Here is a 101,964-nt window from a genome sequence, read left to right on the forward strand (position 1 = left end):
CATTTGCACACCGGGTTAATATTCCAATATCCTGCTGTTACTGATTTTGAAATCACACCCAGCATACCGATTTTATTGTCAGGAAGCCTATTTCCATCTTTATCTAATATGACAGCATCAACCCAAGAAAAGGACTTTCCAATACAACGATCGTATCTTTCTGTTGTCGGTTGATGAATATTTCTGAACATGGCAAATGCGAATTCTGATGAACCAAGATTGTCGATGAAAAAAGATCCCTGTATTTTTTTGCCATCAACGAAATGGTGACCATAAGAAATCAGTTTCCGTATATGTGATTCGTGGTTGGCATCACCTGTCGAAATCCAATGGGAAATAGAACTGAGATCCCAGCTATCGAGATTCTCTCTGCATATATCAACAAATATTTTGGGAAAAGCAGCAACGGTATCAGGTTTGATTTTTTCAATGGTATCTAAAATATGAACAGCCGTTTTCCTTGATTGAATATGTATTACCGCACCTCGCATCAACGTCAGCATTATCAGTGTCATTGAGGCACCGTGAGAGTGAGGAAATGTGGATAATATTTGTTTTCCTCGTTGCTTACCGACTTCTTGCAAGACGCCATAAAACATCGATTCGTGGGTAAAGATGACCGGTTTAGGAAAACCAGTTGTACCAGAGGTATGTCCCAGTAAGATAATATCTTTTTGATGGTGTTGATAATAGTCTGTAATAGGTTTCTTAAGTGTATTAAGAATTTTAAGAGTAATAAATTTAAAATCAGTAGATTTATTATTTAGCTCACTAATTCGTTGTTCATCTGAAACAATAAATCTCGCTCCACTATTACTCATAAACTGAAATGCAATATTACTACTGAGTTCCCCATTTACAAAAATGGGAAATGCACCTATGTTGTTCAATGCAATAAAGTTAATTAAATAATCTATAGTATCATCAAGATATAATGCGACAGGCTCACGTTTTTGGACACCTAATGCAATATAGGCCCCTGATAATTGATTTGATATATTAACAAGATCATTAATTTCAAATTGTGACATTTCTTTTGTATTATAGTATGTTGGTACATCACACGTTATCTTTATTCCACTTTTTCCTGTTTTCAGAAAATAATTATTTAAGTGATATATGAAATTACCAGCCCCGATGTTTTTTTCACTGATAATATTTTTTATATCTTCTATTGGAATCATTGGCAGATATCTCCTTGAACATTATCTCCTAAAGTTACCTGTTTATTTTCAAGGTAATTTTAGGAGTGGCAGGCATTAAAAATTATATTTCATTCTTAAATTTTTTCATGATTTCATTATTTCTGGAATTCTTCTTAGCATTTGTATTTTTCCATTTTTCAGCAATTGAGATAAATTTTTAAGTATATCCATACCGAAATCAGAGAGAATGGACTCAAGATGTAATAAGGTATATTAAAACTGTATCATTATAGATTATTTGTAAGCTTTGATCATGATATACTTTATATTCTCTAATAGTATTTCCACTAAATGCATGAGTTATTTTCTGGTGTCCAAGGCAAATGCCTAGAATGGGAATTTTTCCGGTAAAATATTGAGTTACATATATTAACATTCCTGCTTCTTTCACAGTACAAGGGCCGAATGAAATAATCAACCCAGTTAAGTTATGCTCTTCTATATAGGTATTAAATTATACTCCTCTTTGCTATATTCAAGAAATTCACTAAGTGTTATCATAATTTATTTTCCCTTGAAAATAAGAGATTTTAGTATTGTTAATTTCTTGTTGAGCTATATTTACAAGTAATTTTCTATCAATTTTACCATTACTATTAAGTGGAAAGTGCTTGATATTTAAATAAGCATAGGGATGCTTATAACTTTCTACTTGTTGGATTATGTAGTTAGCTATTTTTTTACTGACTATTTCAAATTCATCGAAAGAAACGCTCAAACATAAAACGGGTCTGTATTCGCAGGTATTATCTAACCAAGGAACGATAAACACATCTCCTGCTTCTGGAAACGCAATGTTCACAAGCTTCTCTATTTCAACGGGCACAAGCCAGCGACCAAATACCTTAAATTTATCATCGTCTCTACCATGATAATAAAGATACCCTTCTTCATCCTGAGAAAACAAGTCTCCTGTGCGATACCAGCCTCCAGAAAATTTGGCTCTCGTATTTTGAAAATCATTCCAATACCCAGAGGAAAGGGATTTAGAACTCAGCATAAGAACACCCGTTTCCCCAACTGGCATGATTTTTCCATTTTGATCTGCAATTGTTCCAGAATACCCTGTAATAAGTTTTCCAATACTCCCTGAACGAGGGGGATAACCATAAGTTGTTGCAAAAGCATGGCATGTTTCAGTTGATCCAAATGCATCATGTATTACAATATTAAATTTATCTAACCAGGCTTTTTTTAAAGAAAAAGATAACATAGAGCCTGAAGAAATAATCAAACGGAGATGAGTGTTTTTTTTGAATTCATCATCTTCGAGTAACAAACGAAATATAACTGGGCCAGAAAAAAGAACCGTTGGTTTAAACTGTTTGATGTTATCTGCCACTCTTATCATTGAAGGCCAATCACTATCTATGATTGCAGTAGCACCAGAATATAAGGGAAAAAATAGGGTATTCCCCATACCATAACCAAAAAATGTTTTTGATGTTGAATAGATAATGTCATTTTGGGTTATCTTTAACTGATTTCTGGAAAAATTTTCACAAGAGGCCAGGATTGATGAGGCACTGTGAATAACCCCTTTAGGTTTTCCTGTTGAGCCAGAAGTATATTGTATGAAAGCTGGTTCAAACTCAGTTTTTTCCAAAAAATTATTCCATGTACTATCGGAGTCTTTAGGCATCCAATCAGAAAACGCCGAAAGATCATCTGTTCTTTTGATACGGATTAGATTTATTTTTTCTTTCGGTTTAATCGGCATTTTATTATCTTCATCAATGAAAACAAGTGAGTTATTAAATTCATTGAGAATGTAATAAAAATTATGTATGGGTGATTTTGGATTAATAATGACAGGTAATAGACCAATTGCTAAACAAGAGAAGAATAAAATGACTAATTCTCGACTATCGTTAAGGCATAAAATAACTACTGTATTCTTTTCTATCTTTTTTAATTGTAGAGCTGAGGCACTTTTTTTGACAAAGAATGCAAGTTTAGAGTAGCTTATTGAGCCATCAGGTCCGATAAAACATGGCTTATCAAGAAACTCATTTTCTAAAACAAATCGTTTTGCTAAATTTATTGATTTTGTTTTATTGTCAATTATTCCCCTGTCAAAGACGTTATCTTTCAAAATCTTTTCTAAAGACATAATAATTACCTTTCTATGAGTTATTCTAATTCTTCCCGTAATGCAATATTGCCTATGTTTTGTAATAGTGGTGCATTCTCACAAGCAATATACAGACATTTTTCTTCATATATATTTATATGTTTATGTTCAGCCCAGGGTGGAATATAAATGGCATCTCCTGCTGACCATTCAATATTATTATCTCCAATCTTAGACATTCCTTTTCCTTCTATGATATAAATAATGGTCTTATAATTATGTCTATGTAAATTAGTAGATTGATTAGGGTCAAGGTGACCTAATGTCATACTGATTGTTTTAGCTGGCAAATTAACTATATTTACTTTATGTTTTCTTTCTTTTGAAAATTTTTCCTCACTATAACTATTACTATTTGTGACATTTTTATGAATTAATTTTCCTGATTCTGGAATATAAGAGAGCAACTTATTATTGACCCGCCAAAAATCATAAGAATTAAATGAAGTGTGCTTTTCTTGATTGTTTAAATTAATATTTTCTCCTTTCTTATTAATGCTATTCCAGATATCATCTAGAATTTTGATACGATTTTTTACCATTTGACTGCCAATATGAATGGCTTTGAGACGTAATGATTCATCTTGGCCAATTAACCTAGTCATTATGCTGAGCATTTTAATTGCATGAGTTTCATCTTCTTCAATATGAAGACTGAAGAATTCTGTTGCATCATTATCGTAGTTTAATGTGAGTAAAAAATCTAATACGGGCTTATAAATTAAGGGAACAATAGCTTCAGCACCAAGGCACATTGCTGATAAACCTTCTAAAGGATCGTCAGCAAGACAATAAGTAAGCATAGAATCAACCATAGCAGTTGTGTTTTCAAAAGGTTTTTGGCTATTTATATCAGCTCCGACAGTTGCTAATGTCCTGTGAAAAAGTTCTGCATGGGTGATTTTTTTATTATCCTCTAATCCCATTTCTTCCAATAAATTCTCAAGAAGATCTTGTATATCTTCCAATAAAGGTAATTTACTTATCAGTGCGATCAGATAACGTGTAAAATAGCGGGAATAGTAATAGTGTTGAATTAAAAACGTTTTCAGCATTTCTTCACTGGCAGTGCCATGACTAAACGCCTGGAGTACAGGGTGCCTTGTCAGATTCTGCAACTCTTTCGAGTCCAACCAGTCAATCCATATATCATTTATATTTTCTTGAGGTAGACTTGAATTCTTTTTTTCTATTTTTAAGCTCATTTTTACCCTCTTTTTTATATTAATAATAGAGTTATTATTGTATTAACCAGATGTCTTTATACCAATACTTAAATCACAAGAATTAAAACAAAGTTAATTAATACCAAAGAGATAAATAAATCATTATAACTAAAATCAATAAAACATTCCCTATTTTGATATAGCCTTAATATTTAGATAACAAAAACCAAGAATAAAATTATATGATTTTTTATTGTTATTATTTTGGTGAGTTAAATTTTATTTAATTAAGTAAGTTAATCAGACTTTTAAACATTAATAGCGAGATGTGATATTAATGCCATATTTAATTCATCATCGTTAATAAAATGATATTTATTCTTATTATGCATGTTATTTGACTGCTGATATGTCGCTTAAAAACTATGACATAAATAATATGATAAGAATTACACTTACTGTTAGGGGCTGCTGACGTTTATTATTCATTATTTGCTCAATCCACATTGGCAACCAAGTTTTTTCAAAAGCTTCTTGTGGGTTTTCTGACTTCGTCTTCCGAAAGTATGTGCAATGATACGCTTTTATACCTAAAGAACAACGCGTTGAATGTGTGATCGAATATATCCAATGGAACGGGTATGGCCTGCTATATTATGGCAGGCCAACTCTGGTTTATCCTCCACTTGGGAAAATCAAAGTCTGTCCCGGCGCTTCACGGTTCAAATGAATAAAATTCAGATGTTTTTCATAGTGATCAAGAATGTCGCTGATTATCTGTTCTTTTGTATAGCCCATTAAATCATTACCCTGTGTGCCTTCCATCAGAAAGGTTTCCAATCGGAAGTAATAAGACTTACCCAGCCTCGCACGATAGGTAAATCCGGGTACGGAATAACGCTGCGGCCAGATTTGGTAAATAAAATTCTGTTCTTCCCCCAAATCAACAATCAGTTCAAGCGGGCTAAGACGCTTGTCCTCCTCCGAAGGCAGAGTACTAAACTGCACTTTCGCACCGCGTAATTCCAACTCTTTTGCAACTTCCTGCATCGCAGGACGACACACCATATCTAACATACGTTGGGTACTTTTTGTTCCCGGAAAATGCATCATACGGCTCAGACGCTGCTTCCAGTTCAAAGAACCATTGTCGTGCACCAATGTTGGAGATGTATTCTGCAATGCACTGGCCTTACGAAAATCTTCCACCCGCAACGATTTATACAACCCCGCCATAATAAAAAAGATCACAAAGCTAAATGGTAAGCCCATAATTACCGTGGTGTTTTGTAAAGCAGAGATACCATCTGTCATCAATATGCCCAATGTCAGCACACCAATCGCCACAGACCAGAATATTCGCAGCCAGTTTGGTGCATCATTATTAATATCACTGAGGTTAGATGTGAAATTACCTAAAACTAATGCTCCCGAATCAGCCGATGTAACATAAAATAACAGCCCGGTGATCGTGGCAACAGAAGCACTAAAAGTGAAAGCCGGATAAAGGGCCAGCAGGTCATAAAAACCTCGCTCTGGATGATTCAATACTGTTTCAGCTAATTGCTGATTGCCGTGAAGAATTTCATATAACGCACTGTTACCAAAAATGGATAACCAAAGCAGTGTAAAAACAAATGGAATAACCAGAGTTCCCGTTACAAACTGGCGAATTGTTCGACCACGGGAAATACGTGCAAGGAATAATCCAACAAACGGTGACCAGGCAACCCACCATGCCCAGAAAAACAGTGTCCAGTTATTCATCCATTCGGTCGGGCGTTCAAATGCAAAACTATTGAGTGTCATGCTCATAAAACGGCTGATGTAATCACCAACATTCTGCACCAGTCCATTAAACAAAAATTCTGTATCCCCCACAAATAAGATAAATAGAATCAGCCCCAATGCCAGTAACACATTCATTTCGGATAAAAATCGAATACCTTTGTTCACACCAGAGGTGACAGATACCGTTGCCACGATCACCGAAAGCAGTATTAATCCTCCCTGAACACCCAAACCCTGTGGCAGCCCGAAAAGCACTTTTAAACCGTAATTTAGCTGTACTACACCGATGCCCAATGTAGTTGCGATACCGAAAATCGTCCCTATTACCGCAGCAATATCCACGGTATGACCGATAGGCCCTTTGATACGATTTCCAAAAATAGGATAGAGCGCTGAACGGATAGTTAATGGCAAGTTGTAACGATAACTAAAATATCCCAATGCAATCCCCATCAGAGCATACATAGACCAGCCCGTCAGGCCATAGTGGAACAATGTCCACACCATCGCCTGACGAGCTGCTTCAATCGTTTCCCCTTCCCCCGTAGGTGGACGCATATATTGTGTAACCGGTTCAACTACTGAGAAAAACATCAAATCAATACCTATCCCGGCAGCAAACAGCATTGCCGCCCAACTGAGCAAACTGAATTCGGGTTTCGATTGTTCCGGCCCTAGCTTGATAGAACCAAAACGGGAAGCGGCAACAAATATGACAAAGACAATATAAAGCGTTGCAGCCAGCAGATAGTACCAGCCAAATGTTTTAGATACCCAATTCAGCGTACTTTTTATCCAGATACTCGTTGCATCCGTAAAGAAAAACGTGAAAAGAGAAAAGACAATAATTAATACTGCTGAGATAAAAAAAACGACAGAGTTCAGTGTATCCTTCTGACTATTTTTTGGACTGTCTTGTGTATTCATAGGCAGTTCCTGAATTTAATGAAAAGAAAAAACAAAAAAGAATAACGCCAATAACAACATGAATAATAAGTATAAATTCAAATCACTCTCAATAACCCCAACCCCTGGTTGTGAAAATATTGTAATAAAACATATTTAATTTTGATTGAACATTCAATTAAAAAAAAGTTTAATAGCGGCCGAATCATTGATTTTCTGAGTGTAAGGTCATGCCCAAAATTGGAATACAGTCAATAAGAAAACAACAACTCATTGATGCAACATTAGCGGTCATCAATGAAGTTGGAATGCAGGAAGCAAGTATTGCGCTGATAGCCAGAAAAGCTGGGGTTTCTAACGGTATTATCAGTCACTATTTCAAGGATAAGAACAGATTACTTGAAGCGGCTATGCGGCATCTATTGCATCAACTCAAAATGGCTGTAGCACGACGGTTACGGCTACTCGACAATGCCACCCCAGCTCAAAGGCTAACAGTCATCGTTGAAGGAAATTTTGACGCCAGCCAAATCAATAGTGCAGCCATGAAAACCTGGCTGGCTTTTTGGGCCAGCAGCATGCACCAACCCAATTTATACCGATTACAACAAGTGAATGAACGTCGCTTGTATTCCAATATCTGTGTTGAATTCAGAAGGGTTCTGCCCAAAAGAGAAGCGCAACTGGCAGCACAAGGGCTGGCAGCTCTGATTGACGGTATTTGGCTGAGACGTGCCTTAAGCAGCAAACCTTTTGATATAGAAAGTGCCTTCACTATCACCATCGATTATATCGAGCAGAAACTCAGATAACTGGTGTACCCTGAGTTCTGACCTAAGGAGACTCTATGACCCGTTTTGGTTTACAGAAGCTTTATATCCACGGTGCTTATGTTGATAGCACCAACCCTGACAGAAACACTTTTGATGCAATCAATCCAGCCAATGGTGAAGTCATTGCTCAATTACAGTCTGCAACTGAACAAGATGTTGAGTTGGCTGTGGAAAGTGCTCAAAAAGGACAGAAAATCTGGGCAGCAATGGCTGCGGTAGAGCGTTCACGGATCTTACTTAAGGCAGCAGATATTCTCCGCGAGCGCAATGATGAATTATCTGAACTGGAAACACTGGATACCGGCAAACCGCTCTCTGAGACTCAGGTAATTGATATCCTTACCGGTGCCGATGTTCTGGAATATTATGCCGGTCTGATCTCTGCGGTTGAAGGTCAGCAAATTCCATTGCGTGAATCCTCTTTCATCTACACGCGCCGTGAACCACTAGGTATCGTAGCGGGTATTGGCGCATGGAACTATCCAATCCAAATTGCATTGTGGAAATCAGCCCCTGCGCTGGCAGCCGGTAATGCCATGATCTTCAAACCCAGTGAAGTAACTTCCCTCACCGCCCTGAAACTCGCTGAAATTTACACTGAAGCAGGTTTACCTGACGGAGTATTTAATGTCCTGACAGGCATGGGATATGAAGTGGGCCACTATCTGGCTGTCCATCCGAAAATCGCCAAAATATCTTTTACCGGCGGTATTGTCACCGGCAAGAAAGTAATGGCTAACGCATCCGGCTCAACATTGAAAGAAGTCACAATGGAGCTAGGTGGTAAATCTCCGTTGATCATTTTCGATGATGCCAATCTGGATCGGGCTGCTGATATTGCCATGATGGCAAATTATTTCAGTTCAGGTCAGGTCTGTACCAACGGCACACGTGTTTTTATCCCGAAAGCGCTGGCTTCTGATTTTGAAAATAAAATTCTTGAACGTATCAAACGGATCCGCATTGGCTCACCGCTTGATCCGAATACCAATTTTGGACCATTGGTCAGCTTCCCACATATGGAATCTGTCTTGCGCTACATAGAAAGCGGCAAAAATTCCGGTGCCCGTCTGCTATATGGCGGCAAACGCTTAATGGACGGTGATCTGGCGAAAGGGGCATTTGTTGCACCAACCGTATTTACCGACTGTACCGATGACATGCTGATTACTCAGGAAGAAATTTTCGGCCCGGTAATGTGTATTCTGACCTACGAAACAGAAGATGAAGTCATCGCTCGTGCTAATAACACAGATTATGGCCTTGCCGCAGGAGTAGTGACGAAAGATTTATCCCGTGCTCACCGTGTTATCCACCAATTAGAAGCCGGGATTTGTTGGATCAATACATGGGGAGAATCACCCGCAGTTATGCCAGTGGGTGGCTACAAACATTCTGGTGTCGGGCGCGAAAATGGACTGGTTACTCTACAACACTATACACAAATTAAATCAATACAGGTTGAACTAGGAAATTTCGAATCCCTATTTTAACCCACGACTGAAACAGAGGAGATAACAATGGTATTTGACTACATTATTATCGGTGCTGGTTCAGCGGGTAATGTGCTTGCAACTCGTTTGACGGAAGATCCGAATGTTACTGTCCTGTTGCTAGAAGCAGGTGGGCCAGATTACCGATTCGACTTTCGTACTCAAATGCCAGCAGCGCTGGCATACCCCTTGCAGGGAACCCGTTATAACTGGGCGTATGAAACCGATCCTGAACCCTACATGAATAACCGTCGCATGGAATGTGGACGGGGTAAGGGGTTAGGGGGATCTTCATTGATCAATGGCATGTGCTATATCCGTGGTAATGCAATGGACTTTGATAATTGGGCAAAACAACCTGGCCTGGAAGACTGGACTTATCTCGATTGTCTGCCTTATTTCCGCAAAGCAGAATCACGGGATATTGGTCCGAATGATTATCATGGTGGCGATGGCCCTGTCAGCGTTACCACCCCCAAAGCAGGCAATAATGCGCTTTTTCATGCGATGGTAGAAGCCGGCATTCAGGCTGGCTATCCAAGTACTGACGACTTGAATGGCTACCAGCAAGAAGGTTTTGGTCCAATGGATCGCACTGTCACGCCCAGAGGGCGTCGCTCCAGCACTGCACGCGGGTATCTGGATCAAGCCAAATCGAGATCTAACCTGACTATTATTACTCATGCATTAACAGACACCATCAAATTTGAGGGTAAAACTGCCGTTGGTGTTGATTTCTACCAAAGCAATAGTTCAACACTGACACAGGCCAAAGCACGCAAAGAAGTTTTGCTCTGTGCCGGAGCCATCGCTTCCCCGCAGATTTTGCAGCGTTCAGGCATTGGCCCTGAAGATGTATTGCATGAATTGGGTATTCCTGCGATACATATTTTGCCTGGTGTAGGACAAAATCTTCAGGATCATCTTGAAATGTACCTGCAATATGAGTGCCTCGAACCTGTTTCTCTCTATCCTTCTTTGAAATGGTATAACCAACCGATGATTGGGGCTGAATGGTTATTTAAAGGTACTGGTATTGGTGCCAGCAATCATTTTGAAGCCGGCGGTTTTATACGTACTAGTAAAAAATTTGCCTGGCCCAATATTCAGTATCACTTCTTACCTGTTGCCATTAACTACAATGGCAGTAATGCAGTCAATAAACATGGCTTTCAGGCTCACGTTGGTTCGATGCGTTCTCCAAGCCGGGGACGTGTGAAAATCAAGTCACGTGACCCACGCCAACATCCAAGTATTTTGTTCAACTATATGTCTACAGAACAGGACTGGCAGGAATTCCGCGATGCTATTCGCATTACACGAGAAATCATGGTACAACCCGCACTTGCGCCTTATTGTGGCCGGGAGATAAGCCCCGGAGCTGATATCCAGACAGATGAGCAGTTAGATGCCTTTATTCGTGAACGTGCCGAAACAGCTTTTCATCCATCCTGTAGTTGTAAGATGGGATTTGATGAAATGGCGGTTGTTGATGGTCAAGGACGAGTGCATGGTGTTGAAAACCTGCGTGTCATTGATGCGTCTATTATGCCGGAAATTATTACCGGCAATTTGAATGCCACCACCATCATGATGGCAGAGAAAATCGGCGATAAAATCCGGGGACATACCCCTTTGCCCCGTAGTCAGGCAAAATATTATGTCGCCAATGGTGCTCCGGTACGTAAATCGCCGGTCAACACATCATCAAAAATTTCCTGAAAAAAGGGTGATCATGTTCAGATCACCCTTCCTATATGAATAAATTATCAGAGTGGTAAATTCTGACACATTGAATTAACCTTCCTCTTTTTTACTATTATCACCTTTAAGACTATTGATTAAATCATCCGTTTTTTTATTAGTATCCGATTTTATTTCTTTCGTCTTCGACTTTATTTCATCTGTAAACTGATTAATTTTATCCGTAGCCTGTTGTTGTACCTCTCCCGCTTTGGCTGCCACCTTATCCGCTGCGTCATTTAGAGATTTTGTCACATCATCCTTTACATCAGCCGTCTTAGAAGACGGCGTTTGACTTACCGCACCATGAGTGGAATGGTTGATGTTACCCTGTGTTTCCCTGGATTTATCTACCGACTCACGTTCTCCACCCGTAGCATTGTCTTTCATGCTTTGTGGTTTTTCTTTTTCATTGTCCGTCACTTCTGAGTTTTTCTGCTCAGTATCCGTTTTCATTTGAGACGCACTATCTTCAGTTTGATGGGTTGAATTCTCCGCTTTTTTGGAAGCATCATCACAACCTGCAATAAATGCCACAATTCCTACCAAGAACAGCGTACTAAGAATCTTCTTCATTGATTAACCCCTTGCACTTACGGAAATGACCTTGCGAATGAGTGTCCTGGTTTTTATACCACAACATCCCATAAGCACTTTGCAGCAAACGATATCTATAAAAACTATGCCTATAAAAACTATACCTATAAAAGCAATGCCTATAAAAAAACTGTGCTGATAAAAAACATACCGTTAAAAAACACACATATAAAAATAATTCTCATTTTCATCTACCCGATTTACTTTCCTGGGTGACTTATAACAATGAAATATTTCACACAGATACTTTTCGGGAAATTTATGGCAAATAATAGTCAAAATTTAGAAAAACACCCAATCGCAACTTTTATCCGAAAAATTTTAAGCGGAACATTCTCTGGCACTCTGGTGCTAGGCACTGTATTTTCCGGCTCAGTTTCGGCTACTGAAAATCCTTCAGAACAAAAGTCAGAAAAGAAAAATGAGGTGATGCAACTCTCTACGCTTTCTGTTGTAGGGAGTACACATAACAGCACCAGTGCGGGTAGTTCTGCACTGAATAAGGAAGATATTGACCGTACTCAGGCGGATAATATTGCTGAGCTGCTTGGACAACTTCCCGGTGTTTCGATGTCTGGTTCACCACGTCCCGGCGGACAAACATTAAATATCTGGGGGATGGGTGACCAAGAAGATGTCAAAGTGACACTGGATGATGCCCCAAAAGGGTTTGAGAAATATCGCCAGGGTTCCATCTTTATCGAACCTGAATTAATCAAACGGATCGATGTAGATAAAGGGCCACATAATATATTGAATGGCAACGGTGGGTTTGGTGGCTCGGTTAAAGTTGTGACCAAAGACGCCAGCGATTTATTGCGCCCTGATGAGGATTGGGGTGGTTTTATTAAACAAAGCTACCATACCAATGACAGGCAGTGGATCAACAGTGCTGCATTATATGGCAGAGATCCCAATGGCTACGCTGATGGATTACTGTATTTCAGTAAACGCGATGGTCATAATATCCAGCGCCCTGATGGCACACGCTTTGAGTTTTCACAAAACAATCAAACATCCTATTTATTGAAAACCAATTTCTACCCCAGTGATGCGCATACAATAAGTTTATCTGCAATGCGCTCTGAATCGGATGGCTGGCAGCCGTGGGCGGCTAAACGGGATAAGATGGTCGTTCCATCAGCCGTTGATGTAGAGAGATACGGTTGGGATAGTGCCTGGAAAAGAAAACTAATTTTCCGTGATCAAATCGATCAAAACTATTCCGCCAAATGGAATATCGCCCCCGAAGATAATCCATGGATTAATTTGACACTGACTTACGCTTATTCCAAAACCAAACAAGACGATAGTCGCCCAGAAAACGCTGCTTCTTTTTTCAGTGGCTCAATGGGGAACAAAAGTTGGACGGATTACACCGACAATATGGCTGAGATCAACAATAATAGTGTGTTCTCAACAGGTGTAATCGAGCATGAATTAATAGCTGGAATCCGTTGGCATAAGAATCAGCGCAACGTTTTAATGTTCGATAAAAGTAAAAGTAAAAATATACAAAACAATGCTAAGTATAATTACGGCTATTATCAGCCTTACTATATGCCATCGGGCACCCAGCATACCTACAGTCTCTATATGCAGGATTCTCTGAAACTGGGTAACGTTACAATTACACCAGGAGTGCGCTATGACCATGTAAAAAATACGGGTGAAGAAAATAAGGCCCCCCGTTTTAACAACAAATCCCCCAAAGCCAATCATGACTACAGCAGTGTAACTTATACTGGCTGGACACCTCATTTGGGCTTAATGTGGAAAACTACTCCGAATCTCTCACTATTTGCAGACATCAGCCATACATGGAGAGCACCACTGGTAGATGAACAATATGAGGTTCAGTCAGAAGGAACCAACGTTCCGGGTTCCAGCCGTAATCTAAGTACTGAAAAAATGACAGGAATACGATTTGGTGCCATTTTTGATTACGATAATCTGATGCTTGAGAATGACAGTCTACAAATCCGTACTACGCTATTCCATAATCGGGGAAAAGATGAAATTCTCAAAAGACGTGGAATTTATTGTGAGCAACACCACAAAAGTGGTTTCTCTAACACATGTGGAAAACCATTATCGAATTACCGCAATCTACCCGGCTACACCATACAAGGGTTGGAAATAGAAACTTTCTACGATAGCGCCATTCTGTTTGGTAAGTTATCTTACTCCACGATGCGTGGACAACGTGATACTTCTCCGCGTGACCCATGGATAGGACATAAAACCTGGTGGGATCAAATACCGCCAACATCATTGCACACCACGTTCGGCTTTAAAATCCCGCTCTTGCAAATGACAATGGGCTGGAAAGGTGACTTTATCCGTAAACAAGATCGTTCACCTGTAGATGACGACCCAGAAGCTGGATATTGGTCATTACCAAAAACCAAAGGCTATGCCCTGCACGGCCTGTTTGCAAGCTGGCGCCCGTCTCTTATGAAAGGCTTTGAAGCACGGATCACTGTAGATAACCTGTTCAACCGTGATTACTATCCATACTTAGGAGAAGCTGCTTCTGGTATTGGCCGTAATTACAAATTCAGTATTTCACAGCAATTCTAACTAACACTTAACCATTCAACTGATAATCCTCTTAATTTTTAAGGGGATTATCACTGCAATGCCCATTGACTTCCACCAATTAAATAAAAATAATAATCATTATTGTTTTCATTTTCATTATAATCCATCAGGCAATATCACATGGCTGTGCAAAAAAGCACATTCGGGCACAATGAAATAGCCCAACAACTCTACTGCGAACACCACAATTGGTTATATAACTGGATCAAACAAAACTGTGTTTATCCACACCATGCAGAAGATCTTGCCCATGACATTTTCATCAAATTGATACAATATCCAGATCTGGCTGATATCCGTTATCCTAGAGCCTTTTTAATTACCATTGCCCGCAGGACCATCGCTAATTACTACCGCCGGAAAAAACTCGAAGACAATTATCTGGAGTCTGTCAGTACAGTACCGAACAATACTTCATGCCCATCAGAATATCAGCTTGCACTGTTAGAACAATTAGAGAGGATAGATAAGATCCTTGATGAACTGCCGAAAAAAGTCAGACAAGCGTTCCTGCTAACACGGCTACAAGGAATGCACTATAAAGATGTGGCAGCAAATCTGGATGTTTCAATAAGCTCAGTGAAAAGCTACTTGCAGCAAGCTCACAGGAAGTGTCATCCTTTTAATACCCTCCTTTAACCGTAACCGTCCGCCAAACCCCATCTAGCCAAACATGGTCACTTCACTACAAATTGGGCTTTGTAAAAATTGCTTTTGATATTGGTAAGCCAACTTTTCTACAATCAATATCATATGCTGCTTTGACATTGATATCTTTGATTGAAATACCTAAATCATTAATTATTGGATCACTATCTAAATGATAATTAATCCCTTGATAAAGAGACGAACAGCAATTCCCAATACCAGCAATAGCAACATTAATCATATTAAACATCCTTTTTTCAGTGTTTTTTAAAATTATTAATTCATTTAATTTAAATATATTCTCTTCTTTTATAAGCCAATCCGTCATTTCATCATTATATTTTTCAGAAATATATCTCTTATTTTCTAAGTTTGTCTTATAATTTATTTCATCGTTTTCTGGATGAGATAAGTGCACTCCCTCTATCCCTTCAAACAAATGAAATTGAGAATTAGCTTTGTGAAGCCGGAAACCAAGATCAATATCTTCACCACCCCATGATGTAAATTGTTCATCAAAACACCCCACCTTTTCAAAAAGTTCTTTTTCTACACTGAATATTGTTCCCCATAAAAACGCTAGAACCATCATCTACAACTATTACTTCGAAATCACTAAAGTCCGCACTTTGCTTATTTAATAAGGCTAACAAAGACATTAGGCTTTCTTTTTTGTTATAAGAAGGGATAATTATACTCAGAGTCATAAGTTACTTACTCCTTGATTTTACTATTTATTTAAAAAAAAGAGGCTTTAAAATTATGCTTATCTGATAGAGTGTAGTTTTCTTGTAAAGATAAACAATTATTTAATCTATTAAGGAACTCTTCAATTACTTCATTAACATTGCAATAAGAACCAAATTTTTCAATATATGAATTCATTGAGATTATAAACCATTCAATATCATTTTTATATTTTTCTTTCAAAAAGGTTTCAGGATAATGCTCAGTATCTCCTTTAAACCTATATTTAATCTGTTCAGTTTCAAAGTCAAAGCCACCGGGCATCGAAAATATCGCAGCATTGCGTAAACGTGGTACAACCTTAGCGGCTGTCTCCCGTAAATCAGTTCTTCTACACTGGCAAATCCTCTTAGCAAACCGTGACCTAAGGGTGAATGGATTATTGCCAACTATCTCCCTCAAAAATCTGGCCCAGTCGCTATTTTAATCAGCGCGGTCAGCTTATTGAGCGTAAGGTTCGTAAAATGCCTACTCAGCAATATATTAATATATAATAGTATCTACGTAGGGCTATTAATAACCCCACTAATTTAATTTTTCTACCCCTCAGTAGATATTCACATTAAAGATTTGTAATTATAATTGTAACAATACTAATTCCAGTATAAGGTCTTTTATAACTTATAAGGATTATCCTTTCAATACGTTATGGATATGAATTCATAGATAGTAGCGGAATAAATTTTTGAGAGTATAGATATTCTTTGTTTATAAAGACAAAGTTCATCAGTTTCTTCCGTTTCTAACATTTTAAAGATGAAAGTATATAATAAAATTAATTATTGGTATTACGTATGCTTACAAATACAGCCCCCTATAATAGGGATGAGTTCTTTCCTTTTAATCAAAAAGATCTTCGATATCATAATGATGGGATAGGGAAAGGATTATGCTTTGGCATTAGCTTTTGCCTGTTATCACATTTAATATATAAACAAAGAAATATATCACAACCATTATGTCCAGAGGAATCATTCAACCTTGCAAGATCATATATGGATAAACTAAAAATTTCATATATGGATCGTGATTCACGATATAATAATGTGATAAAACAACAACAAATAGAACGACAACATGATTATATTCGTATCTCGAAAAATATAGAGATCAATCAACAAAATGGTTATGGTCTGTTGTCGTTAGTTCGTATTAAGAAAAATGATATGAATGATCGCAGCGTTAATCCTAGTGTTCAATACAAGTATAGAGATGATAAATCACTTTCTCATTGCAATAGACTGAATAAACAAAACTTCTATCCTTATAGAAGTCCTAATTCTGACTATGAGAAAAAAGAATTTAGTGAAAATCATATGGGAGTTATAGTTTGGAATAATAGTACGCTATTTATATTTGATCCGAATTGTGGCGGTTATTTATGTCATTCAATTTGTGGTGCTTTTAATAAAATAATGCTTCCTCAGTTAATTGATAGTTTAATTGATAACATGTATAAAAGAACGGCCACACATGGTCATTGTAGAGTAAAATGCATCCATCAGCCAAGAGATCCAAAATATTATTTAACTAATGATTCTATTAAATAAATTTCAAAATTGACAATCTACACTAGCAAGAACGTTCATCATTGTCACCTCAATAGCTCCCGACGAAATGCACCACAACCTATTCACAAGGTCAGAACGTTTAGCGTACTGGCCTCGTCTCATCGATCACAAACTTATCCTTTCTTCCACATTGTTCTTATCTTATGCTTCGTTTATAGGTTTGTTCAGCATTCTATGTGTAAACAATTGTATAAACAAACCAAATTTACCTCTCGTTATTAACGAGTTTAATTTAAATAATATCAATACGTTATGATTAAATCATGAATACACCTAATATATCTCAAGTTAAGAATTTTTTTCTCTCATTACAGGATGAAATCTGTAAGCAACTTGAACACCTTGATGGTCATTCCCATTTTATGGAAGAGTGCTGGCAAAGGGAAGAAGGCGGTGGCGGTCGCAGTCGTGTCTTGAAATCAGGCAAAATTTTTGAACAAGCAGGTGTAAATTTTTCCCATGTGACGGGAGATTCCCTGCCGCCTTCAGCGACTGCTCACCGCCCTGAATTGGCTGGCCGTAATTATCAGGCTCTGGGGGTTTCTCTTGTCATTCATCCTCTGAACCCTTATGTTCCGACCAGCCACGCTAACGTACGCTTTTTCATGGCAGAAAAGGAAGGTGAAACACCTGTCTGGTGGTTCGGGGGCGGGTTTGATCTCACTCCTTATTATGGTTTTAAAGAAGATGTTATTCACTGGCATACTACCGCTAAAACATTATGTCAGCCTTTTGGTGATGATATTTATCATACGTATAAAAAGTGGTGTGATGACTACTTCTTTATTAAACATCGTAATGAACCACGTGGTGTAGGTGGATTATTTTATGATGATCTGAATACTCCCGATTTTGATACTTGTTTTAATTTCACACAATCTGTAGGTCACGGTTTCCTGAATGCATATTTACCTATTGTCAAAAAAAGAAAGGATATTAGTTGGGGAGAACGTGAAAGACAGTTTCAGTTATATCGCCGGGGGCGTTACGTCGAATTCAATTTAGTTTGGGATAGAGGAACATTATTCGGTTTGCAAAGTGGTGGGCGAACTGAGTCTATACTTATGTCCATGCCTCCTTTGGTTCGCTGGGAATATAATTATTCTCCTGAACCACATTCTCCAGAAGCGGAACTCTATTCATCATTTCTGATAAAAAAAGATTGGATATAATAAAACAATACAGAATCATCCCCAGAAACATAAATAATTATGTCGCTGGGGTATTCATCACCATTCAATTTTTTTAATTAAATATCTAAATCTGGTTTTCATATCAGTAGACTAATAAATTTATTTATCATTTTTCATTAGCAATATCCTGCTATAAAACGTCAATATTTCCCCTAATGACTATCACTTCAATTATAGATAATATGCAAATGGGCGCCCAAAAGAACAAATACAGCACTGACAAAATAGGGGAATAATTATGAATACTTATGAAATTAACAGATACAGTTTAATCCCTCCATTTGTCTTAGAGCAAATCTCTGATAATTGTGATGAGTGTTCTAATCAATACGTATTAAAAACATTAGATCATATCTACGATTTAATGAATATCACAGCTGTAGAAGATATTTTACAGCAGGACCCTGATATTGAATCTGATAAAAAAACAAAACTGCATAGAATTATCTACGATGCAGAACAGGAAGAAGAATTCCCTGGAGGAAAGTTAGCCCGCAGTGAAGGTATGCCTGAAAGTGAGGATATTGCTGTCAATGAGGCCTATAATTATCTTGGGAAAACTTATGAATTCTATAGCAAAATTTTTGGCCGAAACTCACTTGATAACAAAGGGCTTAGGTTAGTCGCTACAGTGCATTATGGTAAACGTTACTTAAATGCCTTCTGGTCCAGAAAACAAATCGTTTTTGGCGACGGCGATGGGCAATATTTCAACCGCTTTACCTCAGCGATTGATGTTGTAGCACATGAATTAACTCATGGTATTATCCAGAATGAAGCCAATCTCCATTATGTTTATCAATCTGGTGCCTTGAATGAGTCCATTTCAGATGTGTTTGGCATCATGGTAAAACAGTATGCCAATAACCAAAAAGCCGATGAATCCGACTGGCTATTAGGAAAAGGGCTACTGGGTCCCAAGTTCAATCCAGATAATAAACCTGATATCGCTTTACGCTCATTTATAAAACCAGGCTCAGCATTTCCTAAAGATAAGCAGGTTGGTCATATGGATGAATATGAAGAACTGCCGATTTCAATTGATAATGGAGGCATTCACATATATTCGGGTATCCCTAACAGGGCATTTTACTTGCTTGCAACTGCTCTGGGAGGTTATTCATGGGAACAGGCTGGGAAAATCTGGTATGAAACTTTATTGGATGACCGTTTATTTTCAGATGCCACGTTTGATGATTTTGCCACGTTAACGATTGACAATGCAGAAAAGTTATTTGGTAAAAAAGTCTCTCTCATCACCAACGAGTGCTGGAATAAAGTAGGTGTACTTATGCCAGAAGATGATGAATAAAGATATTCATATAATATCAAACAAGCACCACTGAATTAATATCAAATTAATCATAAAATTAAAAAAAAGGGCCAAGACTGGCCCTTTTTTATATTTATAATTTAATTATTTTGGAAGAGAAAAAAAGCATTTAGTTAGTAGAAAACCCTGTGAATTAGGCTAATAATTTAAATGGGGCCCCAAAAAAAATATACAACATTCAAAAAATAAATCGGGGTATTATTATGTGTAAAAATAAAACATACAGCATTATTCCTCCAACTCTATTTGAATATATTATTAAAATTTGTGATGAACAGGATAAACCTTCTCTCTTAAAAACTTTGGATCATACTTACAATCTGATAAATAATTACGCCGCAATAGGTCATCTATCTTTAAAAGATGATCCAGGCTCTGATAAAAAGTTGAACAGAACAATATACAATGGCGAAAACACAGATGTATACCCAGGCACCAAAATAGTTCGGGTTGAGGGCACTTCTGAAAGCAAAGATATATCTGTCAATGAAGCTTACGAGCATCTCGGTAACACTTATAATTTTTACAAAGAAATTTTTGGTCGTAATTCAATTGATAATAAAGGACTCAAATTAGTTGCTACAGTACATTATCTAGAAGGTTATGCAAATGCATTTTGGGCAAATAATCAAATGGTTTTTGGTGATGGAATGAAACTGTATTTTAATCGTTTTACATCTTGTATTGATATCACAGCACATGAATTAACACATGGTGTCACTCAATATGAAGCAGATCTCGATTATGCCTATCAATCTGGTGCACTTAATGAATCTATTTCAGATGTATTTGGTGTGATGGTAAAACAGTTTGCCAATAGCCAGAAAGCCAATGAATCTGATTGGCTGATAGGCCAGGGAATATTCGGGCCTAAAATGAACCCTCATAATGATCCTAATATTGCTTTACGTTCATTTAAACATCCAGGAAGTGCATATTCACACGATGATCAGATTGGGCATATGAATCAATACCAGGAACTTCCTCTGTCAAATGATAATGGTGGTGTTCATAAATATTCGGGTATTCCAAACAAAGCATTCTACCTACTGGCAGTTGAGATAGGAGGATATTCATGGGAGCTGGCAGGTAAAATCTGGTACAAGACACTAACAGACAAGCGATTATCTAATAAAGCAAATTTTAATGATTTCGCCAAATTATCCATTGATAATGCATACAAACTCTTTGGTAAAAGCATTTCAAATCTTGTTACTGACGCATGGAATCAAGTAGGTGTTATTCGTTGACAATAAGAAAATAATATTTTTAACCTAAGGGTTAGGGAAAACCCTGCTTTTATCCCCATATATTTTATGCCTCTCATACCATCATATTTTTGCTGGCTGAAGTTATCTTCCCAGTCATTTTCTGATTTAATTATATAAATTTTCTCAATAATATATCACCAAGTATTTCATCCAATTATCACACTTACAACTTATAAAATGAGAGGATAAAAATTTACATTTTTGTTAGTGACTGGCGTGGTTATTTTGACTAATATTTAAGCTAGTAAAGATAGACCACAGGACACCAGGCTAACAAACTAACAAGTTGGGTATATTATGTGTAATGTAACAAATCAACCCAGTATAATTCCTCCCCATTTACTGGAACATATTGCGAAAAATTGTGATGAGAATGATAAAGAACACGTGCTAAGAACATTAGATCACGTTAAGAGTTTAATGAAACAATCAGCTACAAATCCTCCGTTACGAAAAAAAGATAGATTTCAAATTGATAAAGGGAAAAGTAATTGATCATCTAACATTAAAAAATATAAACTAAGGAATAATAAGCCCAGAGATTTACTATTGGCAACTTTCTAAAATAAAGAGCTAGAAAATAGCTCTTTATTTTATTAATGCTTATTTAAAATTACCGCTTTTTCAAATGTTCCATCAAACGCTTACGTTTACGAAGCTGTGACGCAGTCAACGTATTTTTCTTATCAGCATAAGGGTTAGCCCCTTCTTTAAATTGAATACGGATAGGCGTTCCCATGACTTTTAAAGAACGACGGAAATAATTCATTAAATAACGCTTATAAGAATCAGGTAAATCTGCCACCTGATTACCATGAATCACAACAATAGGCGGGTTGTATCCACCAGCATGGGCATATTTCATTTTTACCCTGCGCCCACGTATCATCGGTGGCTGATGATCCTCTTCTGCCATACGCATAATCCGTGTAAGCATGGAAGTATTAACGCGACGAGTCGCACTTTCATAAGCTTCCAGAATCGAATCAAATAGGTTACCCACGCCACTGCCATGTAATGCAGAAATAAAATGAACACGGGCAAAATCAACAAACCCTAAACGCAGATCCAGCATATCTTTTACGTGATCTTTATCGTCCTGACTCATACCATCCCATTTATTAACCGCAATAACTAAGGAGCGGCCACTATTGAGAATAAAACCAAGCAGGGAAAGATCCTGATCAGAAATGCCTTCACGCGCATCAACCACCAGTAGCACAACGTTTGCATCTTCAATGGCCTGGAGTGTTTTGATGACAGAGAACTTTTCCACCACTTCTGTCACCTTACCACGTTTACGAACTCCCGCTGTGTCAATCAGGATATATTCACGACCATCACGCTCCATTGGGATATAGATGCTATCACGGGTTGTTCCGGGCATGTCAAAGACAACGACTCGTTCTTCCCCCAGAATCCGGTTGGTCAGCGTGGATTTGCCCACATTCGGACGCCCAACAATAGCCAGTTTCAGTGGCAATGTTGTCGGATCAAAATCCTCTTCCAGTTCAGCTTCAACCACTGCTTCTAATTCAGCTTGTTCCATTTCAGCCCAGTAAGCGGCATTAGCTTCTTCTTCCGTTAATTCAACTTCTTCTGCGCCTTCTTCTTTCTCAGAAAATGGCAACAATATACGCTCAATCAGTTGAGTCACACCACGCCCATGAGCTGCCGCGATAGAATATATATCCCCTAATCCCAAAGAGTAGAATTCGGCAATAGATGTATCAATATCAATACCATCAGTTTTATTTGCAACCAAGAAAGTCGATTTTTCACGGCTGCGCAAATGTTTTGCAATTGCGTGATCAGCAGGCATCAGCCCGGATCTGGCATCAACCATAAACAGAACGATATCTGCTTCTTCGATTGCCATCAGAGATTGCGCAGCCATTTGTGTTTCTACGCCCTCTTCCGTTCCATCAATACCACCTGTATCAACGATAATAAATTCTTGCCCTTCAACTTCCGCTCGTCCATATTTACGGTCACGGGTTAAACCAGGGAAATCCGCTACCAATGCATCTCTGGTTCGGGTTAGACGATTAAATAAGGTAGATTTTCCGACATTAGGGCGCCCAACCAGCGCAACGACAGGTATCATTTTTTTGATGCCTCATGACTAGATTTAAATCGATATCCTGCAAAAAAGAACCACTTGAAGTTCGTCACTACCAAATCTTCTTCTCACAACCGCAAGATACTAAAAAGACGACACGGCCCCTGTCAGCACAGGAGCCGTGTGAGTATCGCTATCCCCTTCATTTTTCAAATCATCTTTTGCTTTCCATCGCGATACAATTTGAAATCTATTGGTATATAGCATTAAAACAAATTTTATCTCTGTTTTCTGTATATCAGCATATCAGCGAGTGTACAGGTAAACCGCTCCATCCTTCGCCTGTACCATCAGCTTATCACTGGCAATCACAGGACGACTCAAAAGGCCAGAACTATCGACTTTATGCTGAGCAACAAATTGCCCATCAGCCATGTTTAACCAGTGCAGGTAACCTTCTCCATCACCTACAACCAGATAGCCATTATACATTTCTGGTGCAGTCAGATTACGGTGTAACAGATTATTTTGAGACCAGATTGTTACCCCATCACTCTTGCGTAAAGATAAAATCCGATCATCCTGATCAACAATGAAAATATTGTTGTCGGTCACAACCATATCATTCACAGAGCCCAGATCACGCTTCCAAATAATCTGGCCGGAACGCATATCCATTGCTACTAAATTGCCATTATAAGCAATAGCATAAATGACATTATCAGAAATGACCGGAGTCATATCAACATCATTCAGGCGATCGATTTCAGTTGCCCCTGTCACCTGAGAGATACGCTGCTGCCAAATCAACTGCCCCTGAGAAAGCAAGACGGCACTAATACGGCCATTATCACCACCGACAATTGCTGCTCCGTATGCTATAGCTGGTGCCGATTCACCACGGACAGATAGGGAAGGTGTGTCCATATTGATTGACCAGGCAACAGAGCCATCATTTTCATTCAGGGCCTGCAACATACCATTGCCAGTATGGATCAGAACAAGGCCATCACTCACGACCGGACGAGATAATGCTTCACCGGCAACCTGAGATTCCCACTCAACCTTACCGTTTGTGGAATCCAATGCGATAACTTTTGCTTTTTCTGTACCGACATACAGACGATCACCCGATACAGTCAGACCACCGGACAATAGCGCCGACAAACGAGATGATAATAACCCTGTTTTCTCAGACAGATCCGTTGACCATAATTCTTTACCACTGTCTATCTCAAATGCTTTAACGATACCATGACGATCGGCAACATAAACCGTTGAACCTTGCCAGGCCGGCGATAAGTGAGAGTAATAGTGCCCAACACCATTACCGACCGACTTATCCCAAACGACACGTGGATTGAATTGATTTTCAACCTTTGGCAGTGGGGACATTATTACTGTATCCTGTTCACTTGAGCAGCCTGCCAGCAAAACAGAAGCAACCAGCCCAACCAAGAGTGTTTTTCGCAGTTGCATTAGAGTTGGCTCCCTTAGTTGGATAAGTTATCTAATTTAATTTGAATCATTGATTTCAAAGCCTGAGAACCCTGGGCGTTTAGCCCATTGGAGTATGCTTCACGCGCACCTTTAATGTTCCCTTTCTTCGCCAGAATATCACCACGGATATCCTCAGCTATTAACTGCCATCCCTTACTTTTAACTTGCTCCAGTGTTTTCAATGCAGCATCAGTTTTATCTTCTGCTAACTGAACCCGTGCCAGACGAATATTGGACAAATCCACCATATTCTGATCTTTCGCTTTACCTGAAGCCACCAACAAATATTTTTCTGCCTGTGCCAAATCATTTTTATCGACAGCGTGTTTTGCTAATTCCATATCTGTCATCACACCGTAGATGTTATTCGTTTCATTAGCGAATTTCTCTACGGCAGTCATGCTTTCTTTCGAACCCGATGCCAGTGATTTGCTCAGTTGTTCAAATTGTACCGCGGTATCCTGTAGCTGGTTTGTTTGATGAGATTGCCAGTAACGCCAACCAACAATTGCCCCAATCCCCAATACTAAGCCAACAGCAATGTACTTACCGTTGTTGACAAAAAAATGCTTTATTGCATCAACTTGTTCAGTTTCAGTGGTATAGGCTTCCACAGAGTCTCTCCTTAGCCTAACAGTTCGCTCAAACGTACTGCGATCGCTTGTTGTGGCAATGTTTGTTGCTCACCATTACGTAAATCTTTCACGGTGACATTACCTGTACTAATTTCATCCTCTCCGAGGAGTAAAGCAATTTTGGCACCATACTTACCTGCACGTCCCAATTGCTTCTTGAAGTTACCCCCACCATGATTGGTCATCAGGCGTAATTCAGGCAACGCATTACGGATTTTCTCCGCCAGAATCAATGCTGCCTGTTGGCTACCTTCACCAAAGGAAGAGAGATAAACATCTGCAACAGCGAGATCTGCAACAAATTCAGGATTCACTGCCTGAACCAACAGGATCATACGCTCCATCCCCATTGCAAAACCTACTGCTGGTGTTGATTTTCCGCCCAGTTGTTCAACCAATCTATCGTAGCGCCCTCCCGCACAAACCGTGCCTTGCGCGCCCAATGCAGAAGTTACCCATTCAAAGACCGTGCGGTTGTAATAGTCAAGACCACGGACCAAACGCTGATTGATACAATATTGAATACCTACAGCGTCTAGAATCTGGCACAGGCCAGCAAAGTGCTCTTTTGACTCGGCATCAAGGTAATCAAACAAGACAGGTGCGTCATTAAGAAGAGCCTGAATGTCAGGATTTTTAGAATCCAGCACACGCAACGGATTTGTGTACATGCGACGCAGGCAATCTTCGTCCAGTTTCTCTTTATGCTGCTCAAGGAATGCGACCAGTGCTTCACGATAGTTTGCACGCGCTTCCAGAGAACCAATCGAGTTCAATTCGAGTGTCACATGCTCAGCAATACCCAACTCACGCCACCAACGTGCGGTCATCAGGATCATTTCGGCGTCAATATCCGGCCCTTGCAGACCAAACACTTCTGCACCCAATTGATGGAATTGACGATAACGGCCCTTTTGTGGGCGTTCATAGCGGAACATCGGGCCAATGTACCATAAACGTTGTTCCTGATTGTACAGCAGACCATGCTGAATACCGGCACGCACACAGCCTGCGGTATTTTCCGGGCGCAAAGTCAAACTTTCTCCATTACGGTCATCGAATGTGTACATCTCTTTTTCGACAACATCAGTAACTTCCCCAATTGCGCGTTGGAATAACGGGGTCTGCTCTACAATCGGTGTTCTAATTTCACTGAAACCATAACCAGCCAACACACGTTTCACAGTAGACTCAACACGTTGCCAGATGGCGGTTTCAGCAGGAAGGCAATCGTTCATACCACGAATTGCCGGAATATTTTTTGCCATGTTTTATCTCTTATTAATATTTCCAAGTTCAATCAGCAAACAAAACAATACCGACTCTGATAACATAAGTCGGTATTGGTATCTTATTTATCAAGCTGATTAATAACAATCCGGTTATTGGTGTCAAGAATAGTTGCCTTGGCTCGGATTTTCGCTTCAAGCTGATCAATCAAATTGTTATTGTCGAGACGCTCTTTTTGGCGGACACCATCTTCATAAAAACCGCTCTTTGTTTTTGCGCCCGTCACACCCAATGTTGAGACTTCAGCTTCTCCGGGGCCATTTACAACACAACCAATGATAGAAACATCCATTGGTGTGATCAAATCCTCAAGACGTTGTTCAAGCGCATTCACTGTACCGATCACATCGAACTCCTGACGGGAACACGTCGGACAGGCAATAAAATTGATGCCTCTTGAACGAATGCGTAACGCTTTCAGTATATCGAAGCCAACTTTAACTTCTTCCACCGGATCCGCAGCCAAAGAGATGCGCAAGGTGTCACCAATCCCTTCGGATAACAGAATACCCAGACCAATTGAAGATTTCACCGCACCAGCACGAGCACCTCCAGCTTCTGTAATACCCAGATGCAGAGGTTGATCAATTTTTTGTGCCAGCAAGCGGTAAGCCCCTACCGCCAGAAACACATCAGATGCCTTAACACTAACTTTGAACTGATCAAAGTTCAGACGATCAAGAATATCGACATGGCGCATAGCGGATTCAACCAAAGCTTCCGGTGTTGGCTCTCCGTATTTTTCCTGTAAATCTTTTTCTAAAGAGCCACCATTCACCCCAATACGGATAGGTATATTATTATGACGGGCACAATCCACAACCTGACGAATACGTTCCTCGTTACCAATATTACCGGGATTGATACGCAGACAATCAACACCATATTCTGCAACTTTCAATGCAATACGGTAATCAAAATGGATGTCAGCAATCAACGGAATATTGGATTGCTGTTTAATGGATTTAAAGGCTTCCGCTGCATCCATGGTTGGAACCGAAACACGGACAATATCAACGCCTACACGCTCCAGCAATTTGATCTGATTGACTGTCGCTTCAATATCCGTTGTTCGTGTGTTGGTCATTGACTGCACCGCAATTGGTGCATTATCCCCAATGGGTACACTACCAACATAGATACGTGTGGATTTACGTCTTTTTATCGGTGATTCATTATGCATTTTTACATTACTCCCCTACATCCCTGTATTTTACTTATAAAAATTACAACATGCTGTGATGAATAATACACGCAGGCAAACCTGAACCCCAGTTCAACATTCACCAAAAACATTCACCCAAACCACGAGTCAGTTTATGGCAATGTCAGTCTGGCAGCAGAACCTTTCTTAATAAACTCATCCAGATTCACGTGGTTCCCTTGAAACTCTATATTAACCTGAGCTGGTGCACCAATATGTAGCGAGTAAGGTAAAGTGCCTAATAATTTTAGGCTATCGCCCTTATTTTTAGTGCCACTAAACAGTTTCTTACCTTTGGCATCTTTAATATCTAACCAACACTCACCGGTAAAGTTAATGACCAGTTCATTGCTGTCCATTGCACTGACCCGACTCACATCTGTTGATGGGGAACTAACAACAGAATTTGATGCTGTACCCGTTGCTGATACTGCATTCTCTATACCTCGATTTGTAGAAATACCCTGATTTGTAGAAGCAACGTTCGTAGCAACGGCGTTAGCGGAAGTCGTGTTACCGGAAGTCATGTTATCAGAGACAGTATTACTGGAGACATTGTTCACAGTGGGTTGATTACCCAGTAATGGAACAATTTTAGATCCAGTTGCTACAGGCGCAGAAGCGCTGGAAGATGATTGAACATTGCTGTTGGTAGCTGCATCATTTGACGGTACAAGCGTATTTTTTCCTGTTGAAGACGGTGCGTTGGCGGGTGCAAAGTTCGCACCAGATAATGCATTACCAGCTTGTAGCTGTGCTTCAGTTTGCTCTGTCATGGAAGCCAGTTCTTTTTGTTGTACCTTATAATTCTGCCACCACCACAGGCCGGTCATTCCCAGTAATATGATTATCACAAACCATGTTACCTTCATCAGCCAGCCATCACGCTTTTTACGTATTTTTTGGGCAGAGAAGCTCTGCATCGGAGAAGTTTTTATTGCCTTATTCGGCATTTGTGCATCCAGCTTGGTTAAAAGCTCAGATTCAGGTACTTGGACAAGTTTCGCATAGGCACGAATATAACCGCGGAAGAATGTCGGTACAATATTAGCAGGGACATTATCTTCTTCGATATCACGAACAGTGGACACTTTAAGACACAAGCGATCTGCCACAGTTTGCTGAGAAAGCTCAAGTTTTTCACGAGCCTGACGCAAAATCTGACCTGCTGTCAGATTGGCTTCTTCTGGATAAGTTTCAGTCTTCATTATCTAAGGACACTGGTACTGTTCAGGTTTAAAGTATTTACACAAATTAATTTGATATAACATCCAATTTAATTTGTGTAGCGAAATCATTTCATACTGCGTCGAACACAGAAAACCATTTGTCACAACCTACTGATTAAAATCAGTATTATTGCAATCAACATTGGCTGTAATAACATAAGGTTATGTTATTTTCTGTGGCCAACTTTTTAGCTTCTTCGTACCGCTTTTGTTCACAGAGAAAAACGGAATAATGGCGTACTACAGTATCATTTCCCGTCGCGTACTGCATTGCCATTCTATAATGCCGGTCAGCAGATTCAGGCCAGCCTGCATATTGTTCATGCAGTGCCATCCCCAGATGCGCTTCTGGATGGCGAGGCTCCACCAGCAGAATTTTTTCAAAATGAAATTTGGCAGCCGGTAAATTCCGTTCTGCCAAATACGCCTTCCCTAGCTGTAACCGAGTATCTACCGCAACAACTTGATGGGCACGACGTTGAGAATGCGCCACACAGCCAGTCATCAAGCTACAACAAACTATAGACCAAATTATTGATTTCCGTATCATACTATTTTCATTTATCAGAATATGTCAAACTTCGCCAAATTTTTAGCCAGTTACCGATATTAAACAGAAAATTAGACTGTTTTTACCTGAATTGGTTCACCTGCCAGGCGTTTTTTCAACGTCCGCTTTGTTCTATCAATGACATCACCAGCAAGCTGTCCACAGGCAGCATCAATATCGTCTCCCCTTGTTTTACGCACAATAGTGGTAAAACCATACCCCATCAAGACCTTCGCAAAACGGTCAATTCGACTGTTGGAACTACGTCCATAAGGCGCACCAGGAAATGGGTTCCATGGAATTAAATTGATCTTGCTTGGAGTATCTTTCAGGCATTCTGCCAATTGGTGTGCTTGTTCCACACTGTCATTAACATGGTCAAGCATCACATATTCCACTGTCACCCGGCCCTGGTTAGCATTGGATTTCGTCAAATAACGACGGACACCTGCCAGAAACTCTTCAATATTGTACTTGCGGTTAATTGGGACAATTTCGTCACGAATATCGTCAGTCGGTGCATGGAGAGAAATTGCCAATGCAACATCAATCATATCGCCCAATTTGTCCAATGCAGGTACTACACCTGATGTTGATAGAGTTACACGACGTTTTGACAGACCAAAACCAAAATCATCCATCATGATTTCCATAGCTGGCACAACGTTGTTTAAGTTGAGCAGCGGTTCTCCCATCCCCATCATAACCACATTGGTGATTGGACGGCGGCCACTGGATTTCAGCGAACCAATAATTTTAGCAGCCCGCCAAACTTGACCAATGATTTCAGAAACCCGCAGATTGCGGTTAAATCCCTGCTGCGCAGTGGAGCAAAATTTACATTCTAAAGCACACCCTACCTGAGATGAGACACACAGTGTTGCGCGATCATCTTCTGGGATATAAACCGTTTCAACCTGTTGGCCACCAACAGTAATCGCCCATTTGATAGTACCATCCGAAGAGCGCTGTTCTTCTGCAACTTCAGGTGCTCTGATTTCAGCAACTTGTTGAAGTTTTGCTCTGAGCACTTTGTTGATGTCTGTCATTTGCTCAAAATCGTCATAACAATAGTGGTAAATCCATTTCATGACCTGATCGGCACGAAAAGGTTTTTCCCCCATTTCAATAAAAAACTGACGCATCTGTTTACGATTGAGATCGAGCAGATTAATTTTACCGGTTTTCTTATCTGGTGTGAAAGATTCAGCGGAAGTTGAAGATTGTACGGTTGCGTTAAGTTGGGACATTGTTACATCGCCTCGTTATTACACTTTCGGCTCTGTGCTGATTCTATTTCAGCACTAAGTTTTCATGCGGTGACTGCCAATTCAATAGACACTGCTTTAAAGAATATACTCCAGTAATATATTCAAAAAGATGTACTTAGCGTAAATTGATATATGAGATATACCTTTCATATATAGGTATAAAATAGTAAACGCCCCGCTAAATCACATCAGCGGGGCGCCGTATTGTACAAACTTTATTGTACAGATGCTACGAGTAACTGAAAGTATCCCTTTTCAAGCTGTATTTAGGATTGGCAGCATTCATTGCCCCTCTCCAGTAACTTGATATCTATTGGGTAAATTCAATGGTATCAGTAGCGAGGGAAAACTTCATCATCACTGAAGAAATAAGCAATTTCACGATTTGCAGATTCCATAGAATCTGAACCGTGAACAGCATTTTCAGTAAAGCTATCTGCATAATCTGCACGCAGAGTCCCCGCCAGGGCATTGTCCGGGTTAGTTGCCCCCATCAGGTCGCGGTGACGCTGAACTGCATTTTCACCTTCCAAAACCTGCACCATGATTGGGCCAGATGTCATGAACTCTACCAAGCCGTCAAAGAAAGGGCGGCCTTTGTGCTCAGCATAAAAACCTTCTGCTTGTTCACGTGTTAAATGCAACATTTTAGCTGCGATGATTTTAAAACCAGCACTTTCAAAACGGGCATAGATGGAACCGATAACATCTTTCTTCACAGCATTAGGCTTAATAATGGAAAAAGTACGTTCAATCGTCATTGGATAACCTCTTTGGCACTTTCAGCGATGACTCATTTTAATTCCCTCTGACAAGGCAGAAGGAGAGAATTTATCCTGTTTTCCTGACAGGGATAAAAATAGGCGTTGATTATAGGAGGAGACTTTCTGCTTGCCTATAAGAAACACAACATTTTATTAAAATCTTCTTAGCGAAAATTATAATTTTTTAGCACAAATCACATTTTCACTGTATAACTCAGATTAAGACAATGTAAGATAAACCTGTTTTCAGTACTAACCCAGAATTTTGTATATCCGATTCTTCCATTAATTTACACTATCTTACCCGTACATCTTATAAAATAATGCCTATATAGGCGATAAGTTCCCACACAGGCATTCTGATCAAGATCATTGAATTAACGTTTTATGTCACGTTTTTATACTGCTCAATTTTATGCTACATCAATCACAAAACGGTATCTTTCACGCATTGAATAAAAGGTTTGAGTTGCTCTTGTCTTTTCTCATCCAATGGCTTCTTAGTTTCATCAGAAACTTCAAATTTCCCTTTAAATCGTTCATTACTGTCTTTCGTTGTCTTATCAGATGTAACAATAATGCTAAAGGTATATTTATGCCCTTCAGGCAATAAATATGTACATTTTTTCAATGCACCAGGATTCACTGATTCTTTATTTGCTATTTTATTACCAACTTCTTTGGCTGACGTATCAGCTAAAGAGATCGGAACATAAAATAACCCCAACAGTAAAATTATTTGAAAACCAAAATCACTGTTAACTTCATGTTTATAGTAGAATATTTATTCAATGTCACAAACCATTACTCAATTACTGCAACACAAAATTGATTACACTGATTTGTCCGCTCAAATCTAAAACACTAAGTTGGTATTTCCCCGGATGAGATAAGACGTTAACCCATTGCTGGTTATTTTCAGTGATGGCAACTTGCTCACCATTCAAAAACCACCATTGTTGCCCACTACCACCTTGTGTTGCTATTCGCAAATCCAGCGTCTTTTTCCCCGGAATACGTTTTAGAATATCGCCTTCACGGATACCCACAATCAGCAATGGTGCTTCATCTATTATTTTCATCGGAGGACATTGAGGATTAATTGCTGGCAATCGATTTAAACGCCGCTCTTTTTCTGGTAACCATGCTTCCAATGCAATCGGCCACAAGGCTATTGCTTCAGGTCTGGCATCAGGGCAATCAGAAGCAACACGTAGACCATTTTTATCTATCCATATCCGTTCATTGATACCTGAAATTGATTCCTGCTCCGCCGCCAGCAATGTTGGTGGGATCGTATTATCCAAAACCCAACTTAAATGGCGCTGACGACAATTATTATCCTCTCTCTTAAGTACAGTACCACCTGGCCAACAGATAACTGCCTGGCTGACACTTTCTGGCCTCGGATCAACAGGAATATACTGAGAACCATAATGCAAATTTCTCATGAGTAATCCATTAATCTGGTTCATGATAGGTATCGCTGTAGCATAGCCAAATTGCCCTACCACTGGCGTTCCATCCGGCCTTCCTACCCAAACACCTATGGTATAACGAGCATTCAGGCCAATAGCCCACGCATCGCGATAACCATAACTGGTGCCTGTTTTCCATGCTAATGGTACTTCAGCAGGCAACACACTATCCGGCAATGGGCGACTCTCCCCCGCCATAATCCTTCTGACAATCCAGGCGGCACCTGCCGTAACTAGCTGTCTGTCGTGGATTTTCTGCTGTGGGGTAAAGCGCAACGAAGAGACTTTCCCCTGACGGGCAAAAGCACTATAAACAGAAACCAATTGATCCATACGAACTGATGTTCCACCGAGTATCAGTGCCAGATTCGGTTCACTGCCCAATGGAAAGCGCAATACCATCCCTACATTGCGCAAATTAGCAGTGAACCTTTTAGCACCATACGCTTCAAGAAGCTGTACCGCAGGTAAATTTAATGAACGTACCAGTGCTTCGCTGGCACTCACCGGCCCATTAAACCCACTATCGAAGTTTCCCGGCCGATAATCATCAAAACGACGGGGAACATCTTGCAAAAGAGATTCAGCGTGAATTAATCCATCATCCAGCGCCATTGCATACAAAAAAGGCTTTAGTGTAGACCCCGGAGAACGCCATGCACTGACCATATCGACATGGCCGAAACGACTGTTATCCTGAAAATCTACCGAACCAATGTAAGCCTTAACTGTCATATCCGTATGATCAACCACCAGTACACCAACAGACGTTTTTTCCGCCAGTTGATACTTCCAGTTGAGCACCAAATCTTCCAATTGACGCTGCAACCCTGTGTCGATGGTAGTTTGTATCACTTCCTGTTGAGTTTCCTGTACCATTCTCCTTGCCAGCAATGGAGCAAGCTGAGGAACCTGACGGGGAGCAAGCCATAGATTTTCCCCTGCTATATCTGCTACTTTTTCTGCTGACCAAACGCCATATCGTTTCAATCTCTGCAAAACCTTATCACGGGCAGCCTGAGCCCGTTTCGGATAGCGATCCGGCCTTAAACGACTTGGTGCTTGTGGCAATACCGCCAGTAATGCCGCTTCACCAGATGAAAGATTTGATGGCGGCTTTCCCAGATATGCCCAACTTGCTGCTCCAACGCCTTGCAATGTGCCACCAAATGGTGCCCGGTTTAAATACATCTGCAAAATTTCATCTTTGGAATAATGCCACTCTAATTGCAAGGTGCGCCAAATCTGTTTCAATTTTCCTGCAACAGTACGTGGATGGGGATCTATCAAACGAGCAACCTGCATGGAGATAGTACTGCCTCCTGATACAATCTTTTCGGCACGTATATCCTGCCAGGCTGCCCGTAATAATGAGATGGGATTAATTCCGGGATGCTTGTAAAACCAACGATCTTCATAGGCTAGCAGAGCCTGAATATATTCAGGAGAAACTTGCGACAAGGTAACGGGATAACGCCAGACTCCTTCATTATCAGCAAAACGCCATAGTGGTGAACCATCTGCTCCAATGACAATGCGCGCCATTTTGACGTTTTTTAATGGCAGAGGCCAAATTTTATCAGCCAGCCATAGAGAGGGAAGCAGAATCAGTAAAATTATCAGAGGGATCAGATAAATACGACGAAAGAATCTCATCATTAAAGTTGTATCCATAAAATTCAGCCCTTATGTCCTTCCTCTTTCGAGCTGCTTCTTTGTTGGCTGCAAAGCAACTGAAATTTATTGGGTATGTACCCGATGGATTTCATCGGAGATAAGGGCTGATTTGTGATTAACGCACAACCTCCAACCTTTCCTCTGTTTCACCTACTGCTCGCCAAACCGGCACATACATAGATTCAACTTGTGGTGCTGGCACCTGATAAACCCCCGGTGCAACTGCGCGGACTAAATAGAGCAAGGTGACTGGTCGATAAGGCTCAACGGAAATAGCAGCAACAAAGCGATCATCGCGGTATTCGATATGGCGAATATTCGCCGTCTGCATATCGTTAATACCCTTTTGCAAAGCAGTAGTGCTTTCACTCAGACTCGCACTGCTATGCGCCAGATTTTGATTCTCAATTTCCAACCCGGCAGGCAATAAATCGACGACCAGCGCATCCGATACAGGTTCTGTCGCACTGATTTCTAATTTCACGACCATCATTTCACCGCTTTTCAGGCGATCCGGGTAATAATTTTCACCATTCAAATCAAGATAGGTACGCTTGATATTCAGAATATTTGAATAAGGTTTTGGTGCATGCAATGGATAACCCACCACATTCAGACGTGAGTACAATGTACTCTCACCACGGTTACTGATTTCAATACCTTTCAGGATCTGTTTCGCTGTCAATGTTTCATTTAATGCGCTATCACGGTTAATCGGTGGTATTTGCTGACTAATGACCGCCTTCCAGGGCGGCTCGCTGGCATCAATAAAATAGCGCCCGGCCAGATAGATGGCATTACTTTCCTGTGTAGAGAAGTAACGATGTGCCGATAACTCATTAGATAAACTGAATAGTTTTTCATCACGCTCATTTAACATTATCTTATTTTCAGTCAATAGAGCAATAATCAAGGCATTGTCACGAATTGTACTACCATAATCATGCAACCTATAACCGGATTGACGGGATTTATTCACACCAGAACGAATCGCTTCATTACCACGGGTGTCATCCCCCATCATTTTCAGCGCGATCCCCAATTGTACCAAGGACAAACCGTTACCAGCCCGTCCTCGTTGTTCATAGAGTTGTCTTAAACCACTTAATGGCACTTTTTGCTGGCTTGCCAAGACCAACCCCGCATATGCCTGTACAGAAAATTGTGTTTCACTGTGTGAACTGCTGTAACTATCGTTAATAATATTTTTATCCTGCAAGTAACGCAGAAGCCGATTATTGGCAGCCTTCAGGGCATCAGCCGGGATACTGTAACCTTGCTGATTGGCACGGAATAAGAAATCTGCCGCATACGCCGTCAGCCAGAACTTTTCCTCACCATTACGATCCCATAACGAGAAGCTGCCATCATGACGCTGCATACTCAGCAAATGAGTAATACCAGCATCAATGGCTGCTCGCCGTTTTTCGTCACTTTGTGTACTGATATCCAATTTTTTCAGTTCAGCTTCATTGGAGTAGAGTGATGGGTAAAGCCCACTAATCGTCTGCTCCAAACATCCATATGGGTAAGCATATAATTCGCGAATATAACGTGCGATTTGTAATGGTGGCCTGCTGGTCAGTAGGAGTTGCCCCTCCAGTGTTTCCGGTATCAAATCAGTAATAGCGACTTGTGGTAACTGCCACTCTTCGCCTTGTCGGATAACATCACCAAACTGTATGGTTGCAGCAGGATATGCCGGGCGAACCGCAATTTTCCAGCTACTTGTATACTGTTGCAGTTTTTCGTTGGGTACATTCAATCCATCAATTGTCAGGAAAATTTCCCCCTGCCCAAACCCATGATCCGCTTTGACCGGAATTTGAATAGTAGTTCGTTTTCCTGTTTCCAAAATAATTCTTCTACTTACTGGATCTTCTAACTTTATCAATCCGGTTGTAGTGAAATTGAGTGTCAGTACTTGCGGTTGTTCAGTTAAATTGGTGAGATCTAATGCCAACTGAGATTGATCGCCGCCTGCCATGAAACGAGGTAATGACATCTGGCTAACAACCGGAGCAGCAACTGTCATTTTACGCTCACTGTATCCGAATTCGTTATCACTCCATGCTTGTGCCATCAAGCGGAGTTCACCATTAAAATCAGGAATAGGTAAGGTAATTTCACCTTCTCCATTAGCATTCAAGCTAATTGGTTTAGCTTGCACAGCAATAATATTGACTTCTGTCAATGGTTTTTTGCCTCCCCTTTCGAGAGCATTTTCATCACCATCGCCACCAAAGCGTAAGTTTGCTTTACGTCCTTCAGTTTCAATTAAATGTCCATAAACATCATATTGATCAACGCTATAACGTTTACGCCCGAAGAATGCCTCATAAGGATCTGGAGTCTTAAAGTTAGTAATACTGAGTACACCTGAATCAGCAGCAGAAAGCAGAACATAAACTTGCTTTGGCAATTCCTTACTTACTGGCTGATCTTTACCCTTCTGAAGGGTTGCCTTGATTTTGATTTTAACATCCTGATTCGGGCGTATTTTATCTGGTGCACTCAGTGTCAGATTCAGCTTACGCCCTTCGTCCATCAACGGCAGATGCAATACACCAATTGCCCGTTTCGATGTTGCCTGACGATTTTTATCTTCCGGCCGTATAACAACCGCAGTCAGATACAAATCATGTCGAGCCCACAATGAATTAATGGGTACATCAATATCCAGACCTTTTGCCGGAACATCAATTTCCTGCCACCACAACGGGCCATCACTGGATTCCAGCAGTAAATAACCTTTACCTGCCTGTGGTGCAAGCATATGCAATTTTACTTTATCGCCTGGTTTATACGCGGGTTTATCCAATGAGAGCTTGACTTGATCCGGGCGGATTGCACCTGTTCCATCTGTATTATCCTGCCATGAATAACCTGCCCAGAAGTTCAGGCTGGTTACAAGCTGATTTTTCTGATCCACTATTTCAATGCGGTAAGAACCCCATTCAACCGGGAAACTGATTTTTGCTGTACCATTTTCCGCAAGTTGGACAGGTTCATCTGCCATCACCAAATCTTTCTGGTCATATCCTGAATCCCAACCATTACTGTCTGACCAACGCCAGTAATTATCCCTGCGTTCATATATCAGGCGAGCTCTCAAATCATTTGTGGCATATTTCTTACCATCAGCATCCGCATAAACGATGTCAAACTCTGCCAGCGAGTTTTCATCAACGTTATAGCGATTTTCATCACGACCTGTACGATAATTATAAATAGATTTTTTATTGAAGAGCGGACGTATGCCAACCAGCTTGTCAGCAGGCCAAACAGCTTGCTCAGCACGACGTGTCACCGGACGCCCACCAGATTCTAGCAAACTGGCCTGTACGATAACTTTTACCGGCGATGTTACATATTTCCAATTCTCATCACTGACAGGAATGACTGTTTTTCCTTCACTATTTAACGTCAAGTCGAACTCATCCAGAGTTCTGCTCAACCCCTCTTCTTTCGAGGAGCCAAACTCATATCCTGATAATTTCGCCACCGCATCACGAGCTGGGCGCATAAACAATTGGCCTTGCAGCCGGTTCTCAACTGCTGGCGCTCCATATAGGTAACGACCAGTTACGGCAAAATTAACACTTTTATTTTTCAATACTGGTCTATTTCCATTATTTCCCTCAATTTCCAATGCCATACGTTCAGGCATAAAGTCTTCTACATTAAATTTGTAATAACGCGGAGTGTTGTCACCTAAATCAAAACGCAATGACCACATGCCTGTTTCTGCGGTTTGTGGGATTGGGTAACGATATTGATAGAGTCCATTTTCAGGTTGCCAGACAAAACTGCGCACGACCTGATTATCCGCTTTCAATACATCAACTTTTACAGGTTGGGGCTTCAACGAACGGCCATCAGCATCACGCAGCAAGCCATTCACAATCAGCGTTTCTCCAGGACGATAAAGATCCCTTGGGCCAAACACAAAAAACTGCTTGCTATACCCTTGTGTGCCGCCAATATCAAACTCAGATAGATCCAACGCAGGATATGACAAATCGATCATACTGGTTTGATCGCCCTGGATAGCCAACAATAATTTTGCCTTGGCATTTTTTTCCAGCGTAGCGTGACCATTATTATCTGTCGTGTTTTTTGATAGAAGCTGTCCCTTGTCATCCAGCAAACGAATTTCAACACCTTTCAGGCTGGAACCTTGTTCCAATGATTGTGCAAAAACATCTATCCGATTTAGATAGCTGTGCATTGAGACACCAATATCACTCAGCGTAAATAACATACTAGGATTACTATAGGTATATTTTCCGGCCTGCTGCATGACAGCCAGATAAACGCCACTTTTTTGCAACACCTTAATATCATTCAGTGGCAATAATAGTTTTTCACGAGTATTAGGTGCCGGATTCAGGTCAAAACGCCCGGTATAAACTAAGTCAGCACGCTTTAGGAAATTGTCAGAATCCCAATACTCCATACTGTTGCGGTATTGCCAATCGGCGATGAATTCAGGTAATGATGTCTCTTTGATGCGGAAAAAATTGACATCAACCTGATCAACATTAAGTGCCAAAACAGGTAAACCTTCTGCGGTCTTACTCGGTAGAAGCACCCCTTTGCTGGCAAAACCAACGGTAGGTTTAATGGGAGCAGTCTGGAATTTTTTCTCATAGGAACTTACCAATTGACGCCCATTAATGCCTTTTAAACCTTCATCAACCGATAACTGTAACTCACGATCAGGCGGTAAATGACGGAGCCTTAACTCCATCTGGTTATCAGACAGTTCCCAGGCACCATCCAATTTTCCGGATTTCACATCAACCAGATGAACTTTCTGAGAAAAATTCTGGTCAATCTGCAAAGGAACAGAAAACGTCACGACCATTGCACTGGCACCATCCAACTGCAACTCTGACGCATCTAAGATAGTGACATCTTTACCCGCATAACGCTCTTGTGGTAGTTGAGGTACAGATGATTGAAATTCTCGTTTTGCAGTATCAGTTGTTCTTTGTGCTGTTGAAATTGTCGGTTTTTCTGATTTTCCCGTATTTTCATTATCCTGGGATTGATCACATCCAGATAGGGTACATAGCGCAAAAAATGCAAACAACGTAGCAACCATTAATGTGATGAAGCGCTTTCTCCTTGCTGCCCATTGCCTCAGTTGATATTGACGCATAACCTGTAATCCTTATCGTTTGCCGGCTGGTTTGGAATAGTATTTTTATAGATATTTATCCGATTTAGAAATCTGTGATTTTAGATTTTCGAGGCTTTCCGCAATATTTTTGGCTTATTGCAGGAAAATGACAAAAAGAAGCCGGACAAAACTCATCATCACACGATCCCTGAGTGGGTACAGAACTTAACCTTAACCGTTATTTACTGATTCAATACAGGAATGGTATCCCTCAGCCAACTGCCTAACTTCCGTTGATAAAAAGGCTGAGTATGCTGGATCAGATAATGGCTAATTCCACTATTTTTTTCATCCAGCAAACAAAAATCCACCGATTCCTCTTCACTCAAATATTCACAAGCTATTCCACCAGCAGCCTGAATAAGCGTATTAATGTCATTATCTGTAGATGCTCCACTCAGTTCTAACCCGATAAGCAGGTTAGGTTTTTCATCCTGTTTTTTATCGTGCACCATAACCAGAAATGCCCGTCGTACTGGCTTATATTGCTTAAATAAATGACTCAAGGCTTCAATAAGCGGAATGGGCTGTTCTTCTGGTTGGCTGAGAGTAATACGACTTCCACTCGGAACCTCAATTTCAGTGGCAACAACCCCGTTTGACAAGCTCATGAAAATCTCCGAACACATATTTGTACTGAAGTTAACAAATTGAAGTTAACGACCATCGAAAGGCTCCTCAATCATAGCCTCCCCATAAAAGGGAGGCCAGATAAGAAAGGCGATGTTAAAATGAGTTTGATATCATAACATTTTGTGCATAAAAATCATGGCATTACCTGACGGTTTACAGCTACCTCGCCAAAGACACTGTATCCTTATTTTGCTTTTGTCAGCAATAAGTTGGCGATGGTGCGCACACCACACCCTGTCGCACCGGCCGACCACTGTTCAACCGCAGATTTACGGTAAGCCGCTGAACAATCGATATGTACCCAGCCTTTTTTGTAATTTTCTACAAAGTGAGACAGAAAAGCAGCCGCAGTACTTGCTCCTGCTGAATGAGAAGACGCAGCAATGTTATTCAAATCAGCAAAATTGGATGGTAATTGACCACGATGGAATTCGGCTAATGGCAAACGCCAGAATAGTTCATGTTCTGCGTCCGCTGCTGCTAATAAATCCGCCACTAGTTGGTCATCAAAACTGAGGACAGAATGGTAATCATTACCTACTGCCATTTTTGCCGCACCAGTCAATGTCGCCGCGTCAATGATAAGAGGCGCATTTGCCGCACTGGCATCAATCAGGCCATCAGCCAGTACCAGACGCCCTTCGGCATCAGTGTTCATGACTTCAACACTTTTGCCATTACGATAGCGAATAATGTCACCCAATTTGAACGCACTGCCGCTGACCAGGTTATCAGCAATGCACAGGAATAGTTTTACACGCTGTTTCAGGCCACGACCAATCGCCAATGCCAATGCTCCTGACAAGAGAGCTGAACCGCCCATATCAGATTTCATGGAATCCATAGAGTTGGAAGGTTTCAGGCTATATCCCCCTGAATCGAAGGTGATACCTTTACCGACTAAGCAAGCGAATATAGGTTCGTTTTTATCTGTCGATGGATTGAAATCCAATTCCAGAAAAACAGGAACACGGGAGGAACCACGACCGACAGTATGTACACCCACATAGCCCTGCTCACGTAAGGCATCGCCTTTTATAATGCGGTAACTGATTGCAGTTCCTGCTACACCGTTAAATAAATCAATGACACGCTGAGCAAGCTGCTCCGGCCCCAATTCTTCTGCTGGAATATTGGTAGTATCACGCACCCAGTCGATAAATTTGATCCTGTGCTCCAGCTCTTGTTTTTCTACTGCACTCAGTTGTGGCCATTCAATAGTACGCAACCCTTTTGGTGCCCGGAATCCCAACCAGAATGTCCAGCTTTTTTCCAGATCCCAACCATCACCCGCCAAAGCAACGTTGGAGATACCTTGTCCATTAATTTTTCGTCCGGCGCGTTGGATAGCCGCCAATTTACTACTCAAATCCGACTGGCTGTCTGATAAATGAATTGTAATTCCCTGATCATTCGAACTGATTAGCGCTTTTTCACCCCAGCATGCTTTAGCTGGCTCATAAGACAGAGTTATCGGCATGATTTGCGCCGGTATAGCGTGCTTTGTCATTTTCTTCTCTCTTCTTATTTTATTTTCACTGTTTTTACAGCAAGGACCATGATGAATACAAAAAAACTGGCAGTTGCCAGTTTTTCATTAAATGCAGACTATGCCAAGTGATTGAACAAGAATTGGTGAGTTTGCACTTTTTTCGCACTATTTTTTTGTGTGGCTTTGTTGTTTAGGTAACTTTGTTATTTGGGTAACTGATTTGCGTTACTCAAATTCATCTAACCAAACCAGCAAAATGGCTTCTAATATTTTTTCGTTGGATTTTTCCGGATCATCATCAAAACCATCCAGCTCGCAAACCCATTGATGCATATCGGTAAAACGCACTGTCTTAGGATCTAAATCCGGGAACTTATCGTATAGTGCTTCGCCAATATCACGGCTGTCAGACCATTTCATTTTCTTTGCTCCTATTTAGTTCTTAGATCAGTGCTCACGTGCATGGTTAATCGTGTATTTAGGAATTTCAACAACCAAATCCTCATCAGTAACTTTGGCCTGGCATCCTAACCGACTTTCAGGCTCCAGCCCCCATGCTTTGTCCAGCATGTCATCTTCCATTTCAGAGCTTTCTTCCAATGAGTCAAACCCTTCCCTGACAATGCAGTGACAAGTCGTACATGCGCAGGATTTTTCACAAGCATGTTCTATTTCAATGCCATTACGCAGTGCAACGTCCAGAATCGATTCGCCTTCCTTAGCTTCCAATACTGCGCCTTCAGGGCAAAGTTCGTTATGAGGTAAAAATACAATTTTAGGCATAATTAAATCTCATCCACAGAATGGCCCGCCAAAGCCCGGCGGATTGATGTGTCCATGCGACGCGCGGCAAATTCCTGCGTTTTTTTGTCCAATTGTTTAATTGCACTTTCAATCGCATCAGGAGACGTTCCCTGAGCACTTTCAATTAATACTTGTACGGCAGCATCAATTGCCGCATGTTCTTCCTGGCTGAGTAAATCAGCATCTTTTTCCAGTGCACTGGTTAAACTTTCCAACACACGTGCTGCTTCTACTTTTTGTTCAGCCAGCTTACGCGCCTGAATATCTTCCTGCGCATTGGTCATTGAATCTTTGATCATCCGGGCAATTTCTTCATCGGATAAACCATAAGAAGGTTTCACCTGAATGGAAGCCTCAACACCCGTCGATTTTTCCAGAGCACTGACACTTAACAAACCATCAGCATCAACCTGAAAAGTAACACGAATATGAGCACCACCAGCCGGCAGTGGAGGAATCCCACGCAGTGTGAAACGTGCCAGTGAACGGCAATCTGCCACCAGCTCGCGTTCACCCTGAACAACATGGATGCTCATTGCACTCTGCCCGTCTTTAAAAGTCGTAAACTCTTGTGCTCTGGCAACAGGAATAGTGGTATTGCGAGGGATCACTTTTTCCACCAGCCCCCCCATGGTTTCAAGGCCCAGTGACAGTGGAATAACGTCCAATAGCAACATTTCGCTATCAGGTTTATTACCGACCAAAATATCAGCCTGAATTGCCGCACCAACCGCGACAACTTTATCCGGATCGATAGAGGTTAATGGTTCACGATCAAAAAACTCCCCAACCATGCTACGTACGCGCGGTATTCTCGTCGAACCACCTACCATCACAACCTGTAATATTTCATCGGCAGTGACACCCGCATCTTTCAACGCCCGACGGCAAGCCATTAAGGTGCGTTTAATCAGTGGCGTGATCAATTCATTTAATTCATCACGGGTAATACTGCCTTGCCAGTCAGCAATGTTGATCGTCACTGAATCTGTATCACTCAAGGCAATTTTGGTTTGTGTCGCAATATCCAGCAATTGACGTTGTAAGCCGTGGCTATTATCAATGATACCTGCCCGCTCACGGATCCAGTCTGCCAGCAGGTGGTCAAAATCATCTCCACCAAGCGCGGTATCTCCGCCTGTTGCCAACACTTCAAAGACGCCGCGACTTAAACGCAGGATAGAAACATCAAATGTTCCACCACCCAAGTCATAAACTGCAATAACCCCTTCCTGACCCGAATCAAGCCCATAGGCAATAGCCGCTGCGGTTGGTTCATTTAAGAGACGAAGGACATGTAAGCCCGCTAAACGTGCGGCATCTTTCGTTCCCTGACGTTGAGCATCATCAAAATAAGCAGGAACAGTGATAACAACACCATCAAGTTTACCATTCAAGGTTTCTTCTGCCCGTTGAGCCAACGATTTCAATATTTCAGAAGAAACCTGAATAGGATCGACCAGACCTGACACAGTCTCAATTAACGGTAACCCATTTTCACTAGCCTGAAACTGGTAAGGGAGATTCGGATAACGTTGTTGAATATCAGCCAGAGAACGCCCCATCATACGTTTGACGGAACTTATAGTGTTAACAGGATCAGAAGCCGCCTGTTGGCGTGCCTGCCAACCAACTTGAATTTCATCTTTGCGGTATTGTACAACAGAAGGAAGCAAATGACGGTTTTCACTATCTGCTAAGGTCTCAGACTGACCACTGCGGACCGTTGCAACCAGGGAGTGTGTTGTGCCAAGATCAATCCCCGCAGCCAGACGACGCTGGTGTGGTGCGGCAGATAAACCAGGTTCACCGATTTGTAATAAAGCCATGTGTGCCTCTATAAAAACTCTTTATACCCGTCTTTCAAGTTGCAGCTTTGTTGGCTGCATCCTGAAATCCATAGGGTATAGCTAAATCAGCAAGCGTTATTCACCAAAAAGCAATTCGGCTAAAAATCATCCAACAATCGTTCTTCCAATTGTTCGACCTGCTGCTGCAATTTATCTAAAAAGCGTAACTTACGGACAGTATCGGCTGCGATTGACCATTGTTCGGTCTCCAGTTGCTGTTCCATCTGCTCACTACGAGTTTTAATCATTTTATTCAGGCGAGATGAAAAACCTGCTAATGCAACATCAGGCTCCGCACTACGTTCAATAGTATCAAGCTCTTCACGCAACTCTAATTGCTGCATCAGGAAAGCAGTATCCTGCATCGTGTGTTGTTCATTGGATAAATCAAACCCTTGCTGAGACAGCATATATTCTGCACGTTTCAGGGGATGTTTCAGAGTCTGATAACCATTATTGATGGTTGCAGCTTGTTGAAGTGCCAACATTTTCTCGCGCTCTGGATGATTGGCAAAACGATCAGGATGAAACTGACGCTGCAACTCCTGATAGCGGGTCGCCAATTGTTGGCGGTCTATCGCGTAACGCGCAGGCAACCCGAATAAAGTAAAGTAGTCCATAAGTTACTCTTGGTTTCGCAAAGTACGGGGGTTAAACGTTAAAACTTTCCCCACAACCGCATTCGCTGGAAACATTGGGGTTGTTGAATTTAAAGCCTTCGTTCAGGCCTTCTTTGACAAAATCCAACTCGGTACCATCAAGATAAACAATGCTTTTACCATCAACGATAACTTTCACGCCCTTGTCTTCAAAAACCTGATCTTCATCATTAATTGCATCAGCAAATTCAAGTATATATGCCATACCAGAGCAGCCGGAAGTTCTCACTCCCAGACGCAACCCAACACCTTTCCCACGATTATCAAGAAAAGCTAAAACACGCTGGGCTGCACTTTCTGTCAAAGAAATTGACATACAACACCTCACTTTTAACACTATGATCTTTGAAGCTATGATCTAGGAAATTATCACTTTCAAAACCAGTAAAGGTGGATATTGAAGCAATATCCACCAAATTATTTTCTTCTAGCCAAAAGAATTACTTAGCCTGGCGTTTGCTCTTGTAATCCGCAATTGCAGCTTTGATCGCATCTTCTGCCAGAATAGAACAGTGAATTTTCACTGGTGGCAGCTCTAGCTCATCAGCAATCTCCGTATTTTTGATTGCTTCTGCCTGCTCCAGTGATTTACCTTTCATCCACTCTGTTACGAGAGAACTGGAGGCAATCGCAGAACCACAGCCATAAGTTTTAAAACGTGCGTCTTCGATGATACCGTCATCGTTGACCTTGATTTGCAGCCGCATGACATCACCACAAGCGGGTGCACCAACCATGCCACTACCTACGGAAGGGTCTTCACTGTCAAATGATCCAACATTACGTGGATTCTCATAGTGATCAATTACTTTATTGCTGTAAGCCATATCGTTACTCCTGAAACCGCCTGATTAATGATGAGACCATTCGATGGTGTTAAGATCCACCCCCTGTTTGAACATTTCCCACAATGGAGAAAGTTCACGCAGGCGACCAATCGAGTTGTGAATCAACTTGATTGCATAGTCTATTTCTTCTTCTGTAGTAAAACGCCCTAAAGAGAAACGAATAGAACTGTGTGCCAGCTCATCATTCATGCCCAGTGCGCGCAGAACATAAGAAGGCTCCAGACTCGCAGAAGTACACGCTGAGCCAGAAGAAACGGCCAGATCTTTCAGCGACATCATCAATGATTCACCTTCAACATAGTTGAAGCTGACATTCAGAATGTGTGGTGCACCCAGTTCCAAATCACCATTCAGGTAAACTTCTTCAATATCTTTAATGCCATTCCATAAACGCAGGCGCAAACCACGCAAACGCTCTGACTCAGCTTTCAATTCTTCTTTTGCAATACGGTAAGCTTCACCCATTCCCACGATCTGGTGAACAGGCAATGTACCGGAACGCATACCACGCTCATGGCCACCACCATGTTGCTGTGCTTCAATGCGGACACGAGGTTTACGGCGAACATACAGAGCACCAATACCCATCGGGCCATATAATTTATGAGCAGAGAAAGACATCAGATCAACTTTCAGTTTGCTGAGATCGATAGGCAATTTTCCAACACTTTGCGTTGCGTCAACATGGAAAATAATACCGCGACTACGACACATTTCACCGATGGTTACGATGTCCTGAACAATACCAATTTCGTTGTTGACGTGCATGATAGAAACTAAAATCGTATCGTCACGCATTGTAGCTTCCAGCTCTTTCATATCGATCATGCCATTGCTCATCGGTGAAAGGTAAGTCACCTCAAAACCTTCGCGTTCCAACTGACGGCAAGTATCCAAAACAGCTTTGTGTTCAGTTTTGCTGGTAATAATGTGCTTGCCTTTTTTCTGATAGAATTTTACTGCACCTTTAATACCAAGGTTATCTGATTCTGTTGCACCCGAAGTAAATACAATTTCACGCGGATCAGCACCAATCAAATCAGCAATTTGATTACGCGCAATATCAACCGCTTCTTCAGCTTGCCAACCAAAACGGTGTGAACGAGAAGCAGGGTTACCGAAAACCCCGTCCATAGTCAGATAGTTCATCATCTTTTCAGCAACACGCGGATCAACTGGGGTTGTTGCTGAATAGTCCAAATAAATGGGTAATTTCATTGCTCACATGCTCCGTAAGACTCTTTTAATACTTCTGTTTGCCGCTTTTTAAGCCCGCAGGTTAACGTCAATCATCTCTTGAACTCTGCCATTAGCCGTACGGCGTTTATCGCTGTCTTGACGATCAGCAACATCTAATACTTCTTGATTATTCACTAATTCTTCTAAGCTGATGCTGTTCAGGAAACTCGTGATGCGATCACTGAGATCACGCCAAAGCGCATGGGTCAGACAGCGATCACCGCCCTGACAGCCTTCCCTGCCCTGACAACGAGTTGCATCAACGGATTCATCAACAGCAGAAATCACTTCGGCAACGAAAATATTACCGGCATCTCTGCCCAATAAATAACCGCCGCCTGGACCACGGACGCTAGAAACCAAACCATTCTTACGTAGGCGAGAAAACAACTGCTCAAGATAGGAAAGGGAAATTCCCTGACGCTCAGAAATATCAGCTAATGGCACTGGCCCTTCTTGTGAATGCAATGCCACATCTAACATGGCAGTTACCGCATAACGTCCTTTTGATGTCAGTCTCATAACAAAAACTCCATGGTGAAATATGGGTGAAATTGTGACATTCCTGAGTATTTTAGTCAACTATTTAACCTAGTAATTTACTCAACTATTATTTGGTTGTCTTTCATTCTGTTACCACCCATAACCTCTACCATAGAGACTATTTTCTGCCAGATTTTGGTGATTCCCTAGCCCATTTTTCCATAGAAGTTAAAATACCCCGCAGGATATTCAGTTCCTGAACTTCCGGACGTGCGCGGGTATAAAGGCGTCTTAATTTGTTCATTATCTGCCCAGGATGCGCTTTACGAATAAAACCAGAATGACTTAACACCTGTTCAAGATGCTGATAAAAACGTTCCATATCTTCAGCTAGTGGGTATTCAGCTTCATGATCGGCAGCATCCGCTTTTTGCGATTTTTCCTCAGTAGCAAGGTGTGCCATACGAATCTCATAGCTGACCAATTGAACAGCCATGGCCAAATTCAACGAACCATATTCTGGATTGGTCGGAATATAGAGATGATAGTTACACTTCTGGAGTTCTTCGTTAGTCAGCCCCACACGCTCACGGCCGAACACAATAGCTACTGGTGAATTTTGGGCTGTTTTGACACAGCATTCACCACATTCACGTGGTTCAACCATTGGCCAGGAAAGTGTTCGGGAACGAGCACTGGTTCCAATAACCAATTCGCACCCAGCCAATGCTTCATCCAGAGAATCCACGATAGTGGCATTACCAATAACATCACTGGCACCGGCTGAAAGTGCAATGGCATGAGAATCAGGTTGGACGAGCGGATTGACCAAATAAAGGTTGGTCAATCCCATTGTTTTCATAGCCCTGGCAGTTGAACCCATATTGCCCGTGTGGGAGGTTTCTACCAGAATAATGCGGATGTTCTCTAACATGACGGCTTTTAATTTCAGTATAAGAGCCGAATATCTTAACACAGCATTAGTCATTTTGACGAACTACTGCTATAATGCGCGCCAATTTGTTTCCCGTTCTTTAAAATCCTGGTGGAAGATACCCCATGCATCCGATGCTAAATATCGCTATACGCGCTGCGCGTAAAGCCGGCAATTACATTGCCAAAAGTTATGAAACTCCTGATGCTATCGAAGCAAGCCAAAAAGGCAGTAATGACTTCGTCACTAATGTTGATCGTGAAGCAGAAAAGCTGATCATTGATATTATCCGTAAATCTTATCCTAAGCACACTATCATCACTGAAGAAACAGGTGAGCATTTAGGTGAAGAAGACGATTTCCAATGGGTGATCGATCCACTGGATGGCACTACTAACTTTATTAAACGTCTCCCTCATTTTGCTGTTTCTATCGCTGTGCGCATCAAAGGCCGCACCGAAGTGGCTGTTGTTTACGACCCAATGCGTAATGAACTGTTTACCGCAACCCGTGGTCAAGGTGCTCAATTGAATGGTTACCGTTTGCGCGGTACTAATGCGCGTGATCTGGATGGCACAATCATTGCTACTGGTTTCCCTTTCAAAGCTAAACAACACGCTATCCCTTACATGAATGTATTGGGTAAATTATTTGAGCGCTGTGCAGATTTTCGTCGTACTGGCTCTGCGGCTCTGGATATGGCTTATGTTGCCGCCGGACGTGTTGACGGTTTCTTCGAAATCGGCCTGAAACCATGGGATTTCATGGGGGGTGAACTGCTAGTACGTGAATCTGGCTGTATTGTTACTGACTTCGTTGGTGGTCACAACTATATCAGTTCCGGTAACATCGTTGCAGGCAGCCCACGTATTGTTAAAGACATGCTATCTGAGATGCGCGAAGAATTAACTGAAGCACTGAAACGTTAATTATAAAACAACTATTTGAGCAATGTTATTTTCAGGGCACCAAATTTATTGGTGCCCTTTTTATTTACGATTTTATTGATAATGGATGTGTTTCTCAATAAACATATTTCACAACGCATGTATTTCACAACGAATGTATTTGGGCTTCTACTTTAGGCCGTAAGAAAATTGCAGGTAATGCAACCAGTGCCATTACCCAATAGATACCGCTTCCCATATGCTCATACAAAAAACCACCTATTGCGCTCATAACTGCAATACCACCGCCCATCGCTAACGCAGAATAAACCGACTGTAAGCGGATAACTTCATTTTCTTTTCTGGCACCAATAAAGCGCATGGCAGCTAAGTGACAGACTGTAAAAGTTCCACAATGTAGGATCTGAATAATAATCAGAACTGGCAACTCAGTGAATGTTCCCATTAACCCCCAACGCATAATCCCACAAATGGCAGAGAGCAATAGAAGACTACGGGCACTCCAGTGTCGAAATAGTTGTTTACTAAAAGTGAAAACAACAACTTCTGCGACAACGCCCAATGACCAGAGATAACCGATAGTTGATGCAGAATAGCCAGCCTTTTCCCAATAAATAGAACCAAAGCTGTAGTAACCCGCGTGAGCAGCTTGTAACAACGTCACACATAATAAAAATTGCCATACCGATTTTTCGGATAATAATTTCTTGAATGATACTGTGTTGGTATTTTCTACCTTAATCTTGCCCTCCGGCATAATAGAAGGTTTTAGCATCATTCCGAGCAACATAATGGCAACACTGAAAATCAGGGAAATAAGGATGATATTGTGATGACCAAATAAATTGACACCAATCCAATTATTGATCTTTTCAAAGGAAATGCTGAAATCTGATCCTAAATCGATGCCATTGGCTGACATCAATATCCCCGCTAAAGAAGAGCTGATAATAAAGGCAATCGATCCCCACACACGTACCTTGCCATAATCAAAAGTAAACTGTTTTTGCCAGGTTCCCGCTAAAGCATCTGATAAAGGAACCAGAGGTGAAAAAAACAGATTAAAACCTATCATGACAAGGGCAACCCATACCCAATGGCTACTAAAAGAAAAGCTAACAGCAAAGACCAAAGCCAATAAGGAGAGTAATCTTAATGCGTTAATTAATTTAGAAGGATCTTTAACAGTAGGAGAAATAAATAAACTACCGAGGAAACGAGAAACTAACCCGATAGCTAACAGTACACCGATCATAGAAGGAGTAATACCTTCTCCCTGTAACCAAACTGACCAGAAAGGTAAAAATATTCCAAAAGCAAAAAAATAAGTGAAATAACCTAACCCTAGCCAAAATGTTGATGGAACAACCATCCAAATGCCCCCATTTTTTAATGCAAAAAACCCGCTCAAAACTAATGTTATGAGTCGGGCTTGATACCTGATATACCTTTCATCTTTCAAGCTACCACTTTATCGGCTGCAACTTGAAATCTATTTGGGTATAAGCTCAATATTGACGGTATTTTATTCTCAATTATGCGTAAACAGGATATTTCGCACAGATCTCCAACACATTCTGTTTAACACTTTCAATAACTGCTTCGTCATTGATGTTATCCAATACATCACATATCCAGCCAGCCAATTGACGGGTTTCCGCTTCTTTGAAACCACGACGAGTAATTGCTGGAGTACCAATGCGAATACCCGAAGTGACAAACGGACTGCGAGGATCGTTAGGTACACTGTTTTTGTTAACAGTGATGTTGGCACGCCCTAATGCTGCATCCGCTTCTTTACCTGTAATATCTTTATCCACCAGATCCAGCAGGAACAGATGGTTGTCAGTACCGCCGGAAACAACTTTGTAACCACGTTGCAGGAACACATCTACCATTTCTTTGGCATTTTTCGCAACCTGCTGTTGATATATTTTGAACTCCGGCTCCATTGCTTCTTTCAGTGCAACGGCTTTCCCGGCAATGACATGCATCAACGGACCGCCCTGACCACCAGGGAAAACAGCAGAGTTCAACTTCTTATACAACTCTTCATCCCCCCCTTTAGCCAGAATCAGACCACCACGAGGACCAGCCAGAGTCTTGTGAGTAGTGGTTGTAACAACATGTGCATGAGGAACAGGGTTTGGATAAACACCCGCAGCCACTAAACCGGCAACATGAGCCATATCAACGAAAAAATATGCACCGATTTCATCAGCAATTTCACGCATTTTCGCCCAATCAACCACACCAGAATAGGCAGAGAAACCACCAATGATCATTTTAGGTTGATGTTTCAACGCTTGGTTACGAATATCCTCGTAATCGATTTTGCCATTCTCATCAATGCCATAAGGAACAACGTTATACAATTTACCTGAGAAGTTAACCGGAGAGCCGTGAGTCAGATGGCCACCATGTGCCAAATTCATCCCTAAAACAGTGTCACCTGGTTGCAACAGCGTCATATACACCGCAGCATTTGCCTGAGAGCCTGAATGTGGTTGGACGTTAGCATAATCTGCACCAAACAACTCTTTTGCTCGGTCGATTGCCAGTTGTTCAACTATATCAACATATTCACAACCACCATAGTAGCGTTTACCCGGATAACCTTCCGCATACTTGTTAGTGAGCTGAGATCCTTGAGCCTGCATCACTCTTGGACTGGTGTAGTTTTCAGAAGCAATCAATTCAATATGTTCTTCCTGACGACAAACCTCCTGTTCCATCGCTTGCCACAGTTCGGGATCGTAATTCGCAATATTCATTTCACGCTTTAACATTAGGTTCTCCTGACTCAGCTACATCTCTAAAAAATACCCCTGAGGGCCAGAATTTGACACAGTGTAAACTCTTTTTATCAAATGAGATAGTCTTGACAAGAGATTTTACGCAAACGATTGCCTCGGCACCTGTAGCAGGATGCCATGCTATCCTGATTACACGCTTTAAATTTATTGTTGTTCTTTGTGATTCCAGTCAAATCTTTATTGCTGCAATACAAATTCTGAGTTTTTGACTTAAATCAAGATAATATCTCTTTCTTGCTTTAATGTATTCCTCAACAGTATAAGTTGCATTTAAAATGCATCTTATGTTTCTAAGCATTAATCAAGAAAAATTCAGGAGACCATAATGTTAGATAACCAAATTATCGCAACTATAAAGTCCACTATTCCTTTGATCGTTTCCACCGGGCCAAAGTTGACTGCTCATTTTTATGAACGCATGTTCAGACACAATCCTGAATTAAAAGATATTTTTAACATGAGCCATCAAACCAATGGCGATCAGCGTGAAGCACTTTTTAATGCCCTTTGTGCTTATGCCTCTAATATTGATAATTTATCTGCTCTTCTACCAGCCGTAGAAAAGATTGCTCATAAACATACGAGCCTAAATATCCAACCGGAACACTATAAAATTGTCGGTACACATCTGCTGGCAACCATTGATGAACTGTTTCATCCGGCTGATGAAGTTCTCGACGCCTGGAAAAAAGCCTACGATATATTGGCCGATGTTTTTATCAATCGGGAAGAAGCAATTTATCAGGGTAGCGAATCTTCGGCAGGAGGTTGGCGTGGTTTACGTCAATTTCGTGTCAGCCGTAAACAACCGCAAAGTGATATCATTACCAGCTTTGAGTTTGTACCCGTTGATGATGGTAAAGTCGTGGATTACAAACCGGGGCAATATTTGAGTATCTATCTGGAAGATCCAACCTTTAAAAACCGCGAAATTCGTCAATATTCATTAACTGCGGCACCAAATGGCAGAAATTATCAAATTGCCATTAAACGGGAACCTTATGGCAAAATTTCGAATCATATGCACGACAAAGTACAGGAAGGAGATATCATATCGCTATCTGCACCAAAAGGGGATTTCTTCCTTGATGTCCAGCCTGATACCCCTGTTACCCTCATTTCAGCGGGAGTCGGATTAACTCCGATGATGAGTATGCTGCAATATCTGCACAGTCAGCAGCATCAAAGTGTGATCAATTGGTTTCACGCCGCAGAACATGGCGGCTATCATGCCTTTGCCGATAAGGTGAAAGAAATTGCCCAATCCATGCCGATTCTGAATTCTCAGGTTTGGTATCGTGAACCCAGAGATAAAGATCAGCATGGCGTACATTATCAACATGCCGGATTGATGGATCTGTCTCTTGTAAAAGATGCGATAAGTACTGAAGGAATGCAATTCTATTTCTGTGGGCCGTTGGCTTTCATGCAACATATTGCCAGGCAGCTAATAACCATGGGCATTAACGAGCAACATATCCACTATGAATGTTTTGGCCCACATAAAGTGCTCTAACACGGATTTATGCACAATTTTTTGTAAATTCAGTGAAAAGCATAAATTCGGGGATAAGTGATAACGGTTAAGACAACTTGGTATGTCAGCATTCCACCTCTTAATTGAGAGGTGGATTAATTACCCATATTACCGCCGTTATCACTTTTTCAGGCAATTCAACTTTCAAACTATTCTCTTTTCAAAGAATACGGAATGCGGTTAAATCGCCTCTTCGTCCTGTTCACCAGTACGAATTCGCACAACGCGAGCAACATCAAAGACAAAAATCTTGCCATCACCGATCTTGCCAGTTTGTGCAATCTGCATAATAGTATCGACACAGGTATCAACAATATCATCCGGTACGACAATTTCTATTTTGACTTTAGGCAGAAAGTCCACCATGTATTCTGCACCACGATACAGTTCAGTGTGTCCTTTCTGACGACCAAAACCTTTTACTTCTGTCACCGTCATACCAGTGATACCGACTTCCGCCAGAGCTTCACGCACATCATCGAGCTTGAAAGGTTTGATAATTGCATCAATCTTTTTCATGAAGTTTTCCTGTTATTACCAGTTCTTACGCCCGAAACCAGACGTAATCGGATAGCGCCTGTCTTTACCAAAATCACGCTGTGTAATACGTGGACCAATCGGTGCCTGACGACGTTTATATTCATTGATGTCCACCAACCGGATCACCTTACGAATAATAGCTTCATCAAAACCTTCAGCCATTAAGTCAGCCACAGATTTATCTTTTTCGACATATCCCTCAAGGATGGCATCCAACATGTCATACGGGGGTAAACTGTCCTGATCGAGCTGATCAGGAGCCAGTTCCGCAGATGGTGGACGATCAATGACACGCTGAGGAATAGCAGGAGCTACTGTATTACGGTATTTCGCTAATGCAAATACCATCGTTTTTGGAACATCCTTCAAAGCATTAAAACCACCGGCCATATCACCATACAGGGTCGAGTAACCCACCGCCGATTCACTTTTGTTGCTGGTTGTCAACACCAAACGACGGCGCTTGTTTGACATTGCCATTAAGATGACTGCCCGGCAACGTGCTTGTAAATTCTCTTCAGTGGTATCTTTCTCTGTACCCGCAAATATAGGCTCCAATTGAGCCATAAACGCATCAAACATAGGCTCGATAGACACTATATCAAATTCAACACCGAGTAATTCTGCTTGTTCTCTGGCATCATGAATACTCATTTCAGAGGTATAGCGGAATGGCATCATCACAGCCTGTACATACTCTTTACCCAAAGCATCAACAGCAATCGCCAGTGTCAGACCTGAATCAATACCACCAGATAAACCGAGTAATGCCCCCTTAAAACCATTTTTCTGCACATAATCACGTACAGAGAGCACCAATGCCTTGTAAATTTGTGCAAGTGGCGGCAATTGGGGAGCCGGATTTGCCATCGGCTCAATTGTCATGTCATTGAAACGACACTGTTCAACTTGTTCTGCAAAGGCTACCATGCGATGAGTAATTTCACCGTTTACATCAAAAACTTTTGAGCAGCCATCAAAGATCAGTTGATCTTGCCCACCAACCTGATTCAGGTAAATTATTGGCAAGTGAATACGCTGACAGTGTGATTTAATCAATGTGCTACGGATATTCGGTTTTTCACGATTAAAAGGAGACGCATTAATGGACAGAATGATATCAGATCCTGCTTCTTTCAAGGCATCAATCGGCGCATCGAACCACAGATCTTCACAAATCAACAAACCGAGATTATAGCCTTTAAATGGTACAACACAGATTTGCTTGCCTGCTTTGAAATAACGTTCTTCATCAAAAACACCATAGTTAGGTAGTTGTTGTTTGAAATAACGGGCAACGGTTTCACCTTTCCAGAACAGAGAAAGGGCATTATATATTTTTCCGTCCTGTTGCCACGGATGGCCAACTAAAATACCAACCTGAGAGCTTGCCTCCTGCAAACGTACTAATTGTTCACGACAGCGTTGATGAAAATCAGAACGGAACAGTAGATCTTCAGGAAAATATCCCGACAATGCTAACTCAGAAAACATGACGAGATCAGCGCCCTTTTCTTGCTGCTCTTGCACTGTCTGCAACATGCGATCGCTGTTGCCTTCGATATCCCCTACTAACCAGTTTAATTGAGCAAGGGCGATATTAAGAGTACGACTCATAGAATGCGGCTCTCCTGGGCCATTATTCACTTCTCTGTCTGATGAAGACAGTCAATCTCTTACGGCTTTAAATACCGTTTCAACTTTATGGATTTAAATAACAGAAAGGTTATTCTTTAAAATCGTTAGCATCCAACTCATGACGAGCCAACAATTTATAAAACTCTGTCCGGTTACGTCCTGCCATACGAGCAGCATGGGTAACATTCCCTTTTGTCATTTGCAATAATTTGCGTAAATAATTCAGTTCAAATTGACTACGCGCTTCTACAAATGTCGGCAATGCCGTATTTTCACCTTCTAATGCCTGCATGACTAAAGCATCACTAATCACCGGGGCTGTCGTCAACGCTACACATTGCTCGATAACATTGACCAATTGGCGGACATTACCCGGCCAACTTGCGGCCATCAGACATTTCATCGCATTAGTGGAAAAGCTGCGTACAAAAGGTTTATGGCGTTTAGCCGATTCACGCAGCAAATGATTTGCCAATAAAGGAATGTCTTCTGCACGTTCATTTAGAGCCGGGATTTTCAGGTTAACTACGTTTAATCGATAATAGAGGTCTTCCCTGAATTCATTACGCTGCATCGCTTTTGGCAAATCACGGTGAGTTGCGGAAATGATCCTGACATCAATATCCAAATCTCGGTTACTTCCCAAAGGACGGACTTTACGCTCCTGCAAGACCCTTAATAATTTGACTTGTAGTGCTGATGGCATATCACCAATTTCATCAAGGAACAGAGTTCCTCCTTGTGCGGCCAAAAATAGACCTTCCCGGCTACTGACTGCCCCAGTAAATGCACCCTTAGCATGACCAAATAACTCAGACTCCAACAGTTGTTCAGGCAAAGCGCCGCAATTAATTGCAATAAAAGGTTTTTTCGCACGCGGGCTTGCACGATGGATAGCCTGAGCCAGAACTTCCTTACCCGTTCCACTTTGCCCATTAATCAGAACACTAACGTCAGATTGAGCCACCATTTTCGCCTGCTCCAGCAGACGCAACATTAGCGGGCTGCGTGTGACAATTTGTTCACTCCACTTTCCATCTATAGCTGGTGTTGATAATTCCAGCGCATCATCAATGGCTTTATAAAGTGCATCACGGTCAACTGGTTTAGTCAGAAAACTAAATACCCCTTGTTGTGTCGCAGCAACAGCATCCGGGATAGAGCCATGTGCTGTGAGAATAATCACCGGCATACCGGGATGCTGTTTTTGGATTTCCGCAAACAACGCCATGCCATCCATTTCATCCATGCGTAAGTCGCTAATGACCAAATCCACTTTCTCTTTCAGCAACATACGTAATGCTTCATGCCCACTTTCCACTGTTGTGACACGAAATCCTTCACTAGTCAGACGCATCCCCAATAATTTTAATAGACTTGGATCATCATCAACTAAAAGAAGATGAGCGGGATTGCGTACGGTCATGGTGATTCAGCTCCTTTTTCTTCTGAGGAATTAGCTTCTGTTTTCGTTTGCGGGGTTAACTCTGATCCTGTTTCTGGCTTGTTTTCCGGTGTAGTTTCCGGCTTAGTGTTATTCACTTTGTTGCCCGTATCAACTGCATGTTCTTTTTCACCTTGTCCGGTTTCACCTGAAATCGGAGAGTTAGAGTTGTTCTGGACTTGCTTGCGGGAAGAAAGCTGACGTTCAATATCCGTTAGGTTCTCTAATTTGCGGGATATTGAGCGCAGTTCATATTCTAAACGGGCCCGTGTCTCTTTCAATCGATCAATTCTGGCATCACTATCAAATTGTAATCGCTGATATTTTGACTTTTGTTCTGCCAGATTGATTTTTAAATATTGCTGTTCACTCCACAACTGCAACAATGACAATATTGAAGACGGAAATTGCAGGCTATATCGATTCAAACTTTCCATAATCTTACGCCGTTCAATTAATGACGGTGCAGCTTGGTCGATAAGGATACTCTGCTTGAAAACTTGTGACCAATCTGTCGGCGTAAACTGTTTTGCCATATTGCGGGCTTCTACTGGAGGCAGTTTATTCGTACAGTCCATCAATTTTAACCAATAAAGACCATTTTCCATTGCGGCTGGCTTTGCAATATCCCACATCACATCGCACCCCTTGATGCGATAATCTGTAACACGTTGCTCTGGTATAATAGATTCGGCAATCGTGACTAAATCATCAGAACTGGAATTTGAGACACACCCTGTCAGTAAATAGGGAACAAGCAGTAAAATCATGGTACGAAAACGCAGGAGTGAAGCCCGTTCAAACAAACACGCTATAATCGCCGTTTTTTTCATTGTTTGGGTCTCAATATTTTGCTGCTCCGTCTTCATCATAAAGTGGTGAATAAACCTGTTGTGCATATTATTTAGTCATTCTCTGCGGTTAATGGCAGTTCAATCCGAAAGCATACATCAGCAAAGTCAGTTTCTATCAGATGAAGTTTCCCTCCCATCCGTTTAATACAGTCCTGCGCAATACTCAAACCAAGGCCACTTCCCTTGACCGCTCCTTTGCGTTGAAGTTTTCCTTGATAAAATGGTTCAAAAATCATGCTTTTTTCTAAATCAGGGATAGGCGTTCCTGTATTGGCAATGTCAATCTGAATATTTTTATCTAATTGCCGACTGGAAATCCAAATGTTACCGGATTCAGCGCCATAGTGCACTGCATTGGAGTAGAGATTATCAATAACTCGCATCAATAGTTTAGGTTCAGCCCAACAATTATCAGCATCCAATTGGATTTTTGTATAAATATTTTTTGACCGTGCAGGCAACTGATGTGACAGAACAACACTATCAACGAGTTCTTTTAAAGATATCATCTGGTGTTCGGCGGGATTATTCACGATGTTACGATTATATTCGAGCAATTGCTCAATAAGCTGCTGCAAATGTTTACTACTGCTATCCAGAATACTGACCACTTCTTTTTGGTCGACTGTCAGTGGCCCGGCAATTTCATCCGCCAACAATTCCGTACCTTCACGCATACTGGCGAGTGGTGTTTTCAATTCATGAGAGATATGACGTAAAAATTCATGTCGTTGAGATTCAAGCCAGGATAGACGCTCACTCAACCAAATAATCCGCAATGCCAGTGAACGTAATTCTCTGGGACCTTTAAAGGATTCAATCTTACTTTCCAGTGTTTGTCCTGCACCTAATCGATTGATCATTCGTTCAATGCCTTTTACCGGCCCAATGATCATCCGGGTAAAAAGTGCGATTAAGAAAGCACTCAGCAGGAATAGAATTAAACTTTGCCAGCCAAAAAACCGCCCCTTATCAGCAATGTCTTTCTGCAATTGCTCACCACGGGTGAAAATGATATTGCGTGTTTCCTGTACTAACTGATTATTAGCGTTTGAGAACTGCTCAAGCAATTTAGCTGTCGCAGGCTCTGGTACACCATTATTACAAGTGATATTTGTCAGGCCCGACAAAAGTTGATTGAATTTATCCTTATATTCTCTATTAGCCAGCATTGCCATTTGATTATTCAACATACTGGTATACTGTTGATATTGACGTTGATAGAGTTTTTCCAGCCTGATATCTCCCAATACACAATACTGACGGTAGCTGCGTTCCATCTCAAGAGCGACATTTATCATTGCTTCACTGCGCCGGGCATCAGATAGCGTTGCGCGGTTAATTTCTGCTGCTTGTGTACTGAGCTGAGCAAGGCTTTGGTATGCCTGATATGCCAGTACCAACAACGGCAACAGCACCAGCCAGAAAGCCATGACAACCAATTGACGCAATGAGCGGGGAAATAAACGCCATTTTTTCAGAGAAATCATCTTATAACCTGTAATTTCATTGATGCTAACCGACATAAATAGCTATAAAGAGTGGTATGTCAAGATGATACTTGTGCATAAGACGCGGAGGGAAGACATTGTCTCCAATAATGACGGCGGGGTAGTATTTTTTCTACTACCCCCGCCAGTGAGGATCATTGATAAACAGATAGGTGGTGCCTCACTCCACGTGTCGCCCATTGCTTGATAAGGCCAGAAAGCGAATATCATTAATTGGACGGTAGGCACCTTACTTTGGCGTCATTCCTGGCTTATGTGGCATGTTTCCACCCTACTTTGTGGGCCAACATAAAAAATTGAATGAGCAACTACATATCTATTAAGCATATAGCGTGCCAAGTTTTTAAATTTTATTTAATATATTGATTTTAATGAATAAAAATAAAAATCTCTTTAATGTTCACATTTTTTTATGCGTATTCTTTTATTCACGTCATATACTTTTGTCGCCAATTGATGACACCAAACCACATAAATATATTTTTCAAATAAAATCAATTGATTAAATGTCTCCTTTTTGAGACACCAAAATATACCATTGTCGTAATTTAGAGACGCTTTTATAAAACAATTAACTTCTTTAACTCATAACTCAAATATCATTAACCAAAAAAACATTTAAATAACATTGTTCTTATCATAAGAAACTACTAGAAAAATCAAATACCACAGTAAATTTAATGACATATAAAAGCCATATGCAAAGGAAAATATTATCTATGATAAAGAAACGAAAAAATAAAGGCTCTGACAAATATGCAGAGCCTTATAAACTTATAAAGAAAGAAGAACTGAATACTAGCCTAACTGCTTACGTGCATTGCGGAAAATACGCATCCACGGGCCATCTTCTCGCCACTCTTTGGGATGCCAGGAGTTACTGACAGTACGGAATACCCTTTCTGGATGTGGCATCATCACAGTCACGCGACCGTCAAGACTGGTGACAGAAGTGATCCCCTCAGCAGAACCATTGGGGTTTGCAGGATAATTTTCTGTCGCCTGACCATAGTTATCCACAAACCGCATTGCAACCTGCTGGTGTTTTTTCAATTCAGCCAAACTCTGGCTGTTTCTGAACTCGACCTGACCTTCACCATGAGCAACCGCAATTGGTAAACGAGACCCCGCCATGCCCTGCAAAAATAACGAAGGACTGTCCATAACTTCAACCAGACTGAAACGAGCTTCATAACGTTCTGAGTGGTTACGTACAAAGCGCGGCCAATGTTCTGTGCCTGGGATCAGTTCATGCAGGTTAGAAATCATCTGGCAACCATTACATACACCAAGAGATAATGTATCCGGTCTTGCAAAAAAGTTCGCAAAATCGTCACGTACCCGTGAATTAAACAGAATGGATTTTGCCCAACCTTCACCTGCACCAAGGACATCTCCATATGAAAAACCGCCACAGGCCACCAATGTTTGGAACTGTTCCAGCGTGATCCGTCCACTCAACAAATCACTCATATGGACATCCACGGCTTCAAAACCTGCACGATGGAATGCGGCCGCCATTTCGACATGGGAGTTAACCCCCTGTTCACGCAATACAGCAACTCGCGGACGTACTTGTTTCGATATGTAACAAGCCGCAATGTCTTCTGCCGGATCAAAGGTTAATTTCACATTCAGGCCGGGATCATTCACATCCTGTTTTGCCTGATGTTCTTGATCAGCACATTCAGGATTATCACGCAGACGCTGCATCTGCCAGGTTGTTTCTGCCCACCATAAACGTAATGTACTGCGATTTTGACGATAAACTTCCATATTGTTGCTGAAGATCACAAAGTCATCTCCCGCTTTAGCCTTGCCTAAGTAGTGTAAGCATTCACTGAGGTCATAATCAGCTAACAGCGCTTCAATCTGCTGTCTGTCTGTTTCACGAACCTGAATCACTGCGCCTAATTCTTCACTAAACAATGCCCCCAGGATATCTTCATCAAATGCGCTGATATCGGCATGTAAACCACAGTGTCCTGCAAATGCCATCTCTGCCAATGTCACCAGCAAACCACCATCAGAACGATCGTGATAAGCCAGCAGTTTTTGTTCTGCAATCAACTGTTGGATCGCCTTAAAGAAATTAGCAAGTTGTTCCGTACTGCGAACATCTGCGGTCTTATCACCAAGCTGGCGATAAACCTGAGCCAATGCCGTTCCTCCCAGTGCATTTTGTCCTTGTCCCAGATCAATCAGCAATAACGCATTATTATCATCAGTAGACAATTCGGGAGTGACAGTACAGCGAACATCCTCCACCCGTGCGAACGCACTGATAACTAATGAAAGCGGAGCTGTCATTTCACGCTCTTCACCATCCTGAATCCAGCAGGTTTTCATCGACATGGAATCTTTGCCGACAGGTATAGTCAAGCCTAACGCAGGACATAATTCCTCACCTATCGCCTTCACCGCCGCATACAATCCGGCATCTTCTCCGGCATGACCTGATGCTGACATCCAGTTCGCTGACAGTTTTACCCGCTTCAAATCTTGTACATAAGCCGATGCAATATTGGTCAACGCTTCCCCGACAGCCATACGTGCTGATGCGGCAAAATCCAGCAGGGCAACAGGAGCACGTTCTCCCATCGACATAGCTTCACCATAATAGCTATCCAGACTGGCTGTTGTGACTGCGCAATCTGCAACAGGTATTTGCCATGGCCCAACCATCTGGTCCCTTGCTACCATGCCTGTTATCGAACGATCGCCGATGGTAATCAGAAATGTTTTCTCTGCCACTGCGGGTAAATGCAAAACACGTTTTACCGCTTCGGCTAAATCGATACTTGCGCGCTCCAGCCCTTTACCCTGTGCTTTTAGTGAATTTACATTTTTCAGCATCTTTGGCGTGTTGCCGAGCAGAACATCCAACGGCATATCAATTGGCTGGTTATCAAAATGATTATCGTTCAATAGCAGGTGACGTTCTTCTGTCGCTTCGCCGATCACTGCATACGGAGCACGCTCACGCCGACAAATATCTTCAAACAGGGTAAGCTGTTCCGGTGCGACAGCTAATACGTAACGTTCCTGAGATTCATTACACCACACCTGCAATGGCGTCATACCCGGTTCGTCATTAAGGATATTTCGCAGCTCAAAATGGCCTCCTCGTCCTCCATCACTGACTAATTCAGGCATCGCATTTGATAAGCCGCCCGCCCCAACATCATGGATAAACAAAATAGGGCTCTTAGTACCAAGCTGCCAGCAACTGTCGATGACTTCCTGACAACGACGTTCCATTTCTGCGTTATCGCGTTGTACAGAGGCAAAATCCAGTTCCGCATCAGATTGGCCTGATGTCATTGAAGAAGCGGCTCCACCACCCAGACCAATATTCATACTTGGGCCACCCAGTACAATCAATTTGGCACCAACAGGGATCTCCCCTTTCTGAATATGTTCTTCACGAATATTTCCGATGCCACCGGCCAGCATGATTGGTTTATGGTAGCCACGTAATTCTGTACCGTTATGGGATTCCACTTTCTCTTCATATGTTCTGAAATACCCCAACAATGCCGGGCGGCCAAATTCATTATTGAATGCCGCTCCGCCCAAAGGGCCTTCTAACATGATATCCAGTGCGCTGACAATCCGTTCAGGTTTACCGAATTCTTCTTCCCACGGTTGTTCAAATCCGGGGATTTTCAGATTCGAGACAGAAAAACCAACCAACCCGGCCTTGGGTTTTGCTCCCCGCCCTGTTGCTCCTTCATCACGAATTTCCCCGCCAGATCCTGTTGCCGCTCCCGGCCAGGGAGAAATTGCTGTCGGATGGTTATGGGTTTCGACTTTCATCAAAATATGGGCAGGTTCCTGATGATAGTCATATACTCCCTTTTCAGGATCAGGGAAAAACCGCCCTACCTGAGAGCCTTCCATTACCGCTGCGTTGTCTTTATAAGCAGAGAAAACATGCTCTGGTGCCTGTTCAAAGGTATTTTTAATCATTTTAAACAGAGACTTTGGTTGCTCCTGCCCATCGATCACCCAATCCGCATTGAAAATTTTGTGGCGACAATGTTCAGAATTCGCCTGTGCGAACATATAGAGTTCAACATCAGTTGGATTGCGCCCTAATTCCTGGAAAGCTTGTAACAGATAATCAATTTCATCTGCCGCCAGCGCTAATCCCAACTCAACATTGGCAGATTCCAATGCAGTCCGCCCTGATTGCAAGATATCAATTTGCTTCAATGGCGCAGGCGGCTGGTGAGAAAACAGGGCTTCAGCCTGTTCAAACTGAGTAAACACACTTTCCATCATGCGATCGTGCAATAATGCAGATAACACCTGCCACTGTTTGTCATCCATTGCCTTTCCGTGGATATTATTCTGGATAACATCAGATTGGATATAGTAAGCAATCCCTCTTTCCAAACGGACGATCTGTTTCAGTCCGCAATTGTGAACTATCTCTGTCGCTTTTGATGACCACGGCGATATTGTCCCTGGCCGGGGAGTGACTAAAAACAGTTGACCTTTAGGTTCATGTTCAGCTAAAGAAGGGCCATATTTTAGTAGCCTGTTTAATTTTTCCTTTTCTTCTACCGTAAGAGGTGAATTTATTTCTGCAAAGTGCACATATTCTGCATAAATTGCGGCCACGGGAAGCTGCTGAGCTTGACACTGGGAAAGGAGCTTAGTAATACGAAACGCTGATAAAGCGGGCGAACCACGCAGAATTTCCATAGTAATAGGTTCTCTCATCTTAGAAGCAAAGCCTGACTGATGCCTTGGGGGGAAACGCCGACATTATAGAGGAATGTTTTCTCTGACGAAACCGTTTGCGTGAGCATTAATTAACCTAACAACACATTCAATGGATTTTTAAAATTGATTCAATAGGGTTGCAGATCTCAATTTTGTTGCGCAAAATTCCCGATTACTGGAAATTTAACCATGCTATTATCTGACATTTCATACGGAGCCTAACCGTACTGACGAGAGATAACTGTTTGAGCAATATCAAGATAAATTATTTTGTCATCGTCATTATCGCGCTCCTCTCTGCCACAATCATTGGTCTCAACATCAGTTGGCCTAATAAACAGCAGGAGCAGATAAACAGGATCTTGGCACGGGGAGAACTTCGGGTGAGCACCATCAGTTCTCCTCTGATTTCACTTAATGATAAAAATGAACCTGTAGGATTTGATTATGACTTAACCAAACGATTTGCTGACTATCTGGGTGTCAAACTGAGTATTAAGTTTCGTTCTAATATCAGCCAGCTTTTTGATGACTTAGACACTGATAAAGCCGATTTTTTAGCTGCCGGTCTTATCTATAACAGAGAAAGACTCGACCAAACACGGACTGGCCCAGCCTATTATTCAGTATCCCAACAATTGGTTTATCGCAAAGGTACAGTGCGCCCACGTTCTTTTGCTGATTTAAAAGGCTCACTGGTTGTCACCGCAGGCTCTGCCCATGTCAGTGAACTAAAACAGTGGAAAGAAAAATCTTATCCTGATTTAACCTGGGAAGAATCGTCGCATCACAATACCCAGCAATTGCTTGAGCAAGTATCCGAAGGAAAAGTTGACTATACGATCAGCGATTCCATCAGTCTTGCTCTGCAACAGCGCATCCATCCCAATCTGGCTATCGCTTTTGATGTCAGTGAAGATAAACCATTAACCTGGTATTTGAAGCGTAATGATGACTATAGCCTCTACTCAGCAATGCTGGATTTTTTCAACATGCTGACTGAAAACCATATAACACCACGGCTGGAAGAAAAATATTTCAGCCATATTGGTTCATTCGATTACTTTGACACTATCTCATTCATTCGTGCAATTAATAACTTATTACCAACATATCAGCCTATTTTTACGAAATACGCGGGCTCCCTCGACTGGCAATTAGTTGCAGCTATTGCATGGCAGGAATCACATTGGGATCCACAAGCTACTTCTCCCACAGGCGTTCGTGGCATGATGATGCTGACTCGCCCAACAGCAGAATGGGCAGGAGTCAAAGACCGCCTTGATCCAGACGAAAGTGTAAAAGGGGGAATGGCTTATCTGCATTACCTGATGTCTCGTTTACCGAATACTATTCCTGAAGATGAGAAGATTTGGTTCGCATTAGCCGCTTATAATATGGGGTATGGACATATTCTTGATGCCCGGAAATTAACGACCATGCAAAAAGGTGACCCTGACCGCTGGATGGATGTTAAATCACGCATTCCTCTATTAAGTAAGAAAAAATACTATGCCAATACCACATACGGTTATGCACGCGGTTATGAGGCCTATCGCTACGTCGAAAATATTCGTCGTTATTACCAAAGCTTAGAAGGCTATCTGAGAGCACAAAACAGCCGCAACAAGGCAGAAAAGCCCAATATACCCACTGAAAAAACCACCGTCAGCAACCCTGATGATACAAATGAGAATACTTTGTAACTTTTTATAGTGCTTCCTGCCGCTGTTTTTTCAACTTTTTTAATTCCTTATGTTGCTCCCTACGTTGCTTGAAAAATGCACTCAACATAGTGGAGCATTCTTGTCCCAATACTCCGCCAGTAATCTCAATCTGGTGATTCATACCAGGATGACGCAAAATATCAATCAATGACCCTGCCGCACCGGTTTTCATATCACTTGCACCATAAACTAATCGCTGTATCCGGCTGTGGATCATTGCTCCCGCACACATAACGCACGGTTCCAAAGTAACATATAGTGTTGTGTTCAACAGACGGTAATTTTTTAACTGAGCCCCTCCACGCCGTAAAGCAATAATTTCTGCGTGAGCTGTCGGATCATGATCTGTAATGGGGAGGTTATAACCTTCAGCAATAATTTTATTATCCGCCACCAACAACGCACCCACAGGGATCTCCCCTTGTGCCTGTGCCTGTAATGCCAAATCCATGGCCCGGCACATCCAATATTCATCACTATATATTTCTGCCACTACACGTTCTCTTGCTAATATAAATCGTGTTAATTATATACCTATTCATTATTAATGTTGGTTTACTCAGCCTGAATTTCATCAAAAAAATCGTTCAGGAATTGCTCCATGCGTTTTGTTCTTTCATGAGCTAATTGCTTGCCTGTAACCGTCTGAAAACCCGCTTCTATTTTGAATAATTTAGTATAAAAATGATCGACAGCATAAGCGTGATCATCATATTCACGCTGCTTTGCCAAAGGATCATAAGTTTCATACAATCCTGAACGCATACGCCCTGCCGTATAAAAACAGCGAGCGACGCCCATCATTCCTATGGAATCCAGCCGATCGGCATCCTGTACAATTTTGGCTTCCAGTGTTGTTGGTGCTAATCCGGCAGAAAAACTATGCGTTTCAATGGCGTGGCAGACAGCAGTAATATCTGCTTCGCTCCATCCGAGATCTTTTAATATTAAGGCTGATTTATCTGCGGCCATACGAGAGGCTAAATGCCGGTTTGGATCATTTTTCTCTACACTAACGCAATCATGTAATAAAACCGCAGCAAAAATTAACCGCAAGTTTCCGCATTCTGCTTCACAAATTTTTTTAGCGTTTTTCCAAACCCGATACAAATGAGCAATATCATGGGCACCATCATCACCTTCTATCGCGACAGGTAAAATCCGTTGGGCTAAATCGTCAAACGGTGAAAAAGATAACATTGCTAAAATCTCTGAATAATTGAATGAATGGAAAAATCATTTTAACAAAAAGCGAGCAGAACAAAACGAAGTTTGATAATTTAAGAGAGCTTTTCCTGACATAACAGATCGATTACCTATAGGCCATAGTGCATTGTCCTTTGGCGAGAAAGATACCTACTATAGCAACTGACCGCCTTTCTTAGAAATTGCACTTATTAGGCGAATCCAAGTGTTTACCATAATATAGCTCAATTTCTTACAGAAATGAGGCTATTTACTCATCATTATGCCATTGAAAAAATATCCATCATATCAGTATATGAACATGAATAAATATATTGGATAAATAATCGTATAATTTATCAATCTTAGTTAGTTATTGCTATTAACATTTGTTGTTTTTTATATATATACAACTTATTTTGTTATAAATATAATTTTTTTCCACTAGATTTTTCTCACTAATAGATAATAAACTTAATTTGATTTAATGTTACTTTTGCTTATGAGATTTTATTATTTAATTTAGGGAATACTTATATGAAAGATTATATTTCTGCTGTGTGCGAAGAAGTTTCTTCAATTCTTCTCGTTGATAAAAATAATATCAATGAAAACTCTTTATTAATTAATGAGTTAGACGCTGACTCATTAGACATTATTGACCTTTCATTTAATCTTGGAAAAAGATTCAAAATTATCATGCCAACAAAAAGTATTTTTACTCATGTTCAAGAAACTTTTCCAGAAAACATCATAAATAAATTATTAATTGGAGATACCCTTACAAAGGAAGGAAAAGAATTACTTTCTTCTAGCTGTTACAATTACACATTAGAACAATTGAACTCCATTAATACATTAGGTGATTTATTTGGTGAAACTAATATTCACAATTGGGCTTCATTATGTAAGTCTGTCTGTGAATCAGATAGTAAAAATGCAGATGATATTATTTTGACAGAAATTAGAAAATATTATCATGATGTATTAATCAAATAACATTGATTATATTAAGAAATTGACGCTGTATGGGTAAACCAGAGTGTAGATATAAAGTTGTTAATAAGGTATAAGTTAATATGACTGGTATAACTACAGAGAAAGTGGCTGTAACCGGTTATGGTTTAATTGTCCGTAATCACGATTGCCCCAATAATTTATTCAATTTATTGATGGAGAAAAAGTCACTTATCTGTGAAGATGAATTATTAAGAAAATATGGAATAAATAATATCCCGAGCGCAAAATTAACCTCCACAGATATAGATAGGTTACATGACCAATTCCGTACTACAGGAGAATCATCCAATAATCTTGTTTTATTGATGGCTTATTGCGCAGGCGTAAATAGTTTGCAAATGGCAGCATTAACCCACAAAAAGCTAAAGCAATATAAGTGTGAATTATTTTTTGCCAATAATAAGTTGTTTATTGATAATGATACTCTGAGTCATTACTTCAATGAGAATAAATTATCCACAGAATATATTGACATTGAACATTTCGGGGCGCTAATGCGACCATATGAAATTGCTGAAAAGTTAATTGAGCATTTTCATATAATGGGGCAACCAAGAGTCTATAGTGATGCTTGTACAGCAGGCATGGTAGCACTCTATTCTGCGTATCTTTCCATTAAAACTGGTCGGACGAATATAGCCCTGGTTGGGGCTTCTGAAGAAGCAACTCACCCTATAATGCAAATATTGTTCAATAAAATTGGCGCACTTTATAATGGTAATTTTACAGAATTAAACCAATCTTCGCGGGCATTTGATAAAGACAGGGCGGGCTGCGTTATGGCTGATGCTTCTGCGTTTCTGGTTGTTGAAAATTATTCTCATGCTATTGCCAGAAAGGCCAAGATATTGGCTGAGATTGCAGGAATGTCGAGAAAATCTGAAGGTTATAAAATGACATCAACGGATTTATCAGGGCAATATTATCGCGACTGCATGTCTTCAGCACTGAAGGATGCTGAATTACGACCTGAAGATATAGATCATATCAATTCTCATGGTACTTCAACTGCTAATAATGATCTTGCGGAAAGTAAAGCTATTAATGCACTTTTTCCACATAATCCCCCCGTTATTTCCACTAAATCAGCGATAGGTCATTCGTTAGCAGCGAGTGGGTTATTGGAAGCAATACTTTCAATTGAGTCCCTAAATAATAACCGACTTCTTCCCAGCCTTAACTTTTCTGAATTAGGAAAATTCGATGGTTTAATTAATGTGAATAGCACTGCAAAAGAAATGCATACCAGGCATATATTAAGTAATTCCTTTGGCTTTGGTGGAGAAAATAGTAGCTTGATCTTAAAACGAGTTGAGGGATAAGTTATGGGGATTTATATAACCAGAGGAAGTAGTTTACTTCCTGATAGCCTGAGCATGGATGATATTATTCATGGCAATATAAAAGAAGCATATTTATCAGACAATACACCACGTTTGCCACATATTATAGGAGAGAGATTCATCAAAGAAAGTGATTTTGTCATGCCTCCCATGGATAAGATGATCCGGCGAGCAGCGCATGAGCAAAGTCAGTGGGTACTCTATACAGGCATTAAAACCTGGGAAAATAGTATTGGTGCAAACTTTCCTCCCAAACAACGTGGGCTGTTTATTGGATTGGGAACAAGTGATAGCGACAATAATTTTTATCTCATTGCGTCTGATGCAAAAGATGATAAAGATTATGTTTCTAAAGCATTAGTGGAGACCCCGCCGTTGATAGGGGTGACGCTATTGAATACTTCAACAGCCAGTCTCTTGTCACAACATCTTAATATCACAGGTGATAACGCTTTCTTTTCTCCTCATGTTGATGCTGGAGGTCATGCCCTTCTGGAAGCTTATTACAGTATCAAAGAAAAACGCAGTCAGTTTGCACTTTGCGGTGGTAATGCCCAGAAAATCTTAACATGGTATTACCTTGCTTATGAGCACCTACTCGGTGATACACCGTGGTTACCCGCAGAAGCGGCCTCGTTTATCTCCTTACATGAAGATAGCCAGAATGCTGATGGTGAGATTGCTTATGTTAACCGCATGATAATTTACGATAGCAATCAATATACTCGTTTCTTGTCGAAAATAATTACATCAGGTTTATCACCACATCAAATAATCCATGTTGGAAAAGTTGATAGTGAATATATCCCATTGACGCATAAAATTTTTTCTGATGCCGTACAGTTTAATCTTGATAAAGCTATAGGATATACAGGGCCTGCCGCATCTTTTATTGCCATTAATCTAGCCATTGAAATGCACCAAAAAACTTTGGGTATAGATAACACCCATGCAAACCTTATCTATCAACAACCGTCCCCTTTGGTGCTGATATTGGTTCATGGTCTGGAAAAACAGTGCATTGCTGTTTTGCTTCGTATGAAAATGGCTGAGAGAGAATTGTGATGATATCTGACCGTCGTGTTGTTGTTACAGGTATGGGAGTCGTGAGTGCTTTTGGAACCCATCTTAATACTGTCTGGAAAAAGCTCTGTGATGGAGAATCAGCAGTCAGGTCACTAGCATTTGAAGATAATGGTGTACTGCCTGTGAAATATGCAGCCCAGATTGATTTTAATACCTTGCTTACTGAAAATTCAGCATATCTACCAGAATCAGGCATTACGGACAAGCGTGGTATTATGGGAATCATTTCAGCGTCTAAGGCCTTAGAAGATGCTGGGTTATCTATGTCGATACAAGGAAATGAACAACATATCGGCATTTATGGATGTAGTGGAGTAACGGAAATATCAGAAGATGACAGGTATCTGTTGCGCAAGAGCCGTCATGATGGAGACACTGAACAACAAGTTATTGAAGCCTTGTTCAAACAACGCCATAACTTAAATTTCTGTTCTGGCATAAGGTGCAGCAACGATGGCATGGTAAAAGCAATTGCTAACCGATTTTTTTTATCAGGGCCTGCGATAAACGTGAATGCCGCTTGTGCTGGAGCTACTCATGCAATCGGGCTGGCTTGTCAATCCATAAAAAGGGGAGAAGCTTCCATAATGCTGGCTGGTGGGGCAGATTCAGTCATAAATCTGCATACCTTGATCGGGCTGACATTATTGGGAGCCACTGCCACAACAGAAAAGTGGGGAAATAGACTTTGTCGCCCCTTTGATAAAGATCGTAGTGGGTTAGTTGCTGGTGAAGGTGGTGCATTTTTAGTTCTTGAAAGTGAAGAAAGTGCTTTACGCCGAGGAGCTAAAATTTATGCTGAAATTAAAGGCTATGGGGCTTCCCTGGATGCCTATAAATTGACGGCTCCTCATCCTGATGGGGTTAGTGCAGAAAATGCCATTAAGCAAGCTATCAAGGATAGTGGTTTGTATCTGCATCAGATCGACTATATCAATGCTCATGGTACATCAACGCCATTGAATGACGCACTGGAATCATCTGTAATAAAACGTATTTTTGATTCACGACCTCCTTTGGTTTCATCAACCAAATCTATGTTAGGCCATTGGATAGCAGCAGCAGGAGCCATTGAAGCGGTGGCGACGGTTCTGACGGTGAAGCATAAATTCATTCCACCTACCATTAACCTTGAAACTACCGATCCGCTTTGTGATTTGGACTATGTCCCGAATTATGGGCGGCCTTTCCCTGTAAAGAACGCGATAACCAATTCATTTGGCTTTGGTGGAATTAACTCCTGCTTAGTGATAGGGGATTACGATGGAAAAAAATAGGATAGTAAAACTCGTTACTCACAACATAACCCCCCCTTGTTATCTATTTAATACCTGGGATTATGAACAAGATGGCAATGAGCTGATTAAAAATAAAAAGATCAGGCGTTTTTATTCTACTGGAACGAAAAAAGGACTTATTTCAACCAGAAAATCTTTAATTTCAGCTAAATTAGATATCAGTGATCCTAAAATAAGATTTGGTTTGTATACCACGCAATATGGATATCTTCATCCGTTGCCCTCGGAACTATTACCAGAAAATGAACAAATCAAAGCAAGCAATACAAATAATATTTTTCAGACTATCTGGCAATGTGAACGAGTGAATCCTTTTTTAATCACCCTTTCACTCAGTAATAATTTGCTAGGAGTGCTTTCTCAAGAATTAAAATTGCAATGTGATTGTGCTTCTTTTTTACGTGGAAATTTAGGATTACTGTCGGCATTCCGTGAAGCTGAATTATGCCTGAATAATGATTTAATTGATTATGCCTTGGTAGTTGCTTCCGGGATAGGGAGTGTAACCCAAGATATCCACTCTGGATTTTCTGGTGGGGGTGTTGAATTTGGTGTTACGTTCATTCTCACAAGAGTTGGAAATCAGACGCCACAAGATAACTCACATCTTATTGATGTTACACGGCTATATCAGAATTACCGTGAGGGAAATTATGCTGCTGAAACTATCCTTTTTATCAAGGACATAGCAGATCGTATCAAGTCCCAAAAACAGATTGAAACTGTTATTTAACAATAGGAATTACAATGGAAAGTTATGCTACTTTTTGTAAGCCTCAACTGACTCGTGCATTGATTTCACTTCGTTTAGATAAAATTTATCACCGAGCAGCGGGTAATTTTCTCTATTACAACGATGAAAATAATAAAGAAATTCCTGTATTGGATCTGTTGGGAGGATATGGTGCGACATTATTAGGCCATAACTCTCCTTTTATAAGAGAAAGAATAAAACGTTATCTTGACGAAGAAATCCCCGTTCATAACCAATTTTCCATCAAAAAACCCGCAGCATTATTGGCTGAACGCCTTAATGAGTTACTGAAAGAAGAAACCGGCACTCATAGTAACTTTTTATTCTGCTTTGCCAGTACAGGAGCAGAATCGATAGAAATTGCACTGAAAAGTGCAGAATTTACACGTAACGCTCAACTGGAGGAATTAGGGCAAGAAATCGTGACGGCTATTGCCAAAATCAGCGATGATAAAGAGATTGCACTGACAGAGGAACAACGCCAGCACTTGCAATTGGGGGAAAATGCATCAATTGAAGAGATAAAATTAGCATTGGCGGCATTTACCCAGAATCGATTGGATAAAAAACCAATATTCTTAGCGCTTGAGAATTCTTTCCATGGAAAGACAATGATAACGGCCAATTGTACATATGGTGCTATGTATCGCCATTATCTGAGAAGAATGAAAATAGACACACAGTTCCTTTCTCCTGGAGAATTGCATGAATTTGCAAGCATGGGGAAGAAAGCTCATGATATTTTTAATAGTTGGTTATGGTCACCGCAAGAAGATAATAACCAAATTATTTTAACAAAGAAACCATTCAGAGTTGTTACTGCATTTTTGGTAGAACCTGTACAGGGAGAGGGAGGCATTTACCCGCTTAGTGCAGAACAAATTGGAGAAATTAACCGGTTAAAGCAGATATTAGGTTGCCCAGTTATTGCCGATGAAGTCCAATCAGGGTCAGGAAGATGTGGATTTCTGGTAGCATCCAGTGATACAGGCCTTGATGCCGACTATTACGTTCTTTCCAAGGCCTTGGGCGCCGGATATGTCAAGATTGGAGTGGTTGCTATCCGTCAGGAAAGCTTTACCCCAGGATTTGATGTCATCCAAAGTTCCACCTTTGGTGAAGATGATTTTTCTTGTCAGATAGCACATGATTTCGTCAATTTTCTGCATGCTGATCAACGCTATTTATTGAAACAAGTGACTCAATTAGGAGAAGAATTCAGGACACGGCTGAGTATACTGAAAGAACAATATCCTGATGTTATTCGAGATGTTCGTGGCAAGGGATTACTCTGGGGAATAGAGTTTCATGATGTCATTAATTCTGACTCCTATATTTTGCAAAATATTGCCGTACAAAGCAGTTTAGGCTATGTAATTAGTGGGCATTTATTGTGCGGTAGCCATATTCGTGTCGCACCTTCTGGAAGTGCAGCAAATGTGATTCGTGTAGAGCCATCTGTATTTCTGGAAGTTGAACAAATTATTCGGTTTGTTGAGGCCCTTTCCAAAGTTTGCCTGGCTATTCATCATGCTGACGCAGGGTTTATCGTTGCCCCTTTGCTTGGGAAAAAAGATCTTACCCTTTCTACAGATTACCGACGTATGGAAAGCCCACAGTATGATGGCAGAGAAGCTGACTATAAGGTGGCTTTTATTAACCATCTGATTTCTGCAAGCGGGATTAGGGAGGTGGACCCATCATTCAGTATATTTAGTGACGAAGAACTGGAACTGTTTGTTGAAAATTCCACCTTTAATCTCGCGACCAAACCTTTCAAAGCAGCACGTATTCGCTCTGGTAATGGTAAATCAGTGGAATTCACCCTATATCCGCTAACAGTGACTTCAAAAATGATCAAAAAAGCACTGGAAAAAAATGATCTAGGACGGTTGCGACATGAAATTGATGTCCGGATCACCCAAGCAGCCTCTGATGGTAATACGGCCGTTGGATTGGGAATGTTTACTTCTATCATCACCAATAATGGCAAATCCTTAAAAAACACGCCAATCAGCGTGACAACAGGCAATGCCTTGACTATAAGCATCGGAATTGAAGCACTGCAAAAAAGTATTGCAGATCGGGACATGGTTAACATGCGGATTGCGATTGTGGGAGGAGCCGGGAATATCGGAAGTGTTTATGCAGAGATATTAGGCCCCCAATTTCAGGAAATGGTATTGATAGGTAGCAATAACCATGGTTCGCTGAAAAAGCTGGATATGGTGAAATACCATATTTATAAAAATATCTATGAACAGTTCATTGTTAACAGAATGCCAGTAACTGAGGGATTAGCAAAAAGAATAGTAGAGAGCCTTTCCACTATGCCTGTTGATGACCTCATTGATAAAGAAAATGTGGGAATGGAGATAGATCGCTATTTGAGCCAGAATTACCCAGCTCAGACATTTATCTACACCTCCCAAAATATTTCTGATATTGAAAACTGTGATGTGATTGTATGTGCTTCGAATGCTTCAGAGGCATTTTTGTCGGTTGAAAAAATCAAAGAAAGGGCAATCGTCTGTGATATTTCAGTGCCACATAACCTTTCTGACGAAGATATTCTTAGACGGACAGATATCAAAGTATTGCGGGGTGGAATTGTTCAGACACCCAATAATGATAGCTTAGATCCCCGCGTGCGTGCCTATTTAAAAGAAGGGCAGATTTATGCCTGCATGGCAGAAACGGTTTTGTTGGGGCTGGAAGAATACAAAGGGAATTTTTCATACGGGAATATCTCTGTTACTCAGGTGATCGATATTATGACAATCGCCAAAAAACATAATTTTACCTTATCTGATATCAAGGAGAATTCAAGTTTATGAGTCATCATGGAGAGTTAAAATCAGACACTATCATAAAAAGTGCGATTGTGACGGGAGGCAGCAAAGGCATTGGTAAAGCTATAGTTTTAAGCTTACTGGATAAGGGATATCGGGTTGCTTTTTGTTATCGACATGAAACTCCCCAATTAACCAATTTTATTGCCGAAATGAAGCAAAATCATCCAGATATCTTGCCAATCAAAGCTGATTTAGCCAAAGCAGGAGATGTAAATGCTTTTATTGATAGAGTAATTAACGTGTTTGGTCGTATCGATCTTCTGGTCAACAATGTGGGGATAACCAGAGATGGTCTGTTGGCTACAATGGAAACTAAGGATATTGAATTATTATTAAATAACAATTTGTTGAGCTATATTTTGTGTAGTCGTGAAGTACTGAAAGTAATGATACCACAACGTAGCGGTCATATTATCAATATTTCTTCAATTTCAGCCACAAGACCGAATAAAGGCCAATCAATTTATGCGGCAACTAAAGGTGGAATAGAGTCATTGACACGAGCACTTGCAGTTGAGGTGGCTCCTAAAAATATTCGGGTTAATGCTATTGCACCTGGTATTATCCAAACAGAGATGACAGAAACTTTATTAAGGACACATAAGGAATTAATCAATAATAAAGTATTACTTAAGCGAGTTGGGCAAGTTAATGAAATTACCAGTGCAATACATTTTCTGATAGAAAATAATTATATAACTGGTGAAGTAATTAATATTAATGGCGGCATTGCACTAAGTTAAGTAAGGAAGAACAATGTTAACATTTATTGTTACCGGTGCAGCAAGCGGTATTGGATTTGCTGTTTGCCAACAGCTTGTTGTAGCTGGATATTATGTTATTGCAATTGATATTAACCTGGATGGGTTAAATGAATTAGTAAGTAAATCACCAGAATATATTCATCCCCTCCAAATCGATTTAGTTGAAGAGGAAGCACTAACCAGAGAATTAGTACCTTTGGTTAAAGGACGTGAAATAAAAGGCATTGTTGTTAGTCATGGTAAAGCGGATAATAATTATATTGATCAAAATGATATATGGGATTCGGTACTGGTAACCAATTTGCATTCAACCCAACGTCTATTATCACAAGTTGTGCCTGATATCGTTTCTGGTGGGCGAATTGTCATCATTTCATCTATTCTTGGCAAGGTAGGGGCAACACGTAATACTGCCTATTGTGCATCAAAACATGCTTTACTTGGTTTAACCAAATCATTAGCTCTGGATCTTGCGGAGAGACAAATAACCGTAAATGCCGTATTGCCTGCTTGGGTTAATACGCCGATGCTGGTGAAAGGCCTGGAACCACAGGCCCAATTACTAGGATGTTCAACATCGGTCTTATTAAAAAGGGCAGCCAAAAAAATTCCATTGCGACGTTTAATCACTCCACAGGATGTTGCCAATACGGTCATGTTTTTCATTTCTCCTAATGCTGCCATGATTACTGCCCAAGGGATAACAATTGATGGTGGTGAGGGGGGAGGAATGTAACATATTCACTCACCATCCAAATGTTAATATTTCTTTTATTTCTTAAAGACATAATAAGAAAAGTTAGTTGGTATATCTCCAGTTAATGGTATCCCTTTTTATGCTGTTCCTAAAATAAGTAATGAAGAGAGAAAAATAATGCTAGAATCGATAGTTATTTAGAAGTTATTTACATTTTTTATAACTTACTTATCCCATATTGACAATCGAATTATTATAAACGCCAGTCTTTTACATACTGGCGTAATTCCCCTTTTAATGTATTGCAATACTTTTAATAGTTACTATAATTAAAATCCTTAACTACTTAATGATTTCAATGGTTATAAAATGAATAAAATTTCGGTATTACTCGTTGGTGGTTACGGCGTCGTTGGTCAACAAGTCGCAAAAATCCTCAATAAATATCAACCTGATTTAGAATTAATAATTTCTGGTAGAAATATTGATAAAGCCCAAAAGTTTTCTGAAAATCTAATTAACTCAAAGAGCCTATTTTTTGATATTGAAAAACCTTCTTTACCGAATGAACTAAAAATTGATATTGTGTTAGCACTTGTTAATGATCCAGATGATAAATTATTACATTTTGCACATCAAAATAATATCGCTTATGTGGATATAACTCGTTGGACGGAACGTTTACAGGTTGCGTTAAGTAAAGCAATAGTTATGCAAAACCAAAAGCCTAGCCATATGATTTTTTCATCATCATGGATGGCTGGAATTGTAGCAACATTCATCAAAGATATCAGCCAGTCATTTAAAAGTATTGATAGTATTGATATGAGTGTCCTATATTCTTTAAATGACAAAGCTGGTCCAAACTCAATTGATTATATGGACAGGCTGACAGTTCCTTTTACAGTAAAAAATAATGGGAAATACCAAAAAGTTCGTCCTTTTTCTGATGAGCGAGTAGTTTTATTTAGTGATGGTAGCCATCATAAAGTTTTTCGTATTGATATGCCTGATCAATTTATATTACCTTTAATTACAAATGCACAAACTATCGCTACCAGAATTGGTTTTGATAATCCTAAAAGTAATCAATTGTTATCTTTCTTGGTTAAAAAAGGGATTTGGAAACTACTATCAGGTAGAAGAGCGACTGGCCTTCGTAGAAAAATTTTATATAATCCAGGACAGGGATATAAACACCAAATCCGCACTGATATACAAGGAATTGATAAAAATGGATATAGTAAATCCATATATTTTCAACTTATTGATTCAGAGGGACAGACACATTTAACAGCAACAGGAGCTGCTGCTTTAGTGATGCAATTAGCGGAACATATAAAGAATAATGCTCCGACAATCTTCAGTACCGGTGAAGTATTTTTAGATGTTGAAAAATTGAGAACGCTGTTATCTGCTGAACATATTCAATTCAGCGTTCATAATAAAACGGAGTAAAAACGTCATGTCATATTTTTCGATAGCTGACAAAGACATATGATAGTGACGCTTACATAGGTTGTATCGAACAATAAACTGTAGTATCAGCGATCATTCCTTACTTCAAAAATTGCTGAAAGTTCAATTTGATGGAAAATACATTTGTCAGAATTAAGCATTTTGTGTAATTGCAATAAAATGCGATTGCACAAAATGCGCCCACCACTCCATGTAGTTACCAATTATATTAAGTGAGTAATGAACATAAAACGTCAACAAGCTCTAATATCCACTACTGGATTGCTGTCGCCATAAATGTGCAGCAACAAGTGCTTTCCAGGGTGAAAAATCTGCCAGCCATTTTTCAGCCTGTTCAGCATTGACTTTACTTTCCTGTTTCAGTAAATGCTGAAGGTTGCGCCTTACTGCCACATCTCCATGCAGAGAACCATTTAAATAATTAAAGCCCCTTAACAAGGTATAGTTCACTGTCCAGATGCCTATGCCTTTAATAGCCAAAAGTTTTTCTATGAGTGATTTAACCTCACCCTCAGTATTTTCAATGGACAAATTCAACTCACCCAAGTCAATCATCCGGCAGACATTCAACAGAGCTTTAGCCTTACTCATAGAAAAACCACACTGACATAGATCCTGCTCTGTGCACTGTATGACTTCCTGATAAGTCGGATGACACATCAACCCTGAAGTATGTTTAACACCGATAGCCTGAATAAATCGCCTGCGAATGGAGATCGCAGCACTGACACTGATTTGCTGCCCTATAATCGCCCAGCTCAGTGCTTCAAAAGGTGTTGCCGACTGGTAAATTCGCAGACCTGCTTGTCGGGAAATTAATCCTCCAATGACAGGGTCTTTTTGGTATTGGGATTCAAATACCTCTACGGGTTGCAATAACCCAAGCATATGTGAGGCCAGAAGAGATAAAGAATTTTTTGAATGAAGTGTATTGTCACCGTCAATATCAAGCCGCACTTTTGCCCGTTTTTCCTCCATTGATACAATCAGTAATGCAGGAATTCCGTGCCAAATGATGCCCTTTTTAACCTGACTCTGCTGTACAATTTCAGAAACACCTTTCTCATCCCGATGATGAAAAGCCAAAAAATCTCGTATGTGATAATTATCTGGTAATATAATTTCCATGAAATAGCTTGGTTTCATTACAGAAAACTCCATTATATTATCACGTTGATATGTTAGCTCACACATTGCTATATTTTAGACCTTATAAATATGTATGTGTTACGGTTTTGTGTTACGAAATACCATTTTTTAACGCAAAAGATACTGTATAAAAATACAAGAACCGGATAAATATAACCAATACGGAATTTATTTAACCAACTGATTTTAATATGTTATTTCCATAAGAGATTAAAATGGCACTACTCATTACCAAACGCTGCATCAATTGCGACATGTGTGAACCTGAATGTCCAAATCAGGCTATCACTATGGGAGCTGAGATTTATGAGATTGATCCAAAACGCTGTACCGAATGCGTAGGACATTACGAAAAGCCAACCTGCCAATCTGTTTGTCCGATAACAAATACCATTATTATCGATAAAAGTCATAAAGAAACAGAAGAACAACTGTGGGACAAATTTGTACTCTTACATCATGCAGATAAAATCTGATAACAATTTTTATCGTTCACAAAGAAACCTATAAAATAGGTCATTATTTTTTTACTGAATAGTATAAATAATGTTGAATAATCTTAATGACCTTATAACTTCTTAAATGTCATCAATAGTGACTGCTTCACGTCCTATCGGACGGGATTTCTCTCTTCATATCCCCCGCCCACGCTAGACGAGGGTTTACAACATTTTTCGCTAGCTTTCCAATATCACTGTCGCACAAGCATAACGCCGTTCATCTGCCAATGTAACATGCATAGATTTTACATTCAGTTTATCAGCCAGAACTTCCGCTTCACCACGAAGTTTTAATAGTGGTTTTCCTAAAACGTCATTAACCACTTCAAACTGGTTAAAAGCCAGACCATTGCGGATACCTGTTCCAAGCGCTTTAGCTGCGGCTTCTTTGACAGCAAAACGTTTTGCCAAAAAACGAACCGGCTGATTATGCTGCTGATATTGTTGCCACTCGTTTTCACTTAAGACTCGTTTTGCCAGGCGTTCACCAGAACGCCCAACAATTTCCTCAATTCGGGAAATTTCAACAATATCTGTACCTAATCCGACAATAGCCATTAACGACGAGATTCACGCAACAATGTTTTCATATCAGCAACCGCAGCAGATAAGCCGCTGAATACAGCACGACCAATGATGGCATGACCAATATTCAGTTCATGGATCTCCGGTAATGCCGCGATGCGTTGTGTATTGTGGTACGTTAATCCATGGCCTGCATTAACTTTAATACCCTTACTTGTCGCATAACTCGCTGCTTCTTTAATGCGCTGGAACTCTTTCTCCTGCTGCTCAGTATTTTCTGCATCCGCGTATGCCCCTGTATGGATCTCAATGAACGGAGCTCCAACTTCTACGGCAGCATCAATTTGTTGGTGATCCGCATCAATGAACAGAGACACAAGAATACCTGCTTCTGATAAACGCTTAACAGCAGCAGCAATATGTGCTTTCTGCCCAAATACATCCAGCCCACCTTCTGTTGTGATTTCCTCACGCTTTTCAGGGACTAAACAACAAAAAGCAGGTTTGATTTGGCAGGCTATTTCTACCATCTCATCTGTCACCGCCATTTCGAGGTTCATGCGTGTTTGAATAGTTTTTGCTAATAACTGAACATCTCGGCCTGTAATGTGGCGGCGATCTTCACGTAAGTGAACTGTTATCCCATCTGCGCCTGCTTGTTCAGCAACAAATGCAGCTTGCACAGGATCAGGATATTGCGTTCCACGCGCGTTACGCACTGTTGCAATATGGTCAATGTTGATGCCTAACAATACCTCAGCCATTCTTAGCTCCTGCAATAATATTAGATAAAATGAAATTTACATTTCCCATTATTTAGAATGATCCCATATTAATTTTTCTGATTAAAACTATCTGTCTTTTTGCGCGCGAATTGGCGAAATAATTCACGGCTTTTTAATGGCTTTCCACCCAGGTAAGGCTTTAATGCAATACGAGTAAAACGTTTGGCCGCTTTCAGAGTAGTTGGATCAGGAAATTCACGTGCTGCCAGCGCTTTTAGTTCATTGCCAGTAAAGCTGTATTGGTCAACAACCAGACTGGCAATAAACCCTTTTTCTTCACGATAACGGTAAGTCATTGTATCTGTAACAGGCTCACCACTACCGGCACAATGAAGGTAGTCTACACCGTATCCCATATGAGTTAGCACAGATAATTCAAAGCGACGTAAAGCATATTCGGGGGTGTGTTCACTTGCAGCAAGGATTTGTAAACACTGGAGATAATCGAAAAAAATAGCCGGATATGCAGTGCCTTGCTCAAGAACTCTTGATAAGAGTTCATTCACATACAAACCACTGTACAACACGCTACCTGTTAAAGGCAGGGCCAGAGAGATAGGTTCAGCTTCCCTCAAGGTTTTGATTTCACCCCGCCCACTCCAGCGGATCAGCAACGGGGTGAAAGGTTGAAGACAACCTTTAAGGTTAGAACGGCGACTACGTGCACCTTTTGCTAAAACACGTACCCGCCCTTCATTTTCAGTAAAAAAATCCAGCAATAAACTGGTTTCACTGTAAGGGCGCCCATGAAGTACAAAGGCTCTCTGCCAGCCGTCCACAAATTAACCTTATAGATCGTCAATATAACCAAGGCTGCGTAGAGCTCGCTCATCATCAGCCCAACCAGCTTTCACTTTAACCCAGAGTTCCAGATGAACTTTAACTTCGAACAGTTTTTCCATGTCCTGACGAGCTTCTGTTCCAATGGTTTTGATTTTGCTGCCTTTGTTACCAATAACCATTTTCTTCTGGCCTTCACGCTCTACCAGAATCAGACCATGAATAGTATAACCACCACGTTCATTAACAGCGAATTGTTCAATTTCAACTGTTACCGAATAAGGCAGTTCATCGCCCAGAAAACGCATCAGTTTTTCACGGATAATTTCAGATGCCATGAAACGCTGTGAACGATCAGTAATGTAATCTTCCGGGAAATGATGCTCTGCTTCTGGAATATGCTCACGCACTACTTTGGCAATCGTATCAATGTTCATGTTTTTTTCTGCACTGATCGGTACAACATCAATGAAATTCATCTTTTTGCTGAGAAAACCAATATGTGGCAGAAGAATGGTTTTATCGGTGACATTGTCGACTTTATTGATAGCCAACATGACCGGACAACGCAAGTTACGCAGCTTATTTACAACCATTTCGTCATCTGGTGTCCAGTGAGTACCTTCCACAACAAAAATGACCAGTTCCACATCGCCGATTGAACTACTCGCAGCACGATTCATCAGGCGGTTAATCGCTCGCTTTTCTTCAATATGGAGACCCGGTGTATCTACATAAATCGTCTGATAAGCACCTTCCGTATGGATGCCCATGATACGATGTCGTGTCGTTTGGGGTTTACGGGAAGTGATTGATACTTTTTGGCCCAGTAACTGATTCAATAAAGTCGATTTACCGACGTTGGGCCGTCCGACTATTGCAACGAATCCACAATAGTTTTTTTCTTTGCTCATTCAAGCTCCAGTTGTTTTAATGCTTGTTCTGCAGCCGCCTGCTCTGCCTTGCGACGGCTGGAACCGACTCCTCTGACAGGTTGTTCAAATCCACTGACCTGACAGTGAATTGTAAATTCCTGATCGTGTGCTTCCCCACGAACCTGAACAACCAGATATGATGGCAACGGCAGATGGCGCCCTTGCAGATATTCTTGTAAACGTGTTTTGGGATCTTTTTGTTTATCGCCCGGACTAATTTCATTCAGGCGAGCTTCATACCAATTTAAAACAATCTTTTCGACTGTCTGAATATTGCTATCCAAAAAAATGGCCCCAATTAAGGCTTCGATACTATCAGCTAAAATGGATTCACGACGGTGGCCACCACTTTTTAGTTCACCCGGCCCCAAACGTAAACATTCTCCCAATTCAAATTCTCTGGCAAGCTCTGCTAACGTATTGCCCCGCACCAATGTGGCACGCATACGGCTCATATCCCCTTCATCAACACGGGGAAAACGGAGATAAAGCGCATTAGCAATGACAAAACTCAGAATTGAGTCACCAAGAAATTCCAGACGTTCATTGTGCTTACTGCTGGCGCTGCGGTGAGTTAACGCCTGAAGCAATAAATCATTCTGTGTAAAGGTATATCCCAGCTTGTGCTGTAACCTGTTCATTATTATGGGGTTCATGTGCTACCAATTCAGTTAGAATCCGTCAAATAAAAGCACACGCAACAGACCTGTGAGGCTATTTGATTACAGTCAGATGGCCCTACAAAACTGTTGCGTTTGCACTGGTTCCCTAAAATATTCATCATCTTAGAAAACCAGTCATCTCGTTTGAGAGAATATTCTACACTGGGCGATAAATTAATGCTTCGCTAATATATCAATATTAGTGAATTCCACCAATTCGGCTCAGACGTACGCCTGTCGGCCACTCACCTTCCTGTTTTTCAAAGCTGATCCAGATAGCCGTTGCACGTCCTACCAGATTTTTCTCCGGTACAAATCCCCAAACGCGGCTATCAGAGCTATTGTCACGATTATCACCCATCATGAAATATTCACCTTCAGGCACAACCCAGGTTCCTAACGGTAAACCAAGCTGAGTGAACTCTGGTATATTCAAGCGTGGAAGTGTCAGGATATGGTGGGAAACTTTGTCCAAAATTTCTACTCGCTCCCCTTGACGAATACTATATGGCCCTAATGCATCCATAAGAGGAACTTGATGCACTTCTCTGGCGATCGTTCCGTCTTTTTTAACTTGATCTGTGATAGTCCACTCACTTGGGTACATAGTTTTATAAGTGATAGGAAAAATGCCTTTGCAGACTGGATTTCGACCACAACCCGGATAAACATGAAGTTCTTTGTTCAGGTAATCGTAAACAATTTTGTCTCCGGGTAAACCAATTACCCGTTTTACAAAATCTACACTGGGGTTAAGTGGGTATTTAAAAACTGCAACATCCCCACGTTCAGGCTCACCAGTTTTAATCAGAGTTGTCTGTGTGATCGGGTCTTTCAAACCATAAGCAAACTTTTCCACTAAAATGAAATCCCCGGTCAATAAGGTAGGCATCATTGAACCAGAAGGGATCTGGAAAGGTTCATACACAAAAGAACGCAAGATCCAAACAATGGCTAACACCGGAAAAACAGACGCAAATGTCTCAACCCATGTAGGCTTATTTATTTCTTTAATCGCAGCTTCCTGAGATTCCTTACCTGCTGCCTGTTCCTGAACCTGAGCAAGTTTTCTCTTGCGCTCAGGGGTAAACTTGAAACGATCTATACACCAGATAATACCAGTGATTAACGTTGCTAACGTTAAGATCAAGGCAAAAGTGTTAGCCATTTAGACTCCTTACGACCTTGTTAATTAATCTTTTCCAACATGCAGAATCGCTAAGAAGGCTTCTTGCGGCAGCTCAACGTTACCGACCTGCTTCATGCGTTTTTTACCTTCTTTCTGTTTCTGCAATAACTTTTTCTTACGGCTAACGTCACCGCCATAACATTTCGCCAATACGTTTTTACGCAACTGTTTAACAGTAGAACGTGCGATGATATGCGTCCCAATAGCCGCCTGAATCGCAATATCAAACTGTTGGCGTGGGATCAGCTCTTTCATTTTTTCCACCAGCTCACGACCACGGTATTGCGAGTTATCACGATGGGTGATCAATGCCAGTGCATCAACTCGTTCGCCGTTAATCAAAACATCCACACGTACCATGTCCGAATGCTGGAAGCGGACAAAGTTATAGTCCAGCGATGCATAACCGCGAGACGTAGATTTCAGACGGTCAAAGAAATCCAGCACGACTTCTGCCATTGGTATTTGGTATGTCAGCGCAACCTGATTACCGTGATACACCATATTAGTCTGAACACCACGTTTCTCTACACAAAGTGTAATGACATTACCGAGATATTCCTGCGGCAACAGCATGTGACATTCTGCAATAGGTTCACGCAGCTCTTTAATATTGTTTAATGGCGGTAACTTGGATGGACTATCCACATAAATGATGTCACCCGTGGTTGTCTCAACTTCATAAACAACAGTTGGTGCTGTGGTGATCAAGTCAAGGTTATATTCACGCTCCAGACGCTCCTGAATGATCTCCATATGCAGTAAGCCCAGGAAACCACAACGGAAACCAAAACCCAATGCTGTGGAACTTTCTGGCTCATAGAACAGGGAGGCATCGTTCAGACTCAATTTCCCCAAAGCATCACGGAATGCTTCATAGTCATCAGAGCTGACGGGAAATAAACCTGCATAAACCTGAGGTTTCACTTTTTTGAAGCCCGGCAGAGGCTTATCTGCTGGCTGACGTGCTGTTGTCAAAGTATCACCGACTGGCGCACCGAGGATATCTTTAATCGCACACACCAACCAACCTACTTCACCACAGTGCAGTACCTCACGATCAACACGTTTCGGTGTAAAGATCCCCAAACGGTCAGCGTTATACACCTGACCAGTACTCATTACCTTAATTTTGTCGCCTTTACGCAACGTACCGTTCTTAATACGAACAAGTGAAACAACGCCGAGGTAATTATCAAACCATGAATCGATAATCAAAGCCTGTAGTGGCGCTTCAGGATCGCCTTCGGGTGGTGGGATCTCTTTAACCAGACGTTCAATAACATCCTGTACACCCAGTCCGGTTTTTGCAGAACAACGAACAGCATCTGTTGCATCAATACCAACGATGTCTTCAATTTCTTCTGCAACACGTTCTGGCTCTGCGGCGGGCAGGTCAATTTTATTCAGAACCGGGACAACTTCCAGATCCATTTCAATGGCCGTATAGCAGTTAGCCAGTGTTTGAGCTTCAACCCCTTGCCCTGCATCAACAACTAACAATGCGCCTTCACAGGCAGCCAGAGAGCGGGAAACTTCGTAAGAAAAATCAACATGCCCCGGCGTGTCGATAAAGTTTAATTGATAAACATTTCCGTCAGTTGCCTTGTAATCAAGGGTGACGCTTTGTGCCTTGATAGTGATACCACGCTCACGTTCAAGATCCATTGAATCCAATACTTGTGCTGCCATTTCTCGGTCTGACAGCCCCCCACAGATTTGAATAATCCGGTCAGATAGCGTGGACTTCCCGTGGTCGATGTGGGCGATAATGGAGAAATTTCTTATTTGCTTCATTATTAAATCTTTTTTGCCTTAATATTTCTGGATCATTCGCCTATGGACACACAGATGGACATAAAGCGACATTTATAGGTTCGGCCACTGGCCTGAGGAGCCGTATTCTACATGCCAAACCTGTGAAAACCTAGTCATGCCTGTGGTTTTCAATCTAACCCATTCAGTATGACCAGAAAGTAAAAACATTCCTGAAAAAAATCGTGAAAATAAGTATGGTAAAACAGATTATTCCTGATGCAGAACCTCAATCGTATCGGGAGGTAAACCAATTTGTAATACAACTGGTTGGTATGCTTGTTGACTATCCCAGTATGCGGCGATCTTACGGGCAAGAGCAAAACCGGCAATACCACCGATGATTCCCCCCATACATATCCATAACTGGTTAGTAGTCCAATATTGGCAGAACAGACCACCTAAAAACAGACCTAATAACGGGGTCAGATAAACCAGCATGGCCGAACGTAACAAGCTACTTTCAGGAATGCCGACTTCTACTTTTTGCCCCGGTTGAAGCGGTTGCGCAATTTCCAGTTCCAATTGATGGATATTCTCTGGCCCTAATTTTTCTAACAAGTAAGAGCCACAAGCCGTTTTAGCCCGACAACTACCACAACCTGAAGATGAGCCATAACGTAATAATGCTCGCCCCTGTTGCCAACGAACAACAGTTGCCCATTCTTTAACCATCAGTTATTCCCCACAAACGTAACGCTGGCGGCAATCTGTTTAATTGTTGCAAGGGGTAATTCGCCGATCACAGCGATGTTGTTTTTCCCTTTGGATACAGTATAAATTGTTCGCCTGCCCTGTCGATATAGCGGTTCATCGGCTACCTTTGCACTCGTATTTACTACATTTACAGAAAAATTAAACAACCCATCACTATACATAATGGATTCCAATAACTCTGCCTTTGATAACCAATTCCTGTTACGGGAAACTTCCTCAAAGCCTTCAGGTAATTTGCCAACCTTCCAATCAAACTTCACTGTCCCTCCTGATTCTGGAGTGACTAACATCGGCGGTAATTTCAAATCAACAATGGCTCTCAATTCCTGCTTTATCCCGTCATTCACTCTTGACGATACAACCCGGAATTGTTCAACAACCATCATTTCTTCCTGATCAAATAGTTCAATAAACAAAGGAAGATAGCTTTCCTTATCTATCAATAAATTATAATTATAACGGTCGTTATCTTTGGATGTTATACGTACAAAGTGTACAGGGTGGTCACCAACGTGAGTAGAGCCCGCATCAATGAAATTATAAAATTTCTGTAATCGAGAAAAATCAGCAAAGATAATCGGTGGAAGATAATCCACAATATGGTTGCCACGTAAACTGAATGAATCCAGGCCCGATTCGTAATAACTGATCTGATTACCGCGCTGAACAATTTCACGACGAGTACTGTCCATCTGAATAATTTGCGCTATGGGTTGATTGTCAATGATGGCATGACGATACCGCAGCGGTATCAAAAATTGCTGGCTCAAATTAATAAAAGCCAGTTCATAAGCGAAAGTTTGTACAGAGTACCGCATATCCTGTAACAAAGCCCCGGCACTGCTTTGTTGGGCCGAGGCTTTCGAGGGACTTAACAAGCTCCCAAATAATAAAATGAAAAAACCGATATATTTCATTTTTATTGCTTATTCTGAGCTTGCTGTCTTTGTTCTCCGGGCTGTGTATTCCCAACTTCCGATAACGCTTGCTCTCTTTCTGCATTGATACGCCGGGAAAGTTCATACTGCTGCAACATAGCGTCAATGCGTTTATTGCTTTCCCGTATCTGCATACTCAAGTCACCACCAAAAGCGTCATTCTCGCCAGGAACAGATAAACCAACAGGCGAAGCGGAACCCATTACCGGCAACGTATTAAAGACTGGGTTATCAGATTGAATATCAGTTTCAGCCCCACTACCACTGCTATTGTATTGCTGAACACCAATAATCACGGCCAGAGATACACAAGCTGCTACACCCACTTGTGTCATTTGACTTACCCAAGGCTGAAGTTTATGCCAGAACGGCATTTGCTGCCATGTTTCAGGTTTTGGCTGAGATTCCGGAACAACTGCTGGATTGATATGGACGGGTTCTTTTTCAAGCGCCTGCGCCACTTGACTAGCGATATCCAAATGCAATACCTCACCGATATCACCACGTAATGTATCACGGATGAGGTGATATCTTTCCCACTGCTTCTGCATTAAAGCATCTTCAGAGATCAAACGAACGATTTCACTATCAAGAACTTCTCCATCCATTAATGCGGAAAGTTTCTCTCTTTGCATGCCAAGTACCTTCAATATTGTTTTGTTCCACTACTGTTGGATCAGGGGTTGAACTTTATTATCAATGGCTTCTCTTGCCCGAAATATTCGTGAACGAACAGTACCTACAGGACAATCCATAATGACAGCTATTTCTTCATAGCTCAGCCCATCCAATTCCCGAAGTGTAATTGCTATCCGCAAATCCTCCGGAAGCGACTCAATAGTACGGAATACCACTTCCTTTAATTCTTCTGACAACATTAAATTCTCAGGGTTCGAAATTTCTTTTAAAGAACTTGACGTATCATAATTTTCTGCATCATTAGCATCCAAATCATTGGATGGTGGACGACGCCCCTGAGCAACTAAATAATTTTTCGCAGTATTAACGGCAATACGGTACAACCACGTGTAAAAGGCACTATCACCACGAAAAGAAGACAGTGCCCGATAAGTTTTAATAAATACCTCTTGAGCGACATCAGGAACATCGCCCTGAGGTACGTAACGGGCAATTAAGCTCGCTACTTTGTGCTGGTATCTGACTACCAGCAAATTAAATGCTTTTTGGTCGCCTTTTTGTACCCGCTCGACCAGCATTTGATCCGTTAACTGCTCGCTCATCCGAGACTCACTCTCCTGAGGTAAAACTCCACATTTATACTTAATTACACCAGTTATGATATCTTGCTACCCGAACAAGCATCACGTTTGAGTGTCAATTACGCGTGAAGTTCAACTTTGATTGTAATTTTATCTTACAACCACCTGTTATTTTGTATTGCATTCTTAATTTATAGTACAAATCATAGCCTCTATTCAGAGGAACATTGGATTTCAAGTGACGAAAAACAGAAAGATTTATCCTACTATTTCACAAAGAAACTGAATGACCTTATTAACGATAACCCTATTAATAATAAAGATAAAAATCTTTCACCATGTACTGGAATTCGTTTGAATATGTACCATCAGATGCACGGATAGTCAGTTCCCTGATTTGAGTCTCTTTCTCTTGACGGGCCAGTCCCAACAATAAACGATGTAACGGTTTATCCACCCTATCACGAATATTGACGCGATAATGGGTGAACCAACCACATTCTGTGGCCATTTTTTCAAAGATTTTGCCAATCTGATATGGAAGTACAACACAAAAAAGCCCTTCAGGGGTAATCATATGCTCAACACAGTCCAATAGCCCCTGATGAGTCAATGACTTCGTATAACGTGCCTGATTACGTGCTTCATCGCGGCAATCAATCGCAGGTTCGAAATAGGGAGGGTTGCTCACAATCAGATCATACCGACTACCATTTTGCCGGGCAAATTCATAAATATCCTGCTGATACACAGTAATACGGGAAACCCACGGAGATCGCTGAACATTTTCAGTCGCCTGCATTGCTGCATCTGCATCCAGCTCTACTGCATCAATCACCGTATCACCGCCACTCCTTTGCGCTACCATCAGTGCGATCAAACCACTACCACACCCAATATCCAGACAATACTTTCTGTTATCTACAGGTGCCCATGCTCCCAATAACACACCATCCGTACCAACTTTCATTGCACACTTATCATGCCCAACGAAGAATTGTTTAAATGTGAAACCACCACGACGAAAAGCAGGTTTATCTATTAACACCATGAACTATATCTGTTGAAATCAAACATTCGTCATAGCATAAATCTTATAACTCGTGGATAAAAGCCACTTACACACCGGATACTTTTATTGCTGACGTATGTTATAGGGTGAAGAATGCGCCTAACCTGGTTTATAATCGGCTCCCCAAACAGAGGTATATGATGACTGCGACAAACTTTTCCGAATTCGAACTTGATGAATGCCTGCTTGATGCGTTGAACGACAAAGGCTATGAACGTCCGACAGCAATACAGGCAGCGGCCATTCCTGCGGCTATGGATGGGCGTGATGTACTCGGTTCTGCGCCGACAGGGACAGGCAAAACAGCGGCCTACCTGCTGCCAGCTCTACAACATTTACTGGACTTTCCACGTAAAAAGTCAGGGCCACCACGTATTCTGATCCTAACACCAACCCGTGAATTAGCCATGCAGGTTGCAGAACAGGCTAAGGAGCTGGCTGCCCACACTAATCTGGATGTTGCCACTATTACTGGTGGTGTTGCCTATATGAACCATGCTGAAGTGTTCAGTGAGAACCAGGACATTGTTGTCGCGACCACCGGACGCCTGCTGCAATATATCAAAGAAGAGAACTTTGATTGCCGTGCGGTAGAAACCCTAATTCTTGATGAAGCAGATCGTATGCTGGATATGGGGTTTGCCAATGATGTTGAAACTATTGCCGGAGAAACGCGCTGGCGCAAACAAACACTGTTATTCTCCGCAACACTTGAAGGTGAAGCTATTGGTGATTTTGCGAAACGTCTGCTGACAGACCCTGTTGAAATTGACGCAGAACCTTCACGTCGTGAACGCAAGAAAATCCAGCAATTCTATTATCGTGCTGATAATCTGGAACATAAAATAGCCTTATTATGCCATCTCTTGAAACAATCTGATGTTACAAAGTCGATTGTCTTTGTGCGCAAACGGGAGCGTGTTCGCGAATTAGTGGATTGGCTACATCAGGCAGGTATTCAGTCCTGCTTCCTTGAAGGTGAAATGGTGCAGGCCAAACGAACCGAAGCGGTAAAACGTCTGAATGATGGCAGAGTCAAGGTGTTGGTCGCAACTGACGTTGCTTCCCGTGGATTGGATATCGAAAACATCAGTCACGTTTTTAACTTTGATTTGCCGCGCACTGCTGATGTTTACCTGCACCGGATTGGCCGTACAGCCCGCGCGGGCCGCAAAGGAACCGCAATTGCGCTGGTTGAATCTCATGATCATTTATTGCTTGGAAAAATCAGTCGCTATCTCAATGAACCTCTGAAAATGCGGGTTGTAGATGAACTGCGTCCGCAAACCAAAACACCGAATGAAAAGAAAAGCCATAAACCATCCAAAAAAGTCCTGGAAAAACGTAAGGAAAAGAAAAAAGCAGAAGATGTGAAGAAAAAACGGGTGAAAGTGCGCCATCGTGACAGTAAAAACATCGGAAAACGTCGTTCTCCTTCTGGTAACCCCAGACTAGAATCGACAGAATCTACTCAAGATTAAATGTTTTCACGATTGATAATTGATATGGTATAAGCGGGCTATTTGCCCGCTTTTCCATTGATAATAGACGAGAAAGTGGCAGCATATCATGTGAGATACCTACTTGAATGAGAATGAACTGAATAATATTGCTTAACCTTTTGTGCATTTAATTCCTGCTGTGAATCAAATTGACAACAAGGTTCATCAAACAAAGTATTAAGTTCATTTTCGCTCATATCTACCGCCCATGTTTGCAATGACAACTTTTCGTTATAATGAACGACATTATCATTTATATCATTACTCATGGCAGCCATCATTATACTTTCCCTGCTATCCCCTTTACCCTGCCAGGGCTTATGAATAACCAGTAATTCCTGTATAGCTTCCAAAAAATGAGCTTTGAATGAATGTAACGTATAACTGTAGTTCACTATTGTATCGATTATATTGTCTTCTGGTTCATATTCATTCTCAAGCAGAATCTGGTTTCCCATTGGCTGAGGAATTGGCAACGTTTTTTGTAAATTATGTAGCCAATCATTCTCGACAACATAATTTCGGATTAACCCCTTGTCTGCCATTTCACGAGCTACTTGTGGTGACCAGCCCATTCGTTTCAACGTCCAATCTGAAACACCGGCAGAATTAAAGATAACAGCAGGCTTTCCTACTGTCAGAGCAGCCATGGATGCCAGCCCCCCTCCCAGTGAATGACCGGTAAAAATCACATTCTCACCAAATGCCTTTAATGCCGCCTGTGCCAGCTCTACCGCCTGATTATATTGTTTTTCATTGTATCCAAGCCCCTGACGAATACTTGCCATAAAATCCTTTATTTCGTTCGAACCTGCAATTGACACAATATATAGCCCCTTATAACGATAGACCCCTGCCTGAAATCCCGTCGAAGTGTCATCCAAAATATCAGGATCAATACCCGCTTTTATGAGTTCATCATCTGATATGCGTACATAGTCACCAATGCCAAAACTATTTCTGCGGTATGAGTCACGGGTAACCTGCACTAACGCATAGTCGATAAACTGTGAATCTTTTCCTGCAATATCATTAGCCTTTAACTCAGGCGTTGCCATAACTTTGCTTTGAGCAGCATTGACCAATGATTGGTAAAGTAAATCAGTTTGTTTTGTATTTTCTGAAAATGAAGTTATTGGTAAGGAAAGGTGTTCATTTTTGGCCGGAAGTTTGCTGCCAGAAGATGGTAACTGAAGAGTTTCCTGATTTCCCTGTACAGGAGATAGTCCTAACTGACTCAAAAAATTGGTATTTATTGCCAAAGCCATAAGATACTCCTACCTATTTTAAGTTAGACATAACAGACTGACCTAGATCTTCTTATCGGCAGGAATATTAACATTCTTATATCAAATTTAATTTTTAATTAACAATATAAAGTAATTACCCTATATGACACTTAATAAACAAACGTAATAATTTAATGCTGGTTTGATGAGGTCTAAAAAAGTTGAACAGACAATAACTGCAATTTACTCGCTCGTAAGCTTGCGATAAATCCATAAAACAGTATTTTCTTCTATCAATTCGCTTAAGTTGAACCGCAGAGGGTTCCCCTGCGCTAAGGGAATCGGTAAGCTTAAGCCCATCTGATAATCATATAAAACGGGATCCGCTATGTCCGTACCTCTCACATGGCACGATGTCATCGGTAATGAAAAGACACAACCCTATTTCGTTGATACATTGGCTTATGTCGCCAATGAACGTAAAGCAGGCAAAACAATCTATCCACCACAGCAGGATGTTTTCAATGCATTTCGCTATACTGAACTGGCTGATGTAAAAGTGGTTATTTTGGGGCAAGATCCTTATCATGGCCCAAATCAAGCGCATGGGCTGGCTTTTTCAGTCCAGCCGGGTATTCCTGCACCACCTTCTCTCGTCAACATGTACAAAGAACTGGAATCTGATATTGAAGGATTTCATCCCCCCAATCATGGCTGCCTGCTTAGTTGGGCAAAACAGGGGGTATTACTGCTTAATACCGTGCTGACGGTTGAACGAGGAAATGCCCATTCCCATGCTAATCTGGGTTGGGAAACATTCACTGATAGGGTAATTGCAGCAATCAATGAACACCGACGCGGTGTCATTTTCCTGCTTTGGGGTTCTCACGCGCAGAAAAAAGGCCGTATTATTGATACCCGGCGCCACCATGTTCTAAAAGCACCACATCCTTCCCCATTATCAGCACACCGTGGGTTCTTAGGTTGCAAACACTTTTCCCAAGCTAACCAGTTGCTTGAAGCCCAAGGATTGCCTTCAATTGATTGGAATCCAGTATTGCCTGAATAACCCTCTCATACCTACAAAAATGCCGCCTCTATCGGCGGCATTGCAATCATAGAATCTATATCTCTTACTTAGAAACGGCAACCATAGCAGGACGCAGCAGACGTCCATTCAGGGTATAGCCTTTCTGCATTACCAACATTACCTGATTTGGTTCATGTTGATCAGATTCCATCATAGTCATCGCCTGATGCACCTCTGGATTGAAAGGAACATGAGTATCACTGACAACTTCAATGCCAAATTTACCCACTGCATCAATAAATGATTTCAGTGTCAGTTCAATACCTTCAATCATTGGTACCAAAGTCTCATTGGTACGATCTGCCGCTTCCAAAGCACGCTCCAGATTATCGATCACTGGTAGAAGTTCATTGGCAAATCTTTCCAATGCGAATTTATGCGCCTTTTCTACATCCTGCTCAGCGCGACGGCGAATATTATCCACTTCAGCACGAGCACGCAAAACCGCATCACGCTCACGAGATTGAGCCTGTTTCAGTTCCTCTTCCAACTCGGCAACACGCGGGTCAACAACATTTTCAGTCTCTGGCGCGTCTGCCTTTTCTGCATCTTTCTGTTGCTCAAATACATTTTCTGTATTTTCTGAGACTTGCTCGTCAGGTACTTTTTGGTCTTTACTACTCATGAATATCTCCGCGTATTTTGTATTATTTTCGCTACTCCCGCTTATTATGGGGATCAAAACGAGGGATTCAAGGGAACACATCTATATTGTGAGGGCAAAACCATATGCTGCAGGAAATAACAGCAATAAATAATGAATTCAAATGCATCGGTATTGTCGGTCGTCCACGTCATCCTGAAGCACTAACCACCCATGAAATGCTGTATCACTGGCTGGTATCTAAAGGTTACTGTGTAATTGTGGATAGACAAGTTGCAAAAGATATTAACTTACAAGGCGCTCATACCGGAGGACTAACCGAAATTGGCAAAATAGCCGATTTGGTGATTGTCGTTGGTGGTGACGGAAATATGCTAGGAGCCGCCAGAGTATTGGCACGCTATGATATTAAAGTCATTGGTATTAACCGTGGTAACTTAGGCTTTCTGACGGATCTAGATCCCGATAATGCCCTGCAACAACTTTCTGAAGTTCTCAATGGAGAATATCGGGATGAAAAACGCTTTTTACTGGAAGCACAAGTCACGAAAAAAGGCCAGAAACCACGGCACAGTACAGCACTGAATGAAGTCGTGTTGCACCCCGGAAAAGTTGCCCATATGATCGATTTCGAAGTTTATATTGATGAGCGATTTGCATTTTCTCAACGCTCAGATGGCTTAATCATAGCAACACCTACCGGCTCTACAGCCTACTCTCTATCAGCCGGTGGTCCAATTCTGACACCGAATCTGGATGCTATTGTGTTGGTTCCCATGTTTCCACACACGCTTTCTGCTCGTCCTCTTGTCATCAGTAGTGGAAGTAGCATTCGTCTGAAATTTGCTCAAAACAGCAATGATTACGAAGTCAGTTGCGATAGCCAGATTGTCTTACCAATTCAGGATGGTGAAGAAGTTATCATTAAACGCAGCGAATATAACCTGCATTTAATCCACCCGAAAGATTACAACTACTTCAATACATTAAGTACTAAATTAGGCTGGTCGAAAAAAATGTTCTAAAAACTCGGCTTTCCTACTTTACTGTATAAAAAACCAGTTTATACTGTATGGAAGAACAGACATGTTTTTATACACAGGAACATGAATTTATATCATGAACTTATTATAGAAACATGGTCTTAAGTATAGGAAAAGGTAGGAGGAGCACGATGTTGGCTCAATTGACCATCAGTAATTTTGCCATTGTTCGCGAACTTGAAATTGATTTTCGCTCAGGAATGACAACTATCACAGGAGAAACCGGGGCAGGTAAATCAATTGCAATTGATGCACTGGGTTTATGCCTCGGTAATCGTGGCGAAGCGAATATGGTTCGTGCTGGCGCTCCTCGTACTGACATTTGTGCCCGCTTTTTGCTGTCCGATGCACCTTCTGCCCGTAAATGGCTAGAAACTCATCAACTCGACGGTAGTTTTGATGATGATAATGAGTGCCTGCTACGGCGTACTATTACCGCAGACGGGCGCTCCCGTGGTTTTATCAATGGTACTGCGGTTCCCCTTTCCCAACTTCGTGAATTAGGTTCACACCTGATTCAAATCCACGGGCAACATGCCCATCAGTTGCTTTTAGAAAATCGTCATCAAAAACATTTACTGGATATCTATGCCGGCGAATTTGTGTTGCAGAATGAAATGAAGCAGGCATATCAGCAATGGAGACAAAGCTGTCAGGCACTTGCCCAATTCCAACAACAAGCACTTGAGCGTCGCTCTCGACAGCAACTACTGGAATATCATCTGAAAGAACTTAATGAACTTGCGCCTCAAGTTGGTGAATATCAAGAGCAAGACAGCGAATATAAACGCTTGGCAAATTGCGGTCAATTTTTGTCCGCCAGCCAAAATATTCTCCAGATATTAAGTGACAATGATGAACAAAATATCGTTAGCCTTCTCAGTTACGCACGAAATGAACTGACTGACCTTGCCAATATGGATCAGAAACTCAGTGGATCACTCAACATGCTGGAAGAAGCTGCTATCCAAATCAGTGAAGTCAGTGATGAATTGCGTCATTACAGTGATCAACTGGAATTAGATCCTAACCGTCTGTTTGAATTAGAACAGAAAATATCACAACAAATCGGTATTGCACGTAAGCATTATGTCTCCCCGGAAGAACTACCGGCTCTACACCAGCAGCTTCTGGAAGAACAACACCAACTTTCACAACAAGAAGATGATTGTGCCCATCTCAGTGAACTTGTTAGCTTACACTATCAACAAGCACTCAACGTTGCAGAAAAACTGCATCAAGTCCGCCAACAATATGCCCTTGAATTAAGCCAGCTTATCACCAACAGTATGCACCAGCTTTCCATGCCTCATGGGCGTTTCACCATTGATGTTATATTCGAACCTGAACATTTAAATATTGATGGAGCCAGCAAGGTGGAGTTTAACGTTACAACTAACCCTGGACAGCCCCATCAAGCACTGGCGAAAGTGGCTTCAGGTGGCGAACTTTCTCGTATTGCTCTGGCTATTCAGGTTATTACCGCTAAAAAAACGGAAACTCCGGCATTAATTTTCGACGAGGTTGATGTTGGTATCAGTGGCCCAACAGCAATGATTGTAGGCAGGCTTCTCCGTGAATTAGGCGAATCAACCCAGGTTATGTGTGTTACACATTTACCACAAGTTGCAGGATGTGGCCACCAACACTTTTACGTCAGCAAACAAACTGACGGAGAAGAAACAGAAACCCGAATGCAGCTATTGGACAAAAAATCCCGTCTTCAGGAACTTGCCCGTCTCTTGGCAGGTAGTGAAGTCACAAAAAACACGTTGGCTAATGCAAAAGAACTGTTAGAGGCATAAATTAAATACCCTATGGATTTCAAGATACAGTCAATAAAGCTGTAACTTGAAAGACGACGTGTATACAACTTTTTTGTATACTTGAAGTCATATATTTTACAGATTTCAAAATTAAAGATATAGGTAAATGGCATAGAGGTTTTCAAACTCTATAATGTTTATTATTATCGACGGCCTGACTCCTAAAGGAATGTAATTACTATGCGCTGTAAATTGTTGACTGCCGCTACTGTATCGTTGGTTATGCTAACTGCGGGTTGCTCCATGTTTGAGCGAGTTGTTTATCGTCCTGATATTAATCAAGGGAATTACCTGACACCGACTGAGGTATCAAAAATTCATAAAGGGATGACACAACAGCAAGTTGCTTACACTTTGGGAACACCAATGCTGACAGATCCATTTGGGAGCCAAACCTGGTACTACATCTTCCGTCAGCAACCCGGCCATGCGAAAGTAAAACAAGAGACACTAACACTCATTTTTGATAGCAATGGTGTTTTAACTGATATCAAAAATGAAAAAACTTTACCTCAAAATGGGTAAAATATGAGATTTTACTTATGCGCCAGATAGTTATTTGGCGCATAAACATCAAATGGATATTTATTGAGCACCATTTTTCGCTCGTTCAGCTCGTTTACGCCGCATTTCTTTTGGATCAGCAATAAGGGGACGATAAATTTCTACACGATCCCCTTCCTCCAACGTATCTGTTAATTTAGCCGGACGGCTATAAATACCGATTTTATTCTTAGCCAAATCGATATCACTACGTAATGCCAAAAGACCTGATTCCACAATTGCCAGTTCGACAGTTGCTCCTTCTGGTAATTTTATCTTACGCAGATATTGCCGTTCAGGTAAAGCATAAACAACTTCGATATTGATATCAGGCACTATAAACCTCTCGTGCACGTTGGGTAAAAGCCTGAACCATATTACTGGTTAGCTCTTTAAAAACCTTACCGAAAGCCAACTCAATCAACTTATTGGTAAATTCAAAATCGAGATGTAACTCAATCTTACAGGCATCCTCACTAAGTGGTGTAAAATGCCATCCGCCCATTAGCTTGCGGAAAGGGCCATCAACCAACTGCATATTGATACTTTTATTATCAAATAACGTATTTCGCGTTACAAACGTCTTACTAATCCCCGCCTTGGAGACATCAACAGAAGCCGTCATCTCATTATCACTGCTACTTATAACACTGCTACCCACACATCCCGGCAAAAAATCCGGATAAGATTTCACATCATTGATCAATTTATACATTTGTTCCACGCTGTAAGGAACTAACGCAGAGCGACTAATCTGTGGCATATCATTTCCTGTAAAACGTAACAGCGCCGAATAATATCACTTTAATATGGTTAAATAAAAACCCGATGAGATTTAGGGCAATAAATGTCCACTTATCACTAAATATCATGCAGAATAGATTTCTTTCATTAACGCTTACAGTATAATACAACGCATTATGACAAAGAAAAAAGCACACAAACCCGGTTCGGCAACTATTGCCATGAATAAGCGAGCCCGTCACGAATACTTTATTGAAGAAGAATTCGAGGCTGGTTTATCACTACAAGGTTGGGAAGTTAAATCGCTGCGCGCTGGTAAAGCAAATATCAGTGAGAGTTATGTTTTGCTCAAAGATGGTGATGCTTATCTTTTTGGAGCCACGATCACGCCATTGAATGTCGCCTCTTCCCATGTGGTCTGTGATCCTACACGGTCACGTAAGCTATTACTTAACAAGCGCGAACTTGATTCCTTGTACGGCCGGATTAATCGCGAAGGTTATACCATCGTTGCACTTTCCCTTTATTGGAAAAACGCTTGGTGTAAAATCAAAATTGGCGTTGCAAAAGGTAAAAAAGCGCACGATAAACGTTCAGACATTAAAGAACGTGAGTGGAAATTAGACAAAGCACGAATTATGAAGAATGCAGGGCGTTAATCACTAGCATTATCCTCCAATATTCTGATATACTCGCTTTTAACATACTTGGGGCTGATTCTGGATTCGACGGGATTCGCGAAACCCAAGGTGCATGCCGAGGGGCGGTTGGCCTCGTAAAAAGCCGCAAAACAATAGTCGCAAACGACGAAAACTACGCACTGGCAGCTTAATAACCTGCGCAGAGCCCTCTCTCCCTAGCCTCAGCTCTTAGGACGGGGATCAAGAGAGGTCAAACCCAAAAGAGATCGCGTGGATGCCTTGCCTGGGGTTGAAGCGTTAAATCCAATCAGGCTAGTTTGTCAGTGGCGTGTCTGTCCGCAGCTGGCAAGCGAATGTAAAGATTAGACTAAGCATGTAGTACCAAGGATGTAGGAATTTCGGACGCGGGTTCAACTCCCGCCAGCTCCACCAAATTTGGTAGGACAGTGTAGGGACAACAACTTTAAAAACAGTAAGTTAGCAAAGTTAGTTGGTCGCTGTCATGACAGTAAAAGGACTTCAAAGTGCACGTGAAATGCACGTGAAGTTAAATTTAAGACACCTCAGACTCCCCCTCTGAGGTGTTTTTGTTTGTAACGAATGTATTTCTATTTGTAAAAAAATGTAACAAAATACATGCCGTTTTGTGTCCGATCTGCCGCTCATCATTATTTTATTCAAAAAATTTACTGCCAAAATTCCTCGCTGAACTAGTGCATTTCCGTACACTTAAACAATGCTTTTAAATATTCAAATTTTTTGATGTTATTTGGCAGATAGGCATTTTTTGTTAAAGAAGTTAGAGTCACTTCCAAGGTGAGGATATGTATGAAGAAGGGATAGTTACTATAGAGCAGAAATATGTCCTTTAATTTGCAATATATCTCATGTCTACATATAACGCCAAGATCAGCTAGTGAAAATCACTGCATTGACCGTCACGCCCTTTCGAAAAAAAAGAGCTAAATTATCACACTATATAACTAATGTAACCGATTACTTACCCAAAATAGATTGATTAGTCTAGTTTTCGATACGCTTCCCAAATTTGCTATAGAAATCTTTACAAAGGTTACAATTACGTAATAAATAGTACCGCTCTGAAACGGCGAAGCCCCCAACTATTAGCAGTAGTCAGGGGCTTCAATAAAACGTCTAGTACTTACGAGGAACATAGACATGGCTATTATAACAATTAAAGAACCAAGTAAAACTATTAATATTAATTCGGTGTTCAAAT

87 protein-coding genes, 1 other RNA gene and 1 pseudogene are annotated in these 101,964 nt (G+C 41.1%); 31 read left to right on the forward strand and 58 right to left on the reverse strand.

Annotation, left to right across the window (positions count from 1 at the left end; genetic code table 11):
• The 5 genes from ABLA85_RS12320 to ABLA85_RS12340 form a co-directional block, all read right to left on the reverse strand.
• A partial coding sequence (locus tag ABLA85_RS12320) for an AMP-binding protein (protein ID WP_367964513.1) occupies positions 1 to 1,184 on the reverse strand: 1,184 nt, incomplete at its 3' end.
• A 214-nt stretch (positions 1,185 to 1,398) separates the two neighbouring features.
• On the reverse strand, positions 1,399 to 1,647 hold the full coding sequence (locus ABLA85_RS12325) for a gamma-glutamyl-gamma-aminobutyrate hydrolase family protein (protein WP_367964649.1): 249 nt from the start codon (positions 1,645 to 1,647) through the stop codon (positions 1,399 to 1,401).
• 45 nt (positions 1,648 to 1,692) lie between these two features.
• Positions 1,693 to 3,318, reverse strand: a complete 1,626-nt coding sequence (locus ABLA85_RS12330; protein ID WP_367964515.1) for an AMP-binding protein — start codon at positions 3,316 to 3,318, stop codon at positions 1,693 to 1,695.
• Between the two features lie 20 nt (positions 3,319 to 3,338).
• Positions 3,339 to 4,544, reverse strand: a complete 1,206-nt coding sequence (locus ABLA85_RS12335) for an iron-containing redox enzyme family protein (protein WP_367964517.1) — start codon at positions 4,542 to 4,544, stop codon at positions 3,339 to 3,341.
• Positions 4,545 to 5,180: 636 nt separating this feature from the next.
• A complete protein-coding gene (locus ABLA85_RS12340; protein ID WP_367964519.1) occupies positions 5,181 to 7,223 on the reverse strand; it encodes a choline transporter in 2,043 nt (680 codons plus the stop codon).
• Positions 7,224 to 7,432: 209 nt separating this feature from the next.
• On the opposite strand from ABLA85_RS12340, the gene betI reads away from it, so the two are divergent.
• From betI to betA, 3 genes are read left to right on the forward strand one after another with little or no spacing between them, the layout of a single operon-like run.
• Positions 7,433 to 8,014 (forward strand): transcriptional regulator BetI, encoded by a 582-nt coding sequence (gene betI / locus ABLA85_RS12345; RefSeq protein ID WP_367964521.1) that lies wholly within the window; start codon positions 7,433 to 7,435, stop codon positions 8,012 to 8,014.
• Positions 8,015 to 8,049: 35 nt separating this feature from the next.
• On the forward strand, positions 8,050 to 9,528 hold the full coding sequence (betB, locus tag ABLA85_RS12350) for a betaine-aldehyde dehydrogenase (protein WP_367964523.1): 1,479 nt from the start codon (positions 8,050 to 8,052) through the stop codon (positions 9,526 to 9,528).
• A 27-nt stretch (positions 9,529 to 9,555) separates the two neighbouring features.
• Positions 9,556 to 11,250, forward strand: a complete 1,695-nt coding sequence (betA, locus tag ABLA85_RS12355; protein WP_367964525.1) for a choline dehydrogenase — start codon at positions 9,556 to 9,558, stop codon at positions 11,248 to 11,250.
• 75 nt (positions 11,251 to 11,325) lie between these two features.
• Here betA and ABLA85_RS12360 read toward each other — a convergent pair whose 3' ends face one another.
• Complete coding sequence (locus ABLA85_RS12360; protein WP_367964527.1) at positions 11,326 to 11,847, reverse strand: YtxH domain-containing protein; 522 nt, start codon at positions 11,845 to 11,847, stop codon at positions 11,326 to 11,328.
• 282 nt (positions 11,848 to 12,129) lie between these two features.
• Between ABLA85_RS12360 and ABLA85_RS12365 the strand changes: the two genes are divergently transcribed.
• Positions 12,130 to 14,451 (forward strand): TonB-dependent hemoglobin/transferrin/lactoferrin family receptor, encoded by a 2,322-nt coding sequence (locus ABLA85_RS12365; RefSeq protein ID WP_367964529.1) that lies wholly within the window; start codon positions 12,130 to 12,132, stop codon positions 14,449 to 14,451.
• Positions 14,452 to 14,592: 141 nt separating this feature from the next.
• Positions 14,593 to 15,111, forward strand: a complete 519-nt coding sequence (locus ABLA85_RS12370; RefSeq protein ID WP_367964531.1) for a sigma-70 family RNA polymerase sigma factor — start codon at positions 14,593 to 14,595, stop codon at positions 15,109 to 15,111.
• Between the two features lie 46 nt (positions 15,112 to 15,157).
• On the opposite strand, the gene ABLA85_RS12375 is transcribed toward ABLA85_RS12370, so the two are convergent.
• Entirely contained in the window at positions 15,158 to 15,712 is a 555-nt protein-coding gene (locus tag ABLA85_RS12375) for a galactosyltransferase-related protein (RefSeq protein WP_367964532.1), read from the reverse strand.
• On the reverse strand, positions 15,654 to 15,827 hold the full coding sequence (locus tag ABLA85_RS12380; RefSeq protein ID WP_367964534.1) for a glycosyltransferase: 174 nt from the start codon (positions 15,825 to 15,827) through the stop codon (positions 15,654 to 15,656). The genes ABLA85_RS12375 and ABLA85_RS12380 overlap by 59 nt, the downstream gene beginning before the upstream one ends.
• Before the next feature lie 269 nt (positions 15,828 to 16,096).
• Between ABLA85_RS12380 and ABLA85_RS12385 the strand changes: the two are divergent.
• The 6 genes and pseudogenes from ABLA85_RS12385 to ABLA85_RS12410 all read left to right on the forward strand — a co-directional run bounded on the left by ABLA85_RS12385 (position 16,097) and on the right by ABLA85_RS12410 (position 21,730).
• A pseudogene (locus tag ABLA85_RS12385) lies at positions 16,097 to 16,361 on the forward strand (helix-turn-helix domain-containing protein).
• Positions 16,362 to 16,661: 300 nt separating this feature from the next.
• Entirely contained in the window at positions 16,662 to 17,417 is a 756-nt protein-coding gene (locus tag ABLA85_RS12390; protein WP_367964536.1) for a hypothetical protein, read from the forward strand.
• A gap of 284 nt (positions 17,418 to 17,701) precedes the next feature.
• Entirely contained in the window at positions 17,702 to 18,610 is a 909-nt protein-coding gene (gene hemF / locus ABLA85_RS12395; RefSeq protein WP_367964538.1) for an oxygen-dependent coproporphyrinogen oxidase, read from the forward strand.
• 259 nt (positions 18,611 to 18,869) lie between these two features.
• Positions 18,870 to 19,943: a M4 family metallopeptidase gene (locus ABLA85_RS12400; protein ID WP_367964540.1), complete on the forward strand. Its 1,074-nt coding sequence runs from the start codon at positions 18,870 to 18,872 to the stop codon at positions 19,941 to 19,943.
• Positions 19,944 to 20,167: 224 nt separating this feature from the next.
• Positions 20,168 to 21,214 carry a M4 family metallopeptidase gene (locus ABLA85_RS12405; protein WP_367964541.1) on the forward strand — a complete coding sequence of 349 codons (1,047 nt, stop codon included), beginning with the start codon at positions 20,168 to 20,170 and terminating at the stop codon, positions 21,212 to 21,214.
• Between the two features lie 318 nt (positions 21,215 to 21,532).
• Positions 21,533 to 21,730: a protealysin propeptide domain-containing protein gene (locus tag ABLA85_RS12410; protein WP_367964543.1), complete on the forward strand. Its 198-nt coding sequence runs from the start codon at positions 21,533 to 21,535 to the stop codon at positions 21,728 to 21,730.
• A gap of 118 nt (positions 21,731 to 21,848) precedes the next feature.
• Here the strand turns inward: ABLA85_RS12410 and der are convergent, their stop codons facing one another.
• The 23 genes from der to trmJ form a co-directional block, all read right to left on the reverse strand.
• Positions 21,849 to 23,342 carry a ribosome biogenesis GTPase Der gene (gene der / locus ABLA85_RS12415; protein ID WP_367964545.1) on the reverse strand — a complete coding sequence of 498 codons (1,494 nt, stop codon included), beginning with the start codon at positions 23,340 to 23,342 and terminating at the stop codon, positions 21,849 to 21,851.
• A gap of 261 nt (positions 23,343 to 23,603) precedes the next feature.
• A complete protein-coding gene (gene bamB / locus ABLA85_RS12420; protein WP_367964547.1) occupies positions 23,604 to 24,776 on the reverse strand; it encodes an outer membrane protein assembly factor BamB in 1,173 nt (390 codons plus the stop codon).
• A gap of 14 nt (positions 24,777 to 24,790) precedes the next feature.
• A complete protein-coding gene (locus ABLA85_RS12425; RefSeq protein ID WP_367964549.1) occupies positions 24,791 to 25,411 on the reverse strand; it encodes a YfgM family protein in 621 nt (206 codons plus the stop codon).
• 11 nt (positions 25,412 to 25,422) lie between these two features.
• Positions 25,423 to 26,700, reverse strand: a complete 1,278-nt coding sequence (hisS, locus tag ABLA85_RS12430; RefSeq protein WP_367964551.1) for a histidine--tRNA ligase — start codon at positions 26,698 to 26,700, stop codon at positions 25,423 to 25,425.
• A gap of 83 nt (positions 26,701 to 26,783) precedes the next feature.
• Entirely contained in the window at positions 26,784 to 27,905 is a 1,122-nt protein-coding gene (gene ispG / locus ABLA85_RS12435) for a flavodoxin-dependent (E)-4-hydroxy-3-methylbut-2-enyl-diphosphate synthase (RefSeq protein ID WP_367964553.1), read from the reverse strand.
• Positions 27,906 to 28,039: 134 nt separating this feature from the next.
• Positions 28,040 to 29,134: a cytoskeleton protein RodZ gene (rodZ, locus tag ABLA85_RS12440; RefSeq protein WP_367964554.1), complete on the reverse strand. Its 1,095-nt coding sequence runs from the start codon at positions 29,132 to 29,134 to the stop codon at positions 28,040 to 28,042.
• A 157-nt stretch (positions 29,135 to 29,291) separates the two neighbouring features.
• A complete protein-coding gene (locus ABLA85_RS12445; protein ID WP_367964556.1) occupies positions 29,292 to 29,660 on the reverse strand; it encodes a fimbrial assembly protein in 369 nt (122 codons plus the stop codon).
• A 116-nt stretch (positions 29,661 to 29,776) separates the two neighbouring features.
• Positions 29,777 to 30,955: a bifunctional tRNA (adenosine(37)-C2)-methyltransferase TrmG/ribosomal RNA large subunit methyltransferase RlmN gene (locus ABLA85_RS12450; RefSeq protein WP_367964557.1), complete on the reverse strand. Its 1,179-nt coding sequence runs from the start codon at positions 30,953 to 30,955 to the stop codon at positions 29,777 to 29,779.
• 353 nt (positions 30,956 to 31,308) lie between these two features.
• The gene (ndk, locus tag ABLA85_RS12455; RefSeq protein ID WP_047683070.1) at positions 31,309 to 31,737 is read right to left on the reverse strand and encodes a nucleoside-diphosphate kinase; all 429 of its coding nucleotides are present in this window, start codon (positions 31,735 to 31,737) and stop codon (positions 31,309 to 31,311) included.
• Between the two features lie 430 nt (positions 31,738 to 32,167).
• Positions 32,168 to 32,467 carry a hypothetical protein gene (locus tag ABLA85_RS12460; protein WP_367964559.1) on the reverse strand — a complete coding sequence of 100 codons (300 nt, stop codon included), beginning with the start codon at positions 32,465 to 32,467 and terminating at the stop codon, positions 32,168 to 32,170.
• An 85-nt stretch (positions 32,468 to 32,552) separates the two neighbouring features.
• Positions 32,553 to 34,892 (reverse strand): peptidoglycan glycosyltransferase PbpC, encoded by a 2,340-nt coding sequence (pbpC, locus tag ABLA85_RS12465; RefSeq protein ID WP_367964561.1) that lies wholly within the window; start codon positions 34,890 to 34,892, stop codon positions 32,553 to 32,555.
• A gap of 118 nt (positions 34,893 to 35,010) precedes the next feature.
• Positions 35,011 to 40,062, reverse strand: coding sequence for an alpha-2-macroglobulin (locus tag ABLA85_RS12470; protein ID WP_367964562.1), 5,052 nt, complete (start codon positions 40,060 to 40,062; stop codon positions 35,011 to 35,013).
• A 203-nt stretch (positions 40,063 to 40,265) separates the two neighbouring features.
• The gene (locus tag ABLA85_RS12475; protein WP_367964564.1) at positions 40,266 to 40,694 is read right to left on the reverse strand and encodes an enhanced serine sensitivity protein SseB C-terminal domain-containing protein; all 429 of its coding nucleotides are present in this window, start codon (positions 40,692 to 40,694) and stop codon (positions 40,266 to 40,268) included.
• Between the two features lie 206 nt (positions 40,695 to 40,900).
• On the reverse strand, positions 40,901 to 42,211 hold the full coding sequence (gene pepB / locus ABLA85_RS12480) for an aminopeptidase PepB (RefSeq protein ID WP_367964651.1): 1,311 nt from the start codon (positions 42,209 to 42,211) through the stop codon (positions 40,901 to 40,903).
• 222 nt (positions 42,212 to 42,433) lie between these two features.
• Positions 42,434 to 42,628, reverse strand: a complete 195-nt coding sequence (gene iscX / locus ABLA85_RS12485; RefSeq protein WP_038267874.1) for a Fe-S cluster assembly protein IscX — start codon at positions 42,626 to 42,628, stop codon at positions 42,434 to 42,436.
• A 27-nt stretch (positions 42,629 to 42,655) separates the two neighbouring features.
• A complete protein-coding gene (gene fdx / locus ABLA85_RS12490; protein WP_367964566.1) occupies positions 42,656 to 42,991 on the reverse strand; it encodes an ISC system 2Fe-2S type ferredoxin in 336 nt (111 codons plus the stop codon).
• Between the two features lie 2 nt (positions 42,992 to 42,993).
• Positions 42,994 to 44,841: a Fe-S protein assembly chaperone HscA gene (hscA, locus tag ABLA85_RS12495; RefSeq protein ID WP_367964568.1), complete on the reverse strand. Its 1,848-nt coding sequence runs from the start codon at positions 44,839 to 44,841 to the stop codon at positions 42,994 to 42,996.
• 119 nt (positions 44,842 to 44,960) lie between these two features.
• The gene (gene hscB / locus ABLA85_RS12500; RefSeq protein WP_367964570.1) at positions 44,961 to 45,482 is read right to left on the reverse strand and encodes a co-chaperone HscB; all 522 of its coding nucleotides are present in this window, start codon (positions 45,480 to 45,482) and stop codon (positions 44,961 to 44,963) included.
• A gap of 31 nt (positions 45,483 to 45,513) precedes the next feature.
• Entirely contained in the window at positions 45,514 to 45,837 is a 324-nt protein-coding gene (gene iscA, locus ABLA85_RS12505; protein ID WP_367964572.1) for an iron-sulfur cluster assembly protein IscA, read from the reverse strand.
• A gap of 124 nt (positions 45,838 to 45,961) precedes the next feature.
• Complete coding sequence (gene iscU, locus ABLA85_RS12510) at positions 45,962 to 46,348, reverse strand: Fe-S cluster assembly scaffold IscU (RefSeq protein WP_367964574.1); 387 nt, start codon at positions 46,346 to 46,348, stop codon at positions 45,962 to 45,964.
• 24 nt (positions 46,349 to 46,372) lie between these two features.
• Positions 46,373 to 47,587: an IscS subfamily cysteine desulfurase gene (locus tag ABLA85_RS12515; RefSeq protein WP_367964576.1), complete on the reverse strand. Its 1,215-nt coding sequence runs from the start codon at positions 47,585 to 47,587 to the stop codon at positions 46,373 to 46,375.
• A gap of 48 nt (positions 47,588 to 47,635) precedes the next feature.
• Positions 47,636 to 48,130 carry a Fe-S cluster assembly transcriptional regulator IscR gene (iscR, locus tag ABLA85_RS12520; protein WP_367964578.1) on the reverse strand — a complete coding sequence of 165 codons (495 nt, stop codon included), beginning with the start codon at positions 48,128 to 48,130 and terminating at the stop codon, positions 47,636 to 47,638.
• Positions 48,131 to 48,269: 139 nt separating this feature from the next.
• On the reverse strand, positions 48,270 to 49,025 hold the full coding sequence (trmJ, locus tag ABLA85_RS12525; RefSeq protein WP_367964580.1) for a tRNA (cytosine(32)/uridine(32)-2'-O)-methyltransferase TrmJ: 756 nt from the start codon (positions 49,023 to 49,025) through the stop codon (positions 48,270 to 48,272).
• Between the two features lie 125 nt (positions 49,026 to 49,150).
• Between trmJ and suhB the strand changes: the two genes are divergently transcribed.
• The gene (suhB, locus tag ABLA85_RS12530) at positions 49,151 to 49,954 is read left to right on the forward strand and encodes an inositol-1-monophosphatase (protein WP_367964582.1); all 804 of its coding nucleotides are present in this window, start codon (positions 49,151 to 49,153) and stop codon (positions 49,952 to 49,954) included.
• Positions 49,955 to 50,078: 124 nt separating this feature from the next.
• Here the strand turns inward: suhB and ABLA85_RS12535 are convergent, their stop codons facing one another.
• Positions 50,079 to 51,305, reverse strand: coding sequence for a 3-phenylpropionate MFS transporter (locus ABLA85_RS12535; RefSeq protein ID WP_367964583.1), 1,227 nt, complete (start codon positions 51,303 to 51,305; stop codon positions 50,079 to 50,081).
• A 163-nt stretch (positions 51,306 to 51,468) separates the two neighbouring features.
• Positions 51,469 to 52,722: a serine hydroxymethyltransferase gene (gene glyA / locus ABLA85_RS12540; RefSeq protein ID WP_367964584.1), complete on the reverse strand. Its 1,254-nt coding sequence runs from the start codon at positions 52,720 to 52,722 to the stop codon at positions 51,469 to 51,471.
• A 337-nt stretch (positions 52,723 to 53,059) separates the two neighbouring features.
• On the opposite strand from glyA, the gene hmpA reads away from it, so the two are divergent.
• Complete coding sequence (gene hmpA / locus ABLA85_RS12545; RefSeq protein ID WP_367964653.1) at positions 53,060 to 54,265, forward strand: NO-inducible flavohemoprotein; 1,206 nt, start codon at positions 53,060 to 53,062, stop codon at positions 54,263 to 54,265.
• 201 nt (positions 54,266 to 54,466) lie between these two features.
• Here the strand turns inward: hmpA and glnB are convergent, their stop codons facing one another.
• From glnB to purL, 6 genes are all read right to left on the reverse strand, one after another.
• On the reverse strand, positions 54,467 to 54,805 hold the full coding sequence (glnB, locus tag ABLA85_RS12550) for a nitrogen regulatory protein P-II (RefSeq protein WP_367964586.1): 339 nt from the start codon (positions 54,803 to 54,805) through the stop codon (positions 54,467 to 54,469).
• A gap of 15 nt (positions 54,806 to 54,820) precedes the next feature.
• Positions 54,821 to 56,443, reverse strand: a complete 1,623-nt coding sequence (locus ABLA85_RS12555) for an NAD+ synthase (RefSeq protein WP_367964588.1) — start codon at positions 56,441 to 56,443, stop codon at positions 54,821 to 54,823.
• 109 nt (positions 56,444 to 56,552) lie between these two features.
• On the reverse strand, positions 56,553 to 57,890 hold the full coding sequence (gene glrR, locus ABLA85_RS12560; RefSeq protein ID WP_367964590.1) for a two-component system response regulator GlrR: 1,338 nt from the start codon (positions 57,888 to 57,890) through the stop codon (positions 56,553 to 56,555).
• Entirely contained in the window at positions 57,887 to 58,807 is a 921-nt protein-coding gene (qseG, locus tag ABLA85_RS12565) for a two-component system QseEF-associated lipoprotein QseG (protein WP_367964592.1), read from the reverse strand. The genes glrR and qseG overlap by 4 nt, the downstream gene beginning before the upstream one ends.
• Before the next feature lie 5 nt (positions 58,808 to 58,812).
• On the reverse strand, positions 58,813 to 60,252 hold the full coding sequence (locus ABLA85_RS12570) for a sensor histidine kinase (RefSeq protein ID WP_367964594.1): 1,440 nt from the start codon (positions 60,250 to 60,252) through the stop codon (positions 58,813 to 58,815).
• An 819-nt stretch (positions 60,253 to 61,071) separates the two neighbouring features.
• Positions 61,072 to 64,986 carry a phosphoribosylformylglycinamidine synthase gene (gene purL, locus ABLA85_RS12575; protein ID WP_367964655.1) on the reverse strand — a complete coding sequence of 1,305 codons (3,915 nt, stop codon included), beginning with the start codon at positions 64,984 to 64,986 and terminating at the stop codon, positions 61,072 to 61,074.
• A 266-nt stretch (positions 64,987 to 65,252) separates the two neighbouring features.
• Here purL and mltF point away from each other — a divergent pair, with 266 nt between their 5' ends.
• Positions 65,253 to 66,713, forward strand: coding sequence for a membrane-bound lytic murein transglycosylase MltF (gene mltF, locus ABLA85_RS12580; RefSeq protein ID WP_367964596.1), 1,461 nt, complete (start codon positions 65,253 to 65,255; stop codon positions 66,711 to 66,713).
• Between the two features lie 4 nt (positions 66,714 to 66,717).
• Here the strand turns inward: mltF and tadA are convergent, their stop codons facing one another.
• Positions 66,718 to 67,227 (reverse strand): tRNA adenosine(34) deaminase TadA, encoded by a 510-nt coding sequence (tadA, locus tag ABLA85_RS12585; protein WP_367964598.1) that lies wholly within the window; start codon positions 67,225 to 67,227, stop codon positions 66,718 to 66,720.
• Positions 67,228 to 67,289: 62 nt separating this feature from the next.
• Positions 67,290 to 67,934: an HD domain-containing protein gene (locus tag ABLA85_RS12590; protein WP_367964600.1), complete on the reverse strand. Its 645-nt coding sequence runs from the start codon at positions 67,932 to 67,934 to the stop codon at positions 67,290 to 67,292.
• A 522-nt stretch (positions 67,935 to 68,456) separates the two neighbouring features.
• On the opposite strand from ABLA85_RS12590, the gene ABLA85_RS12595 reads away from it, so the two are divergent.
• The 9 genes from ABLA85_RS12595 (at position 68,457) to ABLA85_RS12635 (ending at position 79,194) form a co-directional block, all read left to right on the forward strand.
• Positions 68,457 to 68,918 (forward strand): acyl carrier protein, encoded by a 462-nt coding sequence (locus ABLA85_RS12595; RefSeq protein WP_367964602.1) that lies wholly within the window; start codon positions 68,457 to 68,459, stop codon positions 68,916 to 68,918.
• Between the two features lie 80 nt (positions 68,919 to 68,998).
• A complete protein-coding gene (locus ABLA85_RS12600; protein WP_367964603.1) occupies positions 68,999 to 70,261 on the forward strand; it encodes a beta-ketoacyl synthase in 1,263 nt (420 codons plus the stop codon).
• A 3-nt stretch (positions 70,262 to 70,264) separates the two neighbouring features.
• Positions 70,265 to 71,347: a hypothetical protein gene (locus tag ABLA85_RS12605; protein WP_367964605.1), complete on the forward strand. Its 1,083-nt coding sequence runs from the start codon at positions 70,265 to 70,267 to the stop codon at positions 71,345 to 71,347.
• Positions 71,347 to 72,645, forward strand: coding sequence for a beta-ketoacyl-[acyl-carrier-protein] synthase family protein (locus ABLA85_RS12610; RefSeq protein ID WP_367964657.1), 1,299 nt, complete (start codon positions 71,347 to 71,349; stop codon positions 72,643 to 72,645). Before ABLA85_RS12605 ends, ABLA85_RS12610 begins: the two co-directional genes overlap by 1 nt.
• Positions 72,632 to 73,399 (forward strand): hypothetical protein, encoded by a 768-nt coding sequence (locus ABLA85_RS12615; protein WP_367964607.1) that lies wholly within the window; start codon positions 72,632 to 72,634, stop codon positions 73,397 to 73,399. The genes ABLA85_RS12610 and ABLA85_RS12615 overlap by 14 nt, the downstream gene beginning before the upstream one ends.
• Positions 73,400 to 73,413: 14 nt before the next feature.
• The gene (locus tag ABLA85_RS12620) at positions 73,414 to 76,257 is read left to right on the forward strand and encodes an aminotransferase class III-fold pyridoxal phosphate-dependent enzyme (RefSeq protein ID WP_367964609.1); all 2,844 of its coding nucleotides are present in this window, start codon (positions 73,414 to 73,416) and stop codon (positions 76,255 to 76,257) included.
• Entirely contained in the window at positions 76,254 to 77,018 is a 765-nt protein-coding gene (locus ABLA85_RS12625) for an SDR family NAD(P)-dependent oxidoreductase (RefSeq protein WP_367964611.1), read from the forward strand. The genes ABLA85_RS12620 and ABLA85_RS12625 overlap by 4 nt, the downstream gene beginning before the upstream one ends.
• Positions 77,019 to 77,031: 13 nt before the next feature.
• On the forward strand, positions 77,032 to 77,775 hold the full coding sequence (locus ABLA85_RS12630) for an SDR family NAD(P)-dependent oxidoreductase (protein WP_367964613.1): 744 nt from the start codon (positions 77,032 to 77,034) through the stop codon (positions 77,773 to 77,775).
• 330 nt (positions 77,776 to 78,105) lie between these two features.
• The gene (locus ABLA85_RS12635; RefSeq protein ID WP_367964615.1) at positions 78,106 to 79,194 is read left to right on the forward strand and encodes a saccharopine dehydrogenase; all 1,089 of its coding nucleotides are present in this window, start codon (positions 78,106 to 78,108) and stop codon (positions 79,192 to 79,194) included.
• A gap of 264 nt (positions 79,195 to 79,458) precedes the next feature.
• Here ABLA85_RS12635 and ABLA85_RS12640 read toward each other — a convergent pair whose 3' ends face one another.
• Positions 79,459 to 80,361 (reverse strand): DNA-3-methyladenine glycosylase 2, encoded by a 903-nt coding sequence (locus ABLA85_RS12640; protein ID WP_367964617.1) that lies wholly within the window; start codon positions 80,359 to 80,361, stop codon positions 79,459 to 79,461.
• Between the two features lie 218 nt (positions 80,362 to 80,579).
• Here ABLA85_RS12640 and ABLA85_RS12645 point away from each other — a divergent pair, with 218 nt between their 5' ends.
• Positions 80,580 to 80,840, forward strand: coding sequence for a YfhL family 4Fe-4S dicluster ferredoxin (locus ABLA85_RS12645; RefSeq protein WP_367964619.1), 261 nt, complete (start codon positions 80,580 to 80,582; stop codon positions 80,838 to 80,840).
• A 201-nt stretch (positions 80,841 to 81,041) separates the two neighbouring features.
• On the opposite strand, the gene acpS is transcribed toward ABLA85_RS12645, so the two are convergent.
• The 12 genes from acpS to ABLA85_RS12705 all read right to left on the reverse strand — a co-directional run bounded on the left by acpS (position 81,042) and on the right by ABLA85_RS12705 (position 91,481).
• On the reverse strand, positions 81,042 to 81,422 hold the full coding sequence (gene acpS, locus ABLA85_RS12650; protein ID WP_367964621.1) for a holo-ACP synthase: 381 nt from the start codon (positions 81,420 to 81,422) through the stop codon (positions 81,042 to 81,044).
• Positions 81,422 to 82,153 carry a pyridoxine 5'-phosphate synthase gene (pdxJ, locus tag ABLA85_RS12655; RefSeq protein WP_367964623.1) on the reverse strand — a complete coding sequence of 244 codons (732 nt, stop codon included), beginning with the start codon at positions 82,151 to 82,153 and terminating at the stop codon, positions 81,422 to 81,424. Before pdxJ ends, acpS begins: the two co-directional genes overlap by 1 nt.
• A 68-nt stretch (positions 82,154 to 82,221) precedes the next feature.
• On the reverse strand, positions 82,222 to 82,953 hold the full coding sequence (recO, locus tag ABLA85_RS12660; protein WP_367964625.1) for a DNA repair protein RecO: 732 nt from the start codon (positions 82,951 to 82,953) through the stop codon (positions 82,222 to 82,224).
• 9 nt (positions 82,954 to 82,962) lie between these two features.
• A complete protein-coding gene (gene era / locus ABLA85_RS12665; protein ID WP_047684027.1) occupies positions 82,963 to 83,868 on the reverse strand; it encodes a GTPase Era in 906 nt (301 codons plus the stop codon).
• The gene (gene rnc, locus ABLA85_RS12670; protein ID WP_047684030.1) at positions 83,865 to 84,545 is read right to left on the reverse strand and encodes a ribonuclease III; all 681 of its coding nucleotides are present in this window, start codon (positions 84,543 to 84,545) and stop codon (positions 83,865 to 83,867) included. Before rnc ends, era begins: the two co-directional genes overlap by 4 nt.
• A gap of 205 nt (positions 84,546 to 84,750) precedes the next feature.
• Positions 84,751 to 85,719 (reverse strand): signal peptidase I, encoded by a 969-nt coding sequence (gene lepB, locus ABLA85_RS12675; RefSeq protein WP_367964627.1) that lies wholly within the window; start codon positions 85,717 to 85,719, stop codon positions 84,751 to 84,753.
• 24 nt (positions 85,720 to 85,743) lie between these two features.
• Complete coding sequence (gene lepA, locus ABLA85_RS12680; protein ID WP_340621056.1) at positions 85,744 to 87,537, reverse strand: translation elongation factor 4; 1,794 nt, start codon at positions 87,535 to 87,537, stop codon at positions 85,744 to 85,746.
• 228 nt (positions 87,538 to 87,765) lie between these two features.
• Positions 87,766 to 88,230 (reverse strand): SoxR-reducing system protein RseC, encoded by a 465-nt coding sequence (gene rseC / locus ABLA85_RS12685; protein ID WP_367964629.1) that lies wholly within the window; start codon positions 88,228 to 88,230, stop codon positions 87,766 to 87,768.
• The gene (rseB, locus tag ABLA85_RS12690; protein ID WP_367964631.1) at positions 88,230 to 89,189 is read right to left on the reverse strand and encodes a sigma-E factor regulatory protein RseB; all 960 of its coding nucleotides are present in this window, start codon (positions 89,187 to 89,189) and stop codon (positions 88,230 to 88,232) included. Before rseB ends, rseC begins: the two co-directional genes overlap by 1 nt.
• A 2-nt stretch (positions 89,190 to 89,191) precedes the next feature.
• On the reverse strand, positions 89,192 to 89,845 hold the full coding sequence (rseA, locus tag ABLA85_RS12695) for an anti-sigma-E factor RseA (RefSeq protein ID WP_367964632.1): 654 nt from the start codon (positions 89,843 to 89,845) through the stop codon (positions 89,192 to 89,194).
• Between the two features lie 30 nt (positions 89,846 to 89,875).
• The gene (rpoE, locus tag ABLA85_RS12700) at positions 89,876 to 90,451 is read right to left on the reverse strand and encodes an RNA polymerase sigma factor RpoE (protein WP_047684045.1); all 576 of its coding nucleotides are present in this window, start codon (positions 90,449 to 90,451) and stop codon (positions 89,876 to 89,878) included.
• A 289-nt stretch (positions 90,452 to 90,740) separates the two neighbouring features.
• Positions 90,741 to 91,481, reverse strand: coding sequence for a tRNA1(Val) (adenine(37)-N6)-methyltransferase (locus ABLA85_RS12705; RefSeq protein ID WP_367964634.1), 741 nt, complete (start codon positions 91,479 to 91,481; stop codon positions 90,741 to 90,743).
• 161 nt (positions 91,482 to 91,642) lie between these two features.
• Here ABLA85_RS12705 and srmB point away from each other — a divergent pair, with 161 nt between their 5' ends.
• Positions 91,643 to 92,983 carry an ATP-dependent RNA helicase SrmB gene (gene srmB, locus ABLA85_RS12710; RefSeq protein WP_367964659.1) on the forward strand — a complete coding sequence of 447 codons (1,341 nt, stop codon included), beginning with the start codon at positions 91,643 to 91,645 and terminating at the stop codon, positions 92,981 to 92,983.
• An 86-nt stretch (positions 92,984 to 93,069) separates the two neighbouring features.
• On the opposite strand, the gene ABLA85_RS12715 is transcribed toward srmB, so the two are convergent.
• Complete coding sequence (locus ABLA85_RS12715) at positions 93,070 to 94,272, reverse strand: phospholipase (RefSeq protein ID WP_367964636.1); 1,203 nt, start codon at positions 94,270 to 94,272, stop codon at positions 93,070 to 93,072.
• Between the two features lie 349 nt (positions 94,273 to 94,621).
• On the opposite strand from ABLA85_RS12715, the gene ung reads away from it, so the two are divergent.
• The gene (gene ung / locus ABLA85_RS12720; RefSeq protein WP_367964638.1) at positions 94,622 to 95,302 is read left to right on the forward strand and encodes a uracil-DNA glycosylase; all 681 of its coding nucleotides are present in this window, start codon (positions 94,622 to 94,624) and stop codon (positions 95,300 to 95,302) included.
• A gap of 64 nt (positions 95,303 to 95,366) precedes the next feature.
• Here ung and grpE read toward each other — a convergent pair whose 3' ends face one another.
• Positions 95,367 to 95,948, reverse strand: a complete 582-nt coding sequence (grpE, locus tag ABLA85_RS12725; RefSeq protein WP_367964640.1) for a nucleotide exchange factor GrpE — start codon at positions 95,946 to 95,948, stop codon at positions 95,367 to 95,369.
• Between the two features lie 125 nt (positions 95,949 to 96,073).
• Here grpE and nadK point away from each other — a divergent pair, with 125 nt between their 5' ends.
• The 3 genes from nadK (at position 96,074) to bamE (ending at position 99,321) form a co-directional block, all read left to right on the forward strand.
• On the forward strand, positions 96,074 to 96,952 hold the full coding sequence (gene nadK / locus ABLA85_RS12730) for an NAD(+) kinase (RefSeq protein WP_367964661.1): 879 nt from the start codon (positions 96,074 to 96,076) through the stop codon (positions 96,950 to 96,952).
• 149 nt (positions 96,953 to 97,101) lie between these two features.
• On the forward strand, positions 97,102 to 98,775 hold the full coding sequence (gene recN / locus ABLA85_RS12735; RefSeq protein WP_367964642.1) for a DNA repair protein RecN: 1,674 nt from the start codon (positions 97,102 to 97,104) through the stop codon (positions 98,773 to 98,775).
• 201 nt (positions 98,776 to 98,976) lie between these two features.
• Complete coding sequence (gene bamE / locus ABLA85_RS12740; protein WP_367964643.1) at positions 98,977 to 99,321, forward strand: outer membrane protein assembly factor BamE; 345 nt, start codon at positions 98,977 to 98,979, stop codon at positions 99,319 to 99,321.
• Positions 99,322 to 99,381: 60 nt separating this feature from the next.
• Here the strand turns inward: bamE and ABLA85_RS12745 are convergent, their stop codons facing one another.
• A complete protein-coding gene (locus tag ABLA85_RS12745) occupies positions 99,382 to 99,675 on the reverse strand; it encodes an RnfH family protein (protein ID WP_367964645.1) in 294 nt (97 codons plus the stop codon).
• A complete protein-coding gene (locus ABLA85_RS12750; protein ID WP_367964646.1) occupies positions 99,668 to 100,102 on the reverse strand; it encodes a type II toxin-antitoxin system RatA family toxin in 435 nt (144 codons plus the stop codon). The genes ABLA85_RS12745 and ABLA85_RS12750 overlap by 8 nt, the downstream gene beginning before the upstream one ends.
• Positions 100,103 to 100,259: 157 nt before the next feature.
• Here ABLA85_RS12750 and smpB point away from each other — a divergent pair, with 157 nt between their 5' ends.
• Both smpB and ssrA read left to right on the forward strand, forming a co-directional pair.
• On the forward strand, positions 100,260 to 100,742 hold the full coding sequence (gene smpB / locus ABLA85_RS12755) for an SsrA-binding protein SmpB (RefSeq protein ID WP_038259640.1): 483 nt from the start codon (positions 100,260 to 100,262) through the stop codon (positions 100,740 to 100,742).
• Positions 100,743 to 100,792: 50 nt separating this feature from the next.
• Positions 100,793 to 101,156: a transfer-messenger RNA gene (gene ssrA, locus ABLA85_RS12760) on the forward strand.
• Positions 101,157 to 101,964 lie beyond the last annotated feature (808 nt).

This window comes from Xenorhabdus sp. SGI246, assembly GCF_040838225.1.
Lineage (GTDB): Bacteria > Pseudomonadota > Gammaproteobacteria > Enterobacterales > Enterobacteriaceae > Xenorhabdus > Xenorhabdus indica.

Coding starts and splice junctions, on each gene's coding strand:
- ABLA85_RS12330 (WP_367964515.1), bottom strand. CDS start 3,318: ATGTCTTTAGAAAAGATTTTGAAAGATAACGTCTTTGACAGGGGAATA.
- ABLA85_RS12335 (WP_367964517.1), bottom strand. CDS start 4,544: ATGAGCTTAAAAATAGAAAAAAAGAATTCAAGTCTACCTCAAGAAAAT.
- ABLA85_RS12340 (WP_367964519.1), bottom strand. CDS start 7,223: ATGAATACACAAGACAGTCCAAAAAATAGTCAGAAGGATACACTGAAC.
- betI (WP_367964521.1), top strand. CDS start 7,433: ATGCCCAAAATTGGAATACAGTCAATAAGAAAACAACAACTCATTGAT.
- betB (WP_367964523.1), top strand. CDS start 8,050: ATGACCCGTTTTGGTTTACAGAAGCTTTATATCCACGGTGCTTATGTT.
- betA (WP_367964525.1), top strand. CDS start 9,556: ATGGTATTTGACTACATTATTATCGGTGCTGGTTCAGCGGGTAATGTG.
- ABLA85_RS12360 (WP_367964527.1), bottom strand. CDS start 11,847: ATGAAGAAGATTCTTAGTACGCTGTTCTTGGTAGGAATTGTGGCATTT.
- ABLA85_RS12365 (WP_367964529.1), top strand. CDS start 12,130: ATGGCAAATAATAGTCAAAATTTAGAAAAACACCCAATCGCAACTTTT.
- ABLA85_RS12370 (WP_367964531.1), top strand. CDS start 14,593: ATGGCTGTGCAAAAAAGCACATTCGGGCACAATGAAATAGCCCAACAA.
- ABLA85_RS12375 (WP_367964532.1), bottom strand. CDS start 15,712: ATGATGGTTCTAGCGTTTTTATGGGGAACAATATTCAGTGTAGAAAAA.
- ABLA85_RS12380 (WP_367964534.1), bottom strand. CDS start 15,827: ATGACTCTGAGTATAATTATCCCTTCTTATAACAAAAAAGAAAGCCTA.
- ABLA85_RS12390 (WP_367964536.1), top strand. CDS start 16,662: ATGCTTACAAATACAGCCCCCTATAATAGGGATGAGTTCTTTCCTTTT.
- hemF (WP_367964538.1), top strand. CDS start 17,702: ATGAATACACCTAATATATCTCAAGTTAAGAATTTTTTTCTCTCATTA.
- ABLA85_RS12400 (WP_367964540.1), top strand. CDS start 18,870: ATGAATACTTATGAAATTAACAGATACAGTTTAATCCCTCCATTTGTC.
- ABLA85_RS12405 (WP_367964541.1), top strand. CDS start 20,168: ATGTGTAAAAATAAAACATACAGCATTATTCCTCCAACTCTATTTGAA.
- ABLA85_RS12410 (WP_367964543.1), top strand. CDS start 21,533: ATGTGTAATGTAACAAATCAACCCAGTATAATTCCTCCCCATTTACTG.
- der (WP_367964545.1), bottom strand. CDS start 23,342: ATGATACCTGTCGTTGCGCTGGTTGGGCGCCCTAATGTCGGAAAATCT.
- bamB (WP_367964547.1), bottom strand. CDS start 24,776: ATGCAACTGCGAAAAACACTCTTGGTTGGGCTGGTTGCTTCTGTTTTG.
- hisS (WP_367964551.1), bottom strand. CDS start 26,700: ATGGCAAAAAATATTCCGGCAATTCGTGGTATGAACGATTGCCTTCCT.
- ispG (WP_367964553.1), bottom strand. CDS start 27,905: ATGCATAATGAATCACCGATAAAAAGACGTAAATCCACACGTATCTAT.
- rodZ (WP_367964554.1), bottom strand. CDS start 29,134: ATGAAGACTGAAACTTATCCAGAAGAAGCCAATCTGACAGCAGGTCAG.
- ABLA85_RS12445 (WP_367964556.1), bottom strand. CDS start 29,660: ATGACTGGCTGTGTGGCGCATTCTCAACGTCGTGCCCATCAAGTTGTT.
- ABLA85_RS12450 (WP_367964557.1), bottom strand. CDS start 30,955: ATGTCCCAACTTAACGCAACCGTACAATCTTCAACTTCCGCTGAATCT.
- ndk (WP_047683070.1), bottom strand. CDS start 31,737: ATGACGATTGAACGTACTTTTTCCATTATTAAGCCTAATGCTGTGAAG.
- pbpC (WP_367964561.1), bottom strand. CDS start 34,892: ATGGATACAACTTTAATGATGAGATTCTTTCGTCGTATTTATCTGATC.
- ABLA85_RS12470 (WP_367964562.1), bottom strand. CDS start 40,062: ATGCGTCAATATCAACTGAGGCAATGGGCAGCAAGGAGAAAGCGCTTC.
- ABLA85_RS12475 (WP_367964564.1), bottom strand. CDS start 40,694: ATGAGCTTGTCAAACGGGGTTGTTGCCACTGAAATTGAGGTTCCGAGT.
- iscX (WP_038267874.1), bottom strand. CDS start 42,628: ATGAAATGGTCTGACAGCCGTGATATTGGCGAAGCACTATACGATAAG.
- fdx (WP_367964566.1), bottom strand. CDS start 42,991: ATGCCTAAAATTGTATTTTTACCTCATAACGAACTTTGCCCTGAAGGC.
- hscA (WP_367964568.1), bottom strand. CDS start 44,841: ATGGCTTTATTACAAATCGGTGAACCTGGTTTATCTGCCGCACCACAC.
- hscB (WP_367964570.1), bottom strand. CDS start 45,482: ATGGACTACTTTACTTTATTCGGGTTGCCTGCGCGTTACGCGATAGAC.
- iscA (WP_367964572.1), bottom strand. CDS start 45,837: ATGTCAATTTCTTTGACAGAAAGTGCAGCCCAGCGTGTTTTAGCTTTT.
- iscU (WP_367964574.1), bottom strand. CDS start 46,348: ATGGCTTACAGCAATAAAGTAATTGATCACTATGAGAATCCACGTAAT.
- ABLA85_RS12515 (WP_367964576.1), bottom strand. CDS start 47,587: ATGAAATTACCCATTTATTTGGACTATTCAGCAACAACCCCAGTTGAT.
- iscR (WP_367964578.1), bottom strand. CDS start 48,130: ATGAGACTGACATCAAAAGGACGTTATGCGGTAACTGCCATGTTAGAT.
- trmJ (WP_367964580.1), bottom strand. CDS start 49,025: ATGTTAGAGAACATCCGCATTATTCTGGTAGAAACCTCCCACACGGGC.
- suhB (WP_367964582.1), top strand. CDS start 49,151: ATGCATCCGATGCTAAATATCGCTATACGCGCTGCGCGTAAAGCCGGC.
- ABLA85_RS12535 (WP_367964583.1), bottom strand. CDS start 51,305: ATGGTTGTTCCATCAACATTTTGGCTAGGGTTAGGTTATTTCACTTAT.
- glyA (WP_367964584.1), bottom strand. CDS start 52,722: ATGTTAAAGCGTGAAATGAATATTGCGAATTACGATCCCGAACTGTGG.
- glnB (WP_367964586.1), bottom strand. CDS start 54,805: ATGAAAAAGATTGATGCAATTATCAAACCTTTCAAGCTCGATGATGTG.
- ABLA85_RS12555 (WP_367964588.1), bottom strand. CDS start 56,443: ATGAGTCGTACTCTTAATATCGCCCTTGCTCAATTAAACTGGTTAGTA.
- glrR (WP_367964590.1), bottom strand. CDS start 57,890: ATGACCGTACGCAATCCCGCTCATCTTCTTTTAGTTGATGATGATCCA.
- qseG (WP_367964592.1), bottom strand. CDS start 58,807: ATGCACAACAGGTTTATTCACCACTTTATGATGAAGACGGAGCAGCAA.
- ABLA85_RS12570 (WP_367964594.1), bottom strand. CDS start 60,252: ATGATTTCTCTGAAAAAATGGCGTTTATTTCCCCGCTCATTGCGTCAA.
- purL (WP_367964655.1), bottom strand. CDS start 64,986: ATGGAAATTCTGCGTGGTTCGCCCGCTTTATCAGCGTTTCGTATTACT.
- ABLA85_RS12590 (WP_367964600.1), bottom strand. CDS start 67,934: ATGTTATCTTTTTCACCGTTTGACGATTTAGCCCAACGGATTTTACCT.
- ABLA85_RS12595 (WP_367964602.1), top strand. CDS start 68,457: ATGAAAGATTATATTTCTGCTGTGTGCGAAGAAGTTTCTTCAATTCTT.
- ABLA85_RS12600 (WP_367964603.1), top strand. CDS start 68,999: ATGACTGGTATAACTACAGAGAAAGTGGCTGTAACCGGTTATGGTTTA.
- ABLA85_RS12605 (WP_367964605.1), top strand. CDS start 70,265: ATGGGGATTTATATAACCAGAGGAAGTAGTTTACTTCCTGATAGCCTG.
- ABLA85_RS12610 (WP_367964657.1), top strand. CDS start 71,347: ATGATATCTGACCGTCGTGTTGTTGTTACAGGTATGGGAGTCGTGAGT.
- ABLA85_RS12615 (WP_367964607.1), top strand. CDS start 72,632: ATGGAAAAAAATAGGATAGTAAAACTCGTTACTCACAACATAACCCCC.
- ABLA85_RS12620 (WP_367964609.1), top strand. CDS start 73,414: ATGGAAAGTTATGCTACTTTTTGTAAGCCTCAACTGACTCGTGCATTG.
- ABLA85_RS12625 (WP_367964611.1), top strand. CDS start 76,254: ATGAGTCATCATGGAGAGTTAAAATCAGACACTATCATAAAAAGTGCG.
- ABLA85_RS12630 (WP_367964613.1), top strand. CDS start 77,032: ATGTTAACATTTATTGTTACCGGTGCAGCAAGCGGTATTGGATTTGCT.
- ABLA85_RS12635 (WP_367964615.1), top strand. CDS start 78,106: ATGAATAAAATTTCGGTATTACTCGTTGGTGGTTACGGCGTCGTTGGT.
- ABLA85_RS12640 (WP_367964617.1), bottom strand. CDS start 80,361: ATGAAACCAAGCTATTTCATGGAAATTATATTACCAGATAATTATCAC.
- ABLA85_RS12645 (WP_367964619.1), top strand. CDS start 80,580: ATGGCACTACTCATTACCAAACGCTGCATCAATTGCGACATGTGTGAA.
- acpS (WP_367964621.1), bottom strand. CDS start 81,422: ATGGCTATTGTCGGATTAGGTACAGATATTGTTGAAATTTCCCGAATT.
- pdxJ (WP_367964623.1), bottom strand. CDS start 82,153: ATGGCTGAGGTATTGTTAGGCATCAACATTGACCATATTGCAACAGTG.
- era (WP_047684027.1), bottom strand. CDS start 83,868: ATGAGCAAAGAAAAAAACTATTGTGGATTCGTTGCAATAGTCGGACGG.
- rnc (WP_047684030.1), bottom strand. CDS start 84,545: ATGAACCCCATAATAATGAACAGGTTACAGCACAAGCTGGGATATACC.
- lepB (WP_367964627.1), bottom strand. CDS start 85,719: ATGGCTAACACTTTTGCCTTGATCTTAACGTTAGCAACGTTAATCACT.
- lepA (WP_340621056.1), bottom strand. CDS start 87,537: ATGAAGCAAATAAGAAATTTCTCCATTATCGCCCACATCGACCACGGG.
- rseC (WP_367964629.1), bottom strand. CDS start 88,230: ATGGTTAAAGAATGGGCAACTGTTGTTCGTTGGCAACAGGGGCGAGCA.
- rseB (WP_367964631.1), bottom strand. CDS start 89,189: ATGAAATATATCGGTTTTTTCATTTTATTATTTGGGAGCTTGTTAAGT.
- rseA (WP_367964632.1), bottom strand. CDS start 89,845: ATGCAAAGAGAGAAACTTTCCGCATTAATGGATGGAGAAGTTCTTGAT.
- rpoE (WP_047684045.1), bottom strand. CDS start 90,451: ATGAGCGAGCAGTTAACGGATCAAATGCTGGTCGAGCGGGTACAAAAA.
- ABLA85_RS12705 (WP_367964634.1), bottom strand. CDS start 91,481: ATGGTGTTAATAGATAAACCTGCTTTTCGTCGTGGTGGTTTCACATTT.
- srmB (WP_367964659.1), top strand. CDS start 91,643: ATGACTGCGACAAACTTTTCCGAATTCGAACTTGATGAATGCCTGCTT.
- ABLA85_RS12715 (WP_367964636.1), bottom strand. CDS start 94,272: ATGGCTTTGGCAATAAATACCAATTTTTTGAGTCAGTTAGGACTATCT.
- ung (WP_367964638.1), top strand. CDS start 94,622: ATGTCCGTACCTCTCACATGGCACGATGTCATCGGTAATGAAAAGACA.
- grpE (WP_367964640.1), bottom strand. CDS start 95,948: ATGAGTAGTAAAGACCAAAAAGTACCTGACGAGCAAGTCTCAGAAAAT.
- recN (WP_367964642.1), top strand. CDS start 97,102: ATGTTGGCTCAATTGACCATCAGTAATTTTGCCATTGTTCGCGAACTT.
- bamE (WP_367964643.1), top strand. CDS start 98,977: ATGCGCTGTAAATTGTTGACTGCCGCTACTGTATCGTTGGTTATGCTA.
- ABLA85_RS12750 (WP_367964646.1), bottom strand. CDS start 100,102: ATGCCACAGATTAGTCGCTCTGCGTTAGTTCCTTACAGCGTGGAACAA.
- smpB (WP_038259640.1), top strand. CDS start 100,260: ATGACAAAGAAAAAAGCACACAAACCCGGTTCGGCAACTATTGCCATG.